The 96046-nt window shown below is 63.5% G+C and carries 93 protein-coding genes and 2 tRNA genes (1 of these 95 running past the window's edge); 43 read left to right on the top strand and 52 right to left on the bottom strand.

What is annotated here, in order from left to right; translation table 11 throughout:
• Window positions 1-105 precede the first annotated feature (105 nt).
• Genes hemW through rph form a run of 3 tightly spaced genes read right to left on the bottom strand, consistent with a single transcriptional unit; the run spans window position 106 to window position 2622 of the window.
• A complete protein-coding gene (gene hemW, locus JQ611_RS21110; RefSeq protein ID WP_212466475.1) occupies window positions 106-1275 on the bottom strand; it encodes a radical SAM family heme chaperone HemW in 1170 nt (389 codons plus the stop codon).
• Window positions 1268-1897: an RdgB/HAM1 family non-canonical purine NTP pyrophosphatase gene (gene rdgB, locus JQ611_RS21105; protein WP_212264127.1), complete on the bottom strand. Its 630-nt coding sequence runs from the start codon at window positions 1895-1897 to the stop codon at window positions 1268-1270. Before rdgB ends, hemW begins: the two co-directional genes overlap by 8 nt.
• A gap of 11 nt (window positions 1898-1908) precedes the next feature.
• A complete protein-coding gene (gene rph / locus JQ611_RS21100; RefSeq protein ID WP_212466468.1) occupies window positions 1909-2622 on the bottom strand; it encodes a ribonuclease PH in 714 nt (237 codons plus the stop codon).
• Between the two features lie 158 nt (window positions 2623-2780).
• On the opposite strand from rph, the gene hrcA reads away from it, so the two are divergent.
• Together hrcA and grpE are read left to right on the top strand one after the other, a co-directional pair.
• A complete protein-coding gene (gene hrcA / locus JQ611_RS21095) occupies window positions 2781-3869 on the top strand; it encodes a heat-inducible transcriptional repressor HrcA (RefSeq protein ID WP_192736160.1) in 1089 nt (362 codons plus the stop codon).
• 193 nt (window positions 3870-4062) lie between these two features.
• Window positions 4063-4662: a nucleotide exchange factor GrpE gene (gene grpE / locus JQ611_RS21090; protein ID WP_212466467.1), complete on the top strand. Its 600-nt coding sequence runs from the start codon at window positions 4063-4065 to the stop codon at window positions 4660-4662.
• A gap of 20 nt (window positions 4663-4682) precedes the next feature.
• Here grpE and JQ611_RS21085 read toward each other — a convergent pair whose 3' ends face one another.
• The 5 genes from JQ611_RS21085 to JQ611_RS21065 form a co-directional block, all read right to left on the bottom strand.
• Window positions 4683-5111, bottom strand: a complete 429-nt coding sequence (locus tag JQ611_RS21085; protein ID WP_212264125.1) for a VOC family protein — start codon at window positions 5109-5111, stop codon at window positions 4683-4685.
• Between the two features lie 70 nt (window positions 5112-5181).
• Window positions 5182-6036 carry an AraC family transcriptional regulator gene (locus JQ611_RS21080; RefSeq protein ID WP_212264124.1) on the bottom strand — a complete coding sequence of 285 codons (855 nt, stop codon included), beginning with the start codon at window positions 6034-6036 and terminating at the stop codon, window positions 5182-5184.
• A 29-nt stretch (window positions 6037-6065) separates the two neighbouring features.
• Window positions 6066-6779, bottom strand: a complete 714-nt coding sequence (pncA, locus tag JQ611_RS21075) for a bifunctional nicotinamidase/pyrazinamidase (protein ID WP_212466466.1) — start codon at window positions 6777-6779, stop codon at window positions 6066-6068.
• A gap of 125 nt (window positions 6780-6904) precedes the next feature.
• Window positions 6905-7279 carry a hypothetical protein gene (locus JQ611_RS21070; RefSeq protein WP_212466465.1) on the bottom strand — a complete coding sequence of 125 codons (375 nt, stop codon included), beginning with the start codon at window positions 7277-7279 and terminating at the stop codon, window positions 6905-6907.
• A 30-nt stretch (window positions 7280-7309) separates the two neighbouring features.
• Complete coding sequence (locus tag JQ611_RS21065; RefSeq protein WP_212466464.1) at window positions 7310-8245, bottom strand: hypothetical protein; 936 nt, start codon at window positions 8243-8245, stop codon at window positions 7310-7312.
• Between the two features lie 557 nt (window positions 8246-8802).
• Here JQ611_RS21065 and dnaK point away from each other — a divergent pair.
• The 7 genes from dnaK (at window position 8803) to dapB (ending at window position 15347) form a co-directional block, all read left to right on the top strand.
• Window positions 8803-10704 (top strand): molecular chaperone DnaK, encoded by a 1902-nt coding sequence (gene dnaK, locus JQ611_RS21060; protein WP_212386260.1) that lies wholly within the window; start codon window positions 8803-8805, stop codon window positions 10702-10704.
• Between the two features lie 140 nt (window positions 10705-10844).
• On the top strand, window positions 10845-11984 hold the full coding sequence (gene dnaJ / locus JQ611_RS21055; RefSeq protein WP_212466463.1) for a molecular chaperone DnaJ: 1140 nt from the start codon (window positions 10845-10847) through the stop codon (window positions 11982-11984).
• 91 nt (window positions 11985-12075) lie between these two features.
• Window positions 12076-12678 (top strand): class I SAM-dependent methyltransferase, encoded by a 603-nt coding sequence (locus JQ611_RS21050; protein ID WP_212264120.1) that lies wholly within the window; start codon window positions 12076-12078, stop codon window positions 12676-12678.
• A gap of 54 nt (window positions 12679-12732) precedes the next feature.
• On the top strand, window positions 12733-13311 hold the full coding sequence (locus JQ611_RS21045) for an NADPH-dependent FMN reductase (RefSeq protein ID WP_212466462.1): 579 nt from the start codon (window positions 12733-12735) through the stop codon (window positions 13309-13311).
• Window positions 13312-13317: 6 nt separating this feature from the next.
• On the top strand, window positions 13318-14028 hold the full coding sequence (pyrF, locus tag JQ611_RS21040; RefSeq protein ID WP_212466461.1) for an orotidine-5'-phosphate decarboxylase: 711 nt from the start codon (window positions 13318-13320) through the stop codon (window positions 14026-14028).
• 31 nt (window positions 14029-14059) lie between these two features.
• Window positions 14060-14362 (top strand): DUF1330 domain-containing protein, encoded by a 303-nt coding sequence (locus JQ611_RS21035; protein ID WP_212264117.1) that lies wholly within the window; start codon window positions 14060-14062, stop codon window positions 14360-14362.
• Window positions 14363-14531: 169 nt separating this feature from the next.
• On the top strand, window positions 14532-15347 hold the full coding sequence (gene dapB / locus JQ611_RS21030; RefSeq protein WP_212264116.1) for a 4-hydroxy-tetrahydrodipicolinate reductase: 816 nt from the start codon (window positions 14532-14534) through the stop codon (window positions 15345-15347).
• A 48-nt stretch (window positions 15348-15395) separates the two neighbouring features.
• On the opposite strand, the gene JQ611_RS21025 is transcribed toward dapB, so the two are convergent.
• The 4 genes from JQ611_RS21025 to JQ611_RS21010 form a co-directional block, all read right to left on the bottom strand.
• Window positions 15396-15857 (bottom strand): GNAT family N-acetyltransferase, encoded by a 462-nt coding sequence (locus JQ611_RS21025; RefSeq protein WP_212466460.1) that lies wholly within the window; start codon window positions 15855-15857, stop codon window positions 15396-15398.
• 44 nt (window positions 15858-15901) lie between these two features.
• The gene (gpmI, locus tag JQ611_RS21020) at window positions 15902-17431 is read right to left on the bottom strand and encodes a 2,3-bisphosphoglycerate-independent phosphoglycerate mutase (RefSeq protein ID WP_212466459.1); all 1530 of its coding nucleotides are present in this window, start codon (window positions 17429-17431) and stop codon (window positions 15902-15904) included.
• 234 nt (window positions 17432-17665) lie between these two features.
• Window positions 17666-18562 carry a bifunctional helix-turn-helix domain-containing protein/methylated-DNA--[protein]-cysteine S-methyltransferase gene (locus JQ611_RS21015; protein WP_212466474.1) on the bottom strand — a complete coding sequence of 299 codons (897 nt, stop codon included), beginning with the start codon at window positions 18560-18562 and terminating at the stop codon, window positions 17666-17668.
• A gap of 106 nt (window positions 18563-18668) precedes the next feature.
• Complete coding sequence (locus tag JQ611_RS21010; protein ID WP_212466458.1) at window positions 18669-19196, bottom strand: DUF2244 domain-containing protein; 528 nt, start codon at window positions 19194-19196, stop codon at window positions 18669-18671.
• 22 nt (window positions 19197-19218) lie between these two features.
• Between JQ611_RS21010 and nth the strand changes: the two genes are divergently transcribed.
• Window positions 19219-20019 (top strand): endonuclease III, encoded by an 801-nt coding sequence (nth, locus tag JQ611_RS21005; protein WP_212466457.1) that lies wholly within the window; start codon window positions 19219-19221, stop codon window positions 20017-20019.
• Window positions 20020-20174: 155 nt separating this feature from the next.
• Here nth and JQ611_RS21000 read toward each other — a convergent pair whose 3' ends face one another.
• Window positions 20175-20927: a sulfate transporter family protein gene (locus JQ611_RS21000; protein WP_212466456.1), complete on the bottom strand. Its 753-nt coding sequence runs from the start codon at window positions 20925-20927 to the stop codon at window positions 20175-20177.
• Between the two features lie 231 nt (window positions 20928-21158).
• On the opposite strand from JQ611_RS21000, the gene JQ611_RS20995 reads away from it, so the two are divergent.
• Complete coding sequence (locus tag JQ611_RS20995; RefSeq protein WP_212466455.1) at window positions 21159-22328, top strand: CaiB/BaiF CoA-transferase family protein; 1170 nt, start codon at window positions 21159-21161, stop codon at window positions 22326-22328.
• Between the two features lie 7 nt (window positions 22329-22335).
• Window positions 22336-23280 carry a hydroxymethylglutaryl-CoA lyase gene (locus JQ611_RS20990; protein ID WP_212466454.1) on the top strand — a complete coding sequence of 315 codons (945 nt, stop codon included), beginning with the start codon at window positions 22336-22338 and terminating at the stop codon, window positions 23278-23280.
• Window positions 23281-23321: 41 nt separating this feature from the next.
• Here the strand turns inward: JQ611_RS20990 and nikR are convergent, their stop codons facing one another.
• Entirely contained in the window at window positions 23322-23765 is a 444-nt protein-coding gene (nikR, locus tag JQ611_RS20985; RefSeq protein WP_212264108.1) for a nickel-responsive transcriptional regulator NikR, read from the bottom strand.
• A 186-nt stretch (window positions 23766-23951) separates the two neighbouring features.
• Between nikR and JQ611_RS20980 the strand changes: the two genes are divergently transcribed.
• Window positions 23952-26096, top strand: coding sequence for a TonB-dependent receptor (locus JQ611_RS20980; RefSeq protein WP_212466473.1), 2145 nt, complete (start codon window positions 23952-23954; stop codon window positions 26094-26096).
• 3 nt (window positions 26097-26099) lie between these two features.
• Here the strand turns inward: JQ611_RS20980 and JQ611_RS20975 are convergent, their stop codons facing one another.
• Window positions 26100-27095, bottom strand: a complete 996-nt coding sequence (locus JQ611_RS20975; RefSeq protein ID WP_212264107.1) for a YiiX/YebB-like N1pC/P60 family cysteine hydrolase — start codon at window positions 27093-27095, stop codon at window positions 26100-26102.
• Between the two features lie 185 nt (window positions 27096-27280).
• Between JQ611_RS20975 and JQ611_RS20970 the strand changes: the two genes are divergently transcribed.
• Window positions 27281-28699, top strand: a complete 1419-nt coding sequence (locus tag JQ611_RS20970) for an NAD(P)/FAD-dependent oxidoreductase (RefSeq protein ID WP_212264106.1) — start codon at window positions 27281-27283, stop codon at window positions 28697-28699.
• A complete protein-coding gene (locus tag JQ611_RS20965) occupies window positions 28699-29367 on the top strand; it encodes an ATP-binding protein (protein WP_212264105.1) in 669 nt (222 codons plus the stop codon). The genes JQ611_RS20970 and JQ611_RS20965 overlap by 1 nt, the downstream gene beginning before the upstream one ends.
• Before the next feature lie 144 nt (window positions 29368-29511).
• Here the strand turns inward: JQ611_RS20965 and JQ611_RS20960 are convergent, their stop codons facing one another.
• The 4 genes from JQ611_RS20960 to pheS are packed head-to-tail and all read right to left on the bottom strand — an operon-like array spanning window position 29512 to window position 34236.
• Entirely contained in the window at window positions 29512-30282 is a 771-nt protein-coding gene (locus tag JQ611_RS20960) for a sulfite exporter TauE/SafE family protein (RefSeq protein WP_212264104.1), read from the bottom strand.
• 59 nt (window positions 30283-30341) lie between these two features.
• On the bottom strand, window positions 30342-32750 hold the full coding sequence (gene pheT, locus JQ611_RS20955; protein WP_212264103.1) for a phenylalanine--tRNA ligase subunit beta: 2409 nt from the start codon (window positions 32748-32750) through the stop codon (window positions 30342-30344).
• The gene (locus tag JQ611_RS20950) at window positions 32747-33157 is read right to left on the bottom strand and encodes an endonuclease domain-containing protein (protein WP_312012088.1); all 411 of its coding nucleotides are present in this window, start codon (window positions 33155-33157) and stop codon (window positions 32747-32749) included. The genes pheT and JQ611_RS20950 overlap by 4 nt, the downstream gene beginning before the upstream one ends.
• Window positions 33154-34236, bottom strand: a complete 1083-nt coding sequence (gene pheS / locus JQ611_RS20945) for a phenylalanine--tRNA ligase subunit alpha (RefSeq protein ID WP_192736190.1) — start codon at window positions 34234-34236, stop codon at window positions 33154-33156. The genes JQ611_RS20950 and pheS overlap by 4 nt, the downstream gene beginning before the upstream one ends.
• 145 nt (window positions 34237-34381) lie before the next feature.
• On the opposite strand from pheS, the gene JQ611_RS20940 reads away from it, so the two are divergent.
• Window positions 34382-34786 (top strand): hypothetical protein, encoded by a 405-nt coding sequence (locus tag JQ611_RS20940; RefSeq protein ID WP_212466453.1) that lies wholly within the window; start codon window positions 34382-34384, stop codon window positions 34784-34786.
• An 18-nt stretch (window positions 34787-34804) separates the two neighbouring features.
• Here JQ611_RS20940 and rplT read toward each other — a convergent pair whose 3' ends face one another.
• Together rplT and rpmI are read right to left on the bottom strand one after the other, a co-directional pair.
• On the bottom strand, window positions 34805-35164 hold the full coding sequence (rplT, locus tag JQ611_RS20935; RefSeq protein WP_192736192.1) for a 50S ribosomal protein L20: 360 nt from the start codon (window positions 35162-35164) through the stop codon (window positions 34805-34807).
• A gap of 80 nt (window positions 35165-35244) precedes the next feature.
• Entirely contained in the window at window positions 35245-35445 is a 201-nt protein-coding gene (gene rpmI, locus JQ611_RS20930; protein ID WP_008539890.1) for a 50S ribosomal protein L35, read from the bottom strand.
• Window positions 35446-35710: 265 nt separating this feature from the next.
• Here rpmI and JQ611_RS20925 point away from each other — a divergent pair, with 265 nt between their 5' ends.
• The gene (locus tag JQ611_RS20925; protein ID WP_212264100.1) at window positions 35711-36130 is read left to right on the top strand and encodes a hypothetical protein; all 420 of its coding nucleotides are present in this window, start codon (window positions 35711-35713) and stop codon (window positions 36128-36130) included.
• Window positions 36131-36205: 75 nt separating this feature from the next.
• On the top strand, window positions 36206-37195 hold the full coding sequence (locus JQ611_RS20920; protein WP_212466452.1) for a Gfo/Idh/MocA family protein: 990 nt from the start codon (window positions 36206-36208) through the stop codon (window positions 37193-37195).
• A 99-nt stretch (window positions 37196-37294) separates the two neighbouring features.
• On the opposite strand, the gene infC is transcribed toward JQ611_RS20920, so the two are convergent.
• Window positions 37295-37834, bottom strand: a complete 540-nt coding sequence (infC, locus tag JQ611_RS20915; RefSeq protein WP_212264220.1) for a translation initiation factor IF-3 — start codon at window positions 37832-37834, stop codon at window positions 37295-37297.
• A gap of 249 nt (window positions 37835-38083) precedes the next feature.
• Between infC and JQ611_RS20910 the strand changes: the two genes are divergently transcribed.
• Together JQ611_RS20910 and JQ611_RS20905 are read left to right on the top strand one after the other, a co-directional pair.
• A complete protein-coding gene (locus JQ611_RS20910; protein ID WP_212466451.1) occupies window positions 38084-38908 on the top strand; it encodes a carboxylesterase in 825 nt (274 codons plus the stop codon).
• A 225-nt stretch (window positions 38909-39133) separates the two neighbouring features.
• On the top strand, window positions 39134-39604 hold the full coding sequence (locus JQ611_RS20905) for a nuclear transport factor 2 family protein (protein ID WP_212386277.1): 471 nt from the start codon (window positions 39134-39136) through the stop codon (window positions 39602-39604).
• Window positions 39605-39710: 106 nt separating this feature from the next.
• On the opposite strand, the gene JQ611_RS20900 is transcribed toward JQ611_RS20905, so the two are convergent.
• From JQ611_RS20900 to JQ611_RS20890, 3 genes are read right to left on the bottom strand one after another with little or no spacing between them, the layout of a single operon-like run.
• A complete protein-coding gene (locus JQ611_RS20900; protein WP_212466450.1) occupies window positions 39711-40508 on the bottom strand; it encodes an acyl-CoA thioesterase domain-containing protein in 798 nt (265 codons plus the stop codon).
• A gap of 34 nt (window positions 40509-40542) precedes the next feature.
• Window positions 40543-41736: a tRNA epoxyqueuosine(34) reductase QueG gene (gene queG / locus JQ611_RS20895; protein WP_212466449.1), complete on the bottom strand. Its 1194-nt coding sequence runs from the start codon at window positions 41734-41736 to the stop codon at window positions 40543-40545.
• Complete coding sequence (locus JQ611_RS20890; RefSeq protein WP_212466448.1) at window positions 41685-42377, bottom strand: glutathione S-transferase family protein; 693 nt, start codon at window positions 42375-42377, stop codon at window positions 41685-41687. The genes queG and JQ611_RS20890 overlap by 52 nt, the downstream gene beginning before the upstream one ends.
• A gap of 358 nt (window positions 42378-42735) precedes the next feature.
• On the opposite strand from JQ611_RS20890, the gene JQ611_RS20885 reads away from it, so the two are divergent.
• Window positions 42736-43542, top strand: a complete 807-nt coding sequence (locus JQ611_RS20885) for an undecaprenyl-diphosphate phosphatase (protein ID WP_212466447.1) — start codon at window positions 42736-42738, stop codon at window positions 43540-43542.
• Between the two features lie 59 nt (window positions 43543-43601).
• On the opposite strand, the gene JQ611_RS20880 is transcribed toward JQ611_RS20885, so the two are convergent.
• Complete coding sequence (locus JQ611_RS20880) at window positions 43602-44579, bottom strand: complex I NDUFA9 subunit family protein (protein ID WP_212466446.1); 978 nt, start codon at window positions 44577-44579, stop codon at window positions 43602-43604.
• A gap of 215 nt (window positions 44580-44794) precedes the next feature.
• Here JQ611_RS20880 and JQ611_RS20875 point away from each other — a divergent pair.
• Window positions 44795-44881, top strand: a tRNA-Leu gene (locus tag JQ611_RS20875).
• Between the two features lie 91 nt (window positions 44882-44972).
• Here JQ611_RS20875 and JQ611_RS20870 read toward each other — a convergent pair.
• Window positions 44973-46244, bottom strand: coding sequence for an MFS transporter (locus tag JQ611_RS20870; RefSeq protein WP_212466445.1), 1272 nt, complete (start codon window positions 46242-46244; stop codon window positions 44973-44975).
• A 310-nt stretch (window positions 46245-46554) separates the two neighbouring features.
• Window positions 46555-47310, bottom strand: coding sequence for an NYN domain-containing protein (locus JQ611_RS20865; protein WP_212264092.1), 756 nt, complete (start codon window positions 47308-47310; stop codon window positions 46555-46557).
• 164 nt (window positions 47311-47474) lie between these two features.
• Between JQ611_RS20865 and JQ611_RS20860 the strand changes: the two genes are divergently transcribed.
• From JQ611_RS20860 to ptsN, 7 genes are all read left to right on the top strand, one after another.
• Entirely contained in the window at window positions 47475-48089 is a 615-nt protein-coding gene (locus tag JQ611_RS20860; protein WP_212264091.1) for a ribonuclease D, read from the top strand.
• A 141-nt stretch (window positions 48090-48230) separates the two neighbouring features.
• The gene (gene lptC / locus JQ611_RS20855) at window positions 48231-48974 is read left to right on the top strand and encodes an LPS export ABC transporter periplasmic protein LptC (protein ID WP_212264090.1); all 744 of its coding nucleotides are present in this window, start codon (window positions 48231-48233) and stop codon (window positions 48972-48974) included.
• A gap of 5 nt (window positions 48975-48979) precedes the next feature.
• The gene (locus tag JQ611_RS20850; protein WP_212264089.1) at window positions 48980-49657 is read left to right on the top strand and encodes an LptA/OstA family protein; all 678 of its coding nucleotides are present in this window, start codon (window positions 48980-48982) and stop codon (window positions 49655-49657) included.
• A gap of 189 nt (window positions 49658-49846) precedes the next feature.
• Window positions 49847-50878 carry an LPS export ABC transporter ATP-binding protein gene (gene lptB, locus JQ611_RS20845; RefSeq protein ID WP_212466444.1) on the top strand — a complete coding sequence of 344 codons (1032 nt, stop codon included), beginning with the start codon at window positions 49847-49849 and terminating at the stop codon, window positions 50876-50878.
• A gap of 93 nt (window positions 50879-50971) precedes the next feature.
• The gene (gene rpoN / locus JQ611_RS20840) at window positions 50972-52645 is read left to right on the top strand and encodes an RNA polymerase factor sigma-54 (protein WP_212466443.1); all 1674 of its coding nucleotides are present in this window, start codon (window positions 50972-50974) and stop codon (window positions 52643-52645) included.
• Between the two features lie 71 nt (window positions 52646-52716).
• Window positions 52717-53316, top strand: coding sequence for a ribosome hibernation-promoting factor, HPF/YfiA family (gene hpf / locus JQ611_RS20835; protein WP_212386284.1), 600 nt, complete (start codon window positions 52717-52719; stop codon window positions 53314-53316).
• A gap of 244 nt (window positions 53317-53560) precedes the next feature.
• A complete protein-coding gene (gene ptsN / locus JQ611_RS20830) occupies window positions 53561-54022 on the top strand; it encodes a PTS IIA-like nitrogen regulatory protein PtsN (protein WP_192736214.1) in 462 nt (153 codons plus the stop codon).
• A 203-nt stretch (window positions 54023-54225) separates the two neighbouring features.
• On the opposite strand, the gene JQ611_RS20825 is transcribed toward ptsN, so the two are convergent.
• From JQ611_RS20825 to JQ611_RS20790, 8 genes are all read right to left on the bottom strand, one after another.
• Window positions 54226-54492: a DUF1150 domain-containing protein gene (locus tag JQ611_RS20825; protein WP_211995367.1), complete on the bottom strand. Its 267-nt coding sequence runs from the start codon at window positions 54490-54492 to the stop codon at window positions 54226-54228.
• Window positions 54493-54542: 50 nt separating this feature from the next.
• Window positions 54543-54968 carry an Hsp20 family protein gene (locus JQ611_RS20820; protein WP_106321711.1) on the bottom strand — a complete coding sequence of 142 codons (426 nt, stop codon included), beginning with the start codon at window positions 54966-54968 and terminating at the stop codon, window positions 54543-54545.
• 204 nt (window positions 54969-55172) lie between these two features.
• Complete coding sequence (locus JQ611_RS20815; protein ID WP_212466442.1) at window positions 55173-56264, bottom strand: sn-glycerol-3-phosphate import ATP-binding protein UgpC; 1092 nt, start codon at window positions 56262-56264, stop codon at window positions 55173-55175.
• Between the two features lie 36 nt (window positions 56265-56300).
• Window positions 56301-57149, bottom strand: coding sequence for a sn-glycerol-3-phosphate ABC transporter permease UgpE (gene ugpE / locus JQ611_RS20810; protein WP_212264084.1), 849 nt, complete (start codon window positions 57147-57149; stop codon window positions 56301-56303).
• Entirely contained in the window at window positions 57149-58030 is an 882-nt protein-coding gene (ugpA, locus tag JQ611_RS20805) for a sn-glycerol-3-phosphate ABC transporter permease UgpA (RefSeq protein WP_212264083.1), read from the bottom strand. Before ugpA ends, ugpE begins: the two co-directional genes overlap by 1 nt.
• A 64-nt stretch (window positions 58031-58094) precedes the next feature.
• Window positions 58095-59408: a sn-glycerol-3-phosphate ABC transporter substrate-binding protein UgpB gene (ugpB, locus tag JQ611_RS20800; RefSeq protein WP_212264082.1), complete on the bottom strand. Its 1314-nt coding sequence runs from the start codon at window positions 59406-59408 to the stop codon at window positions 58095-58097.
• A 229-nt stretch (window positions 59409-59637) separates the two neighbouring features.
• Entirely contained in the window at window positions 59638-60840 is a 1203-nt protein-coding gene (locus tag JQ611_RS20795; RefSeq protein WP_212466441.1) for a CaiB/BaiF CoA-transferase family protein, read from the bottom strand.
• Window positions 60841-60995: 155 nt separating this feature from the next.
• Window positions 60996-61424, bottom strand: a complete 429-nt coding sequence (locus tag JQ611_RS20790) for an organic hydroperoxide resistance protein (RefSeq protein ID WP_212466440.1) — start codon at window positions 61422-61424, stop codon at window positions 60996-60998.
• Between the two features lie 162 nt (window positions 61425-61586).
• Between JQ611_RS20790 and JQ611_RS20785 the strand changes: the two genes are divergently transcribed.
• On the top strand, window positions 61587-62042 hold the full coding sequence (locus JQ611_RS20785; RefSeq protein ID WP_212466439.1) for a MarR family winged helix-turn-helix transcriptional regulator: 456 nt from the start codon (window positions 61587-61589) through the stop codon (window positions 62040-62042).
• Window positions 62043-62058: 16 nt separating this feature from the next.
• Here the strand turns inward: JQ611_RS20785 and JQ611_RS20780 are convergent, their stop codons facing one another.
• The 3 genes from JQ611_RS20780 to JQ611_RS20770 form a co-directional block, all read right to left on the bottom strand.
• The gene (locus tag JQ611_RS20780) at window positions 62059-62295 is read right to left on the bottom strand and encodes a GIY-YIG nuclease family protein (protein ID WP_212264079.1); all 237 of its coding nucleotides are present in this window, start codon (window positions 62293-62295) and stop codon (window positions 62059-62061) included.
• 238 nt (window positions 62296-62533) lie between these two features.
• Window positions 62534-62609: transfer RNA gene (locus JQ611_RS20775), tRNA-Ala, on the bottom strand.
• A 62-nt stretch (window positions 62610-62671) separates the two neighbouring features.
• Window positions 62672-63091, bottom strand: a complete 420-nt coding sequence (locus tag JQ611_RS20770; protein WP_192736224.1) for a TIGR02300 family protein — start codon at window positions 63089-63091, stop codon at window positions 62672-62674.
• Between the two features lie 147 nt (window positions 63092-63238).
• Between JQ611_RS20770 and aroA the strand changes: the two genes are divergently transcribed.
• A complete protein-coding gene (aroA, locus tag JQ611_RS20765; protein WP_212466438.1) occupies window positions 63239-64588 on the top strand; it encodes a 3-phosphoshikimate 1-carboxyvinyltransferase in 1350 nt (449 codons plus the stop codon).
• Between the two features lie 17 nt (window positions 64589-64605).
• On the opposite strand, the gene JQ611_RS20760 is transcribed toward aroA, so the two are convergent.
• Entirely contained in the window at window positions 64606-65595 is a 990-nt protein-coding gene (locus tag JQ611_RS20760; protein ID WP_212264077.1) for a tripartite tricarboxylate transporter substrate binding protein, read from the bottom strand.
• Between the two features lie 252 nt (window positions 65596-65847).
• Here JQ611_RS20760 and cmk point away from each other — a divergent pair, with 252 nt between their 5' ends.
• Complete coding sequence (cmk, locus tag JQ611_RS20755) at window positions 65848-66477, top strand: (d)CMP kinase (RefSeq protein ID WP_212466471.1); 630 nt, start codon at window positions 65848-65850, stop codon at window positions 66475-66477.
• Window positions 66478-66487: 10 nt separating this feature from the next.
• Here the strand turns inward: cmk and JQ611_RS20750 are convergent, their stop codons facing one another.
• Complete coding sequence (locus JQ611_RS20750) at window positions 66488-66658, bottom strand: hypothetical protein (protein ID WP_212466437.1); 171 nt, start codon at window positions 66656-66658, stop codon at window positions 66488-66490.
• Between the two features lie 493 nt (window positions 66659-67151).
• On the opposite strand from JQ611_RS20750, the gene rpsA reads away from it, so the two are divergent.
• From rpsA to JQ611_RS20695, 11 genes are all read left to right on the top strand, one after another.
• On the top strand, window positions 67152-68852 hold the full coding sequence (rpsA, locus tag JQ611_RS20745; RefSeq protein WP_192736228.1) for a 30S ribosomal protein S1: 1701 nt from the start codon (window positions 67152-67154) through the stop codon (window positions 68850-68852).
• A 294-nt stretch (window positions 68853-69146) separates the two neighbouring features.
• Entirely contained in the window at window positions 69147-70127 is a 981-nt protein-coding gene (gene sppA / locus JQ611_RS20740) for a signal peptide peptidase SppA (protein ID WP_212264074.1), read from the top strand.
• 172 nt (window positions 70128-70299) lie between these two features.
• Window positions 70300-70605, top strand: coding sequence for an integration host factor subunit beta (locus JQ611_RS20735; protein WP_192736230.1), 306 nt, complete (start codon window positions 70300-70302; stop codon window positions 70603-70605).
• A 153-nt stretch (window positions 70606-70758) separates the two neighbouring features.
• Complete coding sequence (locus JQ611_RS20730; protein ID WP_212264073.1) at window positions 70759-71151, top strand: lipopolysaccharide assembly protein LapA domain-containing protein; 393 nt, start codon at window positions 70759-70761, stop codon at window positions 71149-71151.
• Window positions 71152-71215: 64 nt separating this feature from the next.
• Window positions 71216-71875 carry a phosphoribosylanthranilate isomerase gene (locus JQ611_RS20725; protein ID WP_212466436.1) on the top strand — a complete coding sequence of 220 codons (660 nt, stop codon included), beginning with the start codon at window positions 71216-71218 and terminating at the stop codon, window positions 71873-71875.
• Window positions 71872-73101: a tryptophan synthase subunit beta gene (trpB, locus tag JQ611_RS20720; protein ID WP_212466435.1), complete on the top strand. Its 1230-nt coding sequence runs from the start codon at window positions 71872-71874 to the stop codon at window positions 73099-73101. Before JQ611_RS20725 ends, trpB begins: the two co-directional genes overlap by 4 nt.
• Window positions 73098-73934 carry a tryptophan synthase subunit alpha gene (gene trpA, locus JQ611_RS20715; RefSeq protein WP_212264071.1) on the top strand — a complete coding sequence of 279 codons (837 nt, stop codon included), beginning with the start codon at window positions 73098-73100 and terminating at the stop codon, window positions 73932-73934. The genes trpB and trpA overlap by 4 nt, the downstream gene beginning before the upstream one ends.
• A gap of 102 nt (window positions 73935-74036) precedes the next feature.
• Window positions 74037-74978 carry an acetyl-CoA carboxylase, carboxyltransferase subunit beta gene (gene accD, locus JQ611_RS20710; RefSeq protein WP_212264070.1) on the top strand — a complete coding sequence of 314 codons (942 nt, stop codon included), beginning with the start codon at window positions 74037-74039 and terminating at the stop codon, window positions 74976-74978.
• Window positions 74975-76342: a folylpolyglutamate synthase/dihydrofolate synthase family protein gene (locus JQ611_RS20705; protein ID WP_212264069.1), complete on the top strand. Its 1368-nt coding sequence runs from the start codon at window positions 74975-74977 to the stop codon at window positions 76340-76342. The genes accD and JQ611_RS20705 overlap by 4 nt, the downstream gene beginning before the upstream one ends.
• A gap of 167 nt (window positions 76343-76509) precedes the next feature.
• Window positions 76510-77250, top strand: coding sequence for a metallophosphoesterase (locus JQ611_RS20700; protein WP_212264068.1), 741 nt, complete (start codon window positions 76510-76512; stop codon window positions 77248-77250).
• 166 nt (window positions 77251-77416) lie between these two features.
• On the top strand, window positions 77417-77944 hold the full coding sequence (locus JQ611_RS20695) for a class I SAM-dependent methyltransferase (protein WP_212466434.1): 528 nt from the start codon (window positions 77417-77419) through the stop codon (window positions 77942-77944).
• Window positions 77945-77980: 36 nt separating this feature from the next.
• On the opposite strand, the gene trxA is transcribed toward JQ611_RS20695, so the two are convergent.
• The 11 genes from trxA to ubiB all read right to left on the bottom strand — a co-directional run.
• Window positions 77981-78301 carry a thioredoxin gene (gene trxA, locus JQ611_RS20690; protein WP_192736238.1) on the bottom strand — a complete coding sequence of 107 codons (321 nt, stop codon included), beginning with the start codon at window positions 78299-78301 and terminating at the stop codon, window positions 77981-77983.
• Between the two features lie 68 nt (window positions 78302-78369).
• Complete coding sequence (addA, locus tag JQ611_RS20685; protein ID WP_212466433.1) at window positions 78370-81897, bottom strand: double-strand break repair helicase AddA; 3528 nt, start codon at window positions 81895-81897, stop codon at window positions 78370-78372.
• Window positions 81891-85037 (bottom strand): double-strand break repair protein AddB, encoded by a 3147-nt coding sequence (addB, locus tag JQ611_RS20680; RefSeq protein ID WP_212466432.1) that lies wholly within the window; start codon window positions 85035-85037, stop codon window positions 81891-81893. The genes addA and addB overlap by 7 nt, the downstream gene beginning before the upstream one ends.
• A gap of 251 nt (window positions 85038-85288) precedes the next feature.
• Window positions 85289-86011 carry a nucleotidyltransferase family protein gene (locus tag JQ611_RS20675; protein ID WP_212386302.1) on the bottom strand — a complete coding sequence of 241 codons (723 nt, stop codon included), beginning with the start codon at window positions 86009-86011 and terminating at the stop codon, window positions 85289-85291.
• A gap of 124 nt (window positions 86012-86135) precedes the next feature.
• The gene (locus tag JQ611_RS20670) at window positions 86136-86462 is read right to left on the bottom strand and encodes a PilZ domain-containing protein (RefSeq protein ID WP_212032028.1); all 327 of its coding nucleotides are present in this window, start codon (window positions 86460-86462) and stop codon (window positions 86136-86138) included.
• 90 nt (window positions 86463-86552) lie between these two features.
• Window positions 86553-88070: a tRNA (adenosine(37)-N6)-threonylcarbamoyltransferase complex ATPase subunit type 1 TsaE gene (tsaE, locus tag JQ611_RS20665; protein WP_212386303.1), complete on the bottom strand. Its 1518-nt coding sequence runs from the start codon at window positions 88068-88070 to the stop codon at window positions 86553-86555.
• Window positions 88067-90586, bottom strand: a complete 2520-nt coding sequence (locus tag JQ611_RS20660) for a PAS domain-containing sensor histidine kinase (RefSeq protein WP_212386304.1) — start codon at window positions 90584-90586, stop codon at window positions 88067-88069. The genes tsaE and JQ611_RS20660 overlap by 4 nt, the downstream gene beginning before the upstream one ends.
• Window positions 90587-90778: 192 nt before the next feature.
• Window positions 90779-92578, bottom strand: coding sequence for an alkaline phosphatase family protein (locus JQ611_RS20655; protein WP_212466431.1), 1800 nt, complete (start codon window positions 92576-92578; stop codon window positions 90779-90781).
• A 123-nt stretch (window positions 92579-92701) separates the two neighbouring features.
• Window positions 92702-93160 (bottom strand): dUTP diphosphatase, encoded by a 459-nt coding sequence (gene dut, locus JQ611_RS20650; protein ID WP_212264059.1) that lies wholly within the window; start codon window positions 93158-93160, stop codon window positions 92702-92704.
• On the bottom strand, window positions 93157-94620 hold the full coding sequence (coaBC, locus tag JQ611_RS20645) for a bifunctional phosphopantothenoylcysteine decarboxylase/phosphopantothenate--cysteine ligase CoaBC (RefSeq protein WP_212466430.1): 1464 nt from the start codon (window positions 94618-94620) through the stop codon (window positions 93157-93159). Before coaBC ends, dut begins: the two co-directional genes overlap by 4 nt.
• Window positions 94621-94675: 55 nt before the next feature.
• Window positions 94676-96046: the 3' portion of a 2-polyprenylphenol 6-hydroxylase gene (gene ubiB, locus JQ611_RS20640; RefSeq protein ID WP_212386435.1), read on the bottom strand. It continues 204 nt past the right edge of the window; only the last 1371 of its 1575 coding nucleotides appear in the window; the start codon falls outside the window, past its right edge — the gene reads right to left on this strand; its stop codon occupies window positions 94676-94678.

Raw genomic sequence — 96046 nt, 5'->3', positions numbered from 1 at the left:
CGCCAATGCCGTAATCAGGTCCGGACAGCCTTGGAAAGGCGCTAACGCCTCTTGACAGCTAACACGGTAGATCCCGGCTCAAGGCCGGGACGACGGAAGGAAAATTTACGCAGCCAGATCCGCGACAACAGCATCGAGCACCGGAAAACCGGCCTGCGTCACCCGCAGCCGGCCATCGGCGTCGACGATGATCGCGCCTTCTTCGCGCAGCACGGCGATCCGGCCGGGATCGAGCGTGCGGCCCGACAGCGCGGCGTAGCGTTTGGGATCGATGCCTTCCGCAAGCCGCAACCCCATCAGCAAAAATTCGTCGGCGCGCTCTTCCGAGTTGAGAACGTCGTCGGTGATGAAGCCATGGCCGTTGGCCTCGACCCGCATCAGCCAGGCTTCGGGACGTTTCTCGGTCGCGATCGCGTGTCTTTCGCCATCGATGTCGAGGCGGCCATGCGCGCCGGGGCCGATGCCGGCATATTCCTCACCGCGCCAATAGACGAGATTATGTTTGCACTCCGCGCCCGGCCGCGCGTGGTTGGAAATCTCGTAAGAAGGAAGACCCTGCGCGGCGCAGACATCCTGCGTCACGTCGTAGAGCGCGCGGGCGACGGCCTCATCCGGCGTCTTCAACTTGCCTGCAGCGTGCAATCCGAAGAACGGCGTGCCTTCCTCGATCGTGAGCTGATAGAGCGACAGATGTTCGGCGGCTTCCGAAATCGCCAGCTTCAGTTCATCGGCCCACATCTGCGGCGTCTGGTCGGGGCGGGCGTAGATCAGGTCGAACGAATAACGATCGAAGGATTGCCGCGCGATCGCCACCGCATCCAGCGCCTCGCGCGCGCTGTGCAGGCGGCCCAATGCTTTCAATGAGGCATCATCCAGCGCCTGCACGCCGAGCGAGACCCGGTTGACGCCGGCCGCGCGGTAGCCGCGGAAGCGCGTCGCCTCGACGCTGGTGGGATTGGCTTCCAGCGTCACTTCGACATCACCAGCGACGCGCCAGTGTTTGCCGATTGCATCCAGGATGGCGCCGACGGTCTGCGGCGCCATCAGCGACGGCGTGCCGCCGCCGAGAAAGATCGAGGTGACTTCCCGTCCCGGCGCGCGCTCGGCGGAAGTTTCAATCTCGCGCGCAAAGGCACTGACGAACCGCGCCTCGTCGATCGGCGCGTGCCGGACATGGCTGTTGAAATCGCAATACGGGCATTTCGACAGGCAGAATGGCCAGTGCACATAAACGCCGAAAGCCGCTTTGCCCTGAGGGCGCTCGAAGCTAGCCAAGGCAGATCTCCGCCAGTTTGACGAAGGCGCGGGCGCGATGCGACAGACCGAGCCCCAGCGGCGGCAGGCCGTGCTTCTCGATGCTGGCCATCTCGCCGAAGGTGCGGCCGTGCCCATCGGGCAGGAACGACGGATCGTAACCGAAACCCTCGGTGCCGCGCGGTGGCCACACCAAAGTTCCATCGACCCGCGCCTCGACCTCTTCGAGGTGGCCGTCGGGCCAGGCGACGCACAACGCCGATACGAAATGCGCCTTGCGCTTGTCAGGCGTTTTGGCGCCGCGCTCCTGCAACAGGCGTTCGACCCGCGTCATCGCCGCCATAAAATCCGCAGGTTTGCCGGCCCAGCGCGCCGAATAGATCCCGGGCGCGCCGTCCAGCGCATCGACCACGAGGCCGGAATCATCGGCGAAGGCCGGAAGCTGCGCGGCTTTCGCGGCTGCGATCGCCTTGATCGCGGCATTGGCCCGAAAGGTCTCGCCGGTCTCCTCGGGCTCATCGAGGCCGAGTTCGCCCGCGGAGATCGCCTCGACGCCATGTGGCGCCAGCAATTCGCGCATCTCGGCAAGCTTGCCGGGATTGTGGGTCGCGATCACCAGGCGGCCTGTGATTCGACGGTGCATGATCAATCAGACTACGCGACGGCCATCTTTTGCAAGTCCACCAGACGCGCGACGCCCTTGCGCGCCAGCGCCATCAGCGCCAGGAACTCGTCCTGCGAGAACGGCGTTTTCTCCGCGGTGCCCTGCACCTCGATGATGCGGCCGTCGCCGGTCATGACGAAATTGGCGTCGGTATCGGCCTCGGAATCCTCGGCATAATCGAGGTCGAGCACCGGCGTGCCCTGATAGATGCCACAGGAGATCGCCGCGACATTGTCGCGGAGCACATTGGCTTTCAGCATGTTGCGGCTCTTCATCCACGAGATGCAGTCGGCCAGCGCCACCCAGGCGCCGGTTATCGAGGCGGTGCGGGTGCCGCCATCGGCCTGGATCACATCGCAATCGACCGTGATCTGACGCTCGCCGAGCGCTTCAAGGTCGACAGCCGCGCGTAGCGAGCGCCCGATCAGGCGCTGGATTTCGACGGTGCGGCCGCCCTGCTTGCCGGTGGCGGCCTCGCGGCGGGTGCGTTCCAGCGTGGCGCGGGGCAGCATGCCGTATTCGGCGGTGACCCAGCCGCGGCCCTGACCCTTGAGCCATGGCGGCAGGCGTTCTTCCAGCGTGGCCGTGACCAGCACGTGGGTATCGCCGAATTTCACCATGCAGGAACCTTCGGCGTATTTGACGACGCCGCGTTCCAGCGACACGGGGCGCAGCTCATCGGGCGCACGGCGGCTTGGCCGCATGGGGAATCCTCCGAAAAATCAAGTAAAAGCGGTTCGCGGTGCTTGTAGGAGGGGGAGCGGGCAGCGGCAAGGGCCTTTGCCACCTCTTTGAGGTGTAATGCGTGCTTGTCACCGGCCCTCCGGATAGACAGATTAGGGGCAGCTGTGAGGGAGTAATTGTGGCCCACCACGATCCAATTGGCCTGATCGCACCGAATGCCGGGCTGGCCCAGCTCAATGAGCGCTCGCGCGACATTTTTCGTCAAATCGTCGAGAGTTACCTCGCAACCGGCGAGCCGGTCGGCTCGCGCAACATCTCGCGGCTGATCGCGATGCCGCTGTCGCCGGCCTCGGTTCGCAATGTGATGTCGGACCTCGAACAGCTCGGCCTGATCTACGCGCCGCATACCTCGGCCGGCCGGCTGCCCACGGAACTCGGCCTGCGCTTCTTCGTCGATGCGCTGATGCAGGTCGGCGACCTCACCGAAGACGAACGGCAGTCGATCCAGACCCAGCTTGCCTCCGTCGGCCGCGCGCAGTCGGTAGAGGCGGCGCTCGGCGAAGCGCTGACGCGGCTGTCGGGCCTGACGCGTGCCGCCGCGGTGGTGCTGACCGCCAAATCCAATTCGCGGCTGAAGCACATCGAATTCGTGCGGCTGGAGCCGGAACGCGCGCTGGTGGTGCTGGTCAGCGAGGACGGCCAGGTCGAAAACCGCGTGCTGACCCTGCCGCCCGGCGTTCCCTCGTCGGCGCTGACGGAAGCCAGCAATTTCCTCAATTCCCGCATTCGCGGCCGTACGCTTGCCGAGTCGCGCCTCGAACTCGAAACCGCGCTGACGCAAAGCCGCGCCGAACTCGATCAGCTGACGCAGAAGATCATCGCGGCCGGCATTGCGAGCTGGTCCGGCGGCGAAAGCGAGGACCGCCAATTGATCGTGCGCGGTCACGCCAATCTGCTCGAGGATCTGCATGCGCTGGAAGATCTGGAGCGCGTGAAGTCGCTGTTCGACGATCTCGAGACCAAGCGCGGCGTCATCGATCTGCTCGGTCGCGCCGAGCGCGCCGAGGGCGTGCGGATCTTCATCGGATCGGAGAACAAGCTGTTCTCGCTGTCCGGTTCCTCCACCATCATCGCGCCCTATAGCGACGCCGCCGGCCGCATCGTCGGGGTTCTCGGCGTGATCGGGCCGACGCGGCTCAACTATGCAAGGGTGATTCCGACGGTGGACTATGCCGCGCGCATCGTCAGCCGCATGCTCGGTGGCTGATCCGGCCCGAAAAAAGCTTCGCTTTGTTGTTTTGACGCCTTTCCCGGCGCGAACCGGGCCCCACCCCGGATCAGGTCCGGTGCAGGCATCACTCGAAAACGCCATGGAACGCTTGATTTTCGCCCGCTAAAGCACGATATCCCGGGCAGCAAATCCCCATTTAACCGAACGGTTCTTTTGAGAAGGCAGACTTATGACCGATCCCAACCGGCCGAATGATGATGCGGCGGCCCAGAGCGGCGAGCCCGTGGTCTCAAAGCCCTACATCATGCCTGATGATCCCGAAGAAGGATCGGTCGAGGCGTTGACGAAGGAAGCGGCTGAAGCGCGCGACAAGATGCTGCGCACGCTGGCGGAGATGGAAAACCTGCGCAAACGCACCGCCAAGGAAGTTGCCGATGCGCGGGCCTACGGCATCACCGGCTTCGCGCGCGACATTCTCGATATCGCCGACAATCTGCAACGCGCGCTGGATGCGGTTCCTGAGGAAATGAAGGCCTCGGCCGACCCGGCGCTGAAGGCGTTCATCGAAGGCGTCGAGCTGACCGAGCGGTCGCTGCTCAACACGCTGGAGAAAAACGGCGTCAAGAAATTCGATCCGTCGGGTGAGAAGTTCAATCCGAACTTCCAGCAGGCGATGTACGAAGTCCCTGACGCGTCGGTGCCGGCGGGCACCGTGGTGCAGGTGGTGCAGGCCGGCTTCATGATCGGCGAGCGCGTGCTGCGTCCGGCGCTGGTCGGCGTCTCCAAAGGCGGCGCCAAGGCGGCGCCCGCCGCCGACGTCACGATCTAAGCCGAAAGAGCCGATCCGACCTACGCGTCCATCGGCTTCTCATTCGCCTTCGGCCAGTAGGTGCCAAAGCTCCAGAGATTGCCTTCCGGGTCCCGGCAGGCGAAATCGCGGCTGCCGTAGTCGGTGTTGTGCAGCTCCATTTCGATTTTGGCGCCTGATGCCTTCACCTTGGCGCACAGCGCGTCGGGATCCTCGACGGCGACATAAAGCGCGTCGGTGCGGCGGCCGGAGATGTCGCCAACCAATCTGCCGTACTCATCGTCACGGGCCTGACCGAGCATCAGAAGCGACGCGCCGCAGGCAAGTTGTGCGTGCTGTACCACGCCGTCCGTGCGGTAGACGACATGCTCGGTGAAACCAAGCACATCCTTGAGCCAGCGGATCATCGCCTCGGCATCCCTGCAGCGCATTGTCGGGTAGATGCGCTGCGCGTCATTGCTGTTCGTCACGGCAAACTCCTTCTTTCGGCTTCACCGCGTCAATATGCTGATACGCCGGCGGCGCCGGCTTGAAGATTTGTTACCAGTCGGAAAGCGCTTCGTTCGGACGTGTCAGCCGGCTGTCGATCAGCGCCAGACGCCGTGCCCAGGCCGTCGGCGTCTCGCCGGCCAGTTCGCCGAATTCGCGCACCAGATGGGCCTGGTCGGAAAAGCCGCTCTCGGCGGCAATCCCGGCCCAGCCGGGAGCTGTCCCGCTGCGTGCCAGCCGGCAGGCCCGGTGAAAGCGCATCATGCGCGCGATTGATTTGGGCGCGAGGCCAAGCTCGGATCGAAAACGCTCGACCAGATGTTTGCGGCTCCAGCCGATTTCACCTGCCAGTGCCGTGATCCGCGCGCTGCCCGCGGTCAGCGCCAGCCGGCGCCAGGCGAAGGCGATCTCCGGCGACGGCAGATGATTGGCGCGGCCGGCGATGAAGTCCTCGAGCAGGTCGAAGCGGTGTTGCCAGCAAGCCGTCGCGCCCAGTCTCTCGCGCAATTGCCGGCCTTCGTGGCTGAGCACGTCGCCGATATCGACCATGCGCGCGGCAAGACCTGCGACGTCGCCGCCGAAAAAGCGGTAAGCGCCGAGCGGCGTGAAATCCACCTGCACGCATTCGGCGCCGCCATCGGACTCGATATGAACAGGCCCGGCGTAGAGGCCCGCGGCGAAGCTTGGCTGGCGGTCGGCCGCATCGGGCTCCCGGCCGAGCGCGATCAGGAACGGGCTGCCAAGGCTGATGATCAGCGGCACAATCAGGTGTGCGGCTTCACGCTGCGAAAACCGGCCAAGCGCATGCTCGCGGTAGCCCGTCATTCCCGTGATAAGGCCGGCCGTGCGCTGTGAAGGCGCGCGGCGGATCATCTCGAACGCGAGCGGTGCGCCTAAATCCGACATTGTGCTCTCTCGCGAGAGAACGCTCTACTTTAAGCGGCGATATCGCTGGACTGGATGCGCTTGACGCCGGCCTCGCCCATATCGGCCCAGGCTTTCGCGAGCGAGCCTTGGGTATCGATGCCGCGGCAGGCGTCTTCGACGACATAGGTCTCAAAGCCGGCCTTGCGGGCGTCGAGCGCGCTCCATGCCACGCAAAAATCGGTGGCGAGACCGGCGAGGAACACGCGTTCCACCTTGCGCGCCTTCAAATAGGCGGCAAGCCCCGTCGTGGTCTTGCCATCGGCTTCGGTGAAGGCCGAATAGCTGTCGACGTCCTTGTTGGAGCCCTTGCGGATGACAAGTCCGGCATGGGCGATCGAAAGGTCCTTTGACAGCGCAGCGCCTTCGGTGCCCTGCACGCAGTGATCGGGCCAAAGCACCTGCTTGCCATAGGGCAGATCGATCGTCTCGAACGGTTTCTTGCCGGAATGCGTGGTGGCGAACGAGACATGGCCTGACGTGTGCCAGTCCTGCGTCAGCACGACGTTGGCAAAGCTCTTGGCGATGCGGTTGATGACGGGAACGACCTGGTCGCCGTCTTTCACCGCAAGGCTGCCGCCCGGCAGGAAGCAGTTCTGAACGTCGATCACCAGCAACGCCGACGCATTGTCGGGTTTGATCGACGCGGCCAAAGAGGTACTTGGCCCAAGGGCCACAATTGTCGTAGCGCCGAGACTCGTCATAAGCAGCCTGCGATTCAACATGTGCGCCTCCCACGTAGCGAACCCGACGGCGAGAAGCTTAGTTCCATCCGTATACGAACGTAAGCCCGAAATTTAGGGCTTGCTAGCGCAAATTGGTTGCTTGCGAGCTGTCATCCAAAAGTGCCTCACTTGCCGCTCGCGCTATGAAGGAAAGCAGCCCATTCCTCTCGCGCCGTGATGCGGAGGATTCCGGGACGAAGAGCCCCGGCCGGCAGTTTCAGTTTCTGACTTGCCGACGTAGCGGGCTCGTTCAACCTGATCGATCCGAAGAGGTCATTAAGCGTGGGTGTGCATCGCTCGCGAAAAATCTCTTCCGCATCGTGTGTTGCCCTGATGCCGAGGGCATAGACTTCGGCGGCATTTGACCGGACGCAGGCCCGAAAATCCGACAAGTACTGCTGCAATGCTGCATCGTCATCGGCTTGCTGTCCGAATGATGAGCCGGCCGTGAGCGAAATTGCGACCGCAATCGCAATGATTGCTTTGTTCGTCATAGCCACTGGCCTCGATTTGCGAGCTATCGGGCATCGTCAGCGCGGGCGAATTCCGTCTCGCACGGCGCGGAAACGCGTGAACGCGGTGGTCCAGCCGTCGCGCGGCGAACTGCCGATGATGCGCAGCGAATTCTGGCCGCCGAACCGCAACCATTGCACGATCGTCACCGGCGTATTGTCCTTGCCGCTGGTGGCTTCGATGCGGGTTTCGTATCCGGGCTGGCCGTCGATGCGGACCGCCTCCGACATCGTGATCCGCCCGTCGCGTACGCCGGGAATCGTCGTCGCCATCTGCTGGGCAAAGCGTCCGCGGTCGTCGGGCTGCGCCGGCGCCGATCCGACCAGGCCGACGATCATGAAGGGCGCGGTTTCAAAACCGCTTTTTTCGTCGCCATCGGCAATGATCAGCGCGGCGCCCGGCGCCAGCGTTCGGACCGTCTTGAAATTGCTGAGCTCGGCCATCCTGAACGGCATCAGGCCGAGCTGCTCATCGACCGGAACTTCGTTTCGGATCACGGCGGAAGCGAACATCTGGCGGATGGCGTCGTCGGTGTAGATCCGGGAGGCATTCTCCGGCACCTGCACGGCGACGTAGCCGGAGAAGGTCGGACCCGGCACGATCATCGAGTAGCGCCGGACATTGGTGGCGCCGTCCTTGGCGTTCTCGGCGGTGTAATAGGCGAGCCCCGCCGCCGTCTCGATGCTCTCCGGCTTGATGCCGCCGGTGCCGCCCGGATTTGCCTTGAAAGCATTGGCGACCTCGCCATAGGCCTCGGCGGGCAGGTCCGCCACCAGCACCTTGACGCCCTGATCCTCGGTCTCGAAGCCGACAAATGATCTGGCTTTGACCAGGCCGACCAGCGGCGTCATGCCGACCCGCGCGCCCGGCGGAAAAACCGGGTCGGCGGCGAACGCGGCGCAGGTCGCGGCGATGGTAAGGGCAACCGCAGCGAGGTATCGAACAGGCTTCATGAAGGGTCTACCGAGTTTACATTGAGGCCGTTCAATGGTCGGCCAGCGCAGCCCTCAAGGGTTCGAGGGCTTGGTTTAGTCAGCCCGCTTTTAGCGGTTTTGATGTCCCTGCAACAGGGCAGGGGCGGCGCCCGTTCCCTCATCGCGTTCCGAAACACCGGAATTTTCGCGCGATATGGCGGCTAGCCAAACGTTTTCGGGCAATTTTGGCGGCCTGCCGGACCGCCGGTCAGGTCCACACAGCGGCCAAATACCGCGCTGGCGGCGATCATGAACTGGGCTGATTTTCGGACGTGGTGATGAGTGCGCGCTCACCTCCTTGCCGATTTGTTAACACGGCTGAAGGCCTGAACCTTGACCTGCCCTGAGCTGACACAATCTTTCAAACGTCAGCATTTTCAGGCCCTAAGGTTGCGTTCGGTCCTTGCGGGCAGGACCCCCCCTCCTATATGAGGCTCACCGTCGCAATATCGCGAGTAATTGATCGTTGGGGGTTCGGTTAGGTGCGCCGTCCAGGGCCCAGCCAACCTGCCGCAAAAAAGAAGGATATGAGGACCATGGGAAAGGTCATTGGGATCGATCTCGGCACCACCAATTCGTGCGTCGCCGTAATGGATGGCAAGACAGCTAAAGTCATCGAGAACGCAGAGGGCATGCGCACGACCCCGTCGATCGTCGCTTTCAGCGATGATGGCGAGCGCCTCGTCGGCCAGCCTGCCAAGCGTCAGGCGGTGACCAATCCCGAGCGAACCTTCTTCGCGGTCAAGCGCCTCGTCGGCCGCCGCTATGACGACCCGATGGTCGAGAAGGACAAGAAGCTCGTCCCCTACAAGATCGTGAAAGCTTCGAACGGCGACGCCTGGGTCGAAGCCGATGCTAAGACCTACTCGCCCTCGCAGGTCTCCGCTTTCATTCTGCAGAAGATGAAAGAGACCGCGGAAGCCCATCTCGGCCAGAAGGTCGAGCAGGCCGTCATCACGGTTCCCGCCTATTTCAACGACGCGCAACGTCAGGCCACCAAGGACGCCGGCAAGATCGCCGGCCTTGAAGTGCTGCGCATCATCAACGAGCCGACCGCGGCCGCGCTCGCCTACGGCCTCGACAAGACCAAGACCGGCACCATTGCGGTGTACGACCTCGGCGGCGGCACCTTCGACGTCTCGATTCTCGAAATCGGCGACGGCGTATTCGAGGTGAAATCCACCAACGGCGATACGTTCCTCGGCGGCGAAGACTTCGACATGCGTCTCGTCAGCTATCTGGCCGATGAGTTCCAGAAGGAGCAGGGCATCAACCTGCGCAACGACAAGCTTGCCTTGCAGCGCCTGAAAGAGGCCGCCGAAAAGGCCAAGATCGAATTGTCCTCGACCACGCAGACCGAAATCAATCTGCCGTTCATCACGGCCGATCAGACCGGTCCGAAGCATCTGACGATGAAGCTGACCCGCTCGAAGTTCGAGGCGCTGGTCGACGATCTCGTCCAGAAGACCATCGAGCCGTGCCGCAAGGCGCTGAAGGATGCGGGCCTCACCGCCGCCGAGATCGGCGAAGTGGTGCTGGTCGGCGGCATGACGCGCATGCCGAAGGTTCAGGAAGTGGTGAAGCAGTTGTTCGGCAAGGAGCCGCACAAGGGCGTGAACCCGGACGAAGTCGTCGCCATCGGTGCGGCGATCCAGGCCGGCGTGCTGCAGGGCGACGTCAAGGACGTGCTGCTGCTCGACGTGACCCCGCTGTCGCTCGGCATCGAGACGCTGGGTGGCGTGTTCACCCGCATCATCGATCGCAACACCACGATCCCGACCAAGAAGAGCCAGGTCTTCTCGACCGCCGAGGACAACCAGAACGCCGTCACCATCCGCGTCTTCCAGGGCGAGCGTGAAATGGCGGCCGACAACAAGGTGCTCGGCCAGTTCGACCTGATGGGCATTCCGCCGTCGCCGCGCGGCATGCCGCAGATCGAGGTGACGTTCGACATCGACGCCAACGGCATCGTCAACGTCTCGGCCAAGGACAAGGCGACCGGCAAGGAACAGCAGATCCGGATTCAGGCCTCCGGCGGCCTGTCCGACGCCGACATCCAGAAGATGGTCAAGGACGCCGAGGCCAATGCGGCCGAGGACAAGAAGCGCCGCGAGGCGGTCGACGCCAAGAACCATGCCGACAGCCTGGTGCATTCCACCGAGAAGGCGCTGGCCGAACACGGTTCGAAGGTCGAGGAGAGCGAGCGCCGTTCCATCGAGGACGCCGTCAGCGACCTCAAGGAAGCGCTGAAGGGCGACGACGCCGAGGCGATCAAGGCCAAGACCAACACGCTGGCGCAGGCTTCGATGAAGCTCGGCGAGGCCATGTACAAGCAGCAGGCCGAAGCCGACGCCAAGAAGGATGCGGCCAAGGATGACGTCGTCGACGCGGAGTTCACCGAAGTCGACGACGACAAGAACAACAAGAAGTCGGCATAAGCGGGCTTTCGATCATGACCCTCACACCAAAGAGCGCGCGGCGTCTCGATGGGTGGGGGTCATTTTTCGTTAAGCGCGAGGCGGCATCCTCAACAATGCACCCTTGCGGCATGAAGACGAAATTCGGACGGAACTGACGGATGTCCACCAAGCGCTGCTATTACGAAACCCTGGAAGTCGAACGGAGCGTGGACGACGGCAAGCTCAAGGCTGCGTTCCGCAAGCTCGCGATGAAATGGCATCCGGACAAGAATCCGGGCGATGCTTCCAGCGAAGTGAAGTTCAAGGAAATCAACGAAGCCTATGAGGTCCTGAAAGACGGCGACAAGCGCGCCGCCTATGACCGCTACGGCCACGCGGCGTTCGAGCAGGGCATGGGTGGCGGCGGGCCAGGATTCGGCGCCGGCTTCGCCTCGTCGTTCTCGGATATTTTCGAGGATCTGTTCGGCATGGCCGGACAGCGCGGGCGCGGTGGCGGTGGCCGCGAGCGCGGCGCCGACCTGCGCTACAATATGGAAATCACGCTGGAGGAAGCCTTCCTCGGCAAGACCGCCCAGATCGAGATTCCGGTTTCGGTCACCTGCGAATCCTGTTCCGGCACCGGTGCCAAGGCCGGCACCAAGCCGAAGACCTGTTCGCTGTGCGGCGGGCAGGGAAGGGTGCGGCAGGCCCAGGGCTTCTTTACGCTGGAACGAACCTGTCCGGGCTGTCAGGGCCGCGGCCAGATGATCGAAGACCCCTGTCCCTCCTGCGCGGGCTCAGGCCGGGTGACGCGCGACCGGACCCTGTCGGTCAACATTCCGCAAGGCGTCGAAGACGGCACCCGCATTCGCCTCGCCGGCGAGGGCGAGGCTGGCGTCCGCGGCGGACCGCCCGGCGATCTCTATATTTTCCTGTCGCTGGCGACCCACGAATTCTTCCAGCGCGACGGCGCCGACCTGCATTGCCGGGTCCCGATCTCGATGGTGGCGGCCGCCCTTGGCGGTGAATTCGAGGTGCCGACCATCGACAAGGGCAAGACCAAGGTGAAGGTGCCGTCGGGAACACAGTCCGGCCGGCGATTCCGCATCGCATCAAAAGGCATGCCGGTGCTCCGTTCGCGCCAGACCGGCGACATGTATGTACAGGTGATGGTCGAAACGCCGCAAAATCTGACCAAGAAGCAGCAGGAATTGCTGGCCGAGTTCGAAAAGCTGTCGTCGGGTGCAACCCAGCCGGAGGCGGCGGGTTTCTTTACTAAGGTCAAGGACTTCTTCGGTAGCCGCGCTGCCCCGCAGTAAGCCTTTTGCTTGACCATGAGAGCTGCGACCTATACCTCTTTATGACCGTTTTCTGACATAACCGCCGTTCGCGGTCCCGCCTGGTAGCGACATGCCTCTGCAATCGTCCGTGCGTGCGTTGAAGAAACCTCTCCGTCTTGACGACGAGGTGCGTTTTCTCCGTTCATGGATCGAAAAGCCGCTGCACATGGGCGCGGTGATGCCGTCCAGCAAGCTGCTCGCGCGCACCATGGCGCAATATGTCGACGTCGATTCGAAAGGACCGGTCGTCGAACTTGGCCCCGGCACCGGCGCGATCACCAATGCGCTGATCGAACATGGCGTCGATCAGAAGCGTCTCGTGCTGGTTGAATATAATCCGGGCTTCTGCGCGCTGCTGCGCGACCGTTATCCGCACGCCAAAGTGGTGCAGGGCGACGCCTACAAACTTCGCGACTCGCTGTTGAAGGTTCTCGACATGCCGGCCTCGGCCGTGGTCTCCGGCCTGCCGCTGGTCACAAAGCCGATGCTGACGCGCCTCAAATTGATCCGCGACGCCTTTACGGCGCTGGCACCGGGTGCGCCCTTCGTGCAGTTCACCTATTCGGTTGCGCCGCCGATCCCGAAATCGCTGCCCGGCGTGTCCACAGAAGCTTCCGAGCGGATCTGGATGAACCTTCCGCCCGCCCGGGTCTGGGTGTATCGCAAGGGCTGATATCTCCCGGCGCGTCAGCGCGGCGGGTTTGGCCCGAACCGCGATTTATAAAATATGTCCGCGCTGAAAATCCTCGTGATCCCGGGATCGTTTCGCACAGGCTCGCACAATGCGCGGCTGGCGGCCGCTGCCAGCCATGAGCTCGCGCTATCCGGCGCCGAAGTGACACGTATTTCGCTGTCGGATTTTCCGCTGCCGATCTATGACGGCGACCTGCAGGCGAAATCCGGCGTGCCGAAACACGCTGTCAATCTGAAGCGCATGATCGGTGCCCATCATGGCGTCCTGATCGTGACGCCGGAATATAATTCGTCGGTGCCGGCGCTGGTGAAAAACACCATTGACTGGATCAGCCGGGTGCAGGACCCGCATGAAACCCGCGGCCAGGTGTTTCGCGGCGCCGTGTTTGCGATCGCATCGGCCTCGGGCGGACGGCTCGGCGGCACGCGCGCGCTGGCGGCACTGCGCCTGATTCTGACGGCCTGCCACGCCAGCGTGGTTCCGAACCAGTTCGCGTTGTCGTTCGCGGACCAGGCCTATGACGAGATGGACCGTCTGAAACATCCTGCCGATGTCGAGGCGCTGCAAGCGCTGGTGCGGCAGCTGATCGACCATTCCCAACGCATGATGTGAGGTGACATGCAGCCTGCCAGTATCGCTCCGAAAGACCGGTTGATTGTGGCGCTCGATCTGTCCGGCGTCGCCGAGGCCGAAGCGATGGTGGCGCGGCTCGGCGACAGCGTGACGTTCTACAAGATCGGCTATCAGCTCGCCTATGCCGGCGGCTTGCCGCTGGTCCGTCAATTGTCCGGCGCGGGCAAGAAAGTGTTCGTCGATCTCAAGCTGCACGATATCGGCAACACCGTTGCACGCGGTGTCGAGAGCATCGCAAAACTGGGCGCCACTTTTCTTACCGTGCATGCCTATCCGCAGACCATGAAAGCCGCCGTCGAAGCGCGCGCGGGCTCAAGCCTGAAAATCCTCGCCGTCACCGTGCTGACCTCCTATGACGACGGCGATCTGCATGCCGCCGGCTATCGCCTCAACGTCTCCGATCTGGTCGAGGCGCGCGCCCAGCAGGCGCAGGTGCTCGGCGTCGACGGGCTGGTGAGCTCGCCGGAAGAGGCGGCGAGTTTGCGCAAGATCGTCGGCCACCAGATGAACCTGGTGACGCCGGGCATCCGGCCGGCGGGCTCTGCGACCGGCGACCAGAAGCGCATCATGACACCGGCGCGCGCCATCGCCGCCGGCGCGGATTATCTGGTGGTGGGACGGCCGGTCACCGAGGCCGCCGACCCCAAAGCCGCCGCGGATGCCATTCAAAGCGAAATCGCGCAGGCACTGGCGTAGTCAACAGCAGGACAAGAAACGGGAGAGCAAGATGGCCAAGGGATACTGGATCGGTCGCGTCGACGTCAGCAATGACGAGGGCTACAAGCCCTATGCGGCGGCCAATCTCGCGATCTTCAAGAAGTTCGGCGGGCGCTACGTCGTCCGCGGCGGCAAGTTCACCGGCGTCGAGGGCCAAAGCCGCTCGCGCAACGTGGTGATCGAGTTCGACAGCTACGACGCCGCGATGGCCTGCTATAACTCACCGGAATACCAGGCCAACATCAAAGTTCGGCAGCCGCACTCGATTGCCGAGCTGATCGTGATCGAAGGCTATGACGGCCCGCAACCCTAGCGTCTAGTTTTCTTCATCATGCCCGGGCTTGTCCCGGGCATCCACGTCTTGCTTTGGTCGCGCAATAGAGACGTGGATGGCCGGGACAAGCCCGGCCATGACGGGTATCGAGGCCTGATCGGTTGCCGGAATGGCCCCATCCCGCTATAGGGCTTGAAGAGGTGAAGCCATGGCCGACATGCGTTTGATCGTAGCTGGAGCCGGCGGCCGGATGGGCCGCGCGCTGGTGCGCGTCATCTCGGAGACGTCAGGGGCGGTTCTTGCCGGTGCGCTCGAAGCGCCGGGTTCGGAACTGCTGGGCAAGGATTCCGGCATACTCGCCGGCCTGCCCGAAAATGGCGTCAAACTCTCTGCCGATCTCTGGGCGCTCACGGCGAACGCCGACGGCATTCTCGATTTCACGGTTCCCGCCGCCACCATCGCCAATGTGGCGATCGCCGCCGAGCGGAAGCTGGTGCACGTGGTCGGAACCACCGGGCTGTCGAGCTCCGACATGGCCGTGATCAAGAGCGTGACGTCCCGCGCCATCGTCGTGCAATCAGGCAATATGAGCCTCGGCGTCAATCTGCTGGCGGCCCTCGTGAAGCGCGTCGCGCAATCGCTCGATACCGATTTCGATATCGAGATCCTGGAGATGCACCATAAGGCCAAGGTCGATGCACCGTCGGGCACCGCCCTGATGCTGGGTGAGGCCGCCGCCGCGGGCCGCGGCGTCGACCTGCATCTGCATTCGGCGCGCGGACGCGACGGCATTACCGGCGCGCGCAAGGCCGGCGATATCGGTTTTGCGGCGCTACGCGGCGGCACCGTCACCGGCGAACACAGCGTGATCTTCGCCGGTGCGATGGAGCGCATCGAGCTGACCCACCGCGCCGAGGACCGCACCATGTTTGCGCAAGGCGCGGTCAAGGCGGCGTTGTGGGCGCAGGGCAAGACGCCCGGCCTGTATTCGATGGCCGATGTGCTCGGCCTCGGGGACTTCTGAAGCTTCGACAACGTGCCCGAATGCGTAGCTTGAATTAGCTGACCGGACCTACGGACGGTCCTGCAATGACCGCTCCATGATGATTGTGCGCTCTTCACCGTAGTAGCTGTCGCGCACGGCCCTGAACCCGAGCTGCCCGTAGAACGTTTCGGCGCTGATTGAAGAAGGCACCGCCAACGTCGGGATGTTTCTCTCGCGTGCCGTGCGCTCGACCTCGGCCATCAGCAGCTTGCCGATACCGCGGGCCTGAACGTCAGGGGACACGAAGACGGTGCGGACCACGTTTCCATCGAGGCTTGCCGTTCCAACGACACGACTATCAATCGCGGCAACAAAGACGGTGCGCTTGCCGATCAGCTCCAGCACGGCGCTCGGACTAAAGCTGTGCTCGATCCTCTCGATGATCTCTTCTGCATAGTCCTTCGCATTGGTTTCGCGCAGTGTGCGTATAATGACCGCGCTTATTTCGTCGGCGTCATCCTCACGCGCCGGCCGGATCGTGCATTCCATCGGTCGTCTCCGCTCGCCAACGGTCGCATAAGCGATTGCACGCCCTAGCCTTGCTTGTTCGGGCGCAGCAACGACATGCCGGTCATGTCAGCCGGTTTCGGCAACTGCATTAGGTCGAGCAGTGTGGGCGCGATGTCCGCCAGCCGGCCCTCCGCCAAGGTCACGCCGCCGCCCTGCAGCAGCAGGGGCACCGGGTTCGTCGTGTGAGCCGTATGCGGACCGCCGGTGACAGGGTCGCGCATCATTTCGCAGTTGCCGTGATCGGCGGTCACCAGCAGCGCGCCGCCGGATCGCTCGATCGCCTCCGAGATTTTCCCGAGCGCGGTATCGACGGTTTCGACCGCCTTGATCGCGGCCGTCAGGTTTCCCGAGTGGCCTACCATGTCCGGATTGGCGTAGTTCAGCACGATCAAATCGTACTTGCCTCCGTCGATCGCCTCCACGGCTTTCGCCGTCAGTTCGGCGGCCGACATCTCCGGCTGCAGGTCATAGGTCGCGACCTTGGGCGAAGGCACCATGATGCGGTCTTCGCCGGGAAAAGGTTCTTCCCGTCCACCGTTGAGAAAATAGGTGACGTGGGGATACTTCTCCGTTTCGGCCATCCGCAATTGCGTCCGGTTTGCCGCTGATGTGACTTCGCCCAGGATGTTTGGAAACGCCTGCGGCGGAAATATCCTCTGCATCAGCCGGTCCAGATCAGAGCTGTATTGCGTCATTCCAACGGCGGCAGCGAACCGGACGCTGCGTCTGCGTTTGAAGCCGTCAAACGACGGATCGAGCATCGCACCAAGAATCTCGCGGACGCGATCGGCGCGGAAGTTGAAGCTCAGCACGCCGTCGCCATCCCTGATGCCGGCGTAATTGCCGATCACCGACGGTACGACGAACTCGTCGGTGACATCGTGCGCATAGGCATCTGTTATTGCCGATTGTGCGTCGGCAAAATGCGGACCTTCGCCCTCGACGATGGCGTCATAGGCTTTGCCAACGCGTTCCCAGCGTTTGTCGCGGTCCATCGCATAATATCGCCCGACAACGGTTGCGATCGGAACCTGTGGCGGCAGCGCCGCGGCCAGCCGCTTCAAATCATCGGCTCCCGATCGCGGCGGCGTATCGCGTCCGTCCGTGAGTGCGTGTACGACCGCCGGCACGCCGTGCTCAGCGAGGATCGCGGCCAGTGCGGCGACGTGATCCTGATGCGAATGGACGCCGCCCGGCGACACCAGTCCGATCAGATGACAGGTGCCGCCGCTCTGCTTCAGCGCCTGGACCAGGGCGCCGAGCGCCGGCGCGGACTTGATTTCGCCGGACGCAATGGCGTCGTTGATCCGCGGCAGGTCCTGCATCACCACGCGGCCCGCGCCGATGTTCAGGTGCCCGACCTCGGAATTGCCCATCTGCCCATCGGGCAGCCCGACATCCCGTCCGGATGTCCTCAGGAAGGCGCGCGGACCCGCGTTCCACAGGCGGTCGAAGTTCGGGGTTTTGGCCTGACGAACAGCATTGTCGGCCGGATCCTCCCGCCAACCCCAACCATCCAATATCGCTATCATCACCGGGCGGCGTTTCTGCATCGACGGGCCTTTCGCTGTTTACCCCGGGCGTGGTTGTGAGCGATCGATACGCGATCGTCAATCGACGCGCGCCGTCAGTGTTCCGGCCGGGTGCTCTGCGAGGTTGGCATATCAGCTATGGGTAATGGGAGGCCGTAGGATGGGTTGAGCTCTTCGCGAAACCCATCAATTGCGCGACAAACGTGATGGGTTTCGCAAGGGCTCAACCCATCCTACGAACCACGAACAACGATCTCAATGCAGCCCGACCTGGCCGGCTTCCCAGCCCAGCATCGCCTGCTTGCGGGTGATGCCCCAGTGATAGCCGGTGAGCGCGCCGCCTTTGCCGAGTGCGCGATGGCAGGGCACTACGAACGACACCGGGTTGCGGCCGACCGCAGCACCAACCGCGCGAGAGGCTTTTGGATTCTTGATCTTGTTGGCGATGTCGGAATAGCTGACCGCGCGGCCCATCGGGATCTTCAGCAAGGTTTCCCAAACGCGCACCTCGAAATCAGTACCGATCAGGACCACGCGCAGCGGCTGGTCCGGCCGCCACATCCTGGTGTCGAAGATGCGCTGCGCGAGACCGGCCGTGCCGTCGCGATCCTCGACATAGGTAGCGTTGGGCCAGCGCCGCTTCATGTCGGCGAAAGATGCCGGCTCCTCGCCGGGATCGGCGAAGGCAAGCCCCGCAAGGCCGCGGCCGCTGGCGATCACAATGGCAGTGCCGAACGGCGAGGGATGGAAACCGTAGCGCAGCGTCATGCCGGCGCCGCCGTTCTTCCATTCGCCCGGCGACATCGCTTCATGCGTCACGAACAGATCGTGCAGCCGGCCCGGACCCGACAGGCCCGAGTCGAGGGCGGCGTCGAGCACGCTGGCCGAGTCGCGCAACAGGCCCTTGGCGTGATCGAGCGTCAGCGCCTGCATGAAGTCCTTTGGCGTCAGCCCGGCCCAGCGGCGGAACAGAAGGTGTAATTCATCTGGCGTCACCGAGGCGGCATCTGCCATCGCTTCGATGGTCGGCTGCGCGCGCCAGTGTTCCGAGATGAAGGCGATGGCGCGGCGCACGGAGTCGTAGTCGCGCAGCGCGGCGTTCTGGAGGCCCGGCTTGGCCAGGCGCTGGTCATGTATGGCTGATATCATCATGGGATCAGATTTAGGGCTCATCCGACGTCCAAACCACCCGATTTCCGATAGGGATTACATAGCGTTTTCAAGCGAAGTGGGCACCGGTTCGCGTGAAGAAAACGCGTCAAGGCTGCGTTACAGGATTATACGTGATGCCGCGTTTGGCCGATTGCAGCGCGGCAAGTAAGGCTTTGGCAAAGCTCGCTTTTTCGTCGGGGCCCAAAAAATGGCCAACCGAGACGCGGCGGCCGCGCGAGACCAGATAAAGCCGCTCGATGCCGAATTCGGGGTCGCCGGTCTGATCAAGCCGCACCCAGAGCGGATTGAGCACCCACTCCACCACATGGCCGCGGTGGCTGACCCGGCGCACCCGCAGCTCCGACGGCGTCACCGTGATTTCCTCCGACGCATTGGCGCTGCGGAAATTGACCCGGAACGCCCAGTAAATCACGAGCACGTCGAGCCCGAAGAATCCGAACACCGGCCAGGCGCCCATCAACAGAAACGCGACGCCCGCGACAAAGCTCACCGCACAAAGGAACGCCATCAGCACCAGGAAACCGGTGCGGTTGAGCGAACGATGCGGCGTCAGCCGCGCCGAAAACAGCTTCGGCTGGTCAACATCCCGATCAAAGTCGTTGCTTGCGGTCATCGCTGGTCAGTATACCCGGATCATGGCCAAAATCATCCGCGCTAAAGCTGCCAAAAAACCAAACGTTCCACCCGTGCCAAGTAAAACCCCAAGTAAAACCGCAAGGAAAACAGCCAAAAAGGCCACGGCCAGGAAGCCGGCCAAAGCGTCCGCCAAGCCCGTGGCGAAGCGATCACCAAAGCCAAAACCCTGGACCTCAGCCGAGGTCCATGAGGCGTTCAGCCGCTTTCGGAAAGCCAATCCGGAGCCGAAGGGCGAGCTCGAACATCTCAACCCCTACACGCTGCTGGTCGCCGTGGTGCTGTCGGCACAGGCGACCGACGCCGGCGTCAACCGCGCGACACGCGCGCTGTTCGCGGTGGCCGACACGCCCGAGAAGATGCTGGCGCTCGGCGAGGACACCGTGCGCGACTACATCAAGACCATCGGGCTTTATCGCAACAAGGCCAAGAACGTCATCGCGTTGTCGGAAAAACTGATCGCCGAGTTCGGCAGCGAAGTGCCGCGCACCCGGGCCGAGATCGAAACGCTGCCCGGCGCCGGCCGCAAGACCGCCAATGTCGTGCTCAACATGGCCTTTGGGGAGCACACCATGGCTGTCGATACCCACGTGTTCCGTGTCGGCAATCGCACCGGAATGGCGCCCGGCAATAACGTGCTCGAGGTCGAGCTCGGGCTGGAAAAAGTGATCCCGTCCGAGTTCATGCTGCACGCCCACCACTGGCTGATCCTGCACGGCCGCTACATCTGCCTCGCCCGCAAGCCGCGCTGCGATGTGTGTTTGATCAACGATCTCTGTAAGTGGCCGGAGAAGGCGGTGTGAGGTTTGTGGTTCTTACCTCGCCCCGCTTGCGGGGAGAGGTCGGATCGCACTTGCGATCCGGGTGAGGGGGTACAGGTCCTTCGGCAATCTTTGCTCGGAGAGAGGCCCCTCACCCCAACCCTCTCCCCGCAAGAGCGGGGCGAGGGAGAAGATACTCACACCACCGGCATTCCCGTGCGCCGCGAAGGCTCGATCAGCTCCGGCCGGGGGCCGCTCAGTCGCTTGTGCATGTGGACCATGAAGGCCATGCCGAACAGCGGCGTCGCCAGGTTGACGATCGGGATCGAGACAAAGGCGGCGATGAAGAGCCCCGCAGTGAACACGGTCGCCGCATTGTCCTTGCGCATCGCCTTGGCTTCCGCGGGCGAGCGGAAACGCATCGCCGCGAGCTCGAAATATTCCCGCCCGAGCAGCCATGCGGTGGCGAAGAAGAAAATCAGAAAACCGGCGCCGGCGAACAGCACGAACGGCAGTGCGATCAGATAGACCAGGATGGTCAGCAGCGCCGTCTTGAGGCCTTCGGGGATCGCGACGCCGAGCGGCAGCGCGGAGCCGGGCTTGTCTGCCGGATAATGTTCGCGCTCGACATGGTCGGCGACGTCGTCGACGAACACACTGGCAACCAGCGAGGTGATCGCCGGCATCAGGAAAATGCCGCCCAGCACGACGCCCAGCCCGGCCGTGATCGAAATGATCCAGGCCAGGATGTTCAGCGACGTGTGAAAGCCCGGGCCCAGCAGCCCTTCCGCCCAGACCTCGCCATATTCGGCGAACCAGCTCATGAGCCGCTGCAACCCGACCGCCAGCACCGTGATCAGCACCAGCGCCAGCCCGATCGAGCGCCACAGGATGGTGCGCATCGGCGGGGACAGGATTTGGGAAAGCGCCTTGACGGCGGCGTCCAGCATGATGGCCTCTGTTTCTCGCGAAAAACCCTCGCGAGAGGTAGAGATGCAATCGGGCTTCGGCAAGACCCGGCAGAAGGCCTGGGCAGAAGACCTGGGCAGGGATCGCCGGTGACGATCCCGCCCATGCATTTGCGTCATGCAGCCGTGACGGCACCATCAGGCAGATTATGTTTTCCCGGCAAGTCCTGAAGGCCTAGTCTGGCCGACGACAGACGGCGCAAGGGAGAAACCATGACCGGGACGGGACTGCCGCTCGAGGGCGTGAGGGTCGTCGAGATGACCCATATGGTGATGGGTCCGACCTGCGGCATGATCCTGGCGCAGCTCGGCGCCGAGGTGATCAAGGTCGAACCACCCGTCGGCGACAAGACCCGCAGCCTCGGCGGCATGGGGGTCTCGTTCTTCCCGCTGTTCAACCGCGGCAAGCGCAGCGTCGTGCTCGACCTCTCCAAGGCTGAGGATCGCGAGACCATGGACCGGCTGCTTGCCAGCGCCGACGTGTTTCTGGAAAATTTTCGCGACGGCCAGCTCGACAAGCAGGGGCTCGGCACCGAGGATTTGCGCCGCAAGCATCCGCATCTGATCGTCGCCGGCCACAAGGGATTTCTCTCCGGCCCCTACGAGCACCGTCCGGCGCTCGACGAGGTCGTGCAGATGATGTCGGGCCTCGCCGCGATGACCGGGACGCGCGACAAGCCGCAGCGCGTTGGTTCTTCCGCCAACGACATCATGGGCGGCATGTTCGGCGTGATCGCGATTTTAGCCGCGCTCTACCAGAAGCGCGGCGGCAACAAGGATGGCGCCGATATCAGGATCGGGCTGTTCGAGAACTGCCTGTTTCTCGTCGCGCAGCACATGGTCGAATATGAAATGACCGGCCGCAAGCCGCGTTCGATGCCGGAGCGCGAACATGCCTGGCCGATCTATGACATCTTCGACACCGCCGGTGGCGGCCGCATTTTCATCGGCGTCGTCACCGAAGGTCACTGGCTGAGTTTCTGCCGCGAGTTCGGCTTGCAGGAATTTTTGGACGATCCGACCTTGCGCAACACCACGGAGCGGATCATGGCGCGGGACCGGATCATTCCGCGCGTCGCCGAAATGGTCAAAGGCTGGAACGTCACCGAGCTTTCGGCCAGGCTCGACGCGCTCAACATCTGCTTCTCGCCGATCAATCGCCCGGAGGATCTATTGCAGGACCCGCATGTGCTGCGCCCCGGCGGGCTCGTCAACAATTTCAACGCCGATGGCGCGCCGTTCCGCGTTCCCGCATTGCCGGTGGAATGGAACGGCGGCAATATCGGCGAAGGCTTGCATGTGCCTGATCTCGGCGCCGATACCGAGACAGTCAGAGCCGAACTCAACAAGAACAAGCTCTCTTCAACCGACAACGCTGCGTGAGGCTGCCATGACCCGTCTTCAGGACGTCTATCCCGACAACAAGATCATTCTGCGCGAAGTCGGTTTGCGCGACGGGTTGCAGCTGGTGAAGAAGTTTCCGTCCACCGCCGCCAAGCAGCGCTGGATCCGCGACGAGTACGCCGCCGGCGTACGGCATTTCGAGGTCGGCTCGTTCTTGCCCGCGAAAACCTTTCCGCAATTCACCGATGTGCGCGACATCATCGCGACCATTGCGTCGCTGCCGGGTGCCTATGGCATCGCGCTGACGCTGAACGAGCGCGGCGTCAACGAGGCGCTGGAATCAGGGGTGGCTGAAGTGGCCACCGTGGTCTCGGCGACCGAAGAGCACAGCCAGGCCAATGCCAACCGCTCTCGCGAATCCGCCATCGCCAACGTCAGGCGGCTCTGCGAGCTCCGCGACGCAACCGCCCACAAGCCTGTCGTGAACGCCGCGATCTCGATGGCGCTGGGCTGTTCGATCGTCGGTGCCGTCGACCCGAATGAGGTGATCAAGATCGCGGAAAAGCTGTTCGAGGCCGGTGTCGACATGGTCGCGGTCGCCGACACCGTCGGCTATGCCGGGCCGAAGCAGGTCGGGGAATTGACGGCGGCGGTGGTGAAGATCGCGGGACCAAAGCCGGTCTGCATTCATCTGCACGACACCCGCGGCATGGGCATCGCCAACGCTTCGGCCGCGCTCGACGCCGGCGCGCGCGTGCTGGATGGATCGCTGGGCGGTCTCGGCGGCTGCCCGTTCGCGCCGGGCGCGACCGGAAATGTCGTGTTCGAGGACCTCGTGTTCCTGTGCGAGAGCAAGGGCTTTCCGACCGGCATCGATATCGAAAAACTGGTCGCGGTGCGATCAATCCTGAAATCGGAAATGCCGGACGAGCAACTCTATGGCGGCATGGCGCGTGCCGGACTGCCGTGCGGGACGGCGAAGGCGGCGTGATTCTTCTCCCTCGCCCCGCCCTTGCGGGGAGAGGTGACCCTTCATCCGTGTTTATGCCCACCCTTGCGCGGCTTCTTGTCCGCTGCCGTGGTCGGGATCATCACCACGCGGCCGTAGCGCACGCCGCGCTCGGCGATGATGTGGTCAGCGAAATGCCGGACCTCGCCGCTTGAACCCTTCAGCGCCGTGACCTCCATGCAGCTGTCGTCGTCGAGATGGACGTGCAGCGTCGCCAGTGACAGATCGTGATGGCCGTGGAAATTCTGCACCAGCCGCTTCGACAGATCGCGCGCGGCATGGTCGTAGACATAGACCAGCGCGGCGACGCATTGCCCTGACGGCGCGGCGTCCTCGGCGCTTTGCTGCAAACCGGCGCGGGCGAGATCGCGGATGATCTCGGAGCGGTTCTGGTAGCCGCGCGCCTCAGCTGCGGCGTCGATCTCGGCGAGCAAATCGTCTTCGATCGTGATGGTGATCCGTTGCATCTTGAGATTCCGTGCTTTCGGCGGTATGACATTTATATTGTATCGTCATACCGGGCTTGCTAGCGTGAGGGGCCGGGTTGTGTAGCGCAGTCGCTCTCGGACTGTAGCAGTTATCATGCGGGGTCACGGCGGGTGCGTAGAGTCTTGTTGCGGATATTTTCCGCTACGGCTTCTTCTGCCGTCGTGATGCTCCCCGCCGAGGCGCAAGAGCGGGCGTCTCAGCCTGGCCAGCTTCCGCCGGTAACCATCACCGCTTCCGACCCAACGCCCAAGCGGGCCGCTCGGTCGAAACCATCGCAAAATCGTGGTGCTGGAAATAGAACCGCCATTCGCTCGAACCAGCCAGTTGCCGCGGGTGCCAGCGGTGTATCGCCTGGTACTTCACCCGATGGCGCCGCTGCCTTGCAGCCAACCGCCGCCAGCGCCGTGCGCATCAGCGGCGCGGAAGTGAATGCCGTCCCCTTTCTGCGGCCCGGTGAGGCGCTCGAGGTCGTGCCCGGGCTGATTGTCACCCAGCATTCCGGCGAGGGCAAAGCCAACCAGTATTTTTTGCGCGGCTTCAACCTCGATCACGGGACCGACCTCTCGATCAAGGTAGACGGCATGCCCGTCAACATGCCGACACATGGCCACGGACAGGGCTACGCGGACATCAACTTTCTGATCCCCGAGCTGATTCAGTCGCTGAATGTCCGCAAGGGTCCGTACTTCGCAGATGTCGGCGACTTCAGCTCCGCCGGTTCCGTCGAAATCGACTACCTCACCAGGCTGCCGAAAAACCTGGCCGAGCTCACCATTGGCAGCTTCGGGTATCGGCGCGGGGTGGCCGCCGGTTCAGTCGCGGTCGGCGCGGGTACGCTGCTCTCTGCCATCGAAGGCGTGAAGTACAACGGTCCATGGGACGTGCCGGACGATGTGCGCAAGATCAACGGCGTCATGCGCTACAGCCAGGGTACCGCGACCGACGGATTGACGCTGACGGGCATGGCCTATTCCAACGCCTGGAATTCGACCGATCAGGTTGCGCAGCGCGCCATCGACCAGGGCGTGATCGGCCGCTTCGGCACGCTCGATCCGACCGATGGCGGTGTGGCCAGCCGCTTCAGCCTGTCCGGCAATTTTACGCATTCGAGCGAATACGGGCAGAGCAAGATCAACGCCTATGTCGTCCGATCCAACTTGCAGCTCTACAACAATTTCACCTATTTCCTCGACGACCCCGTCAATGGCGACCAGTTCAACCAGCTCGACAGCCGTACCCTCGGCGGCTTCGATGCACGGCACGCCTTCGATTGGCGCCTCGGCGGACTTGAGACGCAAACACGCATCGGCCTGCAAAGCCGTTATGACGATATCCATGTCGGCCTGTTCAAGACGCAGCAGCGAGGTTGGCTTTCGACCGTGCGCGAGGACCGCGTAAGGGAAGGCAATGTCGGCGTCTGGATGGACAGCACCACACGCTGGACAGACTGGTTGCGTACCACTGTCGGCATTCGCGAGGATGTCTTTGCCGGCAGCGTTCTGAGCGACACGCCTGAAAACTCCGGCAATGCGCAGGCTTCGATTGCGAGCCCGAAGGCCGGCATCGTGCTTGGACCCTGGTACAAGACGGAGTTTTATGGAAATGCCGGCTACGGGCTGCACAGCAACGACATCCGTGGCGCGACGATCACGGTCGATCCGATCGACAAGGTAACGCCGCAGGATCGCGTGCCGCTGTTGGTGCGGTCGAAAGGCGCCGAACTTGGCGTCCGCACCAGGGCGATCGATGGACTCACAAGCTCGGTCGCGGTCTTTGTGCTCGACTTCGATTCCGAACTGCTGTTCGTCGGCGATGCCGGCACCACCGAGGCCAGCCGGCCGAGCCGCCGGGTTGGCGTGGAGTGGACCAACAAGTACAGACCGGTGCCGTGGCTGACGTTCGATCTGGATGTTGCGTATACAAGCACCCGCTTTACCGATTTCGATGTCGCGGGCGATCGCATCCCCGGTGCGCCGGCCTGGATTGCGAGTGGTGCGATCACCTTCGGCAATGAAACCGGCTGGTTCGGCGCGCTGAAGGGACGCTATTTCGGCCCGCGTCCGCTGATCGAGGACGACAGCGTGCGTTCGCTGTCATCGCTGATCTTCAATGCGCGCGCCGGTTATCGGTTCGACAATGGACTGCGCCTGCAGCTCGACGTGCTCAATCTCTTCAACGCGAAGAGCAACCAGATCGAGTATTATTATCTGTCGCGGTTGCCGGGCGAGCCGATCGACGGTGTTGCCGATCGCCATGTGCATCCGGCGGAGCCGCTCGCGGTGCGGCTGACGCTGGCGGGGAGATTTTAGAACCTACGCCGCCTCAATAACCCTGTTGCGCGGACGGGCGCGGCGTTGCGGCGGGCGGACCGGGACATATTCGACGGCGAGGAAATGCTCCGACACGGTCACGCGTTCGACCATGGTCGTTTGCACGGTGACGTCGCTCATTTCTTCAGCCGAAACCGGAACCGGCGCCTCTTCGTTAGCCTCCTCAGGAACAAGCGACGGCGACTCGACTTCTGGAAACACACCGAATTCGCCCGCTACCTCCTGGAGCGGCTTCTGCTTGTCGGCCCAATGCAGGGCCAGATAGTCGAAGCCGTGCACGATGGTGGGTTTGACGACTTCGAAATAGGGCGAGATATCGAAATCGCGCGGCATATAGAGCGACGAATCGCGAATGTGGAGAATCTCGCGCCGGGCCTTTCGCGAGGCGGCGCGCGTGATCTTGGGCAGGATCGGATAACGCACGGCGTCGAACGCCTGCGCGATCAGGGCCGAGCAGATGATCTTGGTGGGATCGCCTGAACCGAACGCGATCAAGCGCCGCCGCCAGCGCTGCGGCACCGGCAGCGGGAACAGATATCGCGCCAGGTCGACGATGTTCTTGGTGTCGTAGCCGAAGCCGATCCGGTTGATGGCGTAACGGCACACCGTGACGCGGTCCTCATAGGACAGTCCGACGGGTCGGCAGAGGCGGGTGTGATAGGGATAATATTTCGACAGCGGCGCCGAGGTCACGCCTTCGCCGATATTGGCTTCGATCAGGACATGCGGCTCGCCGTCCGGTTCCGTCGCGCCGTCGATCGGGCCGACATAGAGCGCGGCATGCGACCAGGTCGATTGCGTGAGGTATTTGATGATACCGGAAATGCGGTTGTTGCCTTCGACCAGCAGCACGTCGCCGGGCTCGATGACGCCGCGCAGATGCTCGGGATCACTGGGCGTGAACGGTTCATAGCCCGGGACTTCCTTCTGCAGGTAGCCCGCAATCAACTGGCCGATCGTATCGAGCATTACGCCCATGAAATCCCCCCGCGGTTCTTTGACCGCTTTTATGTTCCATTAGCATGGTCGCAAGCCGTTTCAATTTAGTTCATGCGTGAAGCGGGTCAATCATGATTGATTTACCATGAGTGTTGCTGCGCACGGTGAGATGCGGCAGAGTTCGCTAGCTGTTCTCTTTGCTTCAAGGCCCCGGAAACCATGACATGACAATGACTCGCCGCGATTTCCTCTCGGCGTCCGCTGGCCTAGCGGTGATGCCGGTTTTCGGTGGGCGGGCAGGGGCCGCGCCCCTGCCACGCGAGGCTGACATTGTCGTGATCGGCGCCGGCGCCGCCGGTATTGCTGCGGCGCGGCGGATCATGGCGGCGAACCGCAAGGTGATCGTGGTGGAAGCGGCAAGCCAGGTCGGCGGCCGCTGCCAGACCGATACCACCACCTTCGAGGTGCCGTTCGATCGCGGCGCGCGCTGGATGCACAATCCCGAAACCAACCCGATGATCAAGCTCGCGCGATCCGCCGGGCTCGAGATCGTCACCGCGCCGTCGGGCCAGAAAATCCGCATCGGCCGCCGCAACGCCCGCGCCGGCGAGACCGAGGAGTTTCTTGCAGCTCTGGTGCGCGCCAACCGCGCCATCGACGAGGCCTCGCGCCGGTTCGACGTCTCCTGCGCCTCGGCGTTGCCGAAGGATCTCGGCGATTGGGCGGGCACCGCCGAATTCGTGCTCGGCGCCAATTTCGCCGGCAAGGACCTGAAGGATATCTCTGTTGTCGACAAGGTCCGCGCGCAGGATCGCAACATCGCGATCGCCTGCCGTCAGGGGCTGGGGACGCTGATCACGAAGCTCGGCGAGCAGGTGCCGTTGGCACTGTCGACGCCGGCGAACCGGATTTCCTGGGGCAGCCGCGACGTTGCGGTGGAAACGCCGTCCGGCAAGATTGTCGCGCGTGCCGCCGTGGTGACGGTTTCGAGCAACGTGCTGGCGGCGGGCAACATCAAATTCACGCCCGACATTCCCAAGCGCACGCTGGATGCCGCCGCCAAACTGAGCCTCGGCAGCTTTGACCGCATCGCGCTGCAAATGCCGGGCAATCCGCTCGGGCTCGCCCGCGACGACATCATCATCGAGCAGAGCAATTCGACGCGCACAGCCTTGCTGTACGCCAATATGGGGTCGTCATCGCTGTGTTCGATCGACGTCGCCGGCTCGTTCGGCCGCGATCTCTCCGCGCAGGGCGAAAAGGCCATGATCGCGTTTGCGGTGGAGTGGTTGACCAAGCTGTACGGCAGCGAGGTTGCCGCGGCGGTGAAGAAATCGAGCGCGACGCGCTGGAACGCCGCGCCGTTCGCGCTCGGTGCGATGTCCGCGGCCGGGCCGGGCGCGCAGGCGTCGCGAAAGGTTCTGGCCGAGCCGTTCGGCTGCATGTATCTTGCCGGCGAAGCCACGCATGAGACGCTGTGGGGCACGATCGACGGTGCCTGGGAAAGCGGCGAGCGCGCCGCCGAAGCGGCGTTGCGCAGGATCGGCGCGTTGAAAGATCCCGAACCCGCAGCGCCGCCACCGAAGCAGCGGCAACGCGCACCGCAGCCGAAGGCGGCAATGCCATCCTCGCAGTTCAACTGATGACGCGACCGAAGGCGCTGATCTCGTGGTCGAGCGGCAAGGACAGCGCCTTTGCGCTGCACGAAGTGCGGCGCGCGGGCGAATTCGATGTGGTCGGCGCCTTGACCACCGTGACGGAGACCTTTGGCCGCGTTTCGATCCATGGCGTGCGGCAGGAGATCCTGCAGGCGCAATGCGAAGCCGCGGGCCTGTCGCAACGGATCGTGCCGATCCCCTATCCTTGCCCGAACGAGATCTATGAGGCCCGCATGGGCGAGGCGGTCGCGCAAGCCGTGGCTGACGGCGTCACGCACATGATTTTCGGCGATTTGTACTTGCGGGACATCCGCGCCTATCGCGAAGCGAAACTCGCCGGCACCGGGATCGCGCCAATCTTTCCACTCTGGGACCGGCCAACGCCCGAACTGGCGCGCGCGATGATGCAAGGTGGTCTGGAAGCCTATCTTGCGACCGTCGACATAAAGAAGCTTTCGGCGGAATTCGCGGGCCGCAAATTCGATGCGCAGCTGTTGGCGGACTTGCCTGATAGCGTCGATCCCTGCGGCGAGAACGGCGAGTTTCACACCTGCGTGGTGGCGGGGCCGATGTTTTCACATCGACTTTCCGTCAGCATTGGCGAGCGCGTCGATCGCGATGGCTACGCCTATTGCGATCTGGTGCTGAAATAAATGTCGTCCCGGCGAAGGCCGGGACCCATACCGCGTGATCTCACGATAAAGCAAAAGTAGCAGATACCTTCCGCCAAACTGCGGCCGCGGCGTATGGGTCCCGGCCTTCGCCGGGACGACGATGCATATTGAATCGCGCTGCAACTACCGCAGCACGCCATCCAGCGCCGGCAGGCCGGCGATCACGGCCATCGCGATCAGCGCGTAGCAGATAGCGCGGAACAATGCCTCGCTGGCGCGGCCGAACAAGGAGGCGCCGAGCCAGACGCCGATGCCGTAGACGGGCCCGACCACCAGCGAGAATTTGATCGCATCCATCGTGATCAACCCGGTCAGGCTGTAGCTGACGACCGAGAAGAAATCCGAGGCGCCGAAGAACAGCAGGATGTTCGCCCGTGCGATGCTGGAGGCGATCGGCCGGCCGAGCCAATAGCCGACGATCGGCGGCCCGCCGGTCTGCGCCAGCCCGCTGCAAAAGCCGGATACGCCGCCTATACCGACGGAAATCGCGGCGTGGTCCTTGCCCCGGTAGCGCCAGCCAGAGAGCAGCAGCAAGAGCAGCGCAAACACGAAGGCGGAAATGATCCAGCGTGTGGTGACCGGCTCGAGCCGGCTCAGGAAATAGGTTCCAATGGGAACGCCGATCAGGGCGCCGAACACCATCACCGCGGTCGCCCTGCGGTCGGCTTGTTTCCATGCGTTCGGAACCAATGGTGCAGCCGCGATGAAATCGATGATCAGCAGCAGCGCCGCTACCAGCTGTGGCGCCGCCATGCTGCTCGCCAGCGGCATGAAGATCAGCGCCGAGCCGAAACCGGAAAACCCGCGCGCCAAGCCGGACACGAAAGCAATCGCGCAGATCGCGATTGCGGCGGCGAGGCTGACGCTGGCGGGGATGAGGCCTTCGAGGCTCATGTTCTGTTTCTAGAACGTATTTTTGGGCGTGATGTCCGAACCGCTCACGCCTTTCGGCATCATGCCCGCAACGTGCCGCCGGTCTTCTTGGTCACTTCGGCCACGATCTTCGCCGCCACCGCGTCGATCTCCTGGTCGGTGAGCGTTTTCTCGCGCGGCTGGATGGTCACGGCAATCGCGACGGACTTCTTGGCCTCATCGATGCCCTTGCCCTCGTAGACGTCGAACACGGTGACCCCAGTGATCAGCTTCTTGTCGACACCCTGCGCGGCGCGCACGATATCGCCCGCCTTGACGGCGCGATCGACGATGAAGGCAAAATCGCGCGACACCGGCTGGAACGCGGAGAGTTCAAGCACCGGTTTGGCGCGGGTCGGCTTCTGCTTGGCGTCGGGAATGCGATCGAGGATCACTTCGAACGCGATCAGTGGGCCGTCAGCGCCGAGCGCCTCCAGCGTGCGCGGATGCAATTCGCCGAAATAGCCGAGCACGTTTTGCGGCCCGATCTGGATGCTGCCGGATCGTCCCGGATGCAGCCAGCTCGCGCCGCCCGGCACGACCTGCAGCGCCTGCATCGGCGCGCCGGCGGCGGCGAGCACCGCGAACGCATCAGCCTTGGCGTCGAGCGCGTCGGTCTCCGCCGAGCCGGACCAGTGCCGCCCCATTCCCTTGGCGGAGGCAAAGCCGTGGCGCACGCCGGAAGCCGCGACCAGCTGGTCTTCCGGCTTGTCGCCCTTGAACACCTGGCCGACCTCGAACAGCGCGACATCGGACGAGCCGCGATTGGCATTGGCCTGCGCGGCGGCGATCAGGCCGGGCAGCAGGCTCGGCCGCATGTCGGAAAGGTCTGATGCGATCGGATTGGCGAGCGCGAGCTCGGCCTGTCCGCCGCCGAACAATTCCGCTGCGGGCTTTGAAATGAACGACCACGTCACGGCCTCAACCATGCCGCGGGCGGCCAGCGCGCGCTTGGCGCGGCGGGTGCGCAGCTGGATCGTGGTGAGCACCGGCTTGCGCGGCGCGTCACCGCGCTCGAACGGCGTCATTGGCACCTTGTCGACGCCGACGATGCGTACGATCTCCTCGACGATATCGGCCTTGCCTCCGATATCCGTACGCCAGGAGGGCACGGCGATCTTCACGATCGGACCGCTGCCGGCCACCATGAAGCCGAGATGGCTGAGGATGCGCTTCATCTCGACCAGCGGCACTTCGATGGCGGCGAGGCGCTTGACTTCGCTCAGCGGGAAGTCGATCACGCGATCTTCGCCGAAGGGGTTGCCGACGACGACGTTCTCCGACGGCGTGCCGCCGCACAGTTCCATCACCATTTTGGTCGCGAGCTCGAGCCCGGGCACCATGAACGCCGGATCGACGCCGCGCTCGAAGCGATAGCGCGCGTCCGAATTGACGCCGAGCTTGCGGCCGGTCTGCGCGATGTTGATCTCGTTCCACAGCGCCGATTCGATCAGCACGTCGGTCGTGTTCTCGTCGCAGCCGGAGGCTTCGCCGCCCATGATGCCGGCCAGTGACTCGACGCCATGCTCGTCCGCGATCACGCAGATACCGGGATCGAGCGTGTAGGTGCGGCCGTCGAGCGCCAGCAGGCTCTCGCCGTCGCGCGCGCGGCGCACGGTGAGATTGCCCCTTACCTTCTTGGCGTCGAACACATGCAGCGGCCGGGCGCGGTCGTAGGTCATGAAATTGGTGATATCGACCAGCGCGTTGATCGGACGCAGCCCGATCGAGGTCAGGCGCTTCTGCAGCCATTCCGGCGACGGGCCGTTCTTGACGCCGCGCACCAGCCGCAGCGCGAAGCCGGGGCACAGCGTGGCGTCTTCCACCGTCACCGTCACCGGGCAGGGGAACTCGCCCTTGATCGGGCGGATACCGGGATCCCTGAACTTGCCCATGTCGGCGGCGGAAAGATCGCGGGCGATGCCGTGCACGCCGGTGCAATCCTGCCGGTTCGGCGTCAGGTTGATCTCGATCACGGGATCGCCGAGCCCGGCCCATTGCGCGTAGGGCGCACCGACGGGCGCATCGGCCGGCAGCTCCATGATGCCGTCATGGTCTTCGGAAATCTGCAGCTCGGCCGCCGAGCACAGCATGCCGCGGCTCTCGACGCCTCTGATGGTGCCGACGCCGAGCGTGATGTTCTTGCCGGGAATGAACGTGCCGGGCGGCGAGAACACGCTGATCAGCCCGGCGCGCGCGTTCGGCGCGCCGCAGACCACCTGCACCGGTGCGCCACCATCGCCGGTATCGACCATGCAGACACGCAGGCGATCCGCATTCGGATGCTGTTCGGCCGAAATCACCCGCGCAATCGAGAACGGCGCCAGCGCTTTGGCCTTGTCGTCGATCTGCTCGACCTCAAGCCCGATCATGGTGAGCTTGTCGGCAAGCTTTTCCAGCGGCTCGTCGGTGTCGAGATGTTCCTTCAGCCAGGAGAGCGTGAATTTCATGACGGTTGCTTTTCTTGCTCCCTCTCCCGCTTGCGGGTCGAGACGAGCGGAGCTCGCTCTTTGAGGGTCAGGGTGGGGGCTCTCTCCGCGACGGCGGCGGCAATTGTTTCAAGGACGCCTGCGCGATTCGTCATCACGTCATGATTGCTAAAGCGAAGCACCTGGAAGCCTCGGGCTTCAATCACGGACGATCGAACGGCATCAGCCTGCTCGGCTTGATCTGAAAAATGCTGCCCGCCATCGAGCTCGACCACCAGCTTTGCTGTATGACAGGCGAAGTCGGCGATGTAGTTCTTGATCGGCACTTGGCGCCGGAAGCCTATGCCGTTCAGCTTGTGATCGCGGAGTTCAGACCAGAGTATGCGTTCAGCATCGGTAGAATTCTTTCGGAGTTCGCGCGCGCTCACGTGCTCAATCCTCCCGCCAGCGTCGGGATGTCGAGGGGCTTGAAGCCGTAATGGTTGAGCCAGCGCACGTCGCTGTCGAACAGCTGCCGCAGATCCGACATGCCATACTTGAGCATCGCGATGCGATCGATGCCCATGCCCCAGGCAAAGCCCTGATAGACGTCGGGATCGATGCCGCAGGCGCGCAGCACATTCGGATGCACCATGCCGCAGCCGAGAATCTCCAGCCAATCCTCGCCTTCGCCGAAGCGGATTTCACCCTTGTCGCGCCGGCACTGGATGTCGACCTCGAGCGAGGGCTCCGTGAACGGGAAGAACGACGGGCGGAACCGCATGTTGATGTGGTCGACCTCGAAGAACGCCTTGCAGAACTCGTGCAGGATCCATTTGAGGTGGCCGAGATGCGAGCCCTTGTCGATGACGAGGCCCTCGACCTGGTGGAACTGCGGCGTATGCGTCGCGTCGGAATCGATGCGATAGGTGCGGCCCGGGCAGACCACGCGGATCGGCGGCTTCTGATTCAGCATGGTGCGCACCTGCACCGGCGAGGTGTGGGTGCGAAGCAGCATGCGCGAATTGTCCTGCTTCGGATTGAAGAAGAACGTGTCGTGCATCTCCCGTGCCGGATGGCCTTCGGGGAAATTCAATTTGGTGAAGTTGTAGTCGTCGGTCTCGATATCGGGACCTTCGGCGATCGAAAATCCCATGTCGGCGAAAATGACGTTGACCTCTTCGAACACCTGGCTCAGCGGATGGATGCGGCCCTGCTCGGCCACCGCGTCGCGCAGCGGCAGCGTGACGTCGATGGTCTCGGAAGCGAGGCGGGCGTCGAGGGCTGCCGATTTCAGGATATCGCGGCGCGCGGTCAGCGCCTGCGTGACCTTGTCTTTGGCGACGTTGATCGCGGCGCCCTGGGTCTTGCGCTCGTCCGGCGACATTTTGCCGAGCGTTGCCAGCAGCGCCGAGATCGATCCCTTCTTGCCGAGTGCGGCAACGCGCACCGCTTCGAGCGCGGCTTCATCGGCGGCGGTAGCGATATCGGTGAGGATGGTCTGTTCGAGTGTGGTGAGGTCGGACACGGTCAAATCTCTTTCGCAAAAGGCCGCCGGTTGTCGCCGCTCCCGGGCTAAAACGTCAAGCAAAAAGCCCGTAACTGAAGCAGGCGGCTTTTGAACCCTCGATCCCGCACGCTCTACTCACGGTGAGTTCGAGAAGGAGCAATTGATGCGTTTTGGACCTGGGGTGGCCGTTCTGGCCCTCGTTCTGTCGTTTGCCGCACCCGCCGCCGCCGAGGACTGTCCGGCGAAGTCGAGGGACGACGTCTTGGCTGCGATGAAGGCGGCGAGCTGCAACCGTGCCATGCAAATCGCCTCGGCCTGCTCAGGCGGGGCCACCGGCGACGTTGGCCTCACCGACGCCGTTGAAACGAAATGCGAGGGCGACTTCCTCGCCCGCCTCAAGGCGCAGCAGAAAAGGGCCTATCAGCGCGAAAAGGATGCCTGCGACCGCAAGTACAGCGGCGAGGAGGGCACCATGTATATTTCGTTCGCTGCGTTCTGCCGGGCGAAGGTCGCCCAGCGTTACTCGCAGCGTGCGCTGAAAGCTGCGAGCCCTGCACGGGCTCGCTGACGCCTCAAGTCGAGCACCTCAGGCTGCGAGCGCAGCCTTGGCCTTTTCAGCGATCGCCTGGAACGCCGCCGGCTCGGTGATAGCGAGATCCGACAGCACCTTGCGGTCCACCGTGATGCCCGACTTCGAGAGGCCGTTGATAAAGACGCTGTAGGTCATGCCGAACGGACGGACCGCGGCATTGATGCGCTGGATCCAGAGCGCGCGGAACGTGCGCTTCTTGCGCTTGCGGTCACGGAAGGCATATTGCCCGGCCTTTTCGACCGCGGCCTTGGCGGCGCGGATGGTGTTCTTGCGGCGGCCGGAAAAGCCCTTGGCGGCCTTGTAGACTTTCTTGTGCTTGGCGTGAGAGGTCACACCGCGTTTGACGCGAGACATGACTGCTATCCTTAAAATCTGAAATCAGGTGACGGATTGCCGCGCGCACGCGGCCGGCTAAATCGGAAACGCGAGCGCGATCAGGCGTTCGGCAAGAAGTACTTCTTGACGTTGTCGCCGTCGGTCTTGAACAGCACGCGCGTGCCGCGGAGCTGACGAATCTGCTTCTTCGTCCGCTTGATCATGCCGTGGCGCTTGCCGCGCTGGGCGTGCATCACTTTGCCGGTGGCAGTCACCTTGAAGCGCTTTTTAGCGCCTGACTTGGTCTTCAGCTTGGGCATTTGGCTCTCCTATGGCCACAGGAAAACGCGCCCCGAGGGGCGCTTTTGCGGCTTAAAATGCTCGTTAGAGCGTTGAAAGTGCTCAGGTTTTTTCGAAAACGAAACCACCCGCACGGGGTCATCGACACGGCAGCCCTTAATCAGCCGGGCGATGAAGGCTGGGCTTATGGCAGACCAGACGCATGTTTGCAACGTTGAACCGGTAAACCCTGTGCTGTGACGAAGTCGTTGATGTGATCCCAGTCTCAGCCCGAACAGGACCAAAATGACCAGGTTTCATCGTTCCATTTCCCGCTTCCCCATCTTTTCCCACTTTTCGACCCTGCGCTGGCTCCCCGTGTTCGCGGCGCTTGCCGTGACCGTGGTGCCCTCCACCGCCGACGCGGCCAGAGCCTCAGGCGCCTACAACGGCACCTGGAACGTGGTGTTCGCCACCACCCGGGGTAATTGCAGTTCCGGCTACAGCGTCCCGTTCCAGGTGATGGGAACCCGGGTGTCATCGGCAGGCGGGGGCAGGGTCTCCGGCTCGGTCAGCCGTGGCGGCGCGGTTGCCGTCAACGTGTCGGTTGGCGCATCCAAGGCCAGCGGCGGCGGCCGGCTCGCCGGCACCAGCGGCGCCGGCTCATGGAGCGGCATCATCACCGGCGATCGCTGCAGCGGCACCTGGCAGGCCACCCGCAGCTGATTTTTGCCGTATCCGCCGCATTGGCTGTAGCTTGACGACACGCGCGAAAGACGCGCTTCGATCAAGGGGCACCTGATGCTGGGAGTAGGTATTCTGGGCGCCGGATTTTTCGGCGCCTTTCATGCGCGCGCGATTGCGGCCGTTCCGGATATCAGCGTCGTCGCGGTGTGCGCGGAGGAACTGGCGCTCGCCGAAGCTTTCGCCGCCGAACATGGCGGCAAGCCATATGGCGATTGGCGCGCGATGCTGGGTGACAAGTCGGTCGACGCCGTCGCGATCACGGCCCCGCATCACCTGCATTGCGAATTGGCGGTGGCCGCGCTGCAAGCCGGCAAGCATGTGTTGCTGGAAAAGCCGATGGCGCTGTCGGTCGCCGAATGCAGCCGCATCATTGCGGCCGCCGAAACCGGCCGTCGCAAATTGATGGTCGGGCAGATCATGCATTTCGTGTGGCCCTGCCTCGTCGCGCGCCAGATCCTGGATCGCGGTGAACTCGGCAAGCCCGTGACGGGGTCGAGTTCGCTGCAGAAAATCTGGATGGAGCAGAACCGCCGTGGCTGGCACCTTGATCCCGCCACCGGCGGCGGCATGCTGATGACCGCCGGGATCCATGCGCTGGACCAGCTGGTCTGGCTGATGAACGGCCGGGTCGGGTCGGTTTCGGCCGCGGTCAGCGCGTCGTTTCACGATCAAAAAGCCGATGACAGCGCCATGATGCTACTGCGCTTTACCGACAGCCGGTTCGCCCAGGTGGCCAGCATCGGCTTCCGGGACGGCGGCGGAACCTTCGATCTCGACCTCGTCTGCGAGCGCGGCACGCTGCGGATCGATTTAGATCGCGGGGTCGCCATCGGGCAGAATGGAAAGTGGACCGACGTTCCGAACTCCCATGATCCCGCGTGGATGCAGAACGCCGTCGTCAGGGAATGGCAGGCGATGGCGACGGCGATCGTTCATGACGTGGATGTGCCGGTTACCGGCGACTACGGGCGGCACATCATTGCGTGCATCGATGCCGCCATGATTTCGGCCCGCCAACGCCGGGACGTCGAGGTTTCGGCGTGACGCCAAGGGCCTCGGCCATGCAAATGAAAACGCCCCCGGAGCAACTCCAAGGGCGTGTCACACTATTGATCTGCAAATACGAACGACGCGTTTCGCTGGTTAGCGCGGCGCCAGTACCATCACGACCTGGCGGCCTTCGAATCGCGCGTCCTGCTCGACCTTGGCGAATTCGGCGACGTCGGCCTTGACCTTGTCCAAGAGCTTGGTGCCGATCTCCTGGTGGGCCATTTCGCGGCCGCGGTAGCGCAGGGTGATTTTGACCTTGTCGCCTTCCTCGAAGAACCGCTGCATCGCGCGCATCTTCACGTCGTAATCGTGATCGTCGATCATCGGCCGCAGCTTGATCTCCTTGATCTCGACGACCTTCTGCTTCTTGCGGGCTTCAGCGGCTTTTTTCTGCGCGGAATATTTGAACTTCCCGTAGTCCATGATTTTGCAAACGGGAGGATTATTGTTCGGCGAAATCTCGACAAGATCCATGCCCGCTTCAAGGGCCATCTTGACGGCCAGCACGGTTTCGACGGTGCCGTGGTTGAGGCCGTTCTGATCGATCAGCTGGATCTGCGCGTTGCGGATTTCATCATTGGTGCGCGGCCCGTCTTTGGCTGCAGCGGGCGGGGCTCTGTTGGGACGGCGAATGGGTAATTCTCCAATGCTGTGAAGGAAGGCTATATTTTGAAGCAATACGCGGCGCTGAGCAAGCGAACTCGCTGTCTGCGCTCGAAAACCGTCAAATGCGAGGCATTTTGGTCACGCCCGGCAAATATAGCGCAACGGCACGTTCCGCAAGGACAGCCCCGATATTGCCTGTGCGCTTGCCGGCGTTGACCGGTGGTTGACCCAAGAGGTGGGCTCGCCGACAAAGCAGCGGGCAAGAGTAGTGAATCCATGACCAATTCAGTGGTAAACGATCAGGAACCGGCCTTCATCGAGGTGGGTAGCGGCGAGGACAAGCGCAAAATCGCGGTGAGGGCCCGGGCCGGAGGTACTCCCGGCCTGATCTGGCTGGGTGGGTTCAACTCCGACATGAAGGGCACCAAGGCGCTGGCGCTGGATGCCTGGGCCGCCGAACAGGGCCGCGCCTGCGTCCGGTTCGACTATTCCGGCCATGGCGAATCCGGCGGCGCCTTCATCGACGGCACCATCGGGCGCTGGCTGGAGGAGAGCGTTGCCGTGTTCGCGCGGTTTTGTCGCGGCCCCCAGGTCGTGATCGGCTCGTCCATGGGCGGCTGGATGGCGCTGCTGTTGGCGCGCGAGATCGCAAAGCGGGAAGCGAGCCAGGCGGCATCGCAGGCGAGCCAGGCATCGCAGGCAAGCCTGGCGGGACTGGTGCTGATCGCACCGGCGCCTGATTTCACCGAGCAGTTGATGTGGAATCACTTTACGCCCGAAATTCAGCGGGAGATCCAGACCAAGGGTGTCTGGATGCGGCCGTCGCCCTATGGCGATGGCGCGCCCTACCCGATCACGCGCGCGCTGATCGAGGACGGCCGCAACCACCTTCTGCTCGGCAGCGCCATCGAGGTCGGTTGCCCCGTCCGCATCCTGCAGGGCGCGCAGGACCCTGACGTGCCATGGCAGCACGCGTTCGCATTGGCGCACCGGCTGCCGAGCGAGGACGTGGTGTTGACCATGATCCAGGACGGCGATCACCGCCTGTCGCGGCCGCAGGACATCGCGCGGATCATCGCCGCGGTGGCGGAGATCGGGTAAGACTCTTCTTCCCTTCTCCCCTTGTGGGAGAAGGTGGCGTAGGCGGCCTACGGCCGCCGTTTTGGAACGCCGATGCTTCGCATCGGCTATGGCGCCGGATGAGGGGTTCTCTCCGCGGGCAATGAATTTGTGGAGACAGACCCCTCACCCGTCGTCTCACTTCGTGAGCCGCCACCCTCTCCCACAAGGGGAGAGGGGAAGAAAAACGTAAGGGAGAGAAACGCCATGAACACATCGGAGCTGCTGCGCGCGTTCTGCGACGGCGTCGAACAGCACAACGGCAAGGCGTTCGCCGAATTGTTCACCGAAGACGGCGTCTATCACGACGTGTTCTACGGCGCCTTCGCCGGCCGCGCCAAAATCGCCGAGTTGATCGACGACTGGTTCTATCGCACGGCCACCGACTTTCGCTGGGACATGCACAGCCCGGTCAGCGACGGCCAGACGCTCTATGCGCGCTATACGTTCAGCTACCGCTCGACGCTGCCGGAGGCCAAGGGAGCGCGGGCGATGTTCGAGGGCGTTTCGATCATGCGGCTGCGCGACGGCAAGATTCTCGAATACCACGAGGTCGCCAACACCGCGCCGGCTTTCGTCCAGCTGAATTTCGCGCCCGAGCGAATCGCCAAGATTGTTGCTAAGCAGGGTGCGGCGCTGAAGGCGCGGCCCGAGATGGCGCGGCATTTGGTGGAATAGCCCGTCATTCCGGGGCGCTCGAAGCGCGAACCCGGAATTTAGAAGTTGTGGCGCGAGATTCCGGGTTCATCGCTGCGCGATGCCCCGGAATGACGGAAAAAGAATCCTACGGCGGCGGTACGTTCGTCATCGGCTTCTTCTGCGCCAGTGCGGCCACCGTCGACGTGCCGATCGGGCCCTTCTCGTCATAGAGCCAGCACTCGCCGATCGCGACGCCGTCGCTGGCGTGATGGTTGACGACGTCGAAGCCGATCCATCGCGTCACCGGCAGGCGGTGCAGATACAATGTGACGTCGCTGTTGATGTAGCCGAGGCCCTTATCGCCCGCATTGGCAAACGGGCTCGCAAAGTCCGCGCCGGTGGCGACGTGGACGAAGGGTGACATCGGCACGCCCTCGACCAGCTCACGGACCTCGCTCATCCACAAACGCCGGGGGCCGAGCGAGCCCATGCGGCCCGTGATCGGCCTGGTCGTCCATTTGCCGTTCATGCCGAGCTTGGGGTCGGTCGGCGTCGGGATCGTTTCGGGCAGCGGCGCGTCCCAGTTTGACGGCGACCAGACATTGCCGGGCGCATTTTCCGTCCGGCGCAACAACTGGCAGGAAGCGCGCGCCATGCGGGTGGTGCCGGAGAAAAACTCGGCTTCCACCACCTTGATCCGCAGGCCCTCGCGGATCAGCCGCGTGGTGACTTCCACCGGTGTGTGGATGTCCGGCAGCCGGAACATGTCGACCGTCAGCCGTGCCGGCACGAAGTCGTCGGAGCCGTGACGCTCCTCGATCACGTGGGCCAACAGACCGACCACGACGCGACCGTGCATCGAGCTCGGGTCCCACGGACCGTTCGAGACCGGATTGGGGATGAAGGCGTCGCCGTTTTTGGCGAAGAATGGCTGATTTGTCATGGCCGGCGAACATGACGGAACCCACGCGATAAAATCAAGCGGGCAGGGCGCAATCCATCCATTCCGCGCGAACAGTCGCGTCGGTCTCGCCGGCTGCTGCGCGGTTCGCCAGTTCGGCAAAGGCTTCCGGTGCCATCAGCTGCGACAGCGCCCAGGCCGCTGCGCCCCGCACCAGCGCGCTTTCGTCGTCAAGCAGTCGTTCGGCCTCATGCGCCAGTGATGCATCGCCGGAGTTGCCGACCGCAATCAGCACATTGCGAATGAAGCGGTCGCGGCCGATACGCTTGACCGGCGATTTCGCAAACAGCGCGCGAAACGCGCCATCGTCGAGCCGGGCTAATTCCGAAAGTGCTGGCGCACGCAACTCCGCGCGGGCGGCGAGTCTTGTTTCGCGCCCTTGTTGGGCGAACTTGTTCCACGGGCATATGGCGAGGCAATCGTCGCAGCCATAGATGCGGTTGCCGATGGCTTTACGGAATTCGCGCGGGATCGGGCCCTTGTTTTCGATCGTGAGATAGGAAATGCAGCGGCGCGCATCGAGCTTGTAGGGGGCCGGGAATGCCGCGGTCGGGCAGATGTCCTGGCACGCGCGGCAGGAGCCGCAATGGTCGGCGTCCGCCGTATCGCGCGGCAGGTCGGAGGCGGTGTAGATCGCGCCGAGAAACAGCCATGATCCAAACTCGCGCGACACCAGATTGGTGTGCTTGCCCTGCCAGCCCAATCCAGCCGCCTGCGCCAGCGGCTTTTCCATCACGGCCGCGGTATCGACGAACACTTTGACTTCGTCGCCCGACATCGCGACCAGCCATCGCGCGAGTGCCTTGAGGCGCTTCTTGATCAAATCGTGATAGTCGTCACCTTGCGCATAGACCGAGATCGCACCGCGCGTGCGCTTTTCGAGAATGTGCAGCGGATTTTCATCCGGCCCGTAATTGACGCCGAGCATGATCACCGAGCGCACGCCGGGCCACAACACGCGCGGATCGGTGCGGCGCTCGGGGCTGGCGGCAAGCCAGTCCATGTCGCCATGGGCGCCGGTCTGAAGGAACTCACGAAAATGCATGCCGGCCTGCGCGATCGCTTCGGGACCGGTGACGCCGATGCCATCGAAGCCGAGCGCGCGCGCTTCATGCGCCAGCGCGGCCTTGAGGTCTTCGCCGGAGAGTTTGGCCTTGTTCAGAAGTCGAGGTCCACGTAGCTCTGCGACGCCGGCACGCCGGCCAGCCATTCGCTCAGCAGCGGGCGGAACGACGGGCGGGATTTCACCCGCGCGTACCACGCCTTTGCCGCGTCGTCCTCGCTCCATGGCACGTCGCCCAGATAATCGATCGCCGAAAGATGCGCCGCGGCGGCGAGGTCCGCGTAGGTCAGCCGGTCGCCGGCAAGGAAGTTCCGCGTCTGCGCCAGCCAGCCGATATAGGCCAGATGATAGCGCACATTGACCTTGGCCGCGCGGATCACGTCGGCCGCCGGGGCGCCGCCGCCATTCTCCTCAGCCATGAAGCGCTTGTAGATGCGCTCGGTCACCAGCGGATTGGAGGCCTCCTCGAAAAATTTCTCGTTGAACCATGCCATCAGGCGGCGCACCTCGATGCGCTCGCCCATCGAGACCGGCAGCATCCGCCGCTCGTCGGCACTGGGGCCATGCACCTCATCGAGATATTCGGCGATGATGCCGACGCCGGGTATCGCGGGATAGCCTTCGGCGATCAGGACCGGCGTGGTGCCCGCGGGGTTGAGCGCGAGAAACGCCTCGCGACGTTCCCAGACCCGTTCTTCCACCAGGCGCAAATCGAGGCCGTGTTCGCCGAGGATCAGGCGAATGAAACGCGAATGCGGGCAGAACGGATGATGGTGCAGCGTGTACATGAAGTCCTTGAATCGGAAGCCCTTGGAACTGGAAGCCCTTGGATCAGGAATCCTCGGGGTTAGTTCGCGGCGCTTAAAAAACCCTCAATCTCTCCAAGGCCGCGTCAGTCGAACGGAGCCACTAGACCCTATTCGGGTCCCGATTGAAATCAGAAGGGAGGCCGCAATCACTTGTTTCGGCGCGTTTTCCTCACGCACATTGCCACGCGATCCGGGTTCGGTTCGCTCGAAACGCTATAGCCGAGCCTGCATACGAGGCAACCGGTGTTTGCTGTTTTTTTGCGATTGCGAGATGGGTTCGAATAGGCGAGAAGGGCGCGGCTTTTTCGGCTGGTTTTCGATCTGAACGGACCCAATCATGATGTCAGATGCAGTGCGGGCGGTGATTCTCGGCATCATCGAGGGTGTCACGGAATTCGTGCCGGTTTCCTCGACCGGGCATTTGCTGCTGGCGCAACGCTTCTTCGGCCTCGGCGAGGGCAATTTCTGGCAGAGTTTTGCCGTGCTGATTCAGCTCGGCGCGATTCTCGCGATCGTGGTGCTCTATTTCAGCAAATTGTGGCGGGTGGCTCTCGGGATGTTCTCCAATCCCGACGACCGGCGCTTCGTCATCGGCGTGCTGGTGGCGTTCCTGCCGGCGGTGATCGTCGGCCTGGTTGCCGGCAAATACATCAAGGAACTGCTGTTCAATCCGTGGGTGGTGTGTTTCTCGCTGATCGTCGGTGGCGCAATCCTGATCTGGGTCGATCAGCTCGAACTCAAACCGCGCGAGGACGATGCCACGCGGTATCCGCTGATGATGTATCTGTGGATCGGCATCGCGCAGTGCGTGGCGATGATTCCCGGCGTGTCGCGCTCCGGCGCCAGCATCGTGGCAGCGATGTTGCTCGGCGGTGACAAGCGGTCGGCCGCTGAATTCTCGTTCTTCCTGGCGATCCCGACCATGATCGGTGCCTTCGCCTATGATTTCTATAAGAACCGCGGCGAGATGACGACCGATCACATCGGCGTCGTCGCGATCGGCTTCGTGGTCTCCTTCATTACAGCGATGATCGTGGTGAAGACCTTCCTGACCTACGTCACGCGCCACGGCTTCACGTTTTTCGCGTGGTGGCGCATCATCGCCGGCACGCTCGGCCTGATCGCGTTGGCGCTGGGAAGATAATTTATCCGCGGGTCGTCCCGGCCCCCGTGCGCAATTGCGCACTAGGCCGGGACGACTAGTTACACGGCCTTCCTTTGGAACTGGCCCGCGGCGCGGAAGCGCCAGAGGTATTGCGGGGCGATCGCTTCCATCGAATCGGGAGCGATGCCGAGCCCTTCCAGCGTCAGCCCTGCGGCCTTCGCCGCATCCGACACCACATTGTCCGAGCGCAGCATCGCGACCTGATCCGGCGTCAGTTTCAGCGCGCCCGGTGCGAATTGCAGGAACAGTGCGTTCAGCTTCGCCAGGCCGAACGGCAGCGAAACCAGCGCACGCTTACGTTCGGTGATGCTAAGAATGATTTCCATGATCTCGCGCATGGTCAGCACTTCCGGCCCGCCGAGCTCATAGGTCGCGCCTGGCTTTGCCTTGCCATCGACGGCCTCGGCGACCGCGGTCGCGACGTCGCCGACATAGACCGGCTGCATCCGGGTCTCGCCACCGCCGATCAGCGGCAGCGCCGGCGACACCCGCGCGAGCGCGGCAAAACGGTTGGTGAATTGATCCTCCGGCCCGAACATCAGCGACGGCCGCAGGATGGTGGCGGAAGGCACGGCAGCCAGCACGGCCTGTTCGCCGGCGGCCTTGGAGCGGCCATAGCCCGACGGCGAGTTCTCGTCGGCGCCGATCGCGGAGACATGCACCATCCGCCCGCCGACGGCCGCGGCCGCCTTGGCGATCGTCTCGGGGCCCTTGGTCTGCACGGCATCAAAGGACTGCGCGCCGCCCTCGGTCAGGATGCCGACCAGATTGATCGCGATCTGAGAATCCCGCATGGCGGCCTCGACCGAGGCCGGATAGCGCAAATTGGCCTGTACGGCGTGGATCTGGCCGACCCTGCCAAGCGGCTGCAGATGCCCGGCCAGCTCCGGCCGCCGCACCGCCACCCGGATGCGATAATCGCGCTTGGCCAGCGCCCGGACCACGTTTCGCCCCAGAAAGCCCGATCCGCCGAAGATCGTGACGAGCGTTTCCTGGTTCGATGCCATCGGGTCCATTGCCGGGTCCATTCCTGCGGTCAAATTCGAGAGATCGTGGGCGAATTTAGCGGATTCGCGATACGCCAACCCGCTGTCGCTGTACAGCATATTTGCACATCGCCCCGGAAAAGTGGGCTCCGGTTTCCGCAAGGGCGATGGGCAAGAAATTAATAGCGCAGCTCGCAATTCATCAATTTGACAAGCGCGCGACCGGTCCTTACTAACCCGCCCGGGCCCAGGTGGCGGAATTGGTAGACGCGCTGGCTTCAGGTGCCAGTGGCTTAACGGCCGTGAAGGTTCGAGTCCTTTCCTGGGCACCATTGCCCATGCCCATGAGATCGCGGAAAAGCGGGCAGACCGGTCCCAAAACCGGACGCTCGCTGCCGGGGCGCCGTGGCTGGCGCTCAAGCCTCAAACCACGCGCCTGGCGGCCTGATTCGCGACCGACTTCTGCACGAAGTACATCATGATCAGCGAGAGGATCGAGGTCGCGACCACGACGTATCCCAGCCAGTCGAAATGCCGGAGCGTACCGTCCGGATTTTGCGCGATGATCGCTGCGGCGAACACCGACCCGAGCCCGCCGGAGAGTTGCTGCAGGGAAGCGCTGACCGCGCTGAACGAGCCGCGCTGGCTGGCGTCGGGTATCGCTGAAATCAGCGCCTGCGACGGGATCATGCGTGAGAAGATGCCGACAAACATCAAGACGTTGACGATGATCGCGGTCGTCAAACTGACGTGGCCGAGATGCGTGTAGATCAGCACCATGATCACCGAAACCGCGCTGCCAAACGCAAAGGTAGGGAATTTTCCGAAAGCGTCGCTCGCCCGTCCGACCAGCGGCCCGATGAAAATGCTGAAAACGCCGGAAACCAGATAGATGGTAGGAAGATGCAGGATATCGATGCCGAGATTATGCACGGTGAAGGCGCTGCCGAACGGCATCAGCATGAAGCCGCCGGTCGACAGCAGCGTCGTCACCGCGAAAGCCAGCGTATAGCGCGGCTGTCCGATGGTCGCGATCAGGTGCCCGAACGCGTTGCGTTCCTGCTTCAGTCGCAGATGCGCGTTCACCGGCTGCATCACGAGCAGGATCGCGGCCATCGCGACGAGTGACAAGCCGACGATCGCGCCGAAAGAGACGTGCCAGCTCCAGTGGTTGGCGAGAAAAAGTCCGGCCGGAATGCCGAGCACCTGGCTGGCGGCGAAGGCGGTTTGCACGAAACCCATCACGCGGCCGCGCAGGTGCAGCGGAAACAGATCGGTGACGATGGCGAGCACCACGGCGCCAATCACGCCGCCGAACAGTCCGGTCACGATCCGGCCGAGCAGAAGCACGTGATAGTTTGGCGCCACCGCGCAAAGCAGCGTGCCCAACGTGAAGCCGGCATAGAAAAACAGCAGCAGGCGCTTGCGATCGAATCGATCGGCAAAGCCGGCCGCAAGGATGCCCGAAATGCCGGCGCTGAACGCGTAGGCCGAAACCGCGACGCCGAATTGCCCGGCGGTAATATCCAGCGCGGGCATCAGGATGGCGCCGAGCGGCGACATGATGATGAAGTCGAGAATGATCGTGAACTGCGCGAATGCCAGCAGCGCGATGAGGAATGACTGGTAGCGCGAAAAGCCGCGCTCCTGTTCCGGTTGTTCCTCGATTGGCGCCGCCACGATTTGTTCGGTCATGACGTTCTTTCGTCGGGAGCGATGCCGTGCGATGCGCCGGACGGACGCCGCATTGCCGGGAACATATGAGCTGGACGGATGCGATTCACGCGGACGGCGCACGCCGAGGCCGCCGGCGATTGAGCGTTAGAATCGGGCGAGAGGTTGTCGAAACGACAAGCTACACATCGAAAGCTTGCTCCGAAAGTGTGTGTGTCGTTTATCGCGACGATATGAAGAGAAGTTTCAACGCCTTGCCCGGCACCTTGTATCGCTAGCAAGGGCTGCGATAGGTTCGCGCAAGTGCTTTTGTATCCTGGCCGGGAAAAACCTACCTCGCCTTACTTTTGGGACGGTCAGCTTCGGCCTTGGCCCTGATACGCATATTCGCGTCATCAATCTTCTCAACGTCAAAAGCACCCGTTTTCCGCACGAGGTCGCTGAGTTTGCGATGGCCGTAGGAGCGAACGTCGAAATCCGAGAACAGGTTCGAGAGCTGCGTGCCGACCTGCCCCAGCATGACCCAGCCGTCCTCGTCCTCGATCTGCGAGATCGCTTTGTTCAGCATTGGAATTGCAGCGCTCCGCGGCTGCAAGGAGGTCGCCCTGGAGGGTGTCTCCGCGTTGGAGGTCGGCGGCGCCGGCAAAAGATTCTCGGTGTAAATAAACCTGCGGCACGCCTGCCGGAAACTCTCCGGCGTCTTCTGGGCGCCGAAGCCGTAAACGTCGGCACCTTGCTCGCGCATGCGGGAGGCAAGGCGCGTAAAGTCGCTGTCTGACGACACCAGGCAAAAGCCGTCGAACCGTCCGCTGTGCAAGAGGTCCATGGCGTCGATCACGAGCGCGATGTCAGACGCGTTCTTGCCCTTGGTGTAGGCAAACTGCTGGTACGGATCGATGGCGTGCTTTTGCAGGATTTCGGACCATGATTTGAGGTGCGGCCCGGAAAAATCGCCGTAGATGCGGCGGACACTGGCCTCGCCGAATTTCGCCACTTCCTCGAACAAGCCGCCGGCAATCAGCGGCGAGGTATTGTCGGCATCGATCAGCACGGCAAAACGAGGCAATCGCTGCTGTTCGGCTTTCATCGGTGCACCCCCTTTGTGGTCGCGGCCATATTGACGCAACTCCGCCGATTCTGGAAAAGGCCCCATAAAGTACGCGATTTGGCGAGCCGGACCCTCGTTTGGCGGCGATTTCGACGTTATCTTAGGACTTTAGGCTCTGCCGATTCGAAGAGGTTCCCAACGCCATGACCATCCGCCTGCATCGCGGCGATCTGCCGGATCTTTCCCGCTACACGGATTCGGTTGCGATCGACACTGAGACCATGGGGCTCAATCCGCATCGCGACCGGCTCTGCGTGGTGCAGATGTCGAATGGCGACGGCACCGCCGACGTGATCCAGATTCCGAAAGACCACAGCGATGCGCCGAACCTGAAGGCGCTGCTCGCCAATCCCAAGATCACCAAGATCTTCCACTTTGCCCGCTTCGATCTCGCTGCCCTCTACAACGCCTTCGGCGTGATGCCGCAGCCGGTCTACTGCACCAAGATCGCCTCGCGACTGAGCCGCACCTACACCGACCGGCATGGCCTGAAGGATCTGGTGCGCGAGGTGCTCAATATCGACCTGTCGAAGCAGCAGCAGTCGAGCGACTGGGGCTCGGCCAGCCTCAGCGAGGCGCAGCTCGCCTATGCGGCCTCCGACGTGCTGCATCTGCATGGCTTGCGTGAACGGCTCAACGCCATGCTGGCGCGCGAGGGGCGCACCGAACTGGCGCAGGCCTGTTTCGATTTCCTGCCGACACGGGCCAGGCTCGACCTCGGCGGCTGGGAGCTCGAGGATATTTTCGCGCATTCCTGAACCGGGGCGATTTGAAGCAGTCTCCGGGGTGCTTGGGGGGTGTTTACGCCCCGTTTCGGTCACACTGGTAAAGCGAGGTCCGGGCTGCATCGTGAGGCAATCCCGGCTACAATGGCTGGCTAACCTCGCTCTGGAGCAGCGGTGAACTCGTCACAGAACCCAGCCTACGTCGCCGGAATGGAGGCGCGCTTTGCCAGCGCGGCGCGCCACAGCCGGATGGTACGGATGCTGCGGATCGCGGTGCCGTCGGCGGTGGTGCTGGCGATGGCGAGCATCGTCGCCGTGTCGGTTTTCAATCCGTTCCGGATGCTGTTGCCGAAGCTCCCGGTCGACATCGGCAATCTGGTGGTTTCCGGTACCAAGATCACGATGGAATCGCCGCATCTCGCCGGCTTTTCGACCGACCAGCGGCCGTACGAAGTCTGGGCCAAGGCCGCGATCCAGGATCTGACCGATCCCGACCATATGGAACTCAAGGCGCCGCGCGCCAAGGTGATGCTGGAAGACAAGAGCACGGTGACGATGGACGCCCGCACCGGCTATTACGACAGCAAGCAGCAATTGCTCGATCTGCGTAAGGATATCTTCCTGCAATCCTCCACCGGCTATGAAGCCCGCATGTCGCAGGCCTATATCGACATCAACAAGGGCACGGTAACCTCGGATGAACATGTCGATGTCAAACTGCTGAACGGAACGCTGGTCGCGGACAGGCTCAGAATCCTCAACAGCGGCGAGGTGGTGCGGTTCGAAGGCAATGTCGTGATGAATTTGGACAAACTGGGTGATGACGTTGCGCCCGCTCAGCCTGTGCCGGCGCCCGAACCCGTTGCTCCAGCGCCGAAGACGCGATCCGTCTCCGGCAAATCTTCCAGCACGAAGTGATTTTCATGAAGCTGTTTTTCCCGCGCAGTCTGGCCACGGCGGCGTTCGCGCTCGCGCTGATCGGCCCCGGTGCGGCTTTGGCGCAAGGAGCGGTGTCGGGTGTGCCCAATGCGATGCAGGGCTTCTCGCAGAATCGCGATCAGCCGATTCAAATCGAGGCGGCGTCGCTGGAGATGCGCGACAAGCAAAAGGAAGCGACCTTCTCCGGCAACGTGAAGGTCGTGCAGGGCGACACCACCATGACCTCGAAGACTCTGGTGGTGTTTTACGATTCGGGTCCGGCCGCGCCGGCGCCTGCTGCCGCCAAGGGATCGAAATCCGCCCCGATGCAGGCGGCAGCCCCGGGGCCCGGCGGCAGCTCCTCGATCCGCCGGCTGGAAGCCAAGGGCAAAGTCGTCGTCACGCAGAAAGATCAGGTGGTGACCGGCGAGACCGCTATCTTCGACACCAGGGCCAACCTCATCACCATGACGGGCGGCGTGGTGCTCACCCAATGCAAAAACGTGCTCCAGGGCGACCGCCTGAAGGTGGACATGACCACCGGCGTGTCGCGGGTCGAATCCGACAGCGGCCAGGTGCGGGGCCTGTTCGACCAGGGGTCCCAAGGCTGCGGATCGGCGCCGGCGCCGGCACCGGGCGGCGCGAAGCCGGGCCTGCCTATGCTGCTTCCTGGGAAAAAATAAGACAAATCAAAGTCTTAGTTATTATGTTGGGCTCGCACGGTTGAAGCCGGGGTTCCGAGGCTGTATCTACTGGGCGGGCGCGGCAAGGTGTTCCACTGGGCACGGAACATCCATTCATTCATGCTTTGCAGGCGGATCGATTCGCCGGCGGGTGGCGCGGGATCACCGTGAAAGGCTAAGCGAAGCGGGATGGTGGATTTACTCGGCATGTTCCGTCGACGCTCCGCAAAACGCGGGCCGGCAGGATTTGCGCGTTCGCGCGAGGACATCACCGCGCTCGGCGATTCCTTTGGCGACATGCTGACGAACCCGGTGCGCGATGCGCCGCCGATGGCGCGTGCCGTCCCGCTGACCGGGTTGGAATTGCCCCAGCCGCCGGAGCATGCGGTGGAGCCGCCGTACGAGGAACCGCGCCCGCGCGCGCAGGCCCCCAGGACCCAAGCGCCCAAGCACCAGTCCAGGACCAATGGCGCAGCTGCGCCCCGCCTGATCCAGCGGCCGGGCTACCTGGCCGTGCATAGCGTGGAAAAAAGCTTTGGCACCCGCAAGGTCGTGCGCGGCGTCAGCATCTATGTTCGCCGCGGTGAGGCGGTGGGTTTGCTGGGGCCGAACGGCGCCGGCAAGACCACGGTGTTCTACATGATCACCGGGCTGATCAAGGCCGACCGCGGCGCCATCGAACTCGACGGCCATGACGTCACGAAGCTGCCGATGTATCAGCGCGCGCGGCTCGGCATCGGATATCTGCCGCAGGAAGCGTCGATCTTCCGCGGCCTCACGGTGGAACAGAATATTCGCGCGGTGCTCGAGGTGGTCGAACCCTCGCGGAAGAAGCGCGAGGCCGAACTCGATGCGCTGCTCGATGAATTCAACATCGCGCGCTTGCGTAAATCGCCGTCGATCGCGCTGTCCGGCGGCGAGCGTCGCCGCGTCGAGATCGCGCGCGCGCTGGCGACGCGTCCGAACTACATGCTGCTCGACGAGCCGTTCGCCGGCATCGATCCGATCGCGGTCGGCGACATTCAGGATCTGGTGCGCCACCTCACCAATCGCGGCATCGGCGTCTTGATCACCGACCACAATGTGCGTGAAACGCTCGGCCTGACCGACCGCGCCTACATCGTCTATGCCGGGGAAATCTTGACTGAAGGCAGTCCGGACGACATCGTCAACGATCCGGATGTACGCCGTCTTTACCTTGGCGAGGAATTCCGCCTCTAGCCCATTTTTAGCGTACGTCAAGCCGTGTACATCGGCTTTGGACTAGGATAAGCAAGAATCGGACCAACTTTCAGTGGATCGGTTCTCGCCTCCATGGCTTTGACGCAGAGACTAGAGTTCCGCCAGTCGCAGTCGCTGGTCATGACGCCGCAGCTGATGCAGGCGATCAAGCTGCTGCAACTGTCGAACCTCGACCTCTCGGCCTTCGTCGAGGAGGAGCTGGAACGTAATCCGCTGCTCGAACGGGCCAGCGACGGTCCCGAAGCACCGGTCAGGGGCGAGCCGGTCCCGGAACAGGCTGAATTCTCCAATTCCGGTGATTCCCAGAGCTATGGCGACGAGGGCGGCGCCGAGCCGGGCGAGATGGCTGGCGGGACCAATGGCGACAGTTTTGAGCCCGGCCAGTTCGAGGCAGGCCAGGAAGACTGGCTGAACCGCGATCTCGGCAGCCGCACAGAAATTGAGCAGACTCTGGATACCCCGCTCGACAACGTCTTCTCCGAGGAGCCCGCAGAAGCGGCCGCCCGGGCGGCGCAGGATGCCGCGCCCACCGCCTATACCGAATGGGGCGGCGGCGCGTCGAACGACGACGATTACAATCTGGAAGCCTTTGTCGCCGCCGAAATCACCCTCGGCAGCCATCTCGCCGAACAACTGGCGGTGGCCTTCCCCGGGCCGGTGCAGCGCATGATCGGACAATATCTGATCGATCTGGTCGACGATGCCGGTTATCTGCCGCAGGACCTCGGGCAGGCCGCAGAGCGGCTCGGCGCCGCGCAAGCCGATGTCGATGCGGTTCTTGCAGTCCTGCAGAAATTCGACCCGCCCGGCGTTTGCGCGCGCAATTTGAGCGAATGCCTCGCGATCCAGCTGCGTGAACTCAATCGCTACGACCCCGCGATGCAGGCGCTGGTCGAACACCTGGATTTGCTGGCCAAGCGCGACATCGCGTCTTTGCGCAAATTGTGCGGTGTCGACGACGAGGACATCACCGACATGATCGGCGAGATCCGCCGGCTCGATCCCAAGCCCGGCCTGAAGTTCGGCTCGGCGCGCACCCAGACCATGGTGCCGGACGTCTATGTGCGGCCGGGTCCGGACGGCGGCTGGCATGTCGAACTCAACAGCGACACGTTGCCGCGCGTGCTGGTCAATCAGGTCTATTACACCGAGCTGTCGAAGACGATCCGCAAGGACGGCGACAAATCCTACTTCACCGACTGCCTGCAGAACGCGACGTGGCTGGTCCGTGCGCTCGATCAGCGCGCCCGCACCATTCTGAAGGTCGCGACCGAAATCGTGCGCCAGCAGGACGGCTTCTTCACCCATGGCGTGGCGCATCTTCGGCCGCTGAACCTCAAGGCGGTGGCGGACGCGATCCAGATGCATGAATCGACGGTGTCACGGGTTACCGCCAACAAATACATGGCGACCAATCGCGGCAGCTTTGAACTAAAGTATTTCTTCACCGCCTCGATCGCCTCGGCCGACGGCGGCGAGGCCCATTCGGCCGAAGCGGTCCGCCATCACATCAAGCAATTGATCGACGCGGAAGCCCCGGCCGCGATCCTCTCCGACGATACGATCGTGGAACGATTGCGCGAGTCGGGCATTGATATTGCCCGCCGCACCGTCGCGAAGTACCGCGAAGCGATGCGAATTCCTTCCTCGGTGCAGCGCCGCCGTGACAAACAGAGCATGCTCGGTAACGCACTTTCAGCCCCGGCCACTTCCTCCGACCGGTCCCGTGATACGGCGCCGGCCTGATTGCGTTCGCGTCAAATCGCGATAGTGTCGGTTTCCCGACAGAGTGAACGAGGCATCAAGCGAGGCATCAAATGACCCTTCGAATCTCCGGGAAAAGCATCAGCGTCGGCGAAGCGCTTCGTTCGCGCGTCAGCGAGCGCACCGATGAGGTTCTGCGAAAATACTTCGACGGCAATTATTCCGGCCACATCACGCTGAGCAAGGATGGCTTCGGCTTCCGTACCGATTGTTCGCTGCACCTCGATTCCGGCATTACGCTGGAAGCCGATTCGAACGCCACCGACGCCTATGCCAGCGCCGACCAGGCGCTGGTGATGATCGAGAAGCGCCTGCGCCGCTACAAGAGCCGGCTGAAGGACCGCTCGGCACGCAAGACCTACGCGGCATCCATGGCGATCGCGGAGTTGAACGGTGGGGGTCTCGACGCGCCGAGCTATGTCATCGAGGCCCCGGAGGGCGACGACGAGGTCTCTGAATACAGCCCCGTGATCATTGCGGAGGCGACCAAGTCGCTGAAGCGGCTGTCGGTCAGCGAAGCTGTCATGGAGCTCGACCTGACCGGGGCCGCCTGCATCGTGTTTCAGCACGGCTCGAGCGGCCGGCTGAACATCATCTACCGGCGCACGGACGGCAATGTCGGGTGGGTCGATCCCCCGGCGGTTACCCCCTGACAAGCATGGCTGACAGCATTGACGCCCAAAGCGCCCCTCCCTATGGTCCGCCGCCCTTTAAGGATAGCGTGCGGGAACTCGCCCGTGGGAGTTGGCACCGGTCATGCGTTGGAGTAGAAGCCGACCAATCGGGACCCGGGCCTAAGCCCGCCTCCCACCTCAGCTTCTTGACGCCCAATTCTTGAAGCTGAAGTTCTCGAACCCATTTCGCACCCTGACGGCTTAATTCACCTCGGAACGCCCCATGACGATTACCGATCTGGTCGCACCCGAGGCGATACTCCCCGCGTTGAAAGTCATCAGCAAGAAGCAGGCGTTGCAGGAACTTGCGGCGCGGGCGGCGACCCTGACCGGGCAGAACGAGCGCGCGGTCTTCGAAGTGCTGCTGCAGCGCGAAAAACTGGGGACCACCGCCGTCGGCTACGGCGTAGCTATACCGCACGGCAAGCTGCCTAAGCTTGAAAAGCTGTTCGGGTTTTTCGCCCGGCTTGAACGCCCGATCGATTTCGAAGCGATGGATGGCCAGCCGGTCGACCTGGTATTCCTGCTGCTGGCACCGGAAGGCGCCGGCGCCGATCATTTGAAGGCGCTGGCGCGGATTGCCCGCCTGCTGCGCGATCAGGACGTCGCCAAGAAACTGCGCGCCTCGCGCGACGCCCAGGCGATCTATTCGGTATTGGCGCTGCCGCCGGCTAGCGCGGCGTAACATCCTCATTCTCGAACTGACGCTGGCGAATTGCGCCGGCCAAAAAAATACGCGGGCCGTCCCGATCCGAGGACATGCCCGCGTATTGCGAACTCTCATCGCGGCCTACGCGACCGCTACCAAGCCTGCGCCAGCGACAGCAGCAAACGCTGCGTCAGTGATACCGACAAGCGTCGGATCGGTTGACACCAGCAAGTGCTGGGTCAGTGCACGCTGACGGCCTGCAATTCGTTGCTCCATGCATTGGCGACCGCCGCCTCGCGGCTGTCGGTCAGCATGATCGGGGTGCCGTCGGCGGCATGCAGCGCGAACAGTTTCAGTCCTGGCGCGATCTTTGGCGCCTGCGGAAACAGTCCGGGCACGTCCTCGGAACGGACTTGCTTTACGTAGGCGATATGGCCCTCGCCAAGATGGGCCAGCGCCTCAACAGAAACCTTTTCAGCTTCGAACGTCACACTCACATCACTCATGGTCTCGACTCCTCTATGAGACTAAGCGGTCGAGTCCGCTCCTCGTTCCATTATTCGTGTTCATTGATAGCAATTGTCTTAACGACCCTTTCAGGTTCCGGCCTGGCAAGGTCGATCGACAACAGCCCGTTCTTCAAATCCGCGCCCAGCACCTGCATCCCCTCCGCCAGCACGAAGGTGCGCTGGAAGTGGCGCGCGGCGATGCCGCGATGGATGTATTGCCGGGCCTTGTCGTCCTGCTGACGGCCCCGGATCACCAGCTGGTTTTCCTCAATGGTCACATCGAGTTGGTCACGGGTAAACCCGGCGACCGCCAGCGTGATGCGCAAGCGTTCGGGTTGCCCATTGCTGCGGTCGCAGCGCTCGATGTTGTAGGGAGGATAGCCGTCGGCGCCTTTGACGACGCGATCGAGCGCACGCTCAATTTCGTCGAACCCAAGCAGGAACGGACTGGATAACGATGGAACACGAGACATTACAAAGTCCTCTCGAAGCGACTTTGAGGGGCCCTTGCGGCGCCCCATGTGACTGGCCGGCGGATTTGCTGCCCGGTCAAACAGCAATATGGGGGTGATTTGGGGAGGGTTCAAGCCGCTCCAGGCGCTGCGTAAATCGGCCGCGGCGGCCTGTTTTCGCGTCTTTCCGGGTCGGCGCGAAGCGTCGAACCCGGAATCTCGAGATCAATCGCCAACCCGCTTGCGGCCATCGGCGGTAAATAGATGCAGTTTGTCTGATGGCGCCACCGCCCTGATTCGCTCGCCGATGGCGGGGCCGATGGCGCCGGGAATCCGCACGATCACCTCGCCGGGCGGCAGCTCGCCGGGGTTGGCAGCCACGGCCTGCGTCTCGTTCTGCCTTGTGCCGTAGATAAAGGTTTCGGCCCCGACGCGCTCGATCGCCTCGACGGTGAGGCCAAGTGCCACACCGCCGCCGATGGCCTCATTTGAAATGACGAAGTCCTCGGGACGGATTCCGAGGATGCCGGCCTCGTTGAGGCGGCTGTGGCCGGCCAGTTGCGATTTCAGTTCATCGGACCGCAACGGCATCAGGTTCATCGGCGGCGCGCCGATGAACGAGGCGACGAAGGTGGTCGCGGGCTTCTGGTAGATGTCGAGCGGATTGCCGATCTGCTCGACCTGGCCGGCATTCATTACGACAAGGATGTCGGCCAGCGTCATCGCCTCGAGCTGATCGTGGGTGACGTAAATCGCCGTCGTGGAGAGGCGGCGCTGCAGTTTGCGGATCTCGACCCGCATCGCGATGCGCAGCTTGGCGTCGAGGTTCGACAGCGGCTCGTCGAACAGAAATACTTTCGGCTGGCGCACGATCGCGCGCCCCATCGCCACGCGCTGGCGCTGGCCGCCGGACAATTGCCGCGGCTTGCGGTCGAGCATGGCGCCGAGCTCGAGGATGCGCGCGGCTTCCTCGACGCGAGTCTTGATCTCGGGCTCGGGCATGCCGCGGTTGCGCAGGCCGTAGGCCATGTTGTTGAAGACGCTCATATGCGGGTAGAGCGCGTAGTTCTGGAACACCATCGCGATGTCGCGGTCGGCCGGCTCGATCTGGTTGACGATTCGGCCGCCGATCTCGATCTCGCCGCCGGTTATCGTCTCGAGCCCCGCGACCATCCGCAGCAGCGTGGACTTGCCGCAGCCGGAAGGGCCGACCAGCACGCAGAACTGGCCGTCGCCGACGTCAAATTCGATGCCCTTGATGGCTTCGAAGCCACCGGCATAGGTCTTGCGGACGTTACGCAGCGTTACGTTAGCCATTTAGTTTGCCTTGGGTCACCAGCGCCACTCGCTTCCTCACTTTTCCGTCTCGACCAGTCCGCGCACGAACAGGCGCTGCATGAACACGACAACTGCGACCGGCGGCAGCATCGCCAGGATGGCGGTCGCCATCGCAAGCTGCCATTCAGCCAGCTCGTCGGTCGTGTACAGCATCTTCTTGATGCCGGTGACGATGGTCTGCATCGAATCCTGCGTGGTGATCAGCAGCGGCCACAGATACTGATTCCAGCCGTAGATGAACTGGATCACGAACAGCGCCGCGATCGTCGTTACCGACAGCGGCAGCAGCGTATCCCAGAAGAAGCGGAACGGACCCGCGCCGTCGATCCGCGATGCTTCCAGCAACTCCTCAGGAACCGTCATGAAGAACTGCCGGAACAGCAGCGTTCCCGTGGCGGAAGCGATCAGCGGCATGATCAGCCCTGCGTAGGTGTCGAGCATCTTGAGGTCGGCGACCACCTTGTAGGTCGGATAGATACGCACCTCGACCGGCAGCATCAGCGTGACGAAGATGATCCAGAACGCGGTCTTGCGGAACGGGAAGCGGAAATACACCACGGCGTAGGCCGACAGGATCGAGATGAAGATCTTCCCGATCGCGATGCCGAGTGCCGAGATGAAGGAGTTCATCAGCATGTGGCCGACCGGCTCGCGGCTGGTCCGCGAACCGCCGACGAATATCGCGCGGTAGTAGTTTTCCAGCGTCTGGCTGCCGGGCGTCAGCGGCATGTTGCCGCCGACGACGGTGGCGGCGTCATGGGTGGATGCGATCAGTGCCAAATAGACCGGAAAGGCGACGATGAAGACGCCGAGCGTCAGGATCGCGTAGGCGATGATGTCGCTGAGCGGGCGGTGCTCGACCATCAGTATTGCACCTTGCGCTCGATATATTTGAACTGGACCGCTGTCAGCGCGATCACGATCACCATCAGCACTACCGACTGCGCGGCCGAGCCGCCGAGATCGCCGCCGAGCCGCCCGTCGGCAAACACCTTGTAGACCATCGTGGTGGTGGCGCCGGCCGGGCCGCCGCCGGTGACCGCATCGATGATGCCGAACGTGTCGAAGAAGACGTAGACGACATTGACGACCAGAAGAAAGAACGTCGTCGGCGACAGCAGCGGAAAGACGATGGTCCAGAACCGCCGCATCGGGCCGGCGCCGTCGATCGCGCCGGCTTCCAGCACGCTTTTCGGGATCGATTGCAGGCCGGCCAGGAAGAACAGGAAATTGTAGGAGATCTGCTTCCACACCGCGGCCATCACCACCAGGGCCATGGCGTGGTTGCCGTTGAGCAGCGGATTCCAGTCGAAATTCATCCAGCGCAGCGGCCGCGCCAGCGTGCCGAGCGAGGGATGGAACATGAAGATCCAGAGCACGCCGGCGACCGCGGGCGCCACCGCATAGGGCCAGATCATCAGCGTCTTGTAGGTGCCGGCGGCCTTGAGGTTCTTGTCGGCCTGGGTTGCGAACAATAGCGCAATGGAAAGCGACAACGCCGCGACCAGCGACGAGAAGATCACCGTCGTCAGCATCGACTTGTAATATTCAGGCTGGGCGAAAAGGGTCTGGTAATTTTCCAGCCCGACGAACTCGGATGTCAGGCCAAACGCGTCCTCGCGCTTGAAGGATTGAAAGACCGCCTGGCTCGCCGGCCAGTAGAAGAATACGAATGTAATGATGAGCTGCGGCACCAGCAGCAGATATGGCAGCAGCTTGTTGTTGAAGACGACCGACTTTTCCATTCAGGACGCTGTGATGCCAGAGGTGCTCCCTCTCCGGAAGGCGGAGAGGGAGTCTTCGCCGATCCTATTTGGCCGTCTTTTCGAATGTCCGCAACATCGCATTGCCGCGCGCGACCGCGGCGTCGAGGGCTTCCTGGGCGGTTTTCTTGCCAGCCAGTGCCGCTTCCAGTTCCTCGGCCCAGAGATCGCGCATCTGCACCATGTTGCCGAAGCGCAGGCCGCGCGAGTTCTCGGTCGGCTCCTTGTTGGTGAGTTCTTTCAGCGGCGTCTGCAGGACGGGGTTTTTCTCGTAGAAGCCGTCCGCCTTGGTTTTTTCATAGGCTGCCTTGGTGATCGGCAGGTAGCCGGATTTCTGGTGCAGGTCGGCCTGACGGTTGGTGTCGGACAGGAACGTGAAGAACTTGGCGACGCCCTTGTACTCCTCAGGCTTCTTGCCGCCCATCACCCACAGCGAAGCGCCGCCGATGATCGAGTTCTGCGGCGCACCCTGAACGTCCGGGTAGTAGGGCATCGGCGCCGAGGTGAAGTCGAACTTGGCGGTGCTCTTGGCAGTGGCGTAATAGCCCGACGAGGTCAGGAAGATCGCGCACTCGCCGGACGCAAAGCGGTTCTCGCTGGCGTTGGCGCGGCCGGCATAGTCGTAGGTCTTGTCCTTTTGCAGGTCCATCAGGTTCTGCAGATGCTTCACATGCAGCGGCGAGTTGAACGTCAGCACGGTATCGAAACCGTCGAGGCCGTTGGCCTTGCTGCCGATCGGGACGTTATGCCAGGCCGAGAACTGTTCGATATGCACCCATGACGCCCACGCGTTGGAGAATCCGCAGGTCGTGTGCCCGGCCGCCTTCAGCTTCTTGGCGGCGTCGAAAACTTCCGGCCAGGTTTTCGGAATCTCGGCGATGCCGGCCTTCTTCAGCTCGTCGTTGTTGATCCACATCACCGTCGACGACGAGTTGAAGGGAAACGACAGCATGTCGCCCTTCGACGTCGAGTAATAACCTGTGATCGCCGGCAGGTAGGCCTTGGGGTCGAACGGCTCGTTGGCATCCTTCATCAGCTGGTAAACCGGCTTGATGGCGCCGGTGGCGCTCATCATGGTCGCAGTGCCGACCTCGAACACCTGAATGATGTGCGGCGCGGTGCCGGCACGGAACGCCGCAATGCCGGCATTCATGGTGTCGGGATAGCTGCCCTTGAAGGTGGGGACGACCTTGTAGTCGGACTGGCTGGCGTTGAAATCCTCGGCAAGCTTGTTGACGATGTCGTTGTTGCCGCCGGTCATGGCGTGCCACCACTGGATCTCAGTCGCAGCGTAGGCAGGCGTGGCGAGCGCAAGCGCGACAGTCACGCTCGCGGCTACGCCGAATTGTCGAAATGCCATGTAATTCCCTCCAGGTTGGGTCGTCATCTTCGTTTCGCGCGATAGCAGCGCCGGATGACGTGCAAATGACCGTATAAGCGAAAGCATGGTATCGGGGAAGCGGGCCCCTCGGGAAGCCGTCAAATAGGCCAAGGGTGACGGATCCGATCTGTCCCGTCGCCCCTGCGAACGTGTTTGGCCCCGGGAGATTGGCGAGGGCTTGGAGCGGCGAATGCAGGGACGACAGCGGCTACCGCTTCCGCTCCGGTCCGCACACCACGCCCTTGGCGACCATCGCCTCGACCTCGCTCTTGGAGTAGCCGAACTCGCCCAGCACCTCGGCGGAGTGCTGGCTGAATTTCGGTGGGGTCAGGCGCAGGCTCGGTTTGGTTCGCTCCAGGCGGATCGGCGAGGCGACGCCCTTGTACCAGTCCTTCTCGATGACATCGCCGCGGTGAAGCGTGTGGGCGGCGGTCAGCGCCTGGTCGATCGACTGGACCGGGCCGGCCGGCAGGCCAGCCGCGAGCAGGCGGTCGCACAGCGGCGCGGCATCGTGCTGGCTGAACACCGCGGCGAGTTCGGCGCGCAGCGCATCGCGGTTGGCGATGCGGTCCTTGTTGCGGGCAAAGCGCGGATCGGTGCCGAGTTCCGGCTTGCCGATTTCCTTGGCGAGCTTGCGGAAGGTGCCGTCATTGCCGACGCCGATGAAGATGTTGTCGGTGCGGGTCGGAAAGATCGCATAGGGCACGAGATTGGGATGCTCGTTGCCGGTTAGATTCGGCGGCTTGCCATGCATGAAATAATTCGCGGTGTGCGGATGCATGATCGCAAGGCCGGTTTCATACAGCGTGGTCTCGAGGAATTGGCCAAGCCCCGAGCGCTGCCGCTCCGACAGCGCCATCAGGATGCCGATCGCGGCATAAAGCCCGGTGGTGATGTCGACGAGCGGGACGCCGATCCGCATCGGGCCGCTTTGCGGCGAACCGGTCGCGGCGATCATGCCGGTCATGGCCTGGATGATCGCGTCATAGCCGGGATTGCCGCCGCGCGGGCCGTCGCCGCCAAAGCCGGAAATCCGGCAATGCACGAGCTTTGGGAATTTCGCGCGCAGCACGTCGTTGCCGATGCCCCATTTGTCGAGCGTGCCCGGCTTGAAATTCTCGATCAGGACGTCGGCGGTCTCCAGCATCTTGAGCAGCACAGTGCGGCCGCCCTCGGAGGCGAGGTCGAGGCCGATCGAACGCTTGTTGCGGTTGATGCCGACGAAATAGGCGGCGTCCTCCTCGTGGAACGGAGGGCCCCAGTCGCGCACCTCGTCACCGGCGGGCGGCTCGACCTTGATCACGTCGGCGCCGTGGTCGGCGAGGATCTGCGTGCAATAGGGGCCGCCGAGCACGCGCGTGAGATCGATCACGCGCAGGCCCGTCATTGCGCCGGGAGCCGGAGAACTCATGGAAAAAACCTTCGCTCAAGTAAGACCAATGGAATTCTTGAGCTAGCGGTCTTCGGGCGCGTCGGCAATGCCCGCGCGCGCGTAGGCGCATGCGGAGACAGAAGGCGCGCGAAAACGGCCCGCGGCTTGTTGCAGCGGGCCGTTCGACGCGGTCGTTACGCCACGGTCAGGCGCACATCCACATTGCCGCGGGTGGCGTTGGAATACGGGCAAACCTGGTGGGCCTTCTGGACCAGCGCTTCGGCGTCGGCGCGGGCAAGGCCGGGCAGGGAAACGGCGAGGTCGATATCAAGGCCAAAGCCGCCTTCCGAGCGCGGGCCGATGCCGACGGTGGAGGTAACGGAGGCGTCCGCAGGCACCCTCACGCCGCCGCCCTGAGCTGCAACCGCCTTCATCGCGCCGATGAAACAGGCGGCATAGCCGGCCGCAAACAGCTGTTCGGGATTGTTGCCGGCGCCACCGCCGCCGCCGAGTTCCTTCGGGGTCGCAAGCTTGACGCTGAAGGCGCCGTCAGCCGTCGAGGCGGTGCCGTCGCGGCCGCCGGTGGCCGTTGCGGTGGTCTTGTAGAGAACTTTCACGGACATGTTGGTCTCCCTTGGGTTTGGTTTCGATGGTTATTATATTGCACACAATTAGATTGCGCACAATAGAAAAAATGAAGGGGTCCGCAATTTAATTGTATGCAATTGATTAGGCTCGTCCGCGGCCCTAAATGATCACGGGCGTCCCCACTTGGCGAGGTGCAAATGGCTAGGAAACCGGCGGTCGATCCGCTGCTGCTCGGCAATCAGATCTGTTTCGCGGTGTATTCCACGGCGCATGCCTTCAACCGCGTCTACAAGCCCTTGCTCGACAAGCTCGGGCTGACCTATCCGCAATATCTCGTGATGATGGTGCTGTGGGAGCGCGACGGCGTGCCCATCAAGGATATCGGCGAGAAGCTGTTCCTCGATTCCGGCACGCTGACCCCGCTGCTGAAGCGGATGGAGGCCGCCGAATTGATCCGGCGCACACGCAGCACCGAGGACGAGCGCCAGGTCCTGATCGCACTGACGCCGAAAGGCCAGGCCCTGCGGGAAAAAGCCCGGGCGGTGCCGCAGGGTATTCTGGCGAGCTCGGCGTGCTCGGTGGGCGAACTGGTGGCGATGAAAAACGAACTGCTCGCGCTGCGCGACAAGTTGAATGCGGCGTTGGGGGAGTAGGGGCGGGCGAACCCCTTCAGAAGTGTTTCTTCGCAAAAGCTCGGCCGGATCCGGACTTCAGGTACCTCTCGAACGCGATGGCGCGCTGTTCGTCATCGAACGCAATATAAGTTCGCAGCCGCCAAGGGCGGTACTTCGAGGTATGCGGCACCTCACCGGCATTATGTTTAGCCAGACGAGCGCGCAGGTCATCTGTCATGCCCACGTAGAAGTGCAGCGAATCCAGACTTTCGAGAATATAGACGTATCGCACGGTATGTCCTCCGCCCTGGAAAGGCAGGATACCGCAGGTGAGTGATCTGTGTAGTCGCAGAGCTAGCCGAGCCTTCGGGCAATGGCGGGGCAGCCTTCGCTACGAGAGGGCTCGCCTAGCCGAAGCAGGCAGAGATTTGTGTTCGTTGAGGGAGCCCGTCTTCGCCCTTCGGGCTACGCCGAGGCAGCCTTCGCGCACGCGGGCCTGCCTAGCCGAAGCAGGCGCAGCCTGCGAAGGCTGGTGGAGCCAGGCGGGATCGAACCGCCGACCTCTTGCATGCCATGCAAGCGCTCTCCCAGCTGAGCTATGGCCCCTTAACCGACCCGCGCGCCTTGGGCGACGCGCAGGCACCCTGAACCACAGTTCAGGGCCGATCTCAAGTCTCTTCGTCGCCGCCGACGTCACCAATGATGTCGGTGACGTCCTCATCGCCTTCTTCCTCGTCGGGAATGAAGGTCGAATCGTCGTCTTCGTCACCCTCGATGGTCTCGTCGATTTCGATGTCGTCTTCCGATTCGGGAACGACGGCCTTGACCTTGCCGGTGTTCTCCTCGGCATCAGCCTCTTCGAGCGAGACCAATTCCTCGGCCTCGGCCGGTTCCGGCGCATCGGCGGCGGCGCTTGCTGCGGCGGCAGCGCGTGCAGCATCACCGCGGGCTGCCCGGGGCGGCGCAATCGGCGCAATCGGCACGACCTCACCGGTATAGGGCGAGATCACCGGACTCTTGTTCAAGTCATAGAACTTCTTACCCGTCGTCGGGCAAATGCGTTTGGTTCCGAGATCGGATTTGGCCACGTGTGGAGTCCTGGGAATTTCTGAAAAACGGTGCTTCACTTGGCTAGTTGCTAGGCCGCTGTCAATAGCGGTTTGCGCGCATGAGACGGCCGCGTGACGCGGTGTTGCCTATGTGATACCTGCCGCCCTGCGCGAGAGGACACAATCTTGACCCATTCAGACCGGCTTGCAGCCCACCCGACCCCGCTGGAATCCCGCTCCAGCGGTTCCCTGACCGGTAAAGTCCGGGTTCCCGGCGACAAGTCGATATCGCACCGGGCCCTGATCCTGGGGGCGCTTTCGGTCGGCCAGACCACGATTTCCGGCCTGCTTGAGGGCGAAGACGTGCTCAATACGGCGAAATCGATGCAGGCGCTGGGCGCCAAGGTCGAGCGAACAGGCCCGTTTGCCTGGCAGGTGAGGGGCGTCGGGGTGGCGGGCTTCGCCCAACCCGCAAGCCCGCTCGATTTCGGCAATTCCGGCACCGGTTGCCGGCTGGTGATGGGGGCGGTCGCCGGCTGCCCGATTTCGGCGGTCTTCGACGGCGACGCCTCGCTGCGCTCGCGGCCGATGCGGCGGATCCTCGATCCCCTGGAATTGATGGGCGCCAGGACCGGCGAGGCCAAGGAAGGCGGCCGCCTGCCGCTGACGCTGCATGGTGCCCGCGATCCCGTGCCAATCCTGTACCGGACGCCGGTGGCCTCCGCCCAGATCAAATCGGCGGTGCTCTTGGCGGGCCTCGCAGCGCCGGGTGTCACGACCGTGATCGAACAGGAGGCGAGCCGCGACCATACCGAACTGATGCTGAAGCATTTTGGCGCGCAGATCGTCTCGACCAGGGAAGGCAGCCATGGCCGGAAGATCGCGCTCACCGGCCAGCCCGAACTGCACGGCGCCGATGTCGTTGTGCCCGCCGATCCCTCGTCTGCAGCGTTCCCGATCGTCGCAGCGCTCATCGTCGAGGGCTCCGACATCGTCTTCTCCGACGTCATGACCAACCCGCTGCGCACCGGCCTGATCACGACCTTGCGCGAGATGGGCGCCTCGATCGAGGAGAGCGACGTGCGTGGTGACGCCGGCGAGCCGATGGCCACCTTGCGCGTACGGGCATCAAAACTGCGCGGCGTCGAAGTGCCGCCGGAGCGCGCGCCCTCGATGATCGACGAATATCTGGTGCTCGCGGTTGCGGCCTCGTTTGCCGAAGGCACCACCATCATGCGCGGCCTGCAGGAGCTGCGCGTCAAGGAATCAGACCGGCTGGAGGCGACCGCCGACATGCTGCGCGTCAACGGCGTCAAGGTCGAGGTCGCGGGCGACGATCTGATCGTCGAAGGCCGTGGCCACGTGCCCGGCGGCGGCCTCGTCGCCACCCACATGGATCATCGCATCGCGATGTCGGCGCTGGTGATGGGGCTTGCTGCCGACAAGCCGGTCAAGATCGACGACACCACCTTCATCGCCACCAGCTTTCCGGATTTCATTCCGATGATGCGCGGGCTCGGGGCGGAATTTTCATAAAGCGGAGGCTTGCGCGGTCAGGACGGCGCAAGCCCCAGGCTGGTCACTGCCTCGAGCCAGATGGGCGCTTCTTCCTTGTACAGTTTCTGCGTCTCCTCGAAGGTCATCGCGGTGTCGTCGACGCCGAATGATTTCATCAGCTGCAGTACTTTTTCAGTCTTGCCGCCCTCGACGAGGAGTTTTGACAGCTTCTGAACGATTTCCGGTGGCGTGCCTGTCGGCACGGCGCAGCACTGGAAGCCGGTCAGCTTGAAGATCGGCGATGTGGTGCCCTGCTCTGCAAAGGAAGGGACGTCGGGCAATGTCGACATGCGCTTGCGCGAGACGGCGACCGCACGGCCGCGGCCGCTTTGCAGCACGGACAACGCCGCGGAGTAGCTGCCGTGGGCGCCATCGATAAATCCGCCGGCCAGATCGGTCCACATGGGCGCTTCGCCGCGATAGTGCACCGCTTCCATCTTGAGACCGTATTGCTTGTTCATTTCGGCGACCGCCATGTGCGCGTATGACCCTGCGCCATAGGTGCCAATGTTGATCTTCTCGGCCTTCTTCGCGTAGGCGACAAATTCGGCGAGAGTCTTGGCGCCGGTCTTCTCGCCGGCCACGAACGGCAGGCTGCCTGCCGGCATGATCGAGACGAGGGTGAAATCCTTGTCGGCGTCGTAAGCGATGTCCTTGATCAGAACGCGGTTCATGATCATCGTCGTCGAGATCGTGAACATCAGCGTGTAGCCGTCGGGCGCGGCGCGTTTGGCTTCAACTGCCGCGACCGATCCTGAGGCACCGGCCTTGTTTTCCACCACCACATTCTGGCCCGTGGTGGCCCGGATATATTCTCCATAGGTCCGCGCAAACAGATCAGTCTGACCTCCGGCGGGATAGCCGGCGATGATCTTGATGGGCTTGGTCGGCCAGTCGGCCTGCGCGTGGGCCGAACTCCCGAGCAGCGGGATCGCCGAGGCTGCTGCGGCGCTACCAATAAATTGACGTCGTGAAATGGTGCTCATCGTATCCCTCCGGCCGTTATCATTTTTTTGAATCGGGCGATTCGCAGACGCGATGGAATGCCCCGGCTGGTCTCAGGATAGAGGCGGGCCGCGGCGGGGGCGAGGCACATTTGGACGCATCTGGCGCGCATATGTCCGCATCGCGGAATTCAGGTTTCCTGGCGGTGAGGCCACCGTTTCCCGGAGCGGTGGCCCCATCACCTCTGACGCATGGTCTTGACCGCCATGGGCGCTCTGTCGCACATGGCGCTCATGATCATCGCCATCGACGGACCCGCCGCCTCGGGCAAGGGCACGCTGGGCAAGCGGCTCGCGCAGCACTACGGCTATCACCACCTCGACACCGGCGTGATTTACCGCGCCGTGGCCAAAATGCTGCTGGACCAGGGTTTTGATCTCACCGATGAAGCCCGCGCCGTCGCCGCCGCGATGGCGCTCGACCCGGAAAACTTCGGCCATCCCGAACTGAAGTCGCAGCGGATCGGCGATGCTGCTTCGGTGGTCTCCGCCATCCCCACGGTACGGGAAGCGCTGGTCAGTTTTCAGCGCCAGTTCGCGGCAGATCCGCCCGGCGCGGTGCTCGACGGGCGCGACATCGGCACCGTGATTTGCCCGAATGCGGAAGTGAAGATTTTCGTCGTCGCCGACCCAAAGGTGCGGGCCCACCGCCGCACGCTGGAAGCGCTCGCGCGGGGTGAAGCGGCGGATGAAGCGCTGGTGCTGGCCGATATTCTCAAGCGCGACGAGCGGGACCGCAATCGGGCCGCGGCGCCTCTGAAGGCGGCCCCCGATGCGCATGTCCTGGACAATTCCAATCTCGATATCGAAGGCGGCGTTCGCGCCGCGATCGCGATCGTCGAGGCTGTCCGCGCCAGGCGGTGAAGTCTCCGGTTCAGTTCTTCGAGCGGTCGCGGTCGAACGGCAATCGCTGTTCGGCCATCAGGACGGGCTTCGATTTCGCCGCGGCAATCGCCTTGTCGGTCGCAAAATAGGCCGGCTTGCGGGCAACGGCCGTAGCGACGGTAAAGGCGGCGATGGCTGTCATCGCGATCAGGCTCTTCATGGTGGCACTCCCCCTGTTTTTGAACCGTGCCATCGTTGGGGGGCGGCACTTAAGGCCGGGTTCCATCGCGCCTGACACTGCGGGCCTTTTGCGTCATGCGGTGAACAAGGCGTTGAAAACATGGGCCCATGGCGAGCGTCCGTCAGCCCTAAAGCCCCGTAAATCGGGCATTTCCGCTTGCCGAAAAGACCCCTTGGGGCTATATCACCGGCCATCCGGGCCGCCATCGATGAGATCAGGGCTGTCCGAGCGGGCCGGCAGGAGGTTTGAACCCCTGCCGTCATTGGAGGAAAGCCCGCTCCAGGTTCTTGAAGTCGATACGCTCGTTTCAGGCTCCGGATAAATCAACGTATCGAACGTGCAGGCATGCTGCCGGCCCGCCATTTGCGATTTCCCGCAAACGGCGGTCGTTAGGGTTTGCGGACCCCTGACACTTCACGCGCGATACGCCCCTTAACCCGACTGGCCGGCGATACCCGCATCTGGAGAACAAATGGCTTCGACTGCTGCTTCTTATAATCCTACCCGCGACGATTTCGCTGCGATGCTGGACGAGTCCTTCGCCGGCGGCAATTTGCAGGAAAGCTCCGTCATCAAGGGCAAGGTAGTTGCAATTGAAAAGGACATGGCCGTCATCGACGTCGGCCTGAAGACCGAAGGCCGCGTGGCGCTGCGTGAATTCGCAGGACCCGGCCGCGACAGCGAACTCAAGGTTGGCGACGAAGTCGAGGTGTTCCTCGACCGGATCGAGAATGCGCTCGGCGAAGCCGTGCTGTCGCGCGACAAGGCGCGCCGCGAGGAGAGCTGGGGCAAGCTCGAGAAGGCCTTCAACAACAACGAGAAGGTTCACGGCGTCATCTTCAACCAGGTCAAGGGCGGCTTCACCGTCGATCTGGACGGCGCGGTGGCCTTCCTGCCGCGTTCGCAGGTCGACATCCGCCCGATCCGCGACGTCGCGCCGCTGATGAACAATTCGCAGCCGTTCCAGATCCTCAAGATGGACCGCCGCCGCGGCAACATCGTGGTGTCGCGCCGCACGGTTCTCGAAGAGACCCGCGCCGAGCAGCGCCAGGAGTTGGTGCAGAACCTCGAAGAGGGTCAGGTGATCGACGGCGTGGTCAAGAACATCACCGATTACGGTGCGTTCGTTGATCTCGGCGGCATCGACGGCCTCTTGCACGTCACCGATATCGCCTGGCGCCGGGTCAATCACCCGACCGAGGTGCTTACCATCGGCCAGACCGTCAAGGTCAAGATCATCAAGATCAACCACGAGACCCACCGTATCTCGCTCGGCATGAAGCAGCTGCTGGACGATCCGTGGCAGGGCATCGAGGCGAAGTATCCGCTGAACGCACGCTTCACCGGCCGCGTCACCAACATCACCGACTACGGCGCGTTCGTCGAACTGGAGCCAGGCATCGAAGGCCTGATCCACGTCTCGGAAATGTCGTGGACCAAGAAGAACATGCACCCCGGCAAGATCGTTTCGACCTCGCAGGAAGTCGAAGTGCAGGTTCTCGAAGTGGATTCGGTCAAGCGCCGCATCTCGCTCGGCCTCAAGCAGACCATGCGCAACCCCTGGGAGGTCTTCGTCGAGAAGTTCCCGGTCGGTGCGACCGTCGAAGGCGAGGTCAAGAACAAGACCGAGTTCGGTCTGTTCCTCGGTCTCGACGGCGACGTCGACGGCATGGTCCATCTCTCCGACCTCGACTGGAAGCTTCCGGGCGAGCAGGTGATCGACAACTTCAAGAAGGGCGACATGGTCAAGGCCGTGGTGCTCGACGTCGATGTCGAAAAGGAGCGCATCTCGCTCGGCGTCAAGCAGCTCGAAGGCGACCCCTTCGCAGAGCCTGGCGACGTCAAGAAGGGTGCAGTCGTGACCTGCGAAGTGCTCGAAGTGAAGGAAGCCGGCATCGAGGTGAAGATCTCGGGTACCGATTTCTCGACCTTCATCAAGCGGTCGGAACTCGCCCGCGACCGCAACGATCAGCGCGCCGAGCGTTTCGCCGTCGGCGAGAAGGTCGATGCCCGCGTGATCCAGTTCGACAAGAAGGCCCGCAAGGTGCAGGTCTCGATCAAGGCGCTGGAAGTTGCCGAAGAGAAGGAAGCCATCGCGCAGTATGGTTCCTCCGATTCGGGAGCGACGCTGGGCGACATTCTCGGCACCGCGCTCAAGAACCGCGACAAGTAGGCACAGCTTCCCTGTTCGCAAAGACCAGGCCCCGGTTTCGACCGGGGCCTTTTTTGTTGCACCGGTGTCGTCCCGGCCTTCGCCGGGACCCATAACCACAGGGGTTTGTGGTTGTGAAAAACTGGAGCTCCAGCCTGGCGCGACAATCAGGATTGGTGGTTATGGGTCCCCGCCTCCGCGGGGACGACAACTGGGCCTTGTTTTCTTCATATTGCATCGCAATTGATGTAATTGGATAATGCGCTGGTGACGCTGCGAAGGCAAAACGGCGCTGCCGACCCCAGGAGAATTTCGATGTCGCTCGATTCGGACGTGATCGTCGATCGCCGCAGGATACGCCGCAAGCTGACTTTCTGGCGCCTGGTGGCGGCCGTGGTCGTTCTTGCCGCGGTCGTTGTCGTCGGTGTGCTGGCGACACCCGCCGGCCGCTCGTCGCTGTCGGTGTCCGGCTCGATTGCCCGCGTCAATATCGAAGGCCTCATTCGCAGCGATCAGCAACGCGTCGAGGCGCTGGAGCGGCTGGAGAAGTCGTCGGCCGCCGCCGTCATCGTGCACATCAATTCGCCGGGTGGCACCACCGCCGGCTCCGAGCAGCTTTACGATGCGCTGACGCGGCTGAAGGCCAAGAAGCCGCTGGTCGTGGTGGTCGAAGGGCTGGCCGCCTCGGGCGGTTACATCGGGGCGCTTGCGGCCGATCATATCATCGCCCAGCAGAGCTCATTGGTCGGCTCGATCGGTGTGCTGTTTCAGTTTCCGAATTTCACCGAGTTGATGAAGACCGTCGGCGTCAAGGTCGAGGAAGTGAAATCCTCGCCGCTGAAGGCGGCGCCGAACGGCTTTGAGCCAACCAGCCCGGAGGCGCGGGCGGCGCTCGACGCGCTGGTGAAGGACTCTTACGCCTGGTTCCGCGGCCTCGTGAAGGCGCGGCGCGGCATGGACGAGGCGTTGCTCGACAAAGTCGCGGACGGACGCGTGTTCACCGGCCGCCAGGCGGTCGAGCTGAAGCTGGTCGATCAGCTCGGCGATGAGAAAACCGCGGTGGCATGGCTGGTCGCCGAGAAGAAGATCAAGAGCGATCTGCCGGTGCGCGATTTCAAGCTGACCCCGCGGTTTGGCGACATGACTTTCTTGCGCGCAGTCGCGTCCGTCAGCTTCGATGCGCTCGGCCTGAGCGCGATCGCGCGCCAGATCGAGCAGGCCGGCGTCACAGGTGCCGTCGACCAGCTGGCATTGGACGGTATGCTGGCACTTTGGCGGCCCGCGGCCTCCAATTGAACCCGCGCAAGCGAGGTTTGGCGCGGTCCTCCCGCATTGCGGGTGTTGCGACAACCCCTTTCCGGGCCATTTGTCACGTCATTTCGCGTGGCCCAAAATTGATTTAGCGTCTTGACAGTTCAAGGCATTTTCACGGAAATGGAAGTCCGCACGACAGTGGACCCCAGTCTCGATGATCAAATCCGAACTTGTTCAGCGCATCGCCGAGCACAACCCGCATCTTTATCAGCGGGATGTGGAGAACATTGTGAACGCGATTCTCGATGAGATCGTCGCTGCCCTGGCGCGCGGCGACCGTGTCGAGCTCCGCGGTTTCGGCGCTTTCTCGGTCAAGCATCGTCCAGCCCGCGCAGGGCGCAATCCACGCACCGGCGCGCATGTGCCGGTCGATCAGAAGAGCGTCCCGTTTTTCAAGACGGGCAAGGAAATGCGTGAGCGGCTGAACCGCGAGGGCGGTTCGCCCGAGGCCGGCGCGTAACCATAGCGTTTTCAAGCGAAGTGGGCCCGGTTCGCGTGAAGAGAACGCGTCAAATAAAAGACTCCACCGGGTTCTGAAGATCGGGTGCCGTGTTGCGGGACACGTGCTCGCCGATGTCAGCTGCTTCAAGAGTCCGCACTGCGAGATATGGTCATGCGAAAATTCTTCTCGGCGCTGGTCGTCATTCCCTTAGGCGTCATCTTCATCTTCTTTGCGGTCGCCAACCGTCATTCGGTGACGGTGTCGTTCGATCCGTTCGATTCCGTCAATCCGTCGGTCGCGGTGTCGATGCCGCTGTTCGTCGTGATTATTGCGGTCGCGATTTTGGGGGTCGCGGCGGGCGGCTCGGCGACCTGGTTCCGCCAGCGCCGCTGGCGCCGCGCCGCACGCCAGCACGAGGCCGAGGCCCGGCGGGCGCGGTCGGAAATAGCCGATCTGCGCGCCGCGGCGGCCGTCTCCCGGGGCGGCGTGCCGCAGCTTGCAGCACCGGCGCCGCGCGGCTTTTACGGGGCCGCCGGGCGAGACAAGCAGGGCGCGACGTTGTAGAACCCGCCCAAACAGCTCCGTTCCAACCCGCACTTCACGGCTTGAAAGCCGCGCCCGAGAGACCATGTCCCTGCTCGTCAAAATTTGCGGCCTGTCCACGCGCGAGACGCTCGACGTCGCGCTCGGGGCTGGCGCTGATATGGTCGGGTTCGTGTTCTTCCCCCCGTCGCCGCGGCATGTCGGCCTCGAGACCGCGCGCGAGCTCGGCAAGCAGGCCAAGGGCCGCGCCGTCAAGGTGGCGCTCACGGTCGATGCCGACGACGCGACGCTCGAGAATATCGTCGAGACCCTGCGGCCGGACATCCTGCAACTACATGGCAAGGAAACCACCGCGCGGCTGCGCGACATCAAGGCGAAATTCGGTCTGCCGCTGATGAAGGCGCTGCCGGTCGAGACCGCGGCCGATCTCGTGCCGCTTGCGGGCTATGCTGCGGTCGCCGACCGCATCCTGTTCGACGCCCGTGCGCCAAAAGAGGCCACCCGCCCGGGCGGGTTAGGGGCCGTGTTCGACTGGCGCCTGCTTGAGAAGCTCGACCTCGAACTGCCGTTCATGGTTTCGGGCGGGCTCAACGCCTCCAACCTCGCCGAGGCCGTTCGCGTCACCTGTGCGGGCGGCGTCGATGTGTCCTCGGGCGTCGAGCGTTCGCCCGGCGTCAAGGATCCCGACATGATCCGCGATTTTATCCGCGCCGCGCGCGCCACCGAAGAATTGATGGTCCGATGAATCCAGGTCAGCCGAACTCCTTGCCAAACTCCTTCCGCACCGGCCCCGACGAGCGCGGGCATTTTGGTAATTTCGGTGGCCGCTTCGTCGCCGAAACGCTGATGCCGCTGATCCTGGATCTGGAGAAGGCCTACATCGCGGCCAAGGCCGATCCGTCGTTCGCTGCGGAAATGAAGGGCTTTCTCAAGCACTATGTCGGACGGCCGTCGCCGCTGTACTTCGCCGAGCGCCTGACCGAGCATCTCGGCGGCGCGAAAGTCTATTTCAAGCGCGAGGAGCTCAACCACACCGGCTCGCACAAGGTCAATAATGTGCTCGGCCAGATCATGGTCGCGCGCCGGATGGGCAAGAAGCGCATCATCGCCGAGACCGGCGCCGGCCAGCACGGTGTTGCCACCGCGACGCTGTGCGCGCGGTTCGGGCTGGAATGCATCGTCTATATGGGCGCGGTCGACGTCGCGCGTCAGGCGCCCAACGTGTTCCGCATGGAAATGCTCGGCGCCAAGGTGATCCCGGTTCAATCAGGGACGCGCACACTGAAGGACGCGATGAACGAGGCGCTGCGTGACTGGGTCACCAACGTGCACAACACCTTCTACTGCATCGGCACGATCGCGGGGCCGCATCCCTATCCGATGATGGTGCGCGACTTCCAGTGCGTGATCGGTGACGAGACCCGCGAGCAGATGCAGGAGGCCGAGGGGCGCTTGCCGGATTCGCTGGTCGCCTGCATCGGCGGCGGCTCCAATGCGATGGGACTGTTTCATCCCTTCCTCGACGATCCCTCGGTCGAGATTTTCGGTGTCGAGGCGGCAGGCCATGGCCTGACCCAGCTGCATGCGGCCTCGATCGCCGGCGGCCGGGCCGGCGTGCTGCATGGCAACCGCACCTATTTGTTGATGGACGATGACGGCCAGATCCAGGACGCGCATTCGATCTCGGCGGGACTGGATTATCCCGGCATCGGGCCGGAGCATTCCTGGCTCTATGAAAACGGCCGGGTCACCTATCTGAGCGCCACCGACGACGAGGCGCTCGCCGCGTTCCAATTGCTGTCGCGGCTGGAAGGCATCATCCCGGCGCTGGAATCGGCACACGCCATCGCCAAGGTTGTGGAACTCGCGCCGAAGCGGCCCAGGGATCATCTGATGGTCGTCAATCTCTCGGGCCGCGGCGACAAGGACATCCCGCAGGTCGCCGAAATCTTGAAGGGTGAGAAGAAGTGAGTACCCGTATCGACGCGCGCTTCGCCGAACTCGCCAAGCAGGGCCGCTCGGCTTTCGTCACCTTCCTGATGGCTGGCGATCCCGATCCGAAAACCTCGCTCGACATCCTCAAGGCGCTGCCGAAGGCCGGCGCCGACATGATCGAGATCGGCATGCCCTTTACCGATCCGATGGCCGACGGGCCGTCGATTCAGGCGGCGGGCCTGCGCGCCCTGAAAGCCGGCATGACCCTGAAGAAGACGCTGGAGATGGTGCGCGGCTTCCGCAAGGACGACGACACCACGCCGCTGGTGCTGATGGGCTATTACAATCCGATCTACATTTACGGCGTCGACAAGTTCCTTGTCGACGCGAAGACCGCTGGCGTCGATGGTCTGATTATCGTCGACCTGCCGCCGGAAGAGGACGACGAGCTGTGCCTGCCGGCGATGAAGGCCGGGCTCAATTTCATTCGCCTGGCGACGCCGACCACCGACGACAAGCGCCTGCCGGCGGTGCTCGCGAACACGTCGGGTTTTGTCTATTACGTCGCGATCACCGGCATCACCGGCAGCGCCAGCGCCGATTCCCACGTGGTCGGTGAAGCCGTCGCCCGGATCAAGCGGCACACCAAGCTGCCGGTGTGCGTCGGCTTCGGTATTAGGACGCCGGATGCCGCGCGCGCGATCGCCGAGAACGCCAATGGCGCGGTGGTCGGCACCGCCCTGGTCGATGCCCTGCGCGGCAGCCTCGACGCCGAGGGGCGCGCCACCGCCAAGACCGTACCCGCCGTGGCCGATCTCGTCGCCGCCCTGGCTCAGGGGGTTCGGGGTGCCAAACAGGCCGCAGAATAGGCCATTTTGGCGTAGATTGAGGCGGTACCTGCGGCTTGTCGGGTCAGACCCGGGCCGCCATATATTGCAACTGATGCGTCCAACCGCATTTCGGAGCGAAACATGAATTGGCTCACCAACGTCGTCCGGCCGAAGATCCGCAGCATCCTGCGCCGCGAGACGCCGGAGAATCTGTGGATCAAGTGCCCGGATTCCGGGCAGCTCGTGTTCTACAAGGACGTCGAGGCCAACCAGTTCGTGATTCCCGGTTCGAACTATCACATGCGCATGGGCGCGGTGGCGCGGCTGAAGTCGATCTTCGACAACGAGACCTGGTACGATATCGCGCTGCCCGACGTGACCGCCGATCCGCTGAAGTTTCGCGACGAGCGCAAATATGCCGACCGCATCAAGGATGCGCGCGCCAAGACCGGATTGAACGACGCCATCAAGGTCGGCTATGGCAAGCTCGAAGGCGCCGGCGTCGTCGTGGCCGTGCAGGATTTCGATTTCATGGGCGGTTCGCTCGGCATGGCCGCGGGTGAAGCGATCGTGCGTGGGCTCGAGCTCGCGGTCGAAAAGAAATCGCCGTTCATCGTGTTCGCCGCCTCCGGCGGCGCGCGGATGCAGGAAGGCATTTTATCGCTCATGCAGATGCCGCGAACGACGGTCGGCGTGCAGATGCTGCGCGAAGCAAAACTGCCCTACATCGTCGTGCTGACCAATCCGACCACCGGCGGCGTCACGGCATCCTACGCCATGCTGGGCGACGTGCAGATCGCCGAGCCCGGTGCGCTGATCGGATTCGCCGGCGCGCGCGTCATCGAACAGACCATTCGCGAGAAACTGCCGGAAGGTTTTCAGCGCGCCGAATATCTGCGCGACCACGGCATGGTCGACATGGTGGTGCACCGCCACGAAATGCGTCCCACCTTGGCGCGGCTGTGCCGGCTGCTGACGAAGTCGCCGGCGCCTGAGGTTGCGTCGAAAGCCGTGCTGCAGGTCACCGACCCGGCCCAGATCGTCTCGGCGCCGGAAGCGGTGCCGGCCGCACCGCACGCGTGAACGCACTCGCCGCCAGACCGCAGCCTTCGCTCGACGAATTGATCGCGCGGCTGTCGGCGCTCCATCCCAGCCGCATCGATCTCAGCCTCGATCGCATGCAGGCCCTGCTGGCGCGGCTCGATCACCCTGAAAGCAAGCTGCCGCCGGTGATCCATGTCGCCGGGACCAACGGCAAGGGTTCCACCATTGCCTATCTGCGCGCGATCCTGGAAGCCGCGGGCCTGCGCGTCCACGTCTATACCTCGCCCTATCTGGTGCGGCTCAACGAATGTTTTCGTCTTGGCCGCAGCGGTGGCGGCGTGCTGGTCGATGACGATGAATTGTGCGCCGTGCTCGGGCATTGCGAACACGCCAACAATGGCGATCCGATCACGATTTTCGAGATCGAAACCGCGGCGGCGTTTTCTCTGTTTGCACAGCATCCGGCCGATGTCGTGCTGCTGGAAGTCGGCCTCGGCGGACGGCTGGACGCCACCAATGTGATCGACGCGCCGATTGCGAGCGTGATTGCGCCGGTCAGCATGGATCATACGGAATTCCTCGGCAATTCGCTGACCGAGATCGCCGGTGAGAAAGCCGCCATCATCAAGCGCAATGCGCCGGTGGTTTGCGCCGAGCAGGCGCCGGAAGCGATGGCGGTGATCGAGGCGCATGCGCGCCGCATGCGCGCGCCGCTGCATGCGGCCGGCCAGCAATGGCATGTCAGCGTCGAGCGCGGCAGGCTGGTCTATCAGGACGATCGCGGCCTGATGGATCTGGTGGCGCCAAAACTGTTCGGCCGGCATCAGTTCGACAATGCCGGGCTCGCGATCGCGACCTTGCGTGCGCTCGACACCTTCAAGATCGGCATGCCCCATTTCGAGGCCGGCATCGTCAACGCCGAATGGCCGGCGCGGATGCAGCGCCTGGTTTCGGGCGCGCTGGTCGAGCAGGGCCCACAGGGCTGCGAGATCTGGCTCGATGGCGGACACAATGCCGAAGGCGGGCGCGTCGCCGCGGCGGCGCTGGGGGATCTCGAAGAACGGGTGTCGCGGCCGCTGGTCGTCATAACAGGCATGATGGCTAACAAGGATGCCGGCGCGTTCCTCGCCAATTTTGCCGGGCTGACGCGCCATATCATGGCGGTGCCGATACCGGGCCGCGACAATGCGAGCTCGACGGCCATGGCAGCGTCGATGCCGCCGGACCGGCTGGCGGATGCCGCCCGCGCCCTCGGCATGCGCGTGGAAAATGCCGCCAGCGTCGAAGCAGCGCTTCAGGCACTGTCGAAACTCGCCTATGAAGTGCCGCCGCGCATCCTGATCACAGGATCGCTATACCTCGCGGGCCATGTGCTGGCCGCCAATGGCACGCCGCCTGCATAACACCCTCGTGTCCCGGACGCGGTGCAGCGTCCTTCACGCTGCTCCGCAGAGCCGGGACCCATCTGGACCCCGGATCAGCAGCGCACCGTCGGAGTCGCGCGAAGCGCGATCCTGAGCGCGCTGCGCAGCATCCGGGGCACGTAGACTTAGACGGGACTGGAAGCACCATGCGTTTTGCCGCGATTGCCGATGTGCACGGAAACTATCTCGCGCTGGAAGCTGTCATCGCCGACATCCGCGCGCAGGGCATCAAAGAGATCGTCAATCTCGGCGACATGGCGAGCGGCCCGCTCGACGCTCGGCGCACGATGGATGCGTTGATCGCGCTCGATGCCGTGCACGTGCTCGGCAACCATGACCGCTATCTGATAGACCGGCCGCCGGAGAAGATGGGTTCCTGGGACCGGCCGGCCCATGCGCAACTCGACAAGACTCATCTCGACTGGCTGCGCGCGGTGCCGCCGACGCGCGTCTATCGCGACCTTGTGTTTCTCTGTCACGCCACGCCTGCGCACGACGAAGTCTATTGGCTGGAGACCGTGCTTCCCGACGGTACCGTTTGCATGTCGTCGCCGGATGCGATCGAGAAGCAAGCCGCTGGAATCACGCAGCCGCTGATCCTGTGCGCCCACACCCATGTCGCGCGCACCGTCCGGCTTGGCGATGGCCGCAGAATCGTCAATCCCGGCAGCGTCGGCTCACCCGGTTATCGCGACACCCATCCGTTTCCGCATGTGATCGAAGCCGGCACGCCGGACGCGCGCTATGCGATCCTCGAACTGGCCGATGGATCCTGGCGCGTGACGTTCCGCCATGTGCCCTACGACCATGAGGCGATGGCGGCGCTGGCGCGGCAGAACGGCCAGCTTGAGCTGGCCTCCGCGCTGGCGACGGGTTGGATCGGGTAAGAGCGATGTCCGACTACGACGAGGCGTATCGTCGTGTGCGGGCCGATGGTCATTCGGGTTGGGCAGGAAGCCGGCATCACCAGAACGTCGCTCGGATGACTGCAACGCTTGATCGGCTGGAACACGAGACCTTTCCGCGGCCGCCCGCAAGAGTGCTCGAACTCGGATGCGGCAATGGCATGTCGTCATCGCTATGGATGGCCCGCAAGCTTACGAGGTGTACGGCATCGATATTTCCGATATCGCTGTCGCCTGGGCCAGGGAACTGTTCGATGCATGCGGTCTTTCCGGCTCCTTCGGGCAAGGCAGCGTTTGCGAGATGACGTTCTTTCCCGAAAGGTCCTTTGACATCGCGATCGACGGCAGCTGTCTGCATTGCCTGATCGGAAGTGACAGAGCCCGGTGCCTTCGGGAGGTTCGCCGCATTCTTCGGCCCGGCGGCGTTTTCGTCGTCAGCAGCATGTGCGGTTTGCCGAAGTCCGATGAGGCCAAGGCTCGCTTTGACCCGCTAACCGGTCATTTGTTGGAGAATGGCCGGCCCTACCGGACGCTGAAGCTCCTGCCGGATCTCGTGCAGGAGTTGGGGGACGCGGGCTTCGGCGTGCAGAACACGCAGGTCGGCGTCAATCCATGGTGGGATCATGCCACCATGGTCTGTCGGATCAGGGATGGCTCAACGCAAACGGCCGGCTAATCGCCGGCCGCTCAACGAATCAGATAGCGAAAAACCTCAGACCGCCGCAGTGATCCACTGCTGCAGCTTCGCCTTCGGCGCGGCGCCGACCTGGCGGGAGGCCATCTCGCCGCCCTTGAAGATCATCAGGGTCGGGATCGACATCACGCCGTATTTCGAGGCCGTCTTCGGGCTCTCGTCGACGTTCAGCTTCACGATCTTGACCTTGTCGCCCATCGCGCCGGAAATCTCGTCGAGCGCCGGGGCGATCATGCGGCAGGGGCCGCACCATTCGGCCCAGAAATCCACGACCACCGGCCCGGTCGCGTTGAGCACTTCGGCTTCGAAATCGGCGTCAGAAACCTTGCCAACGGCCATGGGAATACCTCGTTCGGTTGAAAACAGCGCGCGGATGAGAATCGCGCCTTAGGATCATATTGACGAACCTATGAACGCGATCTTGCCGGGTCAAGCGCGGTCACGCCGAGATGATAGGATGCCAGTGCCGCGTCCAGCGCGGGGGCGGAAATCTCCATCAAATCAGGCGTTTCGGTCCAGAGCAGCGCGGCCCGGACCGGCAGCTGGGGATAAAGTTTTGCCAGTACCGCCCGGTAGAGCGCGAGCTGGCGGACATAGCCGCGCGGCGCCTCGGCAGGCAGCTTGGGCGGGGCGTGGTTGGTCTTGTAATCGACGATCAAAACCTCTCGCTCGGTCACCACCAGCCGGTCGATTTGGCCGGAAACCAGCGCCGGTGGCTGCCCGGCCCGGTCCAGCCGTCCGACGATCGAGACCTCGGCCTGGCTGCCCGGTGCAAAGGCGTGCGCAAAGCGCGCATCCGCAATCAGCGCCAGCGCTTTTTCCGCCAGAGTGAGCCGTTCGTCGTCGGTCCAGCCGCCGGCGTTGCGGGCGAGGTAGGACAACGCGGCCTCGCGGCGGCGTTCGGCGGCGATATCGGGCAGCGACTGCAGCAACCGGTGCACCAGCGTGCCGCGCTTGAGAGCCTTGGCGCGGGCGAGGATCGATTCGCCTGACCGGACCGGATGGCTGTCGTCGTCAGCGGGATCGGACGGGCGCAGCAAACCCTCCGCCGGACGCTCCGGCTGCGCCGGTGTCAGCAACCACGATGGAAAATCGATCGATGGCGCCTTTGCCGGCGTAACTGATCCCGTGGCAGGCACGACTTTCTCGGCCCGCAAATAGCGCTTCACGACGCCGCTCGATGTCATGATCTCCTCGAGCTGCAATTCGGAACGGTCGAGGCCCTTGCTGATAAGATCATACCAGGAGGAGGGGCGAACATCCTTCCTGTTGCCGGGCATGCAACCACCGACGATCAGGCGATCGGCCGCGCGCGTCATCGCCACGTAAAGCAGGCGGCGGTATTCATCCTCGGTATCGCCTAGCATCGCCGCCCGTGCGGTGACGAGGGCGGGGGGATCTTCGGCCTTGCGGCCGGCCCAAACCACGATTCCGGGGGCGTGCGGACCAGCATTGCCCTGCGGCAGGTTGATGAGTCGTAGCCGCTGCGTATCCGAGGGAGATGTCGTGGTGTCGACCAGGAACACCACAGACGCCTCCAGGCCCTTGGCGCCATGGACGGTCATGACACGAACTTCGTCGCGCGAGATTTCCATGTCGCGCTTGACCTCGGTATCGGCCGCACGCAGCCACGCCATGAAGCCCTGCAGCGAGGCAGGCGCCTTGCGCTCGTAGCTCAGCGCAAGTTCCAGAAACTCATCGAGCGCATCATTGGCTTCATGCCCGAGCCGGTTCAGGATCCGCGCACGGCCCCCGTCGCCGCCCAGCAGCCAGGAGTAGAAAGCAAACGGCGTCGCGTTGACGACGCGTCGCTCGCATTGCTCCAACCGCCAGAGCGCGTCCCTCAGCAATCCATCGGTCGCGGCGCGCGCGCTCAATGCCGCACGCAACGATCCCTTTCGCTGCCAGGCGAGCTTGAACAGATCGTCGTCAGAGAGGCCGAACAGCGGGCTCTTCAATGCCACCGCCAGCGCCAGATCGTCCTGCGGCAACAGCAGTGCGTCCGCCAGATTCATCAGGTCGATGGCCGCGATGTGCTCAGTCAGTTTGAGTCGGTCGGCGCCGGCGACCGGGACGTTTGCGTGCTTCAGCGCCTGGATCACCGCATCGAATGCATTGCCACGCCGGCGCACCAGCACCAGCATGTCGCCGTATCGCAGTGGACGGCGGTCACTGGCGCTGCCGGTCATGGTGCCGCTTTCGACCAGCGATTTGATCTCGGCCTGAATCCGCCGGGCGAGCTTTACCTCGGGACTGGTCACGGCGACGCCGTCGAACGGCGCGCGCCAGCCTTCCATGTCTGGCCTGTCGTCGGCTACGGCCAATTCCCACAGATCGATCAGGCTTGGGCCTGCGTCTTCCAGCGCATGATGGATCGGGTATCCGTTCTCGACCGCGTGGATACTGCGGAATATCTCCTGCTCGCGGAAAACATGATCAACCGAATGCAGGATTGCCGGCCCGGAACGAAACGAATAGTTGAAAGACACCGGATCGAATTTCAGGCCGGCATCTTCGAATTTCTTCTTCAGCGCTCGCCGACGCAGGTCGAATTCGCGGGGGGCCGCACCCTGAAACGAAAAGATCGACTGTTTCTCGTCGCCGACCGCGAACACGGTACGCATCACGCCATCACGCGCACCCGCGCCGGAAGTAAATTCGGAAATGATGTGCGCGATGATGTCCCATTGCCGCGGGCTGGTGTCCTGCGCCTCGTCGATCAGCACATGATCGACGCCACGATCAAGTTTGTAATGGACCCAGCCGGAGGAGACGCGGTCCAGCATCCGAAGCGTCTTGTCGATCAGGTCGTCATAATCGAGCAGTCCACGTTCCAGCTTCTCGCGCCGGTAGTTCGCGGCAGAAGCGGTTGCGATGTGCAGCAGCGCCTCGGTGCGGTCCCGGGCCGTCAAGGCGCGGCGGCGTTCGATCAGAGGGGCGATGCGATCGGCCTCGGATTCGAACAGCCGGCCGATGGCCGGATTGTTGTCGACGAATTTCTTGGTCACCACCGATTTGCGGCGGGTGCGGTCGGTCTCGGTGAGAAACAGGCCGAGATATTCGTCGACCTGCGCAGCGCCGGTGAACACCAGCCCTGCACGAAGCCGGGCGGCCTGATCCTGGTCGGTCTTGCTGCCGGTGTCGAGAATTCCGGAGATCTCCGACCAGCGCGATCGCGGCAGGTTCGGTCCATCGACAATGGCGCGCTCGACATCCTCAATACGATCCTCAGGGTCGACACCGAGTGCCGCGGAGACTTGCCCCGCCGCCACGTGGGCGCCACCTGCGGTGTCCGTCCACGCCATGAAATGATCGCGGCTAAGACAGGCCTCGCGCACAACCTCCTTGAAGGTCACGTCCGCCGCACTGGCCATCGCCATGCGGAGCGCCTGGCCGGTCGCGCTGTCGGGGTGGCGCGACGCCTCCAGAAACACCGCGAGATTGGCGCGCTCCATCATCTCGTTCTGGTCGCGGTCGTCGAGCACGGCGAAGCGCGCGGGCACATTAGCCTCGAACGGGAATTGCTGCAGCAGGCGCGTGCACAGCGCGTGGATGGTCTGCACTTTCAGTCCGCCCGGCGTCTCCAGCGCGCAGGCGAACAATTGGCGCGCCGTTTTCCGCAGCTTTGCATTGGGATTCGCAATCCCTACTTCCTTGATCGCGGCATCCAGCGAAGCGTCGTCGAGCGTGACCCAATGTCCCAGCGTCGAGAACACCCGTTCCGCCATGTTGGCGGCGGCGGCTTTTGTAAAGGTGATGCAGAGGATCTTTTCCGGCGCCACGCCACCCAGCAGCAGCCGTATCACGCGTTGCACCAGCACATGGGTCTTGCCCGAGCCGGCATTGGCCGACACGAACGAGGACGCCGCCGGATCGGACGCGCGCGCCTGGGTATCGCGCACATTGGGAGGAATGATACGGGGAGCCTTCACCATTCCTCGATCCCCAACCCGCCGGCCGCGGACCATTCCTTGATCCGGGCGAGATCGTCATAGGCGCCGTAGCGGTTCGACCACATCGACAGGTTCAACGAGGTGTAGGCCTGGTTCTCGTCTTCGAATTTGCGGATCAGTTTTTCCAGCTCCAGCCGCGCATAATCCGCCGCTTCGTCCGGTGGCTGCGGCGTATCGTTGTTTCTGATCTTCAGTTCCAGCGAACGGTGCTCGCCCGGCGGGTTGTTGCCGCTGAGCCTGACATAGGCGAGTTCGGCGACCGACGAATCCGCGCCGATATCCTTGAAGCCGCCTTCGCGCAGGATTGCGGCCTCGAGGGTGAGCTGCGGCGACAGTCCCATCCGCACCTGCTTGCCGGTCGGCGGCTGGCCCGTCTTGTAGTCGAGGATCGCGAAGCGGCCGTCAGCGCGCTGCTCGATGCGGTCGGCGCGGGCTGACAGGATGAAGGTTCGTTCGTTGTCGAGCGGAATACCGATTTCGCCCTTGATCTCGGCATTGATCCGGTGGATGTGATCGCGGCGCGCCATTTCCCAATCGGCGAACCATGCGGCGATGCGCTGGAACCGCGGCCACCACAGCGCCCGCGCCTCGGGGCGCTCCATCAGCGGCGCAAAAAATTTCTCCCCGATGCCGCGCAGCGCGAGCGCAGGCTGGGCCGGCAATGTGTCGGCGAAGGTTTTTGTAAATTCGCCAAGCGCTTCATGGATCGCCGAGCCGCGATCGGCAGCTGACAGTGGCATATCGACGGGATCGAGCGGGTCGAGCCGCAGAATGTATTTCGCGTAGATCGTGTAGGGATCGCGCAGCCAGTCCTCGATCGCCGTCACCGACAATTTCAGCGGGCGCGTCGCACGTGGCGGCTTTGGCGCGGGCTGCGGGATCGGCTCTATCTTTGCCGGCCGGTCGAGTTCGGCGGCGAAGCGGACATAATCCTCGCCGGCCTGTGTGGCTTGCTTCCAGTGCTCTTCGCCGGCGACGGCCTCGAGCCGGTGCAGGAAGCGCGAGGCCACCGCCGGCGCGCCGCCGACTTTCGCCGAATGGGTCAGGATGACGTCGGTGTGGCCGAGCAGTTGCGCGAAGTCATGCGCTGACAGGCCGATGCGCCGCTCCGGCAGATCGAGGCCGAGTTCATGCCGCATCGGCCGGCTCAACCACGGATCGATCCGCGGTGACGGTGGCCACACGCCTTCGACCAGCCCGCCCAGAATCACGCGATCGGATTCGGTCAAGCGTGCTTCGAGCTGGCCATAAATGTGCAGATGCGCGCTCGCCGATTCCGGCCGCCGCACCATGCGGTCGGCGAAGGCGGTCTGGAACAATTCCGGATAATCGCCGAGCTGGACCATCAGCCCGCTGGGTTTCTGTTCGCCCAACAGATCGGCAAACGCCGAGGCCAGCGCTGATCCCTGGGCGCCCTCGAACACGACGGCGATTTCGGTTTGGTCGGATGACAGGGCCATCAACACCTCGCGGTGGCGATGCGCCAGTTCAGCGAAGTCATAGGGCTGCGACGACGTCATGCTTTCCAGCGGCAACAGCGCCTGCTGCAGCGCAGAGATCAACCCTCGCGCCTGATCGAGTGCGTCATCCCGCAATTTGGCGCGTTGCTCGGACGCATGGAGCGAGGAGGTCTCGCCGTCTTTCAATTTCCTGAGTTCAGCGCAAAAACGATCGAAGTCGCGCGCGAGGCCGCCACTTCCGGCTTGCGGTCGCGTGCCGCGCAGCAGGGCCAGTTCCAGCACCTCGATGGCATGTTTCAGCGCACCATGCGCGCCACCGAGCCGGAACAGCGGGTGCTTCATCAGCGCCAGCAAGGTCGGAGGCTCCAGCCCCTTCGCCGCGGCTTGCGCCACCAGCCGCGCAAAGATTCCGGCGGAGGTATCCATCAGCGCGTCACCACCGGAATCATCGAATTCGAGATTCCAGCGGCCGAGTGCTGCCATCACCCGCCGCGCCAGCGCACGGTCCGGCGTCACCAGCGCGGCCGATTTGCCGAGATGCCGCGCCTCGCGCATGGCGACCGCGATCGCCAGCGCCTCCATCTCCGGATTGGGCGCCGCGACGACCGCGAGGTTTTTCATGCCGCCCGAAATCTTCGCGGCAATGTCAGGCTGTTCCAGCCGGTCGTGCCATTGTTCGGTCGCGGTCGACGGCCGCATCGTTTCGGAGACCAGCACGTCGCGTCCATCAGGCGCAGGCGTGCCCAAAATCTCGACGTCGCTGCGCTTGATGCCGAACCGGTCTAATAGGGCATGCATCGCGAATTGCGGATGGTTCGAGGCCGGCGGAGTGGTGAATTTGCCTTGCGCGTCTCTGATGCCGCCGATGGTCTGCCAGGCCGCGTCATCGAGATCGGTATCTAACCCCGGCAGCACCACCGCGCCTTGTTTGAGCCTGGCGACGACGTGCAGGAATTTTGCGGTCGCGGGCATCGAGCCGGTCGAACCCGCCGCGATCACCGGGCCCTTGTGGTGCGCAGTCAGGCGCGCGGCCTCGGCGTCGATCAGAAGGTCGCGCCGCGCCGCCGGTTCGATCCGTCCGATTTCGTGCAAATGCTGCGGCCACGCCTTGCGCGCGATGCGCAGGAATTCCAGCGAGTGCTGCCAGTATCGATCGAGCTGGTCCGGCACCAGTTTGTCGAGCGCATTCCAGTCGACGCCGCGGGTGACCATGTCGTCCATCAATCGCGCCAGATCGCCGGCCAGCGCCAGCGTCGAGGCCGGGCCGCCGACCACCAGCGGCGCCGACACCGGCGTTTTGGCCCACGCCGCCACCAGATGGGCCAGCGTCAGCCGCCGCTCGAGTTCGCCGAGCCGCGGCGGAATGTCGAGCGGCGCCACGCCGCCGAATTGTTCGGAGCCTTCCGCGAACGCCAGTTCGTCCTCATCGATATCGCCGAGCGCCACGATGCGCGGCAGGATCGCAGCATCGGTCTTCATCTCGTCGAGAAAGATCTCCCGCGCCATCCGGCCGGCGCGCCGGGTCGGCAGATAGAGCGTCGCCTGCGCCAGGTTCAATGGATTCTGGCGCGCCTCGAATCCATCGACCAACCGGCCGTCGACCAACGCCGATATGACGGTGCGCAGAAGCGGCACGGATACGGGAACGCTGAAAACGCGCATGGGCTGCCTGATTCGAGGTCAGGGCAATATAGGGAGTGATGGCTCAATGGTCATGGGTGGGGTGACGGCAGCCCGCAACTCTGTTCGCCGTCCCGGCCTTGACCTCAGATGTGCAATTGCACATCGGGGGACCCATACGCCGCGGCCCATCGTTTGCATGCTCGCGTTAGATGCCTTCTGCCATAATGACCGCCGCGGCGTATGGGTCCCGGCGTTCGCCGGGACGACGATAACGGGTCGTACGCGGCGCCTTACGCCACGCTCTCCAGATACGCCTCTTCCGCGGCCTGCACCGCATCGGGGGTTCCGACATGCATCCAGACGCCGTCGAGGCGCAGGCCGAACAGCCGCTCCTGCTCATTGGCCTGGTCGAACAATTTCGTCAGCGAGAACTCGCCCGCGGGCGCACCTGTAAACAGCGACGGCGACATGATCGCGGCGCCGGCATAGACGAACGGCACCACCTGATGTTCACGCCGCTTGCGCAGCGCACCGTCCGGCAGCATCGAGTAATCGCCGCGGCCGGCATAGCCGATGCTGCTGGTGGTCGGCGCCATCAACAGCAGGATATCCATGCGCGCGGGATCGAAGGTCTCGGCCAGCCGCGTCAGATTGGGCCGCACGCCGTCGATCCACATGGTGTCGGCGTTGAGATGGAAGAACGGCTCTGTGCCGAGCAAAGGCAGGGCCTTCACGACGGCGCCGCCGGTGCCGAGCACCTGATCGCGTTCGTCGGAGATGGTAATGCGGGGGCGGGTTCGGGAGGCGGTATGTTCGATGATCTGGTCGGGCAGATAATGCACATTGACCACGGCTTCGCCGACGCCGGCGGCGGCCAGCTTGTCCAGCACGTGATCGAGCAGCGGCTGGCCCATCACGCGCACCAGGGGCTTTGGCATGTGGTCGGTCAACGGGCGCATCCGCAGGCCTAGACCGGCGGCGAGGACCATGGCTTTCTTGGGCGTGACGGACATTTCCTGGATTTCTCGAAACGGATCAGCGCTTGGGATCATATCACGGTGATTCGGCTGATCCAGCGACTGTGAGGCCATAGTCATTGCAGATGACGGCTGTAAGACGACGCTGGCGCGGCGGGGCTCATGCCTCGGCGGTCTCCGCGCCGCGCTTGCCGGCCGCCTTTTTCTTCTTGTCGCCCTGCTTCAGGAAATTGACGCCGATCTGGTCGCCATTGACCCAGGCCAGTTCGCAGCGGCGGTAGGCCAGTCCCGTGGACGACAGCAGCAGAAAGAATTCCTTCAGATGCAGGCCCTCGACGGAACCTTCCACCGTCAGCTTGGCGCCGGTCTCGGAGACGTCTTCCATCACGCATTCACGCCGCCAGGTGCCGTCGATGCCCATCATATGCGCCGGATAGCCGCGCTCGAATGTGACGCGATCTCCCTTGCGCCGCTCTGATGTCGCCATCGCCGTATTCCCGGATTCGAAACAGCCGCTCGCACACGCGGAAGCATAGCCTTCCGCAGATTAAAGCCGGGGTGGCTAACAAGTGGTAAATCAGGCGACCGGCGGCGGCACGTTGGCGGTGTACCATTCGCGAAAATCCGCCAGGGCCGGGTGAGCCAATGAACGGTTCAGATAGGTCCAGATTCGCGGCTGATGACGCAGATATTGCGGCTTGCCATCGCGCCGGTTGAGCCGCGCGAAAGTGCCGAGCAGGCGGGTATTCCGCTGCGCCGACATGATGGCATAGAGCTCGGCGAAACGGGCCGGATCGAAATTGCTGTCGGCGGCGCGCCGCGCCTTGATGTAGCGGGTCAGCAGCGTCAGTTCGAGCGCCTCGGGCACGTCGATCCGCGCGTCCTGCAGCAGCGACACCAGGTCGTAGGCGGCAGGTCCCAGCACCGCGTCCTGGAAATCGATGATGCCGACCCGCAGGATTCCGGAACGATCATCGAGCCAGATGATGTTGGGGGAATGGAAGTCCCGGATCACCCAGGTCCGCGGCGCGGCCGCCGGCTTCTTCAATAACTCCCGCCACATCCCGACGAATTCGTCGCGCAGCTCCTGGCTTGGCTCGACGCCGCGATCGGGCATGTACCACTCAAGCATCAGCCCCATCTCGACCAGCCACGCTTCGGTGTCGAATACGGGAATGGCGTGGGTCGATTGCAATGTCAGCAGCAGGATGTCCGGCAGCGGCTCGCGATGCAGCGCCGCCAGCATGTCGGTCGCGGCCTCGTAGCGCTCCACGATCGGTTGCGGCGGATCGCCTTCGACGATGCCGGCGTGGCCGAAATCCTCGGTGATCAGGAAACCGGCATCGAGGTCCTGGTGGCGGATCGCCGGCGCCGAGAAGCCGCGCTCGCGCAGGCCGTTGGCGATGGCGACGAACGGCTTGACGTCTTCGGCCAGATGCACGGCGGCGCTGTAGGATTTGCCGTCATAGATCGCCGGGCCGTCCGGCCGCTTCGGCGAATTCATCAGGATGGCTGTGCCGCCCAGATGCAGCCGCGCATAGGAACGCGTCGAGGCATCGCCGGGCATGCGCTCGCGCTGCGCTTCCAAAAAGCCTGATGTTTCGAGAAACTGGCGCAGGACTTTAAGTCTCTCGACCTGGGCCGCCGCCTTGCCGTGACCGGTAAACTCGGCGGCGCGCGCACTGGATCCGAACGCGGGACGATGGCTGAAGGCGATGTCGATGCGGTCGTCCGGCAGCGCGTCCGCAGCGCGCTCCGGCCATTCGATCAGCGCCAACGCCCCCTCGGGCAGCGGCGACAGCCCGATTTCCTCCAGCTCGCTCGAATCGTTGATGCGATAGAGATCGGCGTGAACGATCGGAAACGGCTGGTCATAGCTTTGCGCCAGCGTGAATGTCGGGCTCGGCACTTCCAGCGCCTCGTCGTTGGCGAGGTAGCGGATCATCGCGCGCGCCGCTGACGTCTTGCCGGCGCCGAGATCGCCCGACAGCGTGATCACATCGCCGGGGCCAACCAGCAGCGCCAAGTCGGCCATCAGTTGCGCGGTCGCGGTCTCGTTCGCGAGCGCCACCGAGAATGTCGCGGGGCCGGTCATTCGGCGGCGTTGCGATGGGCGTTCTGGTCGATCGGAAAGTCGCACGTGACCGTCGTGCCCTTGCCGAGTTCCGAATCGACCCGCACCTTGCCGCCGTGCAGTTCGACAAAGGAGCGCACCAGCGACAGACCAAGCCCCGCGCCGCGGTGCCGCGAGCCGTTGGAATGGCTCTCGAACCAGTCGAACACCTTGTCCTTGACGTCGGGCGGGATGCCCGGTCCGGAATCGGTGACGGTGAAGATGACGCGATGCTCGTTGCGCCGTGCGCTGATGCTGACGGTTGCATCATGCGGCGAGAAGCCGACGGCATTGGCAAGCAGGTTATAGAGCACCTGCACCACGCGGCGCTCGTCGCCGGTGAAGTCGCCGATGCTGGGATCGATGTCGACCTTGAGTTCGATACGGTCGGTGGCGAGCCGGTCCTGAATGCCTTCCCTGGCCGACTCGATGGCTTTCGCGATGTTGACCGGGCCGAGTTCGAGCTTCATGGCGCCGGCGTCGATGGTGGCGAGGTCGAGGATGTTGTTGGTCAGCGCCAGCAGCGCGTTGGTGGATTTGGTGACGTAGTCGAGATACTCGGCCTGCTTTGGCGTCAGCGGACCGGTCGAGGGATCGCTCAGGAAGTGCGCGAAGCCGATGATGGTGGTGAGCGGGGCGCGCAGTTCGTAGGACACGTGGTGGACGAAATCGACCTTCATCTGGTCGGCGGTCTCGAGCGCCTCGTTGCGTTCGCGCAGCGCGCGTTCGACGTTTTCGGTGTCGCTGATGTCCTGGAAGGTCAGCATCGTGGCGCCGTCGGGCAGCGGCATGGTCATGCAGGTCAGCACGCTGCCGTCCTTGCGCTCGAGCTTCAGCGCCACCTGCGCCCGGTTGCCGATCGCGGTGATCGCCTCGCGCAGCGTGCGCCAGGTCAGATCGTCGTCGAACAGCGGCTTGCACCAGGATTCCACGGTCTCGATGTGGGGCTGTTCGCGCAGCTGCTCTTCCGACAGTTTCCACATCTTCGCAAAGGCGGGATTGAACAGTTCCACGCGGCCATTGCTGCCGAACACCGCGACCGCTTCGGCGAGATTGTTGAGCGTCTCGTGCTGTACCCTTGTCAGCCCGTCGAACCGCCGCGCCAGATCGAGGCTTTCGGTGACATTGTCGAACAAATAGGTGACGCCGCCTTCGAGGTTCGGCGTCGTGACGACGCTGACCGCGCGGCCGTCGGGCAGGAACCAGGTGTAGGTCTCCGGCTCGACCGCGCGATAGGCCTCGTGCAGCTTGGCTTTCCAGGCCCGGAAGTCCGGCTGCTCGGGGAGTTTGCGCGTGGCGCGCAGCCGGTCGAGCACGCTGGAATCGTCGGGCTGGCCGTCGAGGAAGGCCTGATCGAGGCCCCACAGCCGGCGGTAGGATTCGTTGTAGAAGGCGAGCCGGCGCTGGGCGTCGAATACCGCAACCCCCGACGACAATTGGTCGAGAGTGCGGCGATGCGCCTCCACCATCCGCTGCAGCGCGGCGCGCAGCTGGGTCGCCTCGCTGGCGTCGATCGCGATGCCGGCGCTGCCGCCGCCAAGCTTCAAGGCCTGCACGTCATAGATCCGCCGTTCGCCGCTGACGACGATCGGCAGCCGCGCGCTGAAGCTGGAACTGTCGTTCAAGGTCCGGCTCATGTCGGTGCGCTGGTCGGTTTCCAAAAGTTCAAGGTTGCGACGGACGACATCGGCGACGCTGGTTCCTTCGGTCGCCCGCACATAGGCCGTATTGGCGTAGCGCAGATTGCCCTCGGGGCTCTTGGCCCATATCGGCCAGGGCGCGGCGGCGGCGAAGTCACGCAGCAGCTCGGTCTCTTCCTGCAGCGTCTTGTAGCGCAGGTTGGATTCGGCGAGTTCGCGGCGCAGCCCGCCGAGTTCGCGAATCCGAACAACGGCTTGGCCGCCGATGGCGCGGCCCATCGCCTCGATCGCGCGGCCGTTCGAGGTCGAGAGGTTGAGCAGAAAGCCTTCCCCTGCCTCGCGCAACGCATCGACGGCATGGTCCATCTGCAGCGCCGGTTCCGGCGGCAGCCAGGTTCCAAAGGCGAGGATCCGCTGCGGTGAGTTTTGCAACGCTTCCTGCGAGATCAGCAGCGCGGTGTCACCGCTGATCTGGGGCCGGCTGTCGCCCGCGGCCCAGGAGATCAGAATTTGCGGCTCGGCGAACAGCAGAGCCCGCAGCCGGTCGGCCTGAACCTGCAGATCGGCGATGTCCTGGCGCAGGCGGACCTCGGTGCGGGTCGCCTTGACGCGGGTGCGCATCAACAGGATTGCCGCCACGACGGTGAAGCCGAGCAGCGACAATGCCGTGGTCAGCACCGCGAATTCCTGGTGATTGAGGTCGAGCCAGGCCGAAATCACCTCGGAGAGCGGCAAATCGCCGGCCAAAGCCGGTTCCGATACGATGGATAAAGCAGAGGCGAGCGCGATCATGCCGTGACGTGCCAGTGAGGTGCACGACAGCAGGTTTCGACGCATCGCCGCGACTACGCCCGACATGATTTGCCCCAGAACGCACGACTTCAGGCCCGGCGCTTACATCAGCCGTGCACGAATCGAGTGAGAGTATCCCCAACGCGACTCCGTGGGTAAGAGTCCAGACCGTGAACGTGAATCTGGCTGTGCAAAAAGGGGCGGATAACGTCGCGCCCAAAGCCGACGTCCGGTCTCATCGCTTGCTACAGCACCTCTTCACCTCGCACTATCAGGCACCTTCAGTCCGACGGTGCGTCCTGGAAAGCCAGCGGCGTCAAAATAGCGCGTCGAGCCGACAAACTGCATGTTCACGATGGTGCGCAGGCCGTTGTCGCCCCGCTTCGAGACAATGTCCTGTCGCCACGACCGGGCGGGCTTCCCGCCGAGGAGTGCTTCGGTAAGCGCGCGGCCACGCAGCTTGCCGACCGGCGGAAGCGTGACACCCAGGATCTTTTCCAGCGTCGGAGCGATATCGGCGTTGCTGACTGGGGCCGTATCGTTGAAGCCGGTCTTGAACGCAGGCCCGATGGCCGCCATGAAGTTCCCGGTATCGGCGCGGCTAAAGCTGCCGTGATGGCCTTGCCCCTGCAAGAGGGTGGTATCGGATACGGTCACGCTACAAAACAGCGGCTGATCACACCCCGTCGTTTCGGAGCGGAAATTGACGACGATGGCCGGCGTTGGCGTTCGCGCTCCCCCTTTGAGGCCCACTCTGCTCAGCGGCAGGGTTCCCGGAATCGGTCCAAGGTCATTACGAACGAAGACGCCGCTGGTGTAGTCTTGCGCCAGGAGCGCCTTGACCACCTGCCTCACCATGGTCTTGGCGTTGTCCTGCGGTAGATAGATGAGATCGTTGCCTCCGTTGGCGCCAACCACGATATCGGGTTTGGCCGGATCGTTGCCGATCGAAGCGCTGGCGCGGCGCGGGTATTTCCCGGCCTTGTAGTCGATGCCAGCGCCTTGAGCGGAGGGCTCATGCAGCGGCAGGCCCACAGCGTGCGCAAGGTCGATGGCAAGAAAGCCGGGTGGCAACTGCCCTTCGGGCACATTGTCGTATTTCAGTTTTGCAGCTGGACTGGTCTTGCTTTGCTTCGACACCGTGCTGAAGCCGTGGTCGGCGGTGATGAAGATGTTGGTGTCGGCCTCGAGCCCAAGTTCTTTGAGCGCAGCGACGATCGCCGCAAGATCGTCGTCGGCCACCTTGATTGCGGCAAGCGAGGTCGGACCGTTGATGCCGGGAACAAGTTCATTGACGCTGTCGCGCTGGGAGTGCTGGGTGCCGTCCGGATCGGATGACCAATACAGCAGCATGAACGGCTTCTTGTTCTCCTTGAAATGCGGCAACAGCACCTTGGTGACGACGTCGCGATAATATTTCTGCTGCACGATATTGGTAGCCTTGCCGGGATTTTCGCGTTGCGCGCGCCCCGGCGTTTCCAGCGCCAATCCGGCCTTCTTGAGCATCTCGACGAGATCCGGCCGCAACGCGATGCCATCCTTCTTGCCGGTATCGTCGTCGAAGAAAATCGTGGTCTTGCCGTCGAGCTGGGTGAGGTCATGGATCGCCACCGGCCCGACCTTGCCGAGGGCGGCCGTGAAGTAGCCCTTGTCACGCGCCGCCGCCATGATCGAGCGCTCGGCAATGAAATTTCCGCCGTGATGCTGGTTCAGCTCACTCAACACCGCATTGTTCTGGATGAAAGGCGTTATGGTTCCGGCTGCGCTGGCAACCGGAAAGCCGGTGTAGAACACGTTGCCGAAATCTCCGGTGTCGCCAATCAGGTGACCGGTCGCGATCACCGAGGCGTTCGACGTCGTAATGGTCGGATAGACCGAATGACTGTTCGAGAAGTTGACACCTGTGTCCCGTATCCGGGCGAATGTGGGGGCTCGCTCGGGCGTAACAGCAGCGGCGCGAAGACCGTCAGCGACGAACAGGATGACGTTCTGTTGGGCATTGCATGGTAGCGTGCCCGACAGGATAGCGAACACCGCGCAGACGATTAATTTCCCCATGGTGCCCCCCGGCATTGCGAATTATTGGAGCGCAGTATGAGGGAAAGCGCTGCTTGCGCCAAGCATTCTCACGGCAAGGCAAGCTGCCGCGTAACGTGCCAATTCAGCTGGAGTTGAAGTGGCTTAACGCCCGGTCGAGCCGAAACCGCCGGCGCCGCGGTCGGTGGTCGATAGCGTGTCGACCTGAACCAGTTGCGCCTGCGTGACCGGCGCGATCACCATCTGCGCGATGCGTTCGCCGCGCCGGATCGGGAATGGCGCCTCGCCATGGTTGATCAGGATCACGTTGATCTCGCCGCGATAATCCGCGTCCACCGTGCCGGGCGTATTGAGGACAGTGACGCCGTGCTTTGCCGCCAGCCCCGAGCGCGGCCGCACCTGCGCCTCAAATCCCGGGGGCAATGCGATGGCAAGGCCGGTGGGCACCATCGCGTATTTGCCCGGCGGCAGGATCAAGGGCGTTTCCGCCGGCACCGCCGCCAGCAGATCCAGCCCCGCCGCGTCCGCGCTCTGATAGGCCGGCAGCGCCAGGCCCTCGGCGTGCGGCAATTGCATGATGTCGACCTTGACCGTTGCGCTCACGAATTCTTCTCCAGTGATTTTGCGATCCGCGCCACCAGTTCGGTCGCGACCTGTTCTTTCGTCATGACCGGCCAAGAGTCCACTTCAATATTGTCCACTGCAATGTTATCGACGCCGGCTTCTTTGCCGTCCCGCGTCAGCAGATGCACGGTGTTGCGGTCGCCGCCCATCACGCCGGTTGAAGGTGAAACATCGTTGGCGACGATCCAGTCGCAGCCCTTGCGCGCGATCTTGGCCTTTGCATTTTCGATCAGATGTTCGGTCTCGGCGGCGAAGCCGATCACCAGCGGCGGGCGCTTATCCCCAAGTTTTGAAATCGTCGCCAGGATGTCGGGGTTTTCGAGCAGTTGCAGCGGCGGCATGCCGGCCGATGTCTTCTTCAATTTCTGCTCGCCCTCATTGGCGACGCGCCAGTCGGCGACGGCGGCAGCGAAGATCGCGATGTCGGCGGGCAATGCGGCTTCGACCCGGTGCAGCATGTCGCGCGCCGATTCGACCCGGATCACCGTCACGCCTGCGGGATCGCGCAAGTCCACCGGGCCGGACACCAGCGTCACGTCGGCGCCCGCGGCCTGCGCCGCGGCGGCGATCGCAAAACCCTGCTTGCCCGACGAGCGGTTGGCGATATAGCGCACCGGATCTATCGGCTCATGGGTCGGGCCCGCGGTTATCAGCACGCGTTTTCCCAAGAGCGGACGCGGGCGCGGCGGACGCAGGATGTCGACTGCGGCAGCGGCAATTTCCACGGCCTCAGACATCCGTCCGACGCCGGCCTCGTTGGTCTCGGCCATCTCGCCGGCATTGGGGCCGATCATGGTGACCCCGTCGCGGCGAAGCTGCAGCACGTTACGGCGGGTGGCGGGGTTGTTCCACATCAAGGGGTTCATCGCCGGTGCCAGCAGGATCGGCTTGTTGGCAGCCAGCAGGATAGCGCTTGCGAGATCGTCGGCGTGGCCATGCGCCATCTTCGCCATCAGGTCGGCCGTCGCCGGTGCGACCACGATCAGATCGCATTCACGCGCCAGACGGATGTGACCGGCGTCGAATTCGCTGCCGGGGTCGAACAGGTCCGTATAGACGCGCTCATGCGACAGCGCGCTCGCGGACAGCGGCGTGACGAATTGCTGCGCCGCCTTGGTCAGCACGCAGCGGACCTCGATGCGCCGCTCCTTCAGCCGCCGGATCAGTTCGAGCGATTTGAAGGCGGCGATGCCGCCGCCGATGATCAGCGTGACGCTGGCCTGATTGGCCGCATCGGCGATCGCCGGCGCGCGGGCGGAGGCTTGCTCAGGCGGCGTCATGCCGGCAGACGGGGAGGCAGGAAATTCGGGGCGGTCCTGGATGAGGTCGCCCAGGATGACCCGGACTTCTTCTTCCACCGAACGGCCGTTGCCGGCGGATCGCAGCCGCAAATAGGCCTTTACGGCGTCGTCGAGCTTTCGGATGGTGAGGCTGGCCATGGTCGGCTCCAGGCAGGCATGATGTCAATGCTAGCATACAATGCATGCATTGCAATCACATTTGCCGGACAGCCACCAGAATCCCGATAAATGTCACGGCGATGATCCAAAGCGCCACGGTGCGCCAGCGGCTCTTGCGCCCCTCGGCCCTGCCCAGCGCCGCAATCGTCTCCGGCGACAGTGTGACGCCCTCCCGGGTCATCTTCTCCAGCTGCTCCAGCACCGCCACCGAGCGCGTGGCAACTGCCGGCAGGCCTGCCAGCACGCGGCCAAGATCGCCCGCGCCGGACACCGCGCCCTGGATACGTCCGATCGGGCCGAGATTGCGCTCGATCCATTCGCGCACCACGGGATCGGCGACCTTCCAGATATCAAGCTTGGGATCGAAACCGCGCGCCACGCCCTCGACCACCACCATGGTCTTTTGCAGCAGGATCAGTTCGGGGCGGGTCTGCATGTCGAACAGCCCGGTGACCTCGAGCAGCAAGGTCAACAGCTTCGCCATCGAGATGTCTTCGGCGATGCGGTTGTGGATCGGCTCACCGATGGCGCGGATCGCCTGCGCGAAATTCTCGACCGAGTGATGGCCGGGCACATAGCCGGCCTCGAAATGCACCTCGGCGACGCGGCGGTAGTCGCGGGTAATGAAGCCCAGAAGAATTTCGGCGAGGAAGCGCCGCTCCTTCAGGCCAAGCCGGCCCATGATGCCGAAATCGACGGCGACCAGGCGGCCGGCCTCATCGAGGAACAGATTGCCGGGATGCATGTCGGCATGAAAGAAGCCATCGCGCAGCGCGTGGCGCAGGAAACTCTGGATCACCTTGCGCCCGAGATCGGGCAGGTCGATCTGCGATTGTGCGAGGCGCGCGTGGTCGTTGAGCGCGATGCCGTCGATCCACTCCATCGTCAGCACGTTGTGGGTGGTGCGGTCCCAATCCACCGCCGGCACGCGGAAATCCGGATCGTCGCGCGTGTTCTCCGCCATCTCGGACATCGCGGCCGCTTCCAGCCGCAAGTCCATCTCCATCGCGACCGAGCGCGACATCGTGTTGATGACCTCGATCAGCCGCAGCCGGCGCGCTTCAGCCGAATGCGCTTCCGCATTATTCGCAACGAAAAAGAAATCGGCGAGGTCGCGGCGGAAACGTGCGGCGACGTTCGGTCGCAGCACCTTGACGGCGACGGCCTTGCGCACGCCATCGCGCTCGGTCTCGCCGCGATGAACCTGCGCGATCGAAGCTGCGGCAACCGACGGCCCGAAGCTCGCAAACGCCTGTGCTACAGGGCGTTCCAGCGAGGTCGCGATGACCGCCTCGGCCTCGCTTTGCGAAAACGGCGGCAGCCGATCCTGCAAGGCTTCCAGATCCCGCGCCATCGCAACGCCGACCACGTCGGGCCGCGTCGCCAGAAACTGTCCGAGCTTGAG

Source organism: Bradyrhizobium sp. AUGA SZCCT0182, from assembly GCF_018130185.1.
In the GTDB taxonomy this organism is placed as follows: domain Bacteria; phylum Pseudomonadota; class Alphaproteobacteria; order Rhizobiales; family Xanthobacteraceae; genus Bradyrhizobium.
Note: the sequence above shows the minus strand (reverse complement) of the source record. Positions and strands in the feature narration are given on the sequence as shown.

What these genes read in the sequence shown, in the direction of transcription:
- gpmI (WP_212466459.1), bottom strand. Translation starts at nt 17,431, where the DNA reads ATGCAGAAACGCCGCCCGGTGATGATAGCGATATTGGATGGTTGGGGT.
- JQ611_RS20660 (WP_212386304.1), bottom strand. Translation starts at nt 90,586, where the DNA reads ATGTCGGGCGTAGTCGCGGCGATGCGTCGAAACCTGCTGTCGTGCACC.
- pyrF (WP_212466461.1), top strand. Translation starts at nt 13,318, where the DNA reads ATGCAGCCTGCCAGTATCGCTCCGAAAGACCGGTTGATTGTGGCGCTC.
- pncA (WP_212466466.1), bottom strand. Translation starts at nt 6,779, where the DNA reads ATGTTGAATCGCAGGCTGCTTATGACGAGTCTCGGCGCTACGACAATT.
- nikR (WP_212264108.1), bottom strand. Translation starts at nt 23,765, where the DNA reads ATGCAACGGATCACCATCACGATCGAAGACGATTTGCTCGCCGAGATC.
- coaBC (WP_212466430.1), bottom strand. Translation starts at nt 94,620, where the DNA reads ATGGCCAGCCTCACCATCCGAAAGCTCGACGACGCCGTAAAGGCCTAT.
- JQ611_RS20905 (WP_212386277.1), top strand. Translation starts at nt 39,134, where the DNA reads ATGAACACATCGGAGCTGCTGCGCGCGTTCTGCGACGGCGTCGAACAG.
- JQ611_RS20675 (WP_212386302.1), bottom strand. Translation starts at nt 86,011, where the DNA reads ATGTCCGTCACGCCCAAGAAAGCCATGGTCCTCGCCGCCGGTCTAGGC.
- JQ611_RS20865 (WP_212264092.1), bottom strand. Translation starts at nt 47,310, where the DNA reads ATGAAAGCCGAACAGCAGCGATTGCCTCGTTTTGCCGTGCTGATCGAT.
- JQ611_RS20890 (WP_212466448.1), bottom strand. Translation starts at nt 42,377, where the DNA reads ATGTACACGCTGCACCATCATCCGTTCTGCCCGCATTCGCGTTTCATT.
- JQ611_RS20900 (WP_212466450.1), bottom strand. Translation starts at nt 40,508, where the DNA reads ATGACAAATCAGCCATTCTTCGCCAAAAACGGCGACGCCTTCATCCCC.
- rpmI (WP_008539890.1), bottom strand. Translation starts at nt 35,445, where the DNA reads ATGCCCAAGCTGAAGACCAAGTCAGGCGCTAAAAAGCGCTTCAAGGTG.
- JQ611_RS20820 (WP_106321711.1), bottom strand. Translation starts at nt 54,968, where the DNA reads ATGTCTCGTGTTCCATCGTTATCCAGTCCGTTCCTGCTTGGGTTCGAC.
- ugpE (WP_212264084.1), bottom strand. Translation starts at nt 57,149, where the DNA reads ATGGTCGAGCACCGCCCGCTCAGCGACATCATCGCCTACGCGATCCTG.
- rdgB (WP_212264127.1), bottom strand. Translation starts at nt 1,897, where the DNA reads ATGCACCGTCGAATCACAGGCCGCCTGGTGATCGCGACCCACAATCCC.
- JQ611_RS20975 (WP_212264107.1), bottom strand. Translation starts at nt 27,095, where the DNA reads ATGGGCGTAATGCTCGATACGATCGGCCAGTTGATTGCGGGCTACCTG.
- JQ611_RS20730 (WP_212264073.1), top strand. Translation starts at nt 70,759, where the DNA reads ATGCGAAAATTCTTCTCGGCGCTGGTCGTCATTCCCTTAGGCGTCATC.
- JQ611_RS20725 (WP_212466436.1), top strand. Translation starts at nt 71,216, where the DNA reads ATGTCCCTGCTCGTCAAAATTTGCGGCCTGTCCACGCGCGAGACGCTC.
- JQ611_RS21065 (WP_212466464.1), bottom strand. Translation starts at nt 8,245, where the DNA reads ATGAAGCCTGTTCGATACCTCGCTGCGGTTGCCCTTACCATCGCCGCG.
- JQ611_RS20920 (WP_212466452.1), top strand. Translation starts at nt 36,206, where the DNA reads ATGCTGGGAGTAGGTATTCTGGGCGCCGGATTTTTCGGCGCCTTTCAT.
- JQ611_RS20815 (WP_212466442.1), bottom strand. Translation starts at nt 56,264, where the DNA reads ATGGCTAACGTAACGCTGCGTAACGTCCGCAAGACCTATGCCGGTGGC.
- ugpB (WP_212264082.1), bottom strand. Translation starts at nt 59,408, where the DNA reads ATGGCATTTCGACAATTCGGCGTAGCCGCGAGCGTGACTGTCGCGCTT.
- JQ611_RS21010 (WP_212466458.1), bottom strand. Translation starts at nt 19,196, where the DNA reads ATGACCGCAAGCAACGACTTTGATCGGGATGTTGACCAGCCGAAGCTG.
- JQ611_RS21000 (WP_212466456.1), bottom strand. Translation starts at nt 20,927, where the DNA reads ATGCTGGACGCCGCCGTCAAGGCGCTTTCCCAAATCCTGTCCCCGCCG.
- JQ611_RS20995 (WP_212466455.1), top strand. Translation starts at nt 21,159, where the DNA reads ATGACCGGGACGGGACTGCCGCTCGAGGGCGTGAGGGTCGTCGAGATG.
- JQ611_RS20785 (WP_212466439.1), top strand. Translation starts at nt 61,587, where the DNA reads ATGGCTAGGAAACCGGCGGTCGATCCGCTGCTGCTCGGCAATCAGATC.
- JQ611_RS20990 (WP_212466454.1), top strand. Translation starts at nt 22,336, where the DNA reads ATGACCCGTCTTCAGGACGTCTATCCCGACAACAAGATCATTCTGCGC.
- rplT (WP_192736192.1), bottom strand. Translation starts at nt 35,164, where the DNA reads ATGTCTCGCGTCAAACGCGGTGTGACCTCTCACGCCAAGCACAAGAAA.
- JQ611_RS20880 (WP_212466446.1), bottom strand. Translation starts at nt 44,579, where the DNA reads ATGGACCCGATGGCATCGAACCAGGAAACGCTCGTCACGATCTTCGGC.
- JQ611_RS20970 (WP_212264106.1), top strand. Translation starts at nt 27,281, where the DNA reads ATGACAATGACTCGCCGCGATTTCCTCTCGGCGTCCGCTGGCCTAGCG.
- JQ611_RS20750 (WP_212466437.1), bottom strand. Translation starts at nt 66,658, where the DNA reads ATGAAGAGCCTGATCGCGATGACAGCCATCGCCGCCTTTACCGTCGCT.
- JQ611_RS20980 (WP_212466473.1), top strand. Translation starts at nt 23,952, where the DNA reads ATGCTCCCCGCCGAGGCGCAAGAGCGGGCGTCTCAGCCTGGCCAGCTT.
- JQ611_RS20790 (WP_212466440.1), bottom strand. Translation starts at nt 61,424, where the DNA reads ATGTCCGTGAAAGTTCTCTACAAGACCACCGCAACGGCCACCGGCGGC.
- JQ611_RS20860 (WP_212264091.1), top strand. Translation starts at nt 47,475, where the DNA reads ATGACCATCCGCCTGCATCGCGGCGATCTGCCGGATCTTTCCCGCTAC.
- hpf (WP_212386284.1), top strand. Translation starts at nt 52,717, where the DNA reads ATGACCCTTCGAATCTCCGGGAAAAGCATCAGCGTCGGCGAAGCGCTT.
- JQ611_RS21045 (WP_212466462.1), top strand. Translation starts at nt 12,733, where the DNA reads ATGTCCGCGCTGAAAATCCTCGTGATCCCGGGATCGTTTCGCACAGGC.
- ugpA (WP_212264083.1), bottom strand. Translation starts at nt 58,030, where the DNA reads ATGGAAAAGTCGGTCGTCTTCAACAACAAGCTGCTGCCATATCTGCTG.
- grpE (WP_212466467.1), top strand. Translation starts at nt 4,063, where the DNA reads ATGACCGATCCCAACCGGCCGAATGATGATGCGGCGGCCCAGAGCGGC.
- pheT (WP_212264103.1), bottom strand. Translation starts at nt 32,750, where the DNA reads ATGAAATTCACGCTCTCCTGGCTGAAGGAACATCTCGACACCGACGAG.
- dapB (WP_212264116.1), top strand. Translation starts at nt 14,532, where the DNA reads ATGGCCGACATGCGTTTGATCGTAGCTGGAGCCGGCGGCCGGATGGGC.
- JQ611_RS20870 (WP_212466445.1), bottom strand. Translation starts at nt 46,244, where the DNA reads ATGACCGAACAAATCGTGGCGGCGCCAATCGAGGAACAACCGGAACAG.
- JQ611_RS20700 (WP_212264068.1), top strand. Translation starts at nt 76,510, where the DNA reads ATGCGTTTTGCCGCGATTGCCGATGTGCACGGAAACTATCTCGCGCTG.
- JQ611_RS21035 (WP_212264117.1), top strand. Translation starts at nt 14,060, where the DNA reads ATGGCCAAGGGATACTGGATCGGTCGCGTCGACGTCAGCAATGACGAG.
- JQ611_RS20850 (WP_212264089.1), top strand. Translation starts at nt 48,980, where the DNA reads ATGAAGCTGTTTTTCCCGCGCAGTCTGGCCACGGCGGCGTTCGCGCTC.
- lptB (WP_212466444.1), top strand. Translation starts at nt 49,847, where the DNA reads ATGGTGGATTTACTCGGCATGTTCCGTCGACGCTCCGCAAAACGCGGG.
- JQ611_RS21050 (WP_212264120.1), top strand. Translation starts at nt 12,076, where the DNA reads ATGCCTCTGCAATCGTCCGTGCGTGCGTTGAAGAAACCTCTCCGTCTT.
- rpsA (WP_192736228.1), top strand. Translation starts at nt 67,152, where the DNA reads ATGGCTTCGACTGCTGCTTCTTATAATCCTACCCGCGACGATTTCGCT.
- dnaK (WP_212386260.1), top strand. Translation starts at nt 8,803, where the DNA reads ATGGGAAAGGTCATTGGGATCGATCTCGGCACCACCAATTCGTGCGTC.
- cmk (WP_212466471.1), top strand. Translation starts at nt 65,848, where the DNA reads ATGATCATCGCCATCGACGGACCCGCCGCCTCGGGCAAGGGCACGCTG.
- sppA (WP_212264074.1), top strand. Translation starts at nt 69,147, where the DNA reads ATGTCGCTCGATTCGGACGTGATCGTCGATCGCCGCAGGATACGCCGC.
- JQ611_RS20670 (WP_212032028.1), bottom strand. Translation starts at nt 86,462, where the DNA reads ATGGCGACATCAGAGCGGCGCAAGGGAGATCGCGTCACATTCGAGCGC.
- ptsN (WP_192736214.1), top strand. Translation starts at nt 53,561, where the DNA reads ATGACGATTACCGATCTGGTCGCACCCGAGGCGATACTCCCCGCGTTG.
- nth (WP_212466457.1), top strand. Translation starts at nt 19,219, where the DNA reads ATGGCCAAAATCATCCGCGCTAAAGCTGCCAAAAAACCAAACGTTCCA.
- trxA (WP_192736238.1), bottom strand. Translation starts at nt 78,301, where the DNA reads ATGGCCGTTGGCAAGGTTTCTGACGCCGATTTCGAAGCCGAAGTGCTC.
- rpoN (WP_212466443.1), top strand. Translation starts at nt 50,972, where the DNA reads ATGGCTTTGACGCAGAGACTAGAGTTCCGCCAGTCGCAGTCGCTGGTC.
- JQ611_RS20760 (WP_212264077.1), bottom strand. Translation starts at nt 65,595, where the DNA reads ATGAGCACCATTTCACGACGTCAATTTATTGGTAGCGCCGCAGCAGCC.
- JQ611_RS20655 (WP_212466431.1), bottom strand. Translation starts at nt 92,578, where the DNA reads ATGGGGAAATTAATCGTCTGCGCGGTGTTCGCTATCCTGTCGGGCACG.
- JQ611_RS20825 (WP_211995367.1), bottom strand. Translation starts at nt 54,492, where the DNA reads ATGAGTGATGTGAGTGTGACGTTCGAAGCTGAAAAGGTTTCTGTTGAG.
- queG (WP_212466449.1), bottom strand. Translation starts at nt 41,736, where the DNA reads ATGGCTGGCCGGCGTGCCGGCGTCGCAGAGCTACGTGGACCTCGACTT.
- JQ611_RS20925 (WP_212264100.1), top strand. Translation starts at nt 35,711, where the DNA reads ATGACCAGGTTTCATCGTTCCATTTCCCGCTTCCCCATCTTTTCCCAC.
- JQ611_RS21080 (WP_212264124.1), bottom strand. Translation starts at nt 6,036, where the DNA reads ATGTCGGATTTAGGCGCACCGCTCGCGTTCGAGATGATCCGCCGCGCG.
- JQ611_RS21025 (WP_212466460.1), bottom strand. Translation starts at nt 15,857, where the DNA reads ATGGAATGCACGATCCGGCCGGCGCGTGAGGATGACGCCGACGAAATA.
- JQ611_RS20965 (WP_212264105.1), top strand. Translation starts at nt 28,699, where the DNA reads ATGACGCGACCGAAGGCGCTGATCTCGTGGTCGAGCGGCAAGGACAGC.
- tsaE (WP_212386303.1), bottom strand. Translation starts at nt 88,070, where the DNA reads ATGACCGGCCCCGCGACATTCTCGGTGGCGCTCGCGAACGAGACCGCG.
- JQ611_RS20695 (WP_212466434.1), top strand. Translation starts at nt 77,417, where the DNA reads ATGCGGCAATGGCATGTCGTCATCGCTATGGATGGCCCGCAAGCTTAC.
- JQ611_RS20735 (WP_192736230.1), top strand. Translation starts at nt 70,300, where the DNA reads ATGATCAAATCCGAACTTGTTCAGCGCATCGCCGAGCACAACCCGCAT.
- rph (WP_212466468.1), bottom strand. Translation starts at nt 2,622, where the DNA reads ATGCGGCCAAGCCGCCGTGCGCCCGATGAGCTGCGCCCCGTGTCGCTG.
- addA (WP_212466433.1), bottom strand. Translation starts at nt 81,897, where the DNA reads ATGGTGAAGGCTCCCCGTATCATTCCTCCCAATGTGCGCGATACCCAG.
- JQ611_RS20960 (WP_212264104.1), bottom strand. Translation starts at nt 30,282, where the DNA reads ATGAGCCTCGAAGGCCTCATCCCCGCCAGCGTCAGCCTCGCCGCCGCA.
- addB (WP_212466432.1), bottom strand. Translation starts at nt 85,037, where the DNA reads ATGCGCGTTTTCAGCGTTCCCGTATCCGTGCCGCTTCTGCGCACCGTC.
- JQ611_RS21015 (WP_212466474.1), bottom strand. Translation starts at nt 18,562, where the DNA reads ATGATGATATCAGCCATACATGACCAGCGCCTGGCCAAGCCGGGCCTC.
- dnaJ (WP_212466463.1), top strand. Translation starts at nt 10,845, where the DNA reads ATGTCCACCAAGCGCTGCTATTACGAAACCCTGGAAGTCGAACGGAGC.
- JQ611_RS20795 (WP_212466441.1), bottom strand. Translation starts at nt 60,840, where the DNA reads ATGAGTTCTCCGGCTCCCGGCGCAATGACGGGCCTGCGCGTGATCGAT.
- JQ611_RS20885 (WP_212466447.1), top strand. Translation starts at nt 42,736, where the DNA reads ATGATGTCAGATGCAGTGCGGGCGGTGATTCTCGGCATCATCGAGGGT.
- trpB (WP_212466435.1), top strand. Translation starts at nt 71,872, where the DNA reads ATGAATCCAGGTCAGCCGAACTCCTTGCCAAACTCCTTCCGCACCGGC.
- JQ611_RS20940 (WP_212466453.1), top strand. Translation starts at nt 34,382, where the DNA reads ATGCGTTTTGGACCTGGGGTGGCCGTTCTGGCCCTCGTTCTGTCGTTT.
- JQ611_RS20910 (WP_212466451.1), top strand. Translation starts at nt 38,084, where the DNA reads ATGACCAATTCAGTGGTAAACGATCAGGAACCGGCCTTCATCGAGGTG.
- accD (WP_212264070.1), top strand. Translation starts at nt 74,037, where the DNA reads ATGAATTGGCTCACCAACGTCGTCCGGCCGAAGATCCGCAGCATCCTG.